The organism is Parabacteroides goldsteinii (assembly GCF_020091425.1).
Taxonomy (GTDB): domain Bacteria; phylum Bacteroidota; class Bacteroidia; order Bacteroidales; family Tannerellaceae; genus Parabacteroides; species Parabacteroides goldsteinii.
The window spans coordinates 1,326,441-1,441,783 of the sequence record NZ_CP081906.1 but is presented as its reverse complement, the minus strand read 5'-3'; the positions used below and the strand labels follow the sequence as shown (position 1 = coordinate 1,441,783).

Below are 115,343 nucleotides of genomic sequence, written 5' to 3'. Positions count from 1 at the left end.
CGGGTGTACCAGGTCATATTTATACTGGGAGTAGCCCCCGGCGTAATCGAATTGACCATGCTTCCACCGATTACATATGCATTAGAATTATAATTGAAAGTTGTCAAATAAGCATAGTCGTCATGTTTTGCTCCGTTCAAACCGATTTCACCGTATGAGCCGCGCACTTTGAAGTAATCGAATATACCTAAATCCTTTACCGGCGAAAAGAACTCTTCTTCCGAAATAGCCCATCCCAAAGAACCGGAAGGGAAGAAACCGAACCGGTTCCCTTTCGGAAAACAGTCCGAGCCATCGTAACGTCCGGAGAACTCTGCCATATACCGGTTGTCATAGTCATAACGAAGACGGCCTACATATCCCATCGAGGTCTGTTTACTTTCTTTGTTGCTTGCCGTAATACTGGCAGCATCTCCGTTTTGTATCTGATGTATCGTCGACAGATAGAAGGTATTCGAACTGGCAGAAAGAGATGTCCCATGATAATACTGACGGTTGTGCACTAAAGTTACCAGTACATTATGTTTTTCATTAAAGGTGTTCTTATAATCGGCACGCACATTGAAATCATATCGGTTGTGCTGATAAGAAGAACGAGTCATACTGATATTGGAAGGATCTTCAAAGGTGGCATTCCCATCCGCATCATAATAGGTGGCATTTTCATACCAGTCAGCCCTGTCCTGACTCTCGATATTATAATTTCCGTCAAAACCGAACTTCAAGCCTTTTACCCAAGGTACTGCCCACTCCAGATTGACAGCTAATTGATTATAAACAGTACGATATTTGATTTCACCCGGACCATCCAGTTGTAACGCTGGGTTATCAAATTGATTGGAAACTGTGCCGTCTTCATTATATGGTTTCTCAAAAGGTGTCCTGTCCTTCAGGCGGGAATAGAGAGTATATGCACTGGCGCTGGGATATAGTTCGTCTTTTACCGTTCCATTGACATTCAAACCGACTGTTAAACCTATTTCATCGAAATTACTGCTTACATTGGTCCGGTAATTATAACGGTCATAATTTAACTTATCCGATTTATAAATACCTTTTTGTCCCAGATAATTCAGACTACCAAAATATTTCAGCCTATCATTACCTCCACTAATAGATACCGTATGTTCATTCTGAGGTGTATAATTACGTAATAACGCATTTTCCCAGTTTGTGTATGAACCCAGATTCGCTTCAATCTCTGCCATCTCTTCCTGCGTTCTGAACGAATTGAGACCATTACCCAAAGATTGATTTAATTTATTAATGGCCGTTGCATATTCATATGCATTCAAACGCTCCGCCGGATAAGACGGTGTATTGAATGCGAAATTAGCCTGATAATTTACATTCAACTTTCCGGCTTTCCCCTGTTTAGTAGTGACTACAACTACACCATTACCGGCATTCATACCATAAACAGCAGTAGAGGCTGCATCTTTCAATACGGTCATCGATTCGATATCCGATTTATTCAGTGCCATAAAACGGCCGCTCGAAGAAACAAATCCGTCAATCACATATAATGGATCTCCATTACCACGTATAGAAACACTGGCTCCATTCTGCCCCGGCTCAGCCGATCCCTGCTGTACAATTACACCTGGTACACGTCCTTGCAAACTCGATCCCATGTCCGAAAAAGGAACTTCGAGCACCTTCGTGTTATCTACTGTAGCCAAGGCGGCCGTATTTTTCCGGACACTAGTAGAACCATATCCAACAACAATCACCTCATCCAATTTTTGAGTATCTTCCCGGAGAGTGATTTGTAAAGAAGATTTATTCTTCACCGGAATAGACTGGGTCAGATAGCCGATATAAGATATTTCCAGAATAGCATCTTCCGGAATTTCCAAAGAGAATCGCCCGTCTATATCTGTTATACTTCCATTAGTAGTACCTTTTTGTACTACATTAGCTCCAATAACAGGTTCGCCGGTTTCATCGATAATCGTTCCTGTAACTTTTTTTCCTTTTTTCTGATTTAAACCATAGTTCAACTCGGTAGTGACCGAGTTGAACTGATCATGATCAGTTCCGGCATAAACATGACTTGAGAAAGGACCCGCTCCTAATAAAGTCGCAATAAAAAAGTATCCCCCTCGTTTCCAAACACACATTTTCTTGTTTTCCATAATAATAATGTTTAGTGAAAACTACTTTACATAATACTTTAATTCATAAAAGATTTACGATTACAAAGTAAGTTATGATCTCATTCTCAGTAAGTATAATGCTTGTGGTAAGAACTTTTAAATACGGAACGGATTCTTCAAAAATGTTCCAATTTAGGAACTAAAGGGAAAAATGTAATCAAAGATATTGAATATATACTTAGTATATAACACAAAAAAGGCTGGACTCACATCGAACCCAGCCTCTTCTTTTAGATATAGAAACTTCTATTACAATGTAAACTCTCCTTCCAACCGGATATCATCCGAAGCAGCTCCAACCATGACTTTGAAGTCTCCCGGTTCTACCACCTGTTTCATTTCCATATTATAAAGAGACAGTTCTTCTTCACCCAATGTGAAAGTAACTTTCTTGCTTTCGCCTTTCTTCAGGGAGATACGTTCGAAAGCCTTTAACAGGATTGGGGACTGGGAAACAGAGGCTACTTTATCACAGATGTAAAGCTGGACAACTTCCTCCCCGTCACAGTCTCCGGTATTGGTAACCGTACAACTGACTGTTTGCAAGACATCTTTTCCATTACCTTTCTGCAACTCCAATTGACTGTAATCAAACTTAGTGTAGCTTAATCCATAGCCAAATGCATAAAGAGGCGTTCCTTCTTCTTCGACATAGGCACGCTGTTTTCCCTGTGAATAGAATAAGGGTAACTGACCTTCGCTACGGGGTACGGATACAGGCAAACGCCCGGCAGGATTATAATCGCCAAACAAAACATCTGCTATAGCTGCCCCACCCTGTTCACCCGGATACCAGGCAGTAAGCAACGCCTGTGCCTTTTCCGAAGCCAGGTTCATATTTAATGTACGTCCCTGGATATAAATAACAACCAATGGTTTACCTGTGGCAGCTACCGCCTCCAGGAGTTTTTCCTGATCGCCCAGCAAACGCAATGTGCTACGGTCATATCCTTCGCCACAATCCATATCCGACAGGAGTTGGTTTCCGTCGTTAGAAACATCCGCAGCACCTGTACCTATATATTTTGTCTTGAAATCGCGGGCACTCGAACCACCGACAACCAAAACAACTGCATCTGCAGCACGGGCAGCTTCTACCGCTGCCGGGATATTACTGGTAGTTATATCACGGATTGCACAGCCTTTTACGTAATTCACTTTCGTTGAAGGAGAAACGGCTTTTCGTATGCCATCCAGTACCGTAACAATCTCTTCACGTTCCTGAGGAGCCGTATAGTCACCCAACTGGTTATACATCATATCTGCATTCGGACCGATCACGGCAATGCTTCCGATATTTTTCTTCAGAGGCAATACACCTTCATTTTTTAATAAAACAATCCCTTCACGGGCAACTTCGCGAGCCAGTTCCTTGTGAGCTTTTGAACGTACCACCTGTTTGGCCTGTTCCGGTGAAACATACGGATTCTCAAACAACCCCATGCGGAATTTCAGACGGAGGACATTAGCGACCGCTCTGTTGAGGTCATCCATGGTGATGGCACCTTCTTCCAAGGCTTTCTGAAGATTCTTTCCATAAGCATTTCCTCCCAGGTCCATATCCAAACCGGCTTTCAAAGCCAGGACGGCAGCCTCCTTATTATCTTTCGCTACTCTTGCCCCGACAATGCCTTCGATACTTGTCAAATCCGAATAAACGAACCCTTTAAAACCCCATTGATCACGGAGAACATCCGTCAATAAATATTTATTAGAAGTACAGGGAACGCCATCGATAGTATTATAGGAAGTCATAATCGTTCCAACTCCTTCTTCCACTGCTTTCTTGAAAGGAGGCAGATAATCGGAAAATAACTGACGCATACCGACATTGGCACGTGCACCGTTATGTCCGGCTTCAGGAATGCCATAAGCGGCAAAATGTTTCAAGGTAGAATACAAATGCTTTCCGTCATTCTGCGATTTACCCTGCATACCTTTCATAAAGGCAACTCCCAGATGAGTTGTCAGCACAGGATCTTCACCGAAAGTCTCTTCCATACGTGACCAACGGGGTTCACGGGCAATATCCAGCACCGGACCATAACCGATATTGGCCCCCTGTGAACGTGCTTCCAGGGCAATAGCCTCTCCCATCCGATGCATTAACTCTGCATTCCAGGTACTTGCCTGCGACAAAGATGTCGGGAAGACAGTGGTACCAATTGCCATATGTCCGTGCGGACATTCTTCTGCGAATAGGACAGGAATTCCCAGGCGGGTTTCTTCTACGGCATATTTTTGTAAGGCATTTAATGCTTTAGCTGACAGTTCCGGATTCAATCCTGTCTCCAAAGTTTTTTGTGTCCAGGGATCGGCTCGAAGGACTGCCCAGAATGAACCGATAGGCATCGTCTTCATCCGTTCTTTATAAAGGTCGGAAGCAAGAACGTCGTTTGCCGTTTTGGTATACATTTCCCAACCCAGCGGACAACATAACTGGCCGACTTTTTCTTCAACCGTCATACGCCCTATAAGATCTTTTACTCTGTCTTCAACAGGAGCCGTAGCCTGTTTGTATAACGGTTGTTGTGCCATTGCATGTCCTGCAAAGGCGATAAGCCCGATAATTAAAGAAGTTGTTCTACTCATATAACATGTGTTATTTTATTTCATTTATTATCTCTTCAAAGTGAACTGCAAAGCAACCGATTCGTTTTTCAACCCTTTCGGAAGAATAACTTTTACCTTACCGTCCTTGCTGGTATATTTCACTGTTTTGTTACCTTTCAGCATTTTCATTTTTCCTGTCGGAATGTTCCCTGTCCATTCAATTGTTTCAGGCAAATTCTCTCCTTCCGGCAAAGCATAAACAGCATATAATGTTTTGCCGTCCTTGTCTGCTGTAAACCAAACATTTCCATCATTATAAACCGGAGTGATACGAGTGTTGTAAATAGCCTTTCCATTGGCTCTCAGCCAGTCTCCGATCACATGCAGACGTTCTGCAACAGCATCTTCAATAGTACCCTGCGGCGTAGGACCGACACCCAGTAGCAGACATCCGCCTTTAGCCGTGATTTCAGCCAGCAGACCGATAACTTTCGTCGGTGATTTATAAGGAGCATTAGGAACCCATCCCCAGTCGTTGCTCAAAGTAATGCAACTTTCCCAGGGATTATTCAACTGAGTCTCAGGAATACTACGTTCCGGAGTTTGATAATTTTCATTTTTTCCACGGATAGTACGGTCTACGGAAATCAGTCCGGGTTGAGTAGAAGTACGTACCTTGTTCAATAATTTATCCAGATGGACATCTCCACCGGTCACCCAGCCGCCATCCAGCCAAAGGATATCGAAGTTGCCATAATTAGTCATCAGTTCATCCATCTGGTTATAGGTAAATTCCTGGTAATTTTTCCACCAGTCCGGATGACGGTCTATCTTATAATTCTGGCGGCGGTTGGGAGTTGCAAAATAAGGATTCCAAAACCATTCGCAATGCCAGTCCGGTTTGGAGAAATAACACCCGATCATGAAATCCTTCTGACGGAATGCGTCAAAGACATAACGGGCTACATCTTTTTTGGGGTTATTGGCAAAAGGACCGTTTGCAATAGAAAAATCTGTATATTTTGAATCAAACATACAGAAACCATCATGGTGTTTGGTTGTAAAAATCATATATTTCATTCCGGCATCCTTCATAATATCAGCCCATTTGTCTGGATTGAACTGTGTCGGGTTCAGTGATTCCTTCAATCCCCAATACCACTTCTTGTATTCATCGTACGTCATATCCTTTTTACGGGAAATCCAGTCTACATCCTCTGAACAAATAGACCATGACTCTACAATACCCGGAACCGAATAAAGTCCCCAATGGAATAATACACCGAATTTCTGGTCCTGCCATTTATCAAGTTTATCCAAGACCTGTTGATCTGTAGGCCATTCATAATCAGTAGAACGTTCATGAACGAATCCTTGTACTTCTTGGGCGTTTACATTCATAGACAAAGCTGCGCCAACTAAACATCCGAATAGTGTTTTCTGGAATTTCATAAAATGATTGTTTTAATTATTGTACATTCTTAATTTTTCGTTTAAGTCAAATCAGATTTAGTATTAAAAATCACGGCAAGTTATAGATAATATCCCAAATCTCAAAATGTAATCCAGACAATATGTAACAAAAAATGTATGGACCGGGGCGAGTGATTGATTTGTCAGACGACATTCAATCTCAGCCCGGTCCATACACTTTCTGTTCTATTTATTCCAAAGAACTATTCAATACGATAGTCTGCCCTTTTGCCAACTTAACTGATTTCACCAAGCCGGCATAACGCACTGGTATAATTTTATCCTTCTTCGTCCTGTCCGCTTTAATCACAGCTTTAGTCAATACTCCGTCTTTCCAGAAAATATCGACCTTATACCCACCACGTGCCCGTAATCCGGTAACAGAGCCTGTCGGATATTTTGCAGGTAAGGCTGGTAACAAGCTGATTTCCCCTGCATGACTCTGTAAAAGCATTTCGGTAATGGCGGTAGTAATACCTAAGTTTCCATCTATTTGCCATGATTTCATAAATTCGCAAGTCAAATTCGGAGATAAAGCCAGGTCAAAATGACGGTCTATCACACGTTGCACACTATCCGGTTCTTCAAAACGGGCCCAGTAAACAGCCGGGAATGATCCTGTCCAGCTACCACTGTTATAAGAATAACCCGGACGTCGGTATTCTATCGTTTTTCTGAAAGCCTGAGCCAGTTCAGGTGTCCCGCGCAGCGTTATTTGACTTCCTACGGCAAATGCCCAACCATGCCCGACCTGTCCGCTGGCCGGATTGGAAGGTTCCCAATCGTCATTCCATTCCTGTAGTTGTCCTGTTCTTGGACTGATCTTCATCGGAGGCAGTTTAGCATATGCCTTTGCCACTTCTTCTTTAAAAGCTCCGTCATTCAGAATTTCAGCAGCATTCATCGTGTTTTCAAACAAAGCACGAATGATCTGCATATCCTGAGCGGAACCGATACAGGCCCATCCCTTCTCGCCATTTGGTTTGATATAACCATTCTCAAAAGATTCGGATGGACTCGTTACCAGATACCCATCCCGGTCCGTTTGCAAGTTATCCAGATAAAAGATGGAAGCACTCTTTAATAAATCATAGTGATTGTGAAGGAAATCCTTATCCAGAGTAAACAGATAATGTTCCCAGATATGCTGGCAAAGCCAGGCACCTCCTACCTGAAACAAGGAATATAATCCGGTTCCTCCAACCATCCAGGTCGTACGCCATATATCGAGATTATGATGGGCAATCCATCCACGAGAGTTATACAGGTTCTTGGCTGTCCTGGCACCGTCGACAGATGTCTCCCGGATCATATCGAACATCGGGAAATGGCATTCGGAAAGATTGGTGATCTCAGCCGGCCAGTAATTAATCTCCGCATTGCAATTGATCGTCCAGTTTGCACTCCAGGCGGGTTGCATGTCCTGATTCCAGATACCTTGTAAGTTTGCCGGCTGTGAACCTGGCCGTGAAGCCGAGATAAGCAGATAGCGTCCGAACTGGAAATACAAAGCAGTAAGGGCCGGGTCCATGCTGGGTTTATAATTTTTTATTCGCTGGTTAATCGGTAAATTTGATTCCGGAGATTCACCCAAATCGATACTTACCCGTCCGAACAGGGAAGAGTAATCTGCCAGATGCGCCTTATATAAATCAGGGTATTTCTTTGTTTCCAGAGAGGAAAGATATTTTTTGCATATTGCTTTTTCATCTCTCCCATTTACAGCAGGATCTTTATCGAAACCATTAAAGCTGGTGGCTGCAACAAAAGTAATAGTGGCAGATGCCGCATCTTTTACATGCAATTTATCATCTTGGGCAGAAATCGTTCCTCCCTCCTGCTTTACTAATAACCGACCTTCAAAACGCATGCCTTTCCCTTCCTTATATACCGGAGGATGAACGCCTGTATAATTAGGATCGGTATGCCAGGGAGCCTGCCCGTTGATTACAATCTGATCACCTTCCACCTTTGTCTGGTTATTGATCTGACTACCCAGGCCAGCGATAAACTCAACAGCGTTCTCCTTATCTGCAGAGATATTCATAACAAGAGCCTGGTCGGGATATGAAGCAAACAGTTCCCGTTTATAATTAACTCCATTCTGCGTATATGTAATCGTGACAACTCCCCGGTTCAGGTCCAACTCTCTTCTATATCCGGAGACATTTCCATCACCAGGCCATTCCAGCAGAATATCGGCTAAAGGCATATAATTCTGGTTCCAGGGGCCGAGCATATGTTTATCGATCAGTTCTTGAGCCTCCAGGTTCTTTTCTTCCAATAGTAATTTTCGTATTTCCGGAAGACATTTATAAGCTCCCGGCCGCTGCAAATCCCGTGGTTCGCCACTCCAAAACGTATCGTCGTTTGTACGGATGGTATCTTTGGTTACTCCCCCATAAACCATCCCACCCAAACGCCCGTTGCCTATAGGAGTCGCTTCATACCAGGAGGCGGCAGGCTGGTCCATATAAAGGATGGTAGAAGATAGATTCTTTGCCGGAGGTTGACCTCCGGCACAAGATAATAATGCTACCGGTAATAGGTACCGGATAACTTTTATAAAAGTGTTTCCCATAATATATTTATCAATTATTTATAGCCGGATTTCTGATCCAATTGAGGATTAACATCCATCTCACTAAGCGGAAATGGCCACACATACATATGGTCCTCAAATGTACATTTTCCTGCCGGAGTTACCAAAGAATTCATTACCTATTTTGCTGTCTTCCACCGGATTAAGTCAAAATGGCGTAATCCTTCGAAAGCCAATTCACGTCTTCTTTCCAGCCGTAGTTCATCACGGGTTACAGATGTTACAGAACTCAAGCCGGCTCTTTCCCGGATTTCGTTCATGCACTTGACAGCCAAAGCATCTGATGTAGTACCATTCCCATGCTCCATCATTGCCTCTATATACATCAGATAAACATCTGCGTAACGGAGAATAACAACATCATTATCTGTCCGGAAATCATAATTTGTATATGTGTAAGTTTCCTTTTTGTATTTATCCATATGTTTCAGTAAGATCCATCCTGTCAAAGGAGCCTGTTCTGTCGATGCTTCTTCTCCAAAAGGATTGATAAATGTTTTCTCACCTATGCCTGTAAAAACATACCATTCTTTTAGACGTTCATCATTCTCATTATAACATTTCATCAGATCGTCCATTGGAGCGATTTCATTCTGATAATAATAAACCATCTCTGCATCATGCCGGTAATCCGGGTTCAGGTAGGTAATGGAAAAAATAATTTCCGGGTTATCCTTCTGTCCTTCTCTTTTTATAAAAATAGACTGATAAGTATCTGCCAGACGATATTGGCCGGACTGAATCAATTCCCGGGTAATGTTTTCTACCGTTTTCCAATCGCCCTGAAATAAAGCAATCCTTGCCTTTAAAGCCTGGGCGGACCCTTTTACTGCATGTCCGCTGCCATAAGCAATGTCCGGTAAATTTTCTACGGCAAAATTAATATCCTGATAGATAAAATCATATACCTCTGAAGCCGGACTTTGCTTTACTTTAGAAGCCTCCACCGAGGCTATCGCCTCCTTATACAAAGGAACATCACCGTAAAAACGAACTAACTCGAAATAGAAAAAAGCTCTTAGAAAACGAACTTCGGCTTCATAAGCATTTGCCTTTTCCTCACTCAACTTGGCATTCTCTTTCGCTATCGGGAAATTCTTCATAAAATTATTACACGCTGCAACGCCTTCATATCCGGCTTTATAATTATCACTGATAATTCCACCGGTCGTCGCTTCTATCGATCCACTCTGGATACTGGCTATTCCGCTCCAGGTTGTCCAAGAGTAAGAATTATCTGTAATATTATCCAGTCCGTAGCGGCTCCAACTCATCGATCCTCCTTTGAGTTTGGTATAAACACCAGCAATTCCGCTTTGAATATCGAGTTCGGTTTTCCAGAAATTATCCGGTCCTAACTGGTCCTGAGGAAACAGATCCATATCGTTACATGCAAGCATGGTAAACAGCAAACATGTAAGAAGCATATATATCAGATTCTTTTTCATGGTTGTTTTTTTTAAGTTTTAAAATTTAAGATTTAATCCAAGTGAGAAGGTTTTCGCATGAGGATACTGGGCATGCCAGCCATCTCCCGCCCGTTCCGGATCAAAATCAGGATACTTCGTAAAGGTGAAAAGATTCTCTCCCGAGAAATATACCCTCAGAAAATCAATACCAACTTTATTCAATAATGATTGCGGCAGATTATATCCTAATTGAATATTCTTCAATCTCAGGTAAGCGGCATCTTTTAGATTATAAGTGGAACGTAATCCCGTCATCGGTGCATAACCATGCGTATAAAGTGCCGGAACATTGGTATCCGTATTTTCCGGAGTCCATGCATCCAGGAATCGTGAAGATGGAGGAGCTCCCTGTGCAAACGGGGCATCGCCAAAGAAGTCCGTCCATATCTTGCGGCGGGTTATTCCCTGGAAGAATACCGACAAATCCCAATTCTTATAGCCGACATTAAAGTTAAACGAATATAACATTTTAGGATAGACACCTTCTACCATTGTCCTGTCTTTTCCATCGATTACTCCGTCATTATTCAAATCCTTAAACTTGATGTCTCCCGGTTTTGGATTATTCGGATGGTCCGGTGAGTTGGCTATATCTTCTTCCGACTGGAATATTCCGTCCCAGATATATAGATAATGTTCTCCATACGGTTTTCCTACTTCATAAATATAACTGCCATAAGAAGGAGCTCTTAATTCCAATACCTCATTCTTATTTATGGAAGCCATAAAGCCTGCTCCGTAAGTAAATTCGCCAATCCTGTTCTGATGTCCGAATTCCAATTCAAAACCACGGTTTCGCAATTTTCCGTAATTAATTGTCGGAGCTCCCATCCCCACACTCAGCGGAATAGCAGCTTGCGATAAAATACCATCAGTTATTTTATTGTACCAGTCGATCGTTGCAGAAAACAGGCCGTTGCCTAATGTAACATCCATTCCGACATCCGTCACAGTCGTTGTTTCCCACTTCAAGGATCTGTCCTTCAGATCTTTTTGTATCACAGCCTGCTGCACCGCTCCGTCAAAAATATAAGCAGTACTGGAATAAACCTCCTGATAAGGATAATTACCAATTTCCGAATTCCCCAGTTTACCCCAGGAAAGACGAAGTTTTAAATTATCCATCCAGTTAATATTATCTTTGACAAATGATTCCTCTGAAATTCTCCACGCACCAGAGAAGGAAGGGAAAATACCCCAACGATTATCTGTATGAATCCTACTGGTTCCATCATAACGGAAATTAGCCTCCGCCAGATACTTCCCTTTATAAGAGTAATTCAAACGTCCGAAAAGAGAACGCAATGAATATTCGGCAAGTCCTCCGGATAAAGTCTGTCCAGCCGTGGAACCGCCATTGATTTCCGTCATCGAATCTGAAGGATAGTTCTCACGCTTGCCTTCCAGCGTCCGTGCGCTCTGAGCCTCTTCCTGATAACCCAATAGAGCCTCTATGCTATGATCGTTCGTTATATCCCAGGAATATCCCAAGGTTGTATAAAACATACGATAAAACTCCCTTTGATCCCGGTTGGATACACCTTTCTCCGGGAAAAAATCAACAGCATACATGTGTTCATCTGCTCCTCCCGGTTTATAGTCAGATTCTTTCAGGTAATAATAGCCTTCAGGATGGGCCGGATAATGCGTATTCAGGAACTGGTCGGCATAACGAAAACCAGCCTTAGTCGTCCAGTTCAACTGCATATTATCCTTTTTAATAAAATCAACAATGGCATAAGCCTGCGCATTGGCAATCCAGTTCTCCACCTTCCGGGAAGTCTCGTTCATTGCCCAGACAGGATTTCGGTTCAGCCATTCGCCACCATAACTCTCCGGCATATTCAGATACGAATAACGACCGCTTCCATCCGGCAAATAAGGTTTTGTCATTGGACGTGACTGAAGGATCATCAGGACTAATCCATCATTCGTATAGTATGGTTCATCCAGTTTGCCATTATAAAAATTACTGGTTGCCCCGATCTTTATCCGTTCATGCACCTGTGCTTCCAGATTCATCAGACCGGTATATCGCTTGTAATCATGCCCCGGCAGCAGACCTTCCTGCTTTAAATATCCAAGAGAGACATTATAGGTCACCTTTTCCGTACCACCGCTTACATTGATGTTGTGCGTCATGTTTGAACCGGTTTTGAAGGTTTCCTCCATCCAGTTATAATCCGGATACAGGTTCATATCCCGATTAGGATCACTATATTTATCAATCATTTCTTGGGAATACTTCACCTTCCCTCCCATACGGTCAGCCATCTGGTTATACATTTTCATATAAGTAGCCGATTCCCAGACCTGATCGCTCAGGCTAGTCGCTTGTTGCCAGCCATAATTAAAACTATAAGAGACTTGTGCCTTTCCTGATTTCCCCTTTTTCGTGGTTACCAGAATAACGCCGTTAGCCGCCCGGGCACCATAAATAGCAGCAGACGCAGCATCCTTTAAAACACTGATGGATTCTATATCATCCGGAGCCAATGCACTTAGAGATCCTATAATCCCATCGACCAGTATCAGCGGATCGGAACTGGCACCAAACGACCCTTTCCCACGAATGGTAATATTTCCGCTATCACGCCCCGGTTGAGCCGAATTACTTACAATCTGCAAGCCGGGGATTTTCCCCTGAATCATATTCTGAACATTCGGCTGCGGCCGTTCTTCCAGTTCTTTTGCACTGACAGACGATACAGATCCCGTTAAGTTGATCTTTTTCTGCGTACCGAAACCGACCACTACCACTTCATCCAGCCTTTGCGTATCTTCTTTCAATGCTATATTCAGAACCTCCCTGTTCTGAACCGGGATTTCCATAGTCAGATAACCTATATAGGAAACTTCAAGAATAGTACCCTGCGATACCGAAAGTGTGAACTTTCCATCCATATCCGTGATAGAACCGTTGGTTGTTCCTTTTTCAACCACATTAGCCCCTATCACAGGCTGTCCGGTTTCATCTACAACCGTACCGGTAATTACCTTTTTTGCCTGCTGATTAACAATATTATTATCTTCCGGTTTGTAAATAATAATATGCTTATCTTTAATCTCGTATTGTAATCCTTGATTTTTCAATACCTGATTCAAGATAGTTCCTACTGTTTGCTGGTGGACCTGTACCGAAACCCTTTCCTTCAAATTCACCTCACTACTTTTCAGAATGACCGAAAATTCCGAATTCTTTTCTATCTCATTAAAAACACTTTCTAACGTCTTATTATTTATATTCAAATTAAAACGAGTAGTCTGGGAATAACCTGGAGCTGCAAACATATTATAAGATAGAAAAAATAAGAGAATAAATATGTTTCTCATGGCTATAATTGTCTTTCGGTACCCGGGTTTTCCCCGACCGGTACCTGTGTTATTTTTCATAATGAACCAATTTTAATTAACAATAAACTCTGTAACATGATCTCTCTGATCCTATATCAAGGATCCTGATACTGCCTCATATTTACTGCGAATAAATAAAAAGCAGGTGGTAATGATTTTTCATTTTATCATAGGCAACAGTATTTAATTAGTATTTCTTTCTTATTTCGATGGTACCATTTTTCTTTTCATATTTCCAAAAACGCTTGTGGGACAATAAGGTCAATATTTGTTCCAAATTTTCATTATAACCGAAATGGGCAAAATAACGATCATTTTTAAGAGATTCGGAAGCAATCAATATTTTCACGTTGAATTTGCGTTCCAGTATTTTAGCTATTTCATCCAATGTCGTATCTCTGAAATACAACACCCCTTCTTTCCAGGACAGATATTCAGCTGTATTCACATTCCTACATTGAAATTCACCGGTCCGATTATCCAATACCAATTGTTGATTAGGTCGCAGAACAATGCCGTTTACCGCTTCTTTATTTGATGGCATTGCCTTTACCAAACCCTCTTTCAGTGTCACAATAGTCTGATTATCATCTTTATAGGATTTAAAACCAAACTTCGTACCTAAAACCTTAACCGACAAATTATCGGCATTCACAAGAAACGGATGTTCAGCATCTTTCGCCACTTCAAAGAACCCCTCCCCGGACAGACTGACACATCTCTCCTTTCCTGCAAATAATGTCGGATAGGTTAACTTTGATCCTCCGTTTAAAATAACAACAGTTCCATCCGGCAGCGTTATTTTAGTCGTCACACCTAACGGAGTCACTGTTTCCGCATATAGATTAGCCTTTAACTCCTGTCCGGACTTATGACCGAGATGATAAGCCGCACTAACAGACATGAGTAACAATAAAGCAATTCCGGCAGCTACTAAAAAGCGTATGTTAACACGTTTTCCGTTCATCCGGGAAGTCAGTATGGAATCCGTCTTTATTTTATCATTAACACGTTCAAAAACAAATTCTTTACTATCATTTACCTGTTCTGATACATCCGGATGTTTTAAAGCATTCAATACCCGAAATACTTCCTTACATACTTCATCTACTACCTCTTTATTTTCATCAACTTCTTTTAAAGTCATGATCTCTTATTTTTCATTAATCCTTATAATCTATCATATCTCTGTTTATAAAGAGTATTCCTCCGTTTTTCACCTATAGAGATATTTTTGTTTTTCACTTTTTTTATCATTAAAACTCAAAGAAGGATAGTACTTCTTGACCGTTTCCACAATTTTACGAATAGCAATATTCATTTGCTGCTCAACCGTTCCTTCCGTAATCGATAGAATCCGGGCAACTTCCTTATGTTTTAAACGTTCTTCCCTGATCATTAAAAAAACAAGTTTACATCGTTCGGGCAATTCGGAAACAGCACCGTTATAAACATCAAGCATTTCCTCTTCTATCATCTCTCCTTCCACGTTGTTTCTATCGATCAGTAGTTCTACAGGCATATCATCGATGGAGATATTCGAATTTTTCTCTTTTTGTTTCAGATAATGATAAGCCTCATTCCGGCAAACAATATAAATCCAGGCTTTCAGATCCTTTATGTCAAGCAGGGAATTTCTCTCTTTCCAGAATATAAAAAAGACATCGGAAACGACTTCCTCACAGTCCGCCTTATTAGGTAAAAAATAATGGATAAACCGATATACCTGTGGATAGATTATATCATAAAAAGAGCGGAAAGCATCCCTGTCTCCGGAAGCAATCCTTATCAACATAATTTCTGAAATAAAATAAGTATCTCTCATTCTGCAATATTCTCGAACCTCTTACCTATAATGTTCGTCTCTTGATAATAACGAGTAAAGATTCACCATTTCCCTATAATGAAAAAACCATTTTAACATATTTATATTACATAAGTTATATCTTTGCACGCAGTTTTGATTGACAATATATCTGTAACATGATCTGTCACAAAACAAAAACGGGAAGTGCTGCGAACACTTCCCGTTACTTTTATTGACATGTACCTATTTCAAAACTTAACCTGCCGGCTTTATATCCACCCATTCACCTTTACGGGTTTCAAACGATAATATACCATCCTCGTTCGTAACATCTCCGGCATTACCCGTTACTACTGCTTCATCTGTTCCGAACGGAGAAGCGAGACGTAATGTTCCGCCCTGTTCAGGATAGATGCGAAGTTTGGTGATCTTTCCGTTTTGTTTTTCGGCAGAGATAAGGAAAGCACCCATGGCACGAAGGTTATCAAAAGAGACATTCGACCAGTCGGAAGGGATCGCCGGGAACACACGGATGATTCCGGTATGACTTTGCAAAAGCATTTCCTGGATACCGGCAGCGAAGGCAAAGTTACCTTCCAGGGTAAACGGACGGTATGTGAATTTGGACTTCCCTGTTTTTGTCTGGTCGCCGTTGGCATGGAATGTATTACGCAAGCAAAAACATTCAGCAAATGTACGCAATTCCCGGGCAGCGCCATCACCGTCAAATGCACGGGCTTTCATATTACCAAACCAACTGTATGAATAACCGGTCCAGTAATCGGGACCATAATCCTGCAACTTCTTTATCGTAGCTTTAATGATCTGTTGTGACTTTTCACCCTGGCTCCAATCCAGCAAACCCAATGGATGGATAGCCATCGCATGAGAGAAATGACGGTGGGACTGATCGTATGAGAAACCTTTGGCAAACGTCAAGGCACCATCCTTATCCACATCCAGTTCCGGCAGTTGTTCATTCAGTTTTTTCCAATGAGCCGCCTCTTCCGGGATCTCTAATTCCCCGGCAAGTTCAGACGCGGCACTGAAAACGAACTTCATCAAAGCCAGATCATAGTTTGTCATATCCTTAAACCAGGCGTTGATCGAGTTATCGTATATCTCAGGACTGGAACTCATGGTCAGTTTACGAACACCCTGAGCATCCACCACGGATATTTGTTCCAGGTATGTAGCCACATCTTTCAGGAAAGGATAAGCACGGTCTTTCAGGAAATCACGGTCCATCGAATATTTCCAGTGAAGATAAAAATGCTGTGCCAGCCAGGCTCCGGCCGTCTGCGACATGGAATATTGAATCCATCCGCCCATCGGAACACCTAACAACGTACATACACCAGGGACATTCATACCATCCGTTTCAAAATACTGGCGGGTATATTCCTTATAGACATCACGCTGATTCCAAAGCGTATTCAGATAACCCAAACCTTCCGTCAGGTGGTTGCCGGTATAAGTCGGCCAGTAACTGAGTTGAGTATTCAGGTCATGATGATAATCGCCTTTCCAGGGCGGGAGTTTACCGTTATCGGCAGTCCATACAGCCTGCAAAGAGATAGGATAAGAGTTTTCGCGGGTGGCAGAACCATATTTATACATTTCATTATCATATTGTTTCTGCAAAACAGGATCCGGAAGTGTGACGGATGACTGTGCCCAATAGTTCTTCCAGAAATTCAGGTGAGACTGATAATCCTGATTCACTCCGCGTGTCATGGCTTCCTGTGTCTTTTCAGTTGCCTTATCGGATTCCAATGAAGAAGTCACACTCCAGACACCATACAGCGTCTTTCCTTTCTGCTCCCAACGAACATTCACATCATACGAAAAACCATTCCAGCCTTCCTGATGATAGGCTATCTGATTCGCATCTTCATCAATAGTACCTTGTTTATAACCTAGACGACACAAATCCTGCCCTTCTACAGAATTACCGGCTTTATCTCCTCCTGTACTGTATTTGGGAGAAATTAAGGTAGGAGTTATTGACGAGGGTAAATTCTCGAAAACAAACCAACCGACCGGTTCGGTGGCATGAACAAAAGTTTTCAACGTGGTTCCGTTATCCCACGTCGCTTCACAAAGCGCGTCATTCAGATAAAGACGGACATCAGAAGGAGAGCCCAGTTCTTCCAAAGAAAATTCCAGCGCCGCCCCCGGTATTTTGGACGGAGCCGGTTGACGGTCATACGGATGGTCGTATTTCTGCTGAACCGGAAGATAATCCTTTTTCTTCACTTGTTCACGAACCCAGGCAAACCGGTTATTCGGACCGGAGATACTATCCATCGGACGCAAATCCCAAAGGTCAGTCCTGTCCAGGGATAAGCGTAAAGCCGAATCCCGCTGCCAAACCAGGGCACCAACAGTCGCATTTCCTAATGGCATTCCCTCATCCCAGGTCTTTGCCAGATCGGAGAATTGTAAATCGCTATCCGACGGTCTAACCGGAAGATCAATTCCGGCATTGCAGGATGTCAGTAACCACACACTTAATGCTAATAATAAGTTTTTCTTCATAATATCTGTTTTTTTCACTTATATACAAAGATAAAAAGAGGAAATATATAAAAGCAACATACTTCCTCTTTTCTTTATATCCATATCGGATTCTGCAAAAAGATTCCCTAATTTTACAAAAAACCGACAGTCTTTATTGAACGATCATTCCTCCACGATAGCCACTTTCGAAATAACCAGATCAGGACCATTCTTCAGCTTTGCTTTCAAACGAAGTATTCCATCATTTGAATCTTCACGCATAATATGGAGTTTAACCCATGACTCTTCATTCTCTTGTTTTACCAATTCGTAGTCACGACCTTCGAAGACTAGATGCCCCGTGCGTCCTTTCTTATCCTTGTCGGCAAAACAAACATATAAGGAACCGATGATTCCCGGAGGACATTGGATCGTCAACTCCATCTCCTTTGCCTGCCAGTCGGGAGTTATCTCGTATGTTGTCTTCTTATTGGCAAAGGTTTTGTCCGGAGCTGCACAGTCTATATACAGCAAAGCATTGCTGAACTCGCCGGTAACAGTACTCTTCAATGGTTCCACATAAGTCAGCATTTTCTGCAAGGAGGCAATATCTTTTTCATACGAAGGATTGAAATCGTCCGAACTCATATAATGCAGGATGCTGTTCTTCAACTGGCGTGCAGCCGGATTCTTTTCATCTTTCAGATCAAAGCCGCAGACAAGCAATTTCCCTTTTCCCACTTTCAACTCAAAGATAGAGGCCAGTTTATTATTCCGATGGAAATCATCGACCGGCTGCGCAATCGGCTTATAACTTTCCGGATAGTCGTTTATATAGAAGGCACGGGCATCTTTATAAACGGATTGCCACTGCCAGTCGCTATGCGAATCGGTCGGGAACTGGGCAAACAGCGGATGTTTATCGCGAACAATCATACCGATCGTATTCTTACCCTGCCCGGGGAAGAAAGTCAGCGACCAATACAAAGGGTAAAAACTAATCTTATCGCAGGTTTCTTCCGTCCCTAAAGCAGACGCCTGCAAAAGGACCTTCTCTCCTTTTTCCAAATGTTTCAGGCATTCGGCATCCATCCGGTCGGTGACATACACATCTTCCGCCACAACAGGTTTGTCCGGAAACTTTGCAGACGGATAAACCCAGATATTCCAACGGTTAACGATGGGTCGTCCCTGCAAACCGACTTCAACCGTCAGTTTTTGAGCGGCAGAGATAGATGAAAGATCACAATTTATTTTACCACCCAGTTCGGAAGTACCTACGGGCCAACGGCGGGATGCAGTCTTTCCGGAAGCGACCAGATTACTGTCTTCATCTTTAATCTTCCAGTAAAGCCCCTCCTGCAAATCTTCGGTTCCGTAATGTGCCAACTGCATTTCAGCCGTAAAAGGTTCGTTGTTTTCCCATACATATTTAGGCATACGTAACAAAGGAACTGTCGTATCATGGTGCGCACGGAACTGTTCAGGCGTTGTAATGCCTTTGCTGTCATAAAAAACATCCAGCCAACCGATCAACGCTTCGCCTTGTCCCTGATAATCCTGCATGCTAAGCAACTGGATACCGGCACAGGAAGGTGTACGAAGGAAGGACTCTATTTCATATTTGTACATGATCTGGTTCAGGGCACCGGAAGCTGCGACAAATTCCTCATTCTGCTCCTCGATCTTGTTTTTACGTGCCTGTTCGCGGAACTCTTCAAAGTTACGGGCTTTCAATACACCTGTATATTTCTTTATCTCCTCCCATTTCGGATAAACCGGCCATTGCCCGATCTCATGCGAAAGAATGGGGATGTCCGAACGTGAATACACATCTTCAAAATCCCAGGCGGTAGAAGCACCGCCCCGAAGCCCGCGGGTTCCGCCCAATCCGTCAATATAATGAGTGACCATATATTGATCGAGCGGCATGATCTTACGAGCCGTTGAAGTTGCATACAGGCGGCGCGAGTCTTTTTCTTTCAAGGGTTTCATCCACGACTCCATCACTTCGAAATCAGAGTTACCCAACTCGTTACCGATACATTGCATAATGAAAGACGGATGATTGCCGTAAGCATCGATCATACGAGTTAATTCCTGCTGCACATACCGGTCGGCCGAAGGATTCTTACCCAATCCCTGCGGATGGCCTTTGGTATCCATCTCTTTCCGTTCTTTCTGCTCGACAGACATCCACCAGTCTATCCAAATCGTTTCTGCCTGGATATAGATACCGATCCGGTCGGCCGCGATAAAAGCAGCTTCCGGAGGACACCAGGAATGAAAACGGACATGGTTCAGACCGTAGTCTTTATAAATACGGAAAATCTTTTCCCAATCCTCTACCTTACAAGACGGATAACCCGTCAGCGGAAAATGTACGCAATCAAGGTTACCACGCAGAAAAACAGGTTTTCCGTTGATAAGAACTTTCGATTTGGATGTCGTCACTTCCCGGAAGCCGAACTCGATCTCACGGGTATCGTATATTTTCTTTTTATCCCGTACGGTAACTTTCAACTGATACAAATGGGGAGTGACATCATTCCATAGCTTGATACCCTCCGGCATAGATGCTTTAAAATTCAGTACGTTCGCTCCCTCCTGCAACGGCTGTTCGGTTGTTTCCGTAAAAACAACCGTTCCACTCCCGCGCTCAGTCAGTTGCCAGGTTATATGTGCATCGACCTTTTTGGGTGAAGTATTCATCAAGGTATCCATCAGTTGCAGGGAACAGGGAGAAAGCTTGGTAAACACCTGCGGATTAGAGAAATGAACCGGTTCGATTGCCTTCAGTTGCAGGCGTCCGACAGCTCCGTTCCAGATACTTTGCGTATATTCCGTATAGACATGACCTTTATCACCGATATTATAGATCAGATCATTATTGATACGAATAGTCAAACGATGTTTACCGGGGGATAGATAACCGAGATCATGGTAATGGGGAGTAGACAAAGCATCCTGCACGGATACCTCCTTTCCATCCACAAAAACACGTGACTCCCATAAGACGCGTTCCAGTTCCATCCGAATGCGTTTTCCGTTCCATTCGGATGGAATTTCAATTTCTCTCGAATACCAGGCCGGACCGTAGTATTTATAAGCACGGGTCAGGATACCGAAATCGGAACCGGACGTCTTCTCGCCATATTGCGCCTCATCGGTTGTTCCCGGCAAGGCAATCGTTTTATCAAACGAACGATCTTGCCAGTTTTCTTTCATCCCCTGATCGGTAGGATCGAGACTGAATTGCCAGGTTCCTGCCAACGATTGAATATCCTGTGCGTGCAGATAGCTTCCCAGAGTTAAAGAAAGTAGTGTTAGTGAAATTGTTTTGCTTAGCTTCATATAAAATTATGTTTCTGATACAGTCAATTAGCCCGGTCACAGTATGATTTACCCGCCAGCATGTGTGGATAAACTCCAATTCTTTATTCATATCACAGCTGTGAAACAAAAGAAACTCAACTGTGATACAAACGGAATCCAACTGTGAAACAAAAGAAATACATCTGTGATATGGAAAGAGTATTTGCTTATTCCGTCATAAACTTGAAATTATATTCACTGAATGACCAAATCTTTTTTCCTTTCGGTTGAACGGCTTTTCCTTTTTTCTTTCCTTTCTTATCAACCGTAACGGTCAGGTCGATGCGGGTAAACTCTCCCTTTTCGTAATTATAGGAACTTCCGTCATCATCATAGAGAGAATATGTGCCCGGTTTGTTTCCATAATGCCGTACTTCCAGCGGATATTTCTGATCTCCGAATTTCGACATGGCAGGCCAGAGTGGGATAATACCACCGTCTTTTACATATACAGGAATATGGCGGTCAGCCGGGATAACAGTAATGACTTCTCCCTCACCGGCAAACTTTCCGGTATAAAAATCATACCATTTACCTTGCGGGAGAACGACTTTACGTTCTTTCTCTCCGGCAAACAAAGGAGCGACCAGGATATTCTCGCCGACCATAAACTGGTCTTTCACTTCCCGGCGTACAGCCATCGCATACGGGTTCTCAGTTGCATCCAGCTTACCTTCTTCCGTCTGTGCTTCGACAGAATAACCTTCTTCCAGATTCATGGCACGTACCGGAGGCGTTCCGTAGAATGCGTAATCGGCAAAAGCGGTATATAAATAAGGTATCAACTGAATACGCAATAAAGCGATCTCACGAATATCATCTTCTACATCTGCAAAAGTCCATGGTTTCGTCCCGTCCGCCCAGGCATTCAACTGCGCAATAGGCGAAAAACAAACGGTCTGCATCCGTCGAAGCCATTCTTCCGATGTTTTGGAGGAACGAACTTCAGGTGTCCATAACACGCCGATAAAAGAACTGTTTATCAAAGCGGTGATAAAACCGCGATGGTCGTAATAGTCATTATACAGGACATAAGGATAAGCATTCGTTCCCGCATTACCGGCACGCACCTGCCCATAAGTACGCAGATTCTTTTCGCGATACATCTTTACCGTTGCCTGTTGCATCAGCGAGCCATACAGGTTACGCAACTGTTCCGCCGGGATACCGGAAGGAAACGTAGCTACGTCAGGCCACAACCAGGAATCATATCCGTCATTCTCATCCATCTTATATCCGCTTATTCCCAGGTCGACCTGATGTTTACGGAAGTGATCGGTCATGATTTTACAGGCTTCAGGCATGGAGTAGTCAGGAACCTCACCCAGCCAGACCGTATGAGAACCGGTATAGGGTTTTATTTTATTGTATACTTCACTATGTTTGGATACATACGGATTCATCCAGAGGTTCAATCGTATATTCCGGTCGAGCATCTCTTTGGCAAAGCCGGGAGCATCCGGGAAACGGGTTTTATCCCATTCATAGGTACAAGGATAGGCTTTGCTATGCCATCCCGGTTCAAGGCCGATCACGGAAAGAGGAAATCCGCGTTTCTCAAATTCATCCACCTCTTTCTTTACATCGTTATCGGTAAACAAAGTCGGTGTACGGTGCCAGAACCCCAGCCCCCAACGCGGAGGCAAAGCGCCACCACCATTATACAGATTGTAACGGCGAACAACATCCTGCATGGTTGGCCCGGCAAAGAAAACCAATTCCACACCTTGTGCAGGAACCAGGACTTCAATATTGTCGGAATAAGGTTGTGCAGGCCAGGTCGGATCTGTATTACGGTCTTGTTCCTCCGGGGCATTCGGTCCCTTGCGAACGGCCGTTCCTACCCATAAATCTATATAGCGGGCGGAATTGATTAATACACCATAGCCGCGGGAAGAGACAAAGAAAGGAACCGGTGCATGGGTACGGCCGTTATCGCTTCCGGTGTAATGATCCATGTGCAGCCGCATGATACGGCCCCGTTGTTCGACAGTTTTGAAGTTAAGCCCCAGACCGAATATCTTCTCCCCTTTTTCCAACGGGAAACTGATATACGTTTTGCCATCTCTTAATTCTGTTTTTACATCAGCCGGTGAAATAGGTAACCGACCTTCCGCCATCTGCTGCAAGGCTTCTTTCTTCGGAGTTATATCGAGTTCGCTCAGCAGGTTGATCTTTTCGGGTGTGCCTACTGACAGTTTCCATATTCCGGCATATTCATTATTGTCCCATTCTTTTGGGGTTACGTTCGGTTGACTATAGGCTGTCATGACTAAGCCGATAGACGCTAGTAATAAGGTAAGTCTTCTCATGGTATTGTTATATACGTATTTACTCCGCAAAATAAGAGTTTTTCTTTAAAAGAACAAATAGACTATACAAGATAAAAGATGGACAATCATTCGATAAATGCTATACTATTCACGTAAACACATAAAAAACCCCAATATCTTTATATGCATGGATATTGGGGTAAAAAATAATCTTACAAGATTATTACAGTTTCTCTATTTCTTCAAGCGTTAGACCAGTAGCCTCCAAAATAAGTTGAATATCTAGACCTAACTTTTTCATATTTGCAGCAATCTCATTTTGCTTTCGGATTTCACCTTCTACGCGACCTTCGGCTAATCCTTCCATACGTCCTTCTACACGACCTTCCATACGACCTTCCATACGACCTTCCATACGACCTTCCAGCTTTGCACCATCCAGAACATCATTTTGTATCATAATGGCATTCAGGTGTTCATCGTAAGCATGACGTTCTTCGGGAGTCATATTATAATAACGTAGTTTCTCACGCGCCTCTTCCAGACCGGGAGCCGTTGTATCAGAGCGGATACACCCTGTTTTCAGATACTCTATCCATTCTTCCAACGGGGTCACAGCTACTTGATTAAACTCGTTCACACGAATCAGGTAGTATTCCGGAAAAATTTCTGCCGGAAGCTTATGCACAATTGCATTTTTCTCTTTGGTAGTCACTTCCAAACGGTCACCCGTATGTACCCCCGTGAAAATATTCTGCCCATGATACAGGTAATCGTCCCCTTTTCCTATATCAAAATATAGAATACTTATGGAGTATATTTTTTTCACTTCGCAATAACGTTCTCCCAAAGAGATATGTTCTGTAATCGCCTTAGCCACACCATAAAGGATGCGTTCAAGATAATAGAGTTCACGTGTATTCTGTACTTCCACAATGATGATATCACCCTTGCTGTTTTTAGCCTTGATATCTACTCTGTTGAATTTATCGTCAATGGTTTGCTGGTTACTTTCACTTTCCAACAACTCGATGATTTCAACCTTTTCGTCCAACAACACGGAAAGGAAGCCTTCCAGCACTCCGAAATTAGCTTTCTGACGCAAAAGACGTTTGATGGCCCAGTCAAAGCGGATATAACTATCTTTCATAAGGCAATATGATTAAACATTTCTATGCAAATATAAGCAATCCAAGTCAATATAGTTTACGGAAGTCTTACTATTTTACCTCCTCTCCCTGAATATTTCAAATCAGTTCGTATGCAATACAATCGCACCACTAATATTATCCCCTGCCTTTAACGGTTTTCTGAACGGAGCATAATAGCTACTCAAGAACATTTCGTTGCCGGCAGTGACGAAATCTGCCACCAGGAAACGGATACGGTCTTTTTCCAGCCATGAACGCCAGTGCTGTTTGCCATCTGAAACGGCGGTTACCTTATTGCCTGCGGCATTGGTTAGGCCGGCGTACCAGATATTACGACGGGTAGAGCGGAAATCGTTGCTTCCCAATTCATTGTAATCGAGGCTCCACGACCAGGTAGGTTCCACCCGCGGATTGAGATGCGAGGGTAAACCGGAATAAAACAGGTCTGCCTCTCCTACCGGACGACTGATATGGTCTTCCGGATAAACACTCCACAGACCATCACGACGCCAAAATGTTTTATTGAAGGTTGCCGGAGCCTCAAAAACCAATCCCCATTGGCGGGGATTTACGTCAGCCAGCGCATTAAATGAATAGCTGACAGAAAGTTTTCCGGCCGCGTTGACAGTCAGTTTATAGCTTCCTTCAAATTCTTTATAGCTTCCTTTTACCGTGACAATGACATCGTCACCAACTTTTGCCGCATCGATTTCCGTCGGTTTCCATTCCGTGCAAATATCATTAAATAAAGGAGTATTTGCATTATGGTTCGGATAACAACCGCCGCCATTCAGAGGAAGCGCCATCAGCCACGGACCGCCGTTCAGTATCTCCTGCTTTCCCTGTTTCAACGACAGGATTTGTCCGGTCGTGCGACTCACTTCACAAATAAAGTTTTTGCCGGTAATGCGATAACGGTCACTTGCTTTCTTCAGTTGTGTCGTAAGCGGCTGCAACTCCGGTAATTCATTCTGAACCTGTTTACCTACCGGGATGATATACTCGTCGGCAATGAAACCGCGCGGATCGGTAAAAGAAAGATACAGCTCGTTTGCCTGATCCGGATTCATAATCGGAATACGTATCTGACCGCTCTCTCCCGGCTTAATCGAGGCAAAGGAAACTCCCTGTTCATCCCCATATTTCCAGTTGAGCTGCAATTCATTGAAATTAGTATAGGTATATCTGTTTTCCAAATGAATAACCAACTCTTTAGCTGGCGATAACCGGTCTGTTTGCACACGAATCGGACTATATATCTTTTTCATATCCCAATATTCCGGTTTCGGACGACGCCATCCGTCTATCGGTCCCCATGGACCGTAACCCACAGCATCCCCATTCGGCAATTGGAAAATATCGTCGATACCCGACCAGATAGAACCGCCCAGCACACCATCCGTCTTATACATATTCTCCCAGGTCGGAGACAGTGCCAGCGCCCAGTCGCTACGTACACCCGGATCGGTCACCAACTCGCTGCGGTTGTAAACATTCAGATGGCAATATTCCCCATACACCATCGGACGGTCACTCTTGGCGGCAACCTTATATCCATCCGGTCCGGGATAGTGAATATTGGAAATGGGAGCCGTACTTCCCTGGTTATTGAAACCGCCGTATGCCTGGTCATGGAAAGTATGCGGACGAGTCGGATCGGCTTTCTTCACATATACCTCAACCTGGGCAAACTCTTTGTTCCAATACGATTCGTTGGCAATCGACCAGAAGATAACGGACGGATGATTCCGGTAGAAATGAATCGTCTCCATATTTGCCTGCAAGACATACGGATAATATGTACTATCCTGGTAATCGAGTACTTTCCAGTTCTCATTCGCATGATGACCAATCCAGCAAACAGGTGCTTCCACTTCGACGAACATTCCCAGTTCATCACAGATTTCAAGTAATTCTTCGCAAGGAGGATAATGTGACGTACGGATAAAATTACAGTTAGCGGCACGATATAATTCCACATCTTTCCGTTCCAACTCCGGAGTCATGACACGACCGGTAAGCGGGTGCGCTTCATGACGGCAGACGCCTCTCAATTTTACCGGCTTGCCGTTTACCAACAGACGGTTGCCCTGTACTTCTACTTCACGGAAACCGAAACGTTTCTCTATCTGTTCAGTGGTTACGTCCGCATTTCCCAATTCTATTTTCATCGTATATAAATAAGGATGCTCATTATCCCATTTCCGGGGATCGGCCACTTTTCCGGTTAACCATCCGGTCCAGTTTTGGCCCGGAGACAGTTCCGGAATTACCTGATCGAGAACAACGGGAAGGCCGCCGATAGAAAGACGCGCTGCTATATTCTTCTCCGTCTCCTTTCCGGCATTTGTCACAGCCAGATACACTTTGAGTTCAGCATCCTTATATTGTTCATCCAACTCCGTCACGATACGGAGATCGGAAATATGCACATCGGGTACGGCAAAAAGCGTGACTTTGCGCGTAATACCTCCCAGTTGATGAGCGGCATACTGCGTCAGGCTTCCCAGCATATCTGCCAGCGATTCGCTACGGACCTTCAGTGCTAATCTGTTTTCTCCCGGTTGCAAAGCTGTGGTAGCATCCAACTCAAACGCAGTCATACCCCCCATATGGGTCCCTATCTCTTTTCCGTTCAGCCAGACAATACATTCGCTGGATACACCGTCGAAACGCAACTTCACCTGCTTGCCTTTCCAGTCCGCCGGCAACGTAAAAAGAGTCTGATAACCTCCAAAACCGGCAGAATCGACTTTGAATCCCTGCATCGACCATTGTCCGGGTACAACAATCGGATGCCAGCCGTCCGTATCGGCCTTACGGGTATAAAAATCAGCTTTCGGAGACGGATTAAACTGCCAGGTTCCGTTCAATGACAGAACCGGATTATACACGCCCGGCACACTGTACGGAACAGTTGTATAAACCGGAAGATGTTCTTCCACATTCACGGTCGTATCCACCCGGTAACTTTGTGTCTGTGCCAGCGCCAGCTTTTTATCCCCTTCAAACGGAATCGGTTTCTTTGGATTAGATGAATAAAGATTCAATTCCGAAACAATGGCATTCGGTCCTTTCAATACTTCGAAAACCAGTACCAGCTGTCCATACGCAAATGCCTTTTTCGGCAGGTCGATACGATAACGCTGTTCCTTCCCTTTTTCAAGAACGACAGGAGCCTGCACCTCGTTTCCATCGGCTACGATCCGTTGCCGCCGCTCGCTATCCGCCAGATAGACTACCTCCAACTGGTAATCCGCCTGTATATCCAAACGGTCGAAAGCATAGATAACAGACCCTCCGAAATTGCAGGTTCTTGCCGTCATACTTCCTCCCGTTTCATCGGGCATGGTATAATTATCGCCTTTTACCAGAAACGGCTGTTTGCCGTCCACACCACAGTCGTTGGAAGCAACCGGATGCAAGGTCGTTGTTTGTGCGCTCATTGTTACAATCGAAAGTAACAAGATCAAGGTACTTAGAACAGGCCTCCTGTGCCTGGATCGTTCAAGGTTATTCATGCTATATCATATTTAATATTTCTACTGCAATATTACGAATATATGCCCGCTTTACCCGTATATTTTTCCGATAGAAAAAACGAGAGGATGGAACTAATGCCGGATAAACTTATACAAAACGGAATAACGGCATATTACTAATTAATGACCTTATTTCATAATAATAATATATTATTGAATAATAAACAAGATATATAGTTCATTATCCAAATTGTTTCCGTTACTTTGCATCAGAAACAATAAGAGATTTATTTCGATCTTACTTTCACATGTATCTCCTCAGTTATAAACATTGAGTATTTCCATCTCTGATAAAGACCTTCCTAAAGTTTTATTGTTATATTATTAATTTTTTATTTTTATATTTATGAACATGTATATTGGTAACCTTAGCTACAATGTTAAGGAATCAGATTTGAGAGATGTAATGGAAGAGTTCGGAACAGTTGATTCTGTAAAACTTATTGTAGACCGCGACACTAGAAGATCAAAAGGTTTTGCTTTTGTTGAAATGCCGGAAAATGCAGAAGCCTTCAAAGCTATCAACGAATTGAACGGTGCAGAATACGAAGGCCGGGCAATGGTAGTGAAAGAAGCACTTCCCAGAAACTAATTGACTGACATTATATTTATTATATATCAGTAGAAGAAAGGATATTCCATATGGGATATCCTTTTTTTGCGTTTACAGTGTCAGGTTTTCTACGAATCAACTATCATACTATCATTCACTCGTGTAAATCTCTATATACATGCACATTAACCTATGACAGTTACCGCTTTTAACTATCACTAATCTAACATACAACCATCATTTTAACGAGATTTTAACCAAAGAACAGTCATTTCAATTCATAAAAAGTACCTGTAACCGTTCGATACCACCTCTTATAATTCGTCGCCCTACTACCTTTTTATCTCAAACCTATGACTTATTTTCATCCGAATACCTATTTTTTGTTGCCGGCATGCCCATTTCGACCTGTTTCACACCCCCATCTCAACGATGCTTACACCCGGGTGTCGAGCATATCAAGACCCGGGTGTCAAGCAACTTATATTACTATCCATCTGATTTTAAACAGTATACTTACTGAAAAGAAGTACTTATCTATCCGTCTTTTCAAGTAGGCTATGATAGTTGCATGATAGATAAGTGACAGTTAAAAACGGTAACTATCAGAAGACAACACGCATATATACAACATATTACACAAATAAATGATAGTATGACAGTTCATTTCAAAAAACATGATAGTAAATCTGTTTAGTTGAAATACTTATTGTGCCTTCAAACTATCTACCGGATTGGCATTTGCCGCCCGCCAACTCTGGAATGTGACTGTACCTATGGTAATGACCAGTACAATTGTCAATGCGGCCAGATATACCCACCAGTACATCGGTGTCTTATAGGCAAAACTTTCCAGCCATTTCTTAATGCCATAGTAACCGATCGGCGTAGCCAGGGCAAAACATACCAGTACAATATAAATATATGAACGGTTAAGCATTTTCAGAATTTCACTGTTAGTCGCCCCATGTACCTTACGCACACCGATTTCTTTCCGGCGATACTGTGTATCGAATACGACTAATCCGAATACTCCCACAAGCGATATGATTATTGCCAATATGCTGAAAACAGTAATCAGGCTACGCAAATTCTCTTCCTTATGATACAAATGATTAAAGATCGTATCATAAAACTGCACATCAAACGGATAGGCCGGATCAAGATCCGCCAATGTCTTACGGATATGATTAACAGCAGCATGCACATCGGATCCCGCTTTCAGACGAATATAAGAGACAGACATCGGATAAGGCATCTTTGACACCACAAAAGCAATATTGTTCTCACCGTTGCGAAGAGAGGTAAACTTCACATTTCCGGTAAATCCGATAATACGGCCGGGAATCCATGACTGAAGAATATCTCCCTGTTCCATATTTACCGCCAGTTTAGCTGTCTCATTAAATATATAAACAGGTTCTTCCGATAACTCATCGGACAAAGAGAAATCGCGCCCCTCTTCAACAGGAATACCCATCACCCGAAGGAAATTGGGAGAAGTCATGATCATGAAAAAATGAAACTCCTTTTGCTTCAAAACGGCTCCATTGGTACTGTAACCATCCTTTGAAGCCACTTTCTCCATGGCAAAAGCAACATCCTCGATATCCGGAAACTCCTTCAACCGATTTACATATGTCTCATGATGTTTATTATAAAGTTCTCCGCTTAATTCCACAATAGCAATCTGATCCTTATCGAAGCCAAGCGAAAAACTACGCATATAATCATTTTGTAACTGTACAAAGCTAGCCCCGATAATCAACAGGATGGAAACTATAAATTGTACACTGACCAGAATGGTACGCAGTTTACGACCGGACGGAGAAAGTCCGAAACTACCTTTCAGTACCAGTGCCGGTGGAAAAGAGGTCACATACCAGGAAGGATATAATCCGGCGACCACTCCGGTTATCAATGCCACTCCACCCGTGATCAAAACAATCGGTAAATTCTTCAGGATACTCAAATCAGCTTCCACAAAAGGTAAAGCGGTTGCCCTGCCGAGCATCCAGACCAAAACCAGACTGATCAACCAGGCTATAAGACTGACAATAGCAGCCTCCGCCAGCAAAGCGTTTCGTAATAATCTATCAGAACTGCCCAATACCTTTTGGGTATTGATACTCTTAATACGAAGAGGTGTCAGGGCCGTACTGAAGTTGGTAAAATTGATAGCAGCTACGATAATGATCAATAAGGCAATAAAAAATAACAACAAGGTCACTTCGTTATTTCCACTGCGGAAAATCATTCCGTCCTGGCTTTCATTCAGATAATAAATAGCAGTGAGAGGGGTAAGTTTAAGCTGTTGATCTTTCTTTCCTATTTTAGTAAAATCAAAATTTGCATTGAAGTTATCAACCACATCCTGTGCAGATTCCGCTTTATCCAGCAACACATAACAGGCAAAATTACTCGCCCCAAAATTATCCCGCTGAAAAGTCGGTCCGATAGCCGTATAGATCAGATTCCTCATCTGGGTGTTCCCGGGGAAATCTTTATAAACGGCACCAACGGTATATTCACGGTTATCTTTGGTCTCAACATTCTCTTCGGCATGCAACATTTTACCTACAGCCGGTTGGTCTCCAAAAATTTTCCGAGCTATGCTTTCAGGTAAAATAAGTTTATCGGGATCTTTCAAACAATCGATATCCCCTTCCAATATCGGGAAATCAAAGACACGGGTAATCTCAGGGTTACAAGTATATACCGGTTCGCGGTAACCAATCTTCTCTCCATTCTCCATAACGGAAAAATAAATAGCCGAATTATAAGGATAGATCAACGATCCGGCCTCAATATGCGGAGATGACTGAATAACAGTTTCTACAAATCCACGGGGTAAAATAAGACCGAATGTACCGGGAGTTTCCAACTCCACTCTGAAAACTCTTTCCGCCGTCGGATGACAACGATCAAAACTACGTTCATAATTTACCTGTATCAGAATAACGATAAAGGCTGCAAATGCAACTGCCAATCCCGCCACATTCAAAAAGGTTGCCATCTTGAACCTACGCAGTACGCTTAAAAAGTTTCTTAGTATTGTCTTCATTACTATTTATGTTTACTTTGGTAATTCAAATTGCATGCCAAAGCAACAACGCACAGAATAACAGAATATTAGCCCAACCGTCAGAAAAGAACAATGTCTAATAATTAGACAATGCTGTCAAATTATTAGACATTGAAACAGATTCTATGTAAAACGCTGTTACTCCGACTTCAAACTATCCACCGGATTAGCATTAGCAGCCTGCCAGCTTTGGTAAGTCACCGTACCGACAGTAATAGTCAGTACAATAAGCAAAGCCAGCGGATAGACCCACCAAAACATCGGTGTCTTATAGGCAAAACTCTCCAGCCACTTGTTGATCCCATAATAACCAACCGGTACTGCCAGCACAAAGCAAATCAGGACAATATAAATATAGGAACTGTTCAGCATCTTCAAAACTTCACCGATAGTCGCACCATGCACCTTTCGGAGACCGATCTCTTTCCGGCGATATTGTGTATCGAATACCACCAGATTAAAGACACCCACAAGCGAAATAATGATCGCCAAAAGGCTGAATACCGTGATCAGGCTACGCAAATTCTCTTCCTTATGATATAATTCGTTGAACACAGCATCATAAAACTCGATCTCGACCGGATAAGCCGGATCTATATCAGCCAGTGTTTTATAAATATGTGAAACGGTTGCATCGACATCTGCCCCGGCTTTCAGGCGTATATAAGAAGTAGTTAGCGGATAAGGCAGTTTCCCTGTCACAAAACCGATATTACTTTCTCCCTCTCGAAGCGAAGTAAACTTGACATTGCCTGTCAACCCGACAATATCACCCGAAGCCCACGAATCCATTTTATCCCCCACTTCCATGCCTACTTCCTGTTTTGCCGTACAATTAAAAATGTAAGAAGGAGTTTCAGCCATTTCATCGGCCGGATAAAAGTCACGCCCCTCTTCTACCGGGATTCCCATCACACGCAGGAAATTTGCGGAAACAAAGATCATAAAGAAGTGGAAATCATTTTCCTTGACAGAACCGCTGTTCGTACTGTAACCATCCTGCGAACCGACCTTCTCCAGAGAAAAAGCCACATCTTCGATACCGGAAAATTCCTTCAGGCGATTAACATAGGTCTCATGAGATTTAATATACAGGTCACTGCTCAAAGGAACGATCGCGATCTGATCTTTGTCAAATCCCAGCGAATAACCACGCATATATTTATTCTGCAAATGAACAAAACAAGCACTGATAATTAACAAAATAGATACCACATATTGGATACCGATCAACACCGTACGTAATTTGCGTCCCGACGGTGAAAGCCCAAAACTTCCTTTCAGCACCAGGGCCGGAGGAAAGGAGGTCACGTACCAGGAAGGATATAATCCGGCCAGTATGCCGGTAACCAATGCAATAACACCGGTCAACAAGACAATCGGCAGGTTATCTATTATACTCAAATCAGCCTCTATAAACGGCATGGTACCGGTCGAAGCCAGCACATGTACAATGAACAGGCTCGCCAGCCAGGCCACCAGACTGGTAATAGCAGCTTCGGCCAATAAAGCCCGACGTAATACGCAATCCGGACTGCCTAACACTTTCTGGGTATTGATACTCCTGATACGCATCGGCGTCAACGAAGTATTGAAATTCGTAAAATTGATGGCAGCCACTATAATGATCAGTAAGGCAATAAAAAAAAGCAACCAGGTCACTTCTTTATTACCGCTGCGGAAAATCGTACCATCCTGGCTTTCATTCATATAATAAATGTCCGTAAGAGGCGTCAACTTTATCTGTACCTTCCCACTCCCCAACTTGGAAAAGTCGAAGTTCGCATTGAAGTTGTCCGTAACAAGCCGGGCCGATTCCGGATTATCCAGTAAAAGGAAACATATAAAACTACTGGATCCGAAATTCTCACGCATAGTATTATCGATACCCGTATAAATAAGATTACGAATCTGCGTATTTTCCGGGAAGTCTTTATAAACGGCTCCGACAGTAAAATCCCTTACATTCTTGCTCATTATTTGCTCTTCGGCATGTAATGCTTTACCTACAGCCGACTGTTTTCCAAATATCTTACGAGCCATGCTTTCCGGTAAAATCAGTTTTTCAGGATCGTTCAGGCAATCGATATCGCCTTCGATGATCGGGAAATCGAATACATGGGTCAGTGCCGGATGGCAAGTCTGAATCAATTCATGATAGCCTTCCCGTTCGCCGTTCTCCGTCACCGTAAAATAGATGGCCGGACTATAAGGGAAAATCAGGCTACCAGCCTCGATATGGGGAGATGATCCTATAACAGCCTCGATCAATCCTCGCGGAAGGATACGGGAAAATGTCCCGGCCTCCGCTTCTATCTCTTCGCCACTCAATTCCACCCGGTAAATACGGTCGGCCGTCGGATGGCAACGATCGAAATTACGTTCGAAGCTGATCTGTATCATAATAATGATAAAGGTTGCAAAAGCAACGGCCAACCCCGCAACATTCAGGAAAGCGGCTAGACTGAAACGGCGCAGCACGCTGAAAAAGTTCCTTAATATTGTCTTCATATCAGTTTGTTTTTACGGCATCCATTCCAAAGCCGGATTATTCCGACTTTATACTTTCCACCGGATTCGAATTTGCTACCTGCCAGTTCTGGTAAGTAACGGTTATAAAAGTAATGGCCGAAACAATAACAAAGGCTGCCGGAAATACCCACCAATAGATCGGAGTACGGTAAGCAAAATTCTCCAACCAACGATATACACCATAGAATGCAACCGGAGCCGACAGCACAAAACAGATCAACAGGATCAACAGATAACTTTTGTTGAACATAAACAGTATCTCCGAGGTAGAAGAACCTAATACTTTCCGTACCGCCACTTCCTTGCGCTTATGTTCACTTTCGAAAACGACCAGGCCAAAAACACCGACAACAGAGATAAATATGGCTATCAGACTGAACAGGGTTATCAGGTTACTTATCTTCAACTCCTTGTCGTACGTATGTTGCAACACCTCATTGTAAAAAGAGACTTTAAACGGATAGACCGGATCGATCTTGCCCAACGATGCTTTTACATGTTCCATGGCAGCCCACAGGTCGCTACCGGCCTTTACTTTGATATAAGCTGCACTGTAATACCGGATTCCGTCATTTCCCTTCCAATACTTTCCACCGATGTAAAATGCCATTGGCGACACTTCATTACGGAAAGATGCAAACTTGATATTAGGAATAATTCCGGCAATCTCTTCACCTTCGACCGATTCACCCACCACAAGATCATACATATCGCGTGCCTTTTCATTAAATATATACGTTCCTTTATCTTTCAGATCATCTTCCGGCCGGAAATCACGGCCATCGATCACATTTATTCCCATGACATGCAGAAAACTCGGGGAAACCGGGATACATTGGAAATCGATAGGTTTATCGTTATAATTCCGTCCCCAGCCCATATAATAGTCCCGGCTCGACAATATCTGGTCGGCACACGTGATAGCTTCTATTCCTGAAAATGTTTTTATCTCACTTTCCAGCACACTCAGGTTTTTATTAATCTTACTGTTCAGCTCGACAACAATCAGTTCGTCCTTATCATATCCAAGCGGCGCACTTTGCATATAATGGTTTTGCAGGAACATGAACAGAGAACCGATGATCAGGATAAAGGATGCAATAAACTGAATACTGACCAGCGTACTCCGCAGCACACGTCCTTTAGGCGACAATCCAAAACTCCCTTTTAGCACCAGGGCCGGTGGAAAAGAGGTGATGTAACAAGCCGGATAACCCCCTGCCAGCGCACCGACCAACAAGGCAATGATCCCTGTGACACCGATAATTTTCCATTGTACCCCCAAAGACATATCGGCATCCACCAGAGAAGCAATAAACGAGTTTTCAGCCAGATGCAATACGACCAGCGAAATCAGGAATGCCACGAAACTGATAATGACAGCCTCTCCCAATAAACTCAGCCGTAGCAGGCTATCCGGACTACCGAGCACCTTCTGCGTATTGATGCTCTTAATGCGCATCGGCGTCAATGCCGTGCTGAAGTTCGTAAAATTGATACCGGCAATCAGCAGGATTATGAAAGCGATGGCAAACAGAACCTGTACTGTCTGACGACTGGCTTTCGGCATCGAATCGTAAGAAGCGTTGGTCAGGAAATGTAATTGGGTAAGCGGAGTGATATGCAGGTCGATCTTATCCCTTTCCCAATCCAGATCGGAACCGGCCATTTTTGTCTTATCGAAATTCTTTTTGAAGTTTTCCTTCACATCTTCCGCATTTGCCGGATCATCCATACGGAAAAAGAAATAATAATTACTGTTACCCCACTCATCATAATTTTCCTTCGGATCCATCTGGAGGTAAATGATATTGCGGACAGATGAATTACGGGGAAAATCTTTAAAAACACCGTTGACGATCGCAACTACTTTTCCCGATGTCCCGCCCATCAACTGTTTACCGATAGCCGATTCATTACCGAACAGGCGATTAGCGATGCTTTCGGGAATCATGGCCGACTTCGGTTGCTCCAGCGCCGTTTCATCGCCTTCCACCATATCGAAATGGAAAACACGGGTAAAGTCGGGGGTAACTGTCGCTATCGGATCCTGAAAGTTTTGTATCTCACCGCTCCGTTCGACACTGTAAAACCCGTCGGAAGTCCACGATGTCATAAGGGTTCCTGCTTTGATATGCGGCGACGATTCTGTAAAAGCCCTCGCCAAAGGACGGCTCATAATGGCTACCTGTTCTCCCTGATATTGCATATCCATCCGATAGATCGCTTCTGATTCCGGCTGGCAGGAATCGAACGTATAATCATAACTTACCTGCATCATGATCACCATAAATGCAGCGAAAGCAATACTTAATCCCAGAATATTCAACAAAGTCGCCATCCTGAAACGGCGGAGTACACTGATAAAGTTTCGTAATATCGTTTTCATATTGACCTCTTTTTATCCAATTCGTTCAAATAACATGCCAAAACGATAACTCTTTGTCAATCAAAAACATTTGGCTCACGCCTTAAAAATGAATGTCTAATAATTAGACAATGCTGTCAAATTATTAGACATTCATAAAGGAAAATAACTTTCCGGTCACTCCGACTTTATACTCTCCACCGGATTTGAATTAGCGACATGCCAGTTCTGGAAAGTTACGGTTATAAAGGTGATAACCGAAACAATAATAAAGGCTGCCAGAAATACCCACCAGTACATCGGAGTACGGTAAGCAAAGTTCTCCAACCAGCGATATACGCCATAGAAAGCCACAGGAGCCGACAAGACAAAACAAATAACCAGAATGATCAGATAACTCCTGTTGAACAGTACCAATATTTGCGGAGTGGACGATCCCAATACTTTGCGGACAGCCACCTCTTTACGTCTGTATTCACTCTCAAACACCACCAGTCCGAAGACTCCCACTATGGATATTAAGATCGCAATGACACTGAACAGGGTGATCAGGTTACTGATCTTCAGTTCCTTTACATAGGTACGTTGTAATATCTCGTCATAAAAAGAGACTTTAAAAGGATAAACCGGATCGATCTTCTTTAATGAAGCCTGAATATGTTTCATTGCCGCACGTAAATCACTGCCGGCCTTTACCCTGACATAGGCTGCCGCATAATATTTACTGTCGACTTCCCCTCCCCAATAGTATTTTCCCCAGACATAGAAAGTCATCGGTGAAACTTCGTTGCGGAAAGAAGCAAACTTGATATTAGGCATAAAACCAATAATCTCGCCACCGTCAATCTTATCCCCCAGTTCCAGATCGTACATCTCACGGGCCTTCTCATTAAATATATAGCATCCCGTATCTTTCAGGTCATCTTCTTGGCGAAAATCACGTCCGTCGGTCACTTTAATCCCCATTACACGAAGGAAAGAAGGAGACACCGGGATACATTGAAAGTTAATATCCTTATCTTTATACTCGCGTCCCCATCCCATATAGAAGTCCCGGCTCGATAAAACCTGTTCGGCAAAAGTGATATCTTCAATCCCGGAGAATGTTTTTACCTCACTCGCCAATACATCCTGGCTCTTATTCACCTTACCGTTCAGCTCCATCACGATCAATTCGTCCTTGTCATATCCAAGCGGTGTATTCTGCATAAACCGGTTCTGCAAAAACATAAACAGGGAACTGATAATCAGAATAAATGAAGCAATAAACTGGATACTGACCAATGTACTTCTGAGCAACCTCCCTTTTGGAGACAGTCCGAAACTGCCTTTCAGTACCAGTGCCGGCGGGAAAGAGGTAATATAACAGGCCGGATAAAGGCCAGCCAACACACCGACAGCCACAGCAATAACCGCCGTAGTAGTAATAACTCCCGACTGTGCCGAAAAAGCCATGTCGGCATCCACCAAAGAGGCTATAAAAGTCTTACCGGCTATAAACAACATCCCCAACGAAATCAGATAAGCCACTGCACTGACGATAATCGCTTCCGCCAGTAAACTCAAACGAAGCACACTATCCGGACTTCCCAGCACCTTTTGCGTATTGATACTTTTAATACGCATCGGTGTCAGTGCCGTACTGAAATTGGTAAAGTTGATACCCGCAATCAGTAAGATAACAAAAGCTATAGCAAACAAAACACGCACCGTCTGACGGCTGGCCTTCGGCATTGAGTCGAAAGAGACATTTTCCAGGAAATGTAGCTCGGGAAGCGGTGTGATACGCAGGTCAATACCATCTTTCTCCCAGTCAAAATCCTTACCGAACTGTTGGGATGCATCGAAATTCTTCATAAAGTTTTCTTTCACATCCTTCGTATTGGCTGGATCATCCATTCGGAAAAAGAAGAAATAATTCTGATTATTCCAAGTATCGTAGTTTTCTTTCGGGTGCATCTGCCGGTAGATAATATTCCGGATGGAAGAATTAAGGGGGAAATCTTTAAAGACGCCGCTTATTGTTGCTACCGTACTTCCCGTCTCTACATTCATCAGCCGTTTTCCTATAGCCGACTCGTCTCCGAACAAGCGACGCGCCATACTTTCGGGAATGATGGCAGTTTCCGGCTGATCCAGTGCCGTTTCATCTCCTTCCACCATATCGAAATGAAAGACACGGGTAATCCCGGGCGAAGCATTCACAACCGGGTCCTGGAAATTCAGCCTCTCCCCTTGCCGTTCGACACTATAAAAAAGTTCGGAATTCCACGACGCCATAATCATGCCGGCCTTAATATGGGGCGATGACTCTGTAAAGCCTCTTGCAAAAGGACGGCTGAAGACGGCACTCGCTTTTCCCTGAAAGTCCATGTCCATGCGGTAGATTGCATCAGCTTCCGGCTGGCAGGAATCGAACGTGTAGTCGTAATTCACCTGCATCATAATCACCATAAAAGCTGCAAAAGCGATACTTAATCCAAATACATTCAGCAACATCGCCATTTTGAAACGGCGAAGCACGCTGACAAAGTTTCTTAAAATAGTTTTCATATCAATTGAATTATTACTTCGATTTAAGGTTGTTCACCAAACAACTTTTTAATAAATACGTAATAAATTCAGAAATGTTGCATGATTGCTATTCTGTTTTTATGCTTATCACCGGATTTTCGCTTGCCGCCCGCCAGTTCTGGAAGGTAACAGTGACGATCGTCACAGCCGACACCAGCAGGAAAGCCAATATGAACACCCACCAATAGATCGGAGTACGGTAAGCAAAGTTCTCCAACCAGGCATGAATGGCATACCAGGTCAACGGAGCGGCCAACACAAAGCATATCAACAGGATACGGACATACGTTTTGTTAAACATAATCAGAATCTGCGACACGGAAGACCCCATCACCTTGCGGACACCTATTTCCTTTCTGCGATACTGGCTGTCGAATACTACCAGACCAAAGACACCCACCATCGAGATAAAGACGGCTATCAGACTGAATAATGTGATCAATGCTCCCAGACTCGTTTCTTTTTCATATAAATTATTCAACACTTTATCAAAGAAAGTAATGTCGAAAGGATAATCCGGATGAATCTCACTCATTACATTCTTGACATGCGCCATGGCTGCTCCCATATCCGAACCGGCTTTTACCTTGATATATGCAAACGCCGCACCTCCCGAATAACTTTTACCACGCACTAAGAATGCCATCGGAACCACCTCCGTACGGAAAGAAGCGAACTTGATATCCGGAACAAAACCAATCACCTCCATATCACCGATCTTATCCCCCAGCTGAATGTCGTAAGTCTTTCGCGCACGTTCATTAAATATATAGGCACCATGCTCCGTCAAAGTATCTTCTTCCCGGAAATCCCGTCCGTCACTTACTGCAATATTCAGTACCTTCAGGAAAGAAGGATCGACCGGCATCACCTGATACTGAATATTTTTACCATTCAGTTCACGTCCCCAGGTCATATACTGATCCTGGCTGGCCAGCAAAAACTCCGCACAGGTCACATCCTCAATACCGGAGAACGATTTCATACGATTCGTGAAAGCGTCTTTACTGTTTAAGACTGTAGCCGTCAGGTCTGTCACGATGATTTGATCTTTGTCGTATCCCAACGAACTGGTTCGCATAAAGTTATTTTGCAAATACATGAACATAGCGCCCATAATCAAAACAAATGAAGAAATGAACTGCACACTGATCAGTACGTTCCTCAATACCCTTCCTTTGGGAGAAAGTCCGAAATTACCTTTCAGCACCAGCGCCGGCGAGAAAGATGTCATATAATAAGACGGATAAATCCCGGCCAGCACTCCAACCAGCACTGACAGCAGAGCCGTCAACGAAATCAACACCGGATGAGCGGAAAAAGAGATATCCGCATTGATCAGGCCTGCTATGGGACTGCTTGCCGTCATACGGACGATCCATAATGCCAACAAGAAAGCCACGACACTGATACAGACCGCTTCCATCAATAAAGAGAACTGTAATGTTGCATTAGAACTACCCAGCACCTTTTGCGTATTGATACTTTTCATACGCATCGGAGTCAAAGCCGTACTGAAATTGGTAAAATTGATACCGGCAATAAGCATAATAACAAATGCGATGGCAATCAGAACCAATATCGTCTGGCGGCTAGTCTTAGGAACCATGTCATAAAGAACATCCGTTACATAATGAAGCTCCGTCAAAGGAGTCAGCCGCAAATTCAGGTCATCGGTAGACCACGGCATATTTTTCCCTATCTCGTGCTTTTTATAATAATCCAGAAAGTCGTTTGTCAAATCCTTTGCGGCTTCGGGACTATCCAAACAGATATAAGCATAATAATTAGAACTTCCCCAATCATTCAAACCCTCCTTATCATCCAGTTTCACATAGACAGCATTCTGGAGGATACCGTTTACCGGAAAATCCTTATAGACACCTCCCACTGTATAATCCATCTCTGGTATGGTAAAAAGGCCGGCCAACCGCCCTCTGGTATCTTTCGCTTTCATTCTCCGGCCGACAGCCGATTCCGTACCGAATATCTTTTTAGCCTGACTTTCCGAAATCAAGATCTTTTCCGGGTCCTTCAGGGCATCCTTCGTTCCTTCCAACATATCAAAAGTAAACACATCGGTAAAGGAAGGATAAATAGTCATATTCGGTTCCATATAACTATCCTGTTTCCCGTCCTTATCTACAATAAAAACCGTCTCACTATAGATAGGATAGCTAATGGCTCCGGCAACGATATGCGGTGAAAAGTTGAAAAACACATCCATCAGGGGCCGGCTTACAATAGCCTGAGGCGTTTCCTTACCCCACTGTAGCTCCACCCGGTAGATATTATCGGCTTCATTATGAAAAGTGTCAAAATTCTGATCATAATCGACCTGCATCATAATAATCATAAATGCAGAAAAAGCCACTGAAAGCCCTAAAATATTAAGAAGCGTCGCCATCTTAAAACGACGTAATACACTGATGAAATTTCGAAGAATTGTTTTCATTATATATTTATTTTTACCCGAATAGGTTCAAAACGCATGCCAAACATGTAATCATCTAATAAATGAGGTTGAATTCTAAGTCCTCTCCAAACAATATCTATAAAATCTTACCCAAGTTTACGAACATTAACGTATCCTTGGGTAAGTTCGTATATAGACATAATTACTCTTCAGAAGTGTATAGCTACTTCCTAAATCTAAGATGTTTTCGAAATTAAGGGCCTTTTTATTATACGACTAATGTTACAAATGGAGTCTGTCTTCGTATCACAGCAAAAGACCTTGCTATGATTTTGGCTCTTACAGCATTGATTACAGATGCTTTATGTTTCCCCTCCGCTATTTTCCTTTTATAATATGCTTTCATCTGCGGATCCCAAGAGATGGCAGTAATAGCTGCCCGGGTAAGGTACACTTTTACTTCTTTGTTAGCCAATGGAGAAGTCTGCGTTTTTCCCCGTATGGAAATACCTGAAGTATGTTCAAAGGGAGCAACCCCGCAATAACAAGCAAACTTCCTTGGGTTGTCAAATCTTTGAAAATTGTTAGTAACACACAGTAATACAATGGCATTGATTATCCCTACACCTTTTATACTTCTTAATAACAAGTAGTTTGTGCAAAGAGAACAACTAGCGGCTATTAGTTGCTCCATAGCCTCTTCCACCTGCAGGATCTTTTCTTTTATCGACTTGAGCTGCTCTTCCAAAAAAGAAATGGAGTCTGTCACATCAGCCAACTTGGCCATCTGGGAGAATGTTTCCAATAACTTTATGCTTGATACTTTTTGCTTGACCAAATTGTCACGTATAATAATCCATCCCCGCAGTCTCACCAAGTCTTTGTCAGGCAATTTGTATAACTCTAGTTTTCGATAGTGTAATACCGCATAGTTCGCTATTCTTTTAGCGTCAATGCGGTCATTTTTGCCTCGTTGCAAGCCTATGGACTTCTTGATGGTCAACGGGCAAACCAAAGCTAGGGAAAAACCCATAGAGGCACTGGAAACAGATAACTCTGTGACATAACTTCCCATGTTTTCAGCACAGAACAAGAGTTTGGATAAAGAGAGATGATAACCTGCTATCCAATCTAATAAAGATTGGATCCCTTCTGAAGTGTTATCAAAAGACTTGTGAGACAACTCTTTTTCGTCCGCAGACATTAAGGATGCATCGAAAGTTTTTTTCCCTACATCAAGACCTACAAAATGAGAATAATTCATAACTTTGTATTTACAGTATTAAACATGAAGGAGAAACAGCTAATACATTTATTAGGTCGTGAGCCTACAATTCTAACTGGCTAGGTTCTCCAATTAAGAGAGTTGCAGTCTGATTCAGCCCATAGTCATTTAAGACTAGTGTCAAAGTTAGTTCACTGCAACTCTTCTTTTCAAATATACACTTATATTTTTATTGGGATATTTAATACTGCAAATGTAAATGTGTCAAAACGCTGGCACAACCTTTTTTTATGCACAAAGCCCAGACTTTCACAAGCCCGGGCTTTGTTATTACCCAAAGTTTTTGTATCTTTAGGCATAAAGTTTTTCATTATGGCAAAGTTACATTTTCGTCCTTACATTCCCAACCAAACAGTTCTTTTTCCCGGAAGAATTGATGAAAACATAGCAGCGAACGATCCGGTTCGCATAGTTAATACTGTTGTTGATAATCTCAATCTTGACAATTTCAAGAAGCTTTATAAAGCAACCGGTCGTTGTCCTTATCATCCTAAAATGATGCTTAAGGTGATTATCTACGCCTACATGAACAATATCTATTCGTGCCGCAAAATAGAGAAGCTTCTCCTACGTGACATTCATTATATCTGGCTTTCCGGTAATGAACATCCGGATTTTATAACCATCAACCGTTTCCGTAATCGTGTAAAAGAAGAGATAAATAATGTATTCACGCAGTTGGTTCTTGTCCTTGTCGACAAAGGTTTCATCAGCCTTGACGTAGAGTATATTGACGGTACCAAGATTGAGTCCAGAGCCAACAAATATACTTTTGTCTGGCGCAAGACAGTCGAAAAGAACCGTACAAAGCTGATGGATAAGATCCGCATTCTCCTGGAGCAGGTGGATGAAGCCATAGCCCAAGAGAACTCCGCCAAAGACACACCCGTAGAGTTCACTCCCGCCATGCTCTCAGATATAGTGAATGAACTTAAAGAGGTGCTGGAACACCAGCCTGTAACAAAGGACAAGGAACAAAAGAAAGTCATCCGGGAAAAGAAGAAACAGGTCCGGGAACTTGAGGAGTACCGTGACAAGTTGATGGAATACGACAACCATCTTGACACTCTTGGAGAACGCAACTCCTATTCCAAGACCGATCCTGATGCCACCTTCATGCGCATGAAAGAGGACGCCATGAGAAACGGACAGACCAAGCCCGGATATAATCTGCAAATAGGTACCCAGAACCAATTCCTCATAGACTTCCGACTGTTTCCCAACCCAACCGATACACTGACCCTCATACCTTTCTTCCACTCCTTTGAGCAACGCTATAACCGCTTACCGACTGTCGGTGTGGCAGACTCCGGTTACGGCTCGGAAGAAAATTACCGGTTCATGCAAGATAATGGGATAGGAGCCTTTGTTAAGTACAACTACTTCCATAAAGAACAGCGTCCCCGTTATACCCCCAATCCATTCCATGCGGAGAGTCTCTATTACAATGCGGAAGAGGATTATTACGTTTGTCCTATGGGGCAGCACATGAACCGTATAGGAACCAGGCGTGACAAAACAGCTAGCGGATACATCACCGAAAGTGCCCGGTATAAAGCACAAAGATGTGAAGGGTGTCCTTTACGTGGCAGTTGCTTTAAAGCCCGGGGGAACCGTATTATAGAAGTCAACCACCGGTTAAACCAATACAAACGGCAGGCACGGGAAAGGTTACTCTCGAAAGAAGGCATCAGGCATAGGGGAAGGCGATGTATAGAACCGGAAGCAGTTTTTGGACAAATGAAACACAACATGGCATACAAAAGGTTCCGGCATGTGGGAGAAGACAAGGTTACAATGGACTTTGCCTTCTTTGCTATAGCTTTTAATATCAAAAAGATGTGTACAAAACTACTAAAAGCAGGAAAGAGAAGGAGTACACACACTATATTTATCTTTATCAGACCACGTGTGGCTCAACATACGACGAATATTAAGCCTTATTACCTAATTACTGAAAAAATAGTCGCATAGACAAAAAAAGAGGAACGACTATTTTTAAGATAAAAAAGGAGATGTGCCTTAGTTTTGACACATTTACTCAGATGTGTCTAAATTTTAGACACTGGTGTAAAATAATTAGACAAATTAGATTAATTATTCACTTTTTACACTGTTCACCGGATTCTCATTTGCCGCTTTCCAGTTCTGGAATGTAACCGTCAGCATGGTTATACCAGCCACAATGCCGAAAGCCAACACAAACACCCACCAATAGATCGGGGTCCTATCGGAAAAGTTTTCCAGCCATTTATGAACTCCGTAATAAGCAACCGGGGCTGCTATGATGAAACATATACTGACAACCTTCAGGTAGATTTTATTAAACATATTCAATATCTCCTGTACCGTCGCACCGAACACTTTACGCACTCCGATCTCTTTACGCCGGTATTGCGTTTCAAAAACAACCAGTCCAAAGACACCCACGATCGACAGCACGATAGCCAGCAGGCTGAACAAAGTGACCATCTTTTTCAGATACTGTTCCTTATGATACAGATTATTGAATACCGTATCGTAAAATTCTATTTCGAACGGATATATCGGATCGATATCGGTTATTACCCGATGGATATGGGCTACTGCTTCTTCCACGTTTGTTCCGGATTTCATACGTATATAAGAAACCGGTAATATGTTATTTGCTTTTACTTTAAGAAGTAGCGGCTTATCCTCCGAACGCAGGGAAGACACTTTTATGTTGTCGATGAAGCCGACTATATTACCTGTACCCATCCAATTCTTTGCTAACGAACACCCCGGTTCCATATCGGGAACGAAATCCAGTACCCGCTTGGTAAAAACACAAGCATAGGTAGAATCACTTTGTGCATCCGAACGGTTGAAGTTGCGTCCACTGATGACAGGAATGCCCATCACATCCAGGAAGTTCCATGACACATCGATAATTTCACTGCCAAAACCGTTATTATTATAACTGAAATAATTAGAAGAATAGACATCCGATGCCCCGACCAGGGTACTGGCAAAACCAACATCTTCAATACCGGCATATTCCTTGAGACGATTTACCAACAAGTCGCCGGACTTCTTGACCGTTTCCATTCCCAACGTCACCATCGCTATCTGGTCTTTATCGAATCCCAACTTATAAGAACGCATATAGTTATTCTGGATCTGTATAAAAGAAGAGCCGATGATCAAACCGATGGAAACGACATACTGGAAACCGATCAAAGCCGTACGCAACTTCCGTCCTGAAGCAGACAAGCCGAAACTACCTTTCAATACCAGTGCCGGTTGGAAAGAGGTCATATACCATGCCGGATACAGACCGGCTACCAATCCCAATAAAACAGAAATACCTAACATCATAAACAACAACGGTATATAATGCAACAGATTCGTATCCGCTTCAACGAACGATAAAACTTCCGCCCTGTTCAATATCCAGGTCAATAAAAAGGCCAACAGGCAGGCAAATACACAAATAGATACCGCTTCGGCTACCAAACTCGCCCGCAGACTTGTTGTCGAACTACCCAATACCTTTTGGGTATTGATACTTTTTATCCGCATCGGAGCCAGCGAAGTACTGAAATTCGTAAAATTGATCCCCGCAATAACAATAACCAGTAAGGCAATCAATACCAACAACCGTATCGTATCTACATTTCCGGTCTTAATAAAATCATCTAACTGACCTGGCATATAATAAATATCAATGATAGGTATCAGTTGCAAGCGGGTTTCTTTATTAACGTTATATTTAGCAAAATCGAATGTACTATTGAAGTTATCCTCCACCACCTGACGAGATTCAGGTGAATCGAGCAATAAATATCCCATAAACTGCTGAGAAAACCAATCGTCTTCGTAACGTTTATTCATCCGGGCATAAATTCCGTTTTCCAACTGCGAGTTTTCCGGAAAATCTTCATAGACAGCTCCGACGATAAAGTTCGTCTCGTCCCAATAGGGTATTTTGTCTTTTACACGTACACTCTTTCCAATGGCGGATTCGTTACCGAACATCCGCCGAGCCATGCTTTGAGGAATCATCATCTTTTCCGGATCTTCCAGGCAAGCGGCAACACCTTCCACGATAGTCGGCTCGAACACCTTGGCTAAATCCGGATAACAGGGGATTAACTGTTCTTTAAATCCCTTCTCTTCCTCCCCTTTACCTACTATGACATAACGCTTGCCAGTAAATGAATTCAGCAAAGTATAACTTTCGATATGCGGAGACGAAGTAAATGCGGCATTCGCCAATGCCTGGGGAATCACTGACGCATAAATATCCCCTTCCCCCCGATTCATATCCACCCGGCAAATGCGTGAAGCGGTCGGATAACACCGGTCGAAAGTCCGCTCATATTGAACCTGCATCATAATCACCAGAAAAGCGGTAAAAGCCACCGACAACCCTACTATATTCAGGAAAGACGCCATCTTGAAACGGCGCAGTACATTCAGAAAGTTTCGCAATATCGTTCTCATTGATATACTATTTTTTGTTATTTCAGTTATTTACACACTCCAACAACCAAAATACGTGCCAAAACAATAAAACATTAGATATCAACAAAATACAAAACAACAAAACTTCAAGATATGTCTAATAATTAGACAGTCCTGTCCAGTTTTTTTACATCCTATCCGCCCCCCCAAAAGTATTCACATTAGACGTTTCAGACACCAGCCGCAAGAATCTCCTACCTTTCAATAACATAAACTGAAAGGTAGTATCTTTTGAAAACAAAACTAAGGAGTTTTGATTGCAAAACATATATGCTTTGTCAACGAAACATATATGTTTTGAAAATAGATAAGCACCCGTTTAACTACCGCACAAAGGTAGCATATAAACCTGTATAATTAAGAAATCCATGCTATTCTTAAACAACTAAAGACGGAGAGTCATTCTTATGAATAACTTCCGCCTTTAAATTTATAATACTCGTATCGTTATTTATTAGCAATACTATTCACCGGATTGGCATTGGCTGCCCTGAAGCTCTGGACAAATACGGCAGCAAATGAAATAACCAGGCAGAACAGGCCGGAAACAATAAAGATAAGCGGATTCAGGTCGATCCTGTATGAATAGTCAGACAACCACTGGTTCATCGCATACCAAATGATGGGCGTTGCGATCACAAAAGCTACGACAACATAGATCAGGAAGGCACTGACCAGGCGTAACAGGATGCTTTTATTGTCCGAACCGAATACTTTACGGACTGCCACTTCCTGCGAACGCTGCTGGATAAAGTAGGTCGACATAGCCAATAACCCGAGCAAAGAGATCAGGATGGCGATACCGGCAAAGATAGAGACAATCTTTGCCATGCGCTGCTGCGCTTCAAACGATTCCTGAATCTGTTGGTCGATGAATTTGCCTTCGAAATTCAGGCCGGATGTCTGTTCGTAGGCCTTACGGATCTGTTCATAAGCCGTGTACGGGTTTCCATCTATTTCGATGATAATAGACCAGGGATACATTTCTTCCGGTTTATTGATGCGAAGCATAGACGGCTGGTTCTCACGGGTTATATTGCCGCGGGGCTGAAAGTTGCGGATCACACCGGCAATCGGGGTACTGTTTTCTCCCCATTTAAAAGCCGGTGCATCCATAGGCAACTCCATATCCATCATTGCTTTTTCGGTCAGGTACCAACTATTTTCAGCCAGGTGGTTATCACGGATAATCTCCAGTCCCAGGATATTAAATGTGACGCTATCCATAATAAATTGCTGGAAACTGAGTGTTTTATCTTCATACGTACCGGTCATATTGTTACTACCGCTGAAAGGCATCCCGCTCGCCAGCCCTATCCGTTTGACAAACGGCATCTGACGCACCCGGTCTAAAGCAGCTGTACGATCCGTTACATTCTCAAAATTATTGGAGGTTTCCAATATATTCGTTGTGTTATATCCCAAAGGAGCATTGATCAGATGGTTGATCTGGAGAATCATCACGATAGAAGCTGCGATCATGGCAATCGTAATGGTATTCTGGAACGTGATAAAAACCTTACTGAACACCATCTTCGTCTGTCGGCGGAAAGTTCCGCGCACCACATCGATCGGCTTGGCTGAAGAAATCATAATGGCCGGTAACAGTCCCGACAAACCACCTATCAATAAAACGACCACAATCGCCGTACCGATCCAGAGAGGCGTACAGGCATCGGCCAGGCTTATATCGGATTGCAGCAGGTTGTTGGCATAAGAGGTAACAGCCATGGCAAACAGCAAGCCGAGTATAAATGAAATAACCGTCAGTGATGTGGATTCCACCATCAGTCGCATGAACAATTCACCGCGCGACGATCCCAGCAGACGGCGGGTGGCCATCTCTTTCGCCCGTTGGCCCGCCTGTGCCACCGTCAGGTTGATATAATTGAACACGGCAAATATCAGGATCAGTATACCCACCGACATCAGAACAATGACAAAACGTCTATCCCCCGAATTTCCGTTTCCCTTTATCGGTGAAAAATACAATTCATTCATGGGGATGAGTATTACCTTTTTCCACAGTTCCATCTTATACGGCCAGAAGAACTCCTTCATATAGGTAGCAATATCATCTGTCTTAGGACGCAGGTCAGCCCCCGGTTTCATCATCAGAAAAGCGGTCGTAGCACCGGCATTATTATAGCGGTCCATGCCCAACGAGCCGTTAAACTCGGTGACGCCTTCGATCCGCAGCAGCAGGTCGGTATAAGGGATTGCCGAATTTTTGATATCTTCCATCACACCTGTCACCATCACCGAAGTTGAATCGCTGATACGGATGCTCTGCCCTACCGGGTCGTCCGTGCCAAACAATTTGTTGGCAAATGTCCGGGAAATGACAGCATTGTTACGGGCCTGCAACACCCGATTCTTGTCGCCACTCAAAAGTTTAAACGAAAAGAAATTGAAGAAGGAAGAATCGGCAAAACATAAATTGGCATTCATCTTTTTATCATTTGCCCAAACGATCATCGAATTGAAATTGTTGCTGATGACCGGACAAACCCTTTCTATCTCCGGGTAACGTTCCTGCAACCGGTAAGCCACCGGAACGCCTGTCACTACTCCTTCTTCATAAGCTACCGCATAAATGCGGTCTCCATGTTCCTGAAATTTATCGACCGACAACTCCTGTACCGTATAAATAGAGATCAGAATGACGAACATCAGTGAAACAGACAGTCCGAACACATCGATCACCGTATATGCTTTATTCTTACCCAGGAATTTCAGGAAAGACTTTATATTTAATAGGTTGTTCATCTTTTTAATGGTTTAATTGTTCTACAGTTGGCGAGAATAAAAACATATCCCGCCTTCACAGGTAGGATATGTTCGTGTTTGCTTACATTCTTAATTTAGCTATATGTCCATGTGTAAAATCTAATTCATCAAATAAATTCGCTCACTGATGACACGATGCTACCGTCGAACAGGTTGATGATGCGGTGTGCAAAACTTGCGTCATGCTTGGAGTGGGTTACCATGACGATGGTTGTCCCTTCTTTGTTCAGTTCGGTAAGCAGCTGCATTACTTCGGCACCGTTCTTTGAATCCAGGTTACCGGTCGGCTCATCGGCAAGGATGATCTTCGGGTTGGAGACAACGGCACGGGCAATGGCAACACGCTGTTGCTGACCTCCGGATAACTGCTGTGGGAAGTGAGCGGCACGATGGCTGATGTTCATACGTTTCAGAATATCGTTTACCATCTGTTTACGTTCGGAAGCCTTTACCTTCAGGTAAGTCAGCGGCAGTTCCACATTTTCGTATACATTGAGTTCGTCGATCAGGTTGAAGCTCTGGAATACGAAACCGATATTCCCTTTACGAACCTGTGTACGTTCTTTTTCTTTCAGATGGCCCACTTCTTTATCAACCAGATAGTAATTACCGCCAGTCGGATTATCAAGCAAACCCAGGATATTCAACAAGGTTGATTTACCGCAACCGGAAGGTCCCATGATAGCTACAAATTCACCATCCTTCACTTCCATCGAAATATTGTTCAATGCGATTGTTTCTACTTCTTCTGTACGGAAGTGCTTACTTAATCCTTCAATCTTAATCATAATGTTATTTATTTAATTCTACATTTATACTTTATATTCCTCTTTAAAATCCACTCTCTTTTCTCTATATAATTCAAATTACGTGCCAAACTTAATAAAAAGCTAGTTTTCAACATTATACTGTTTTGTCTTTTTTACGGCAGTGTCTAATATTTAGACAGTCATGTCTATTTTCTTTACACTTTACTATAGAAAAACATCCGACCTTCACAGGCCGGATGCACATGTTTAATTAAAACTTAAACTAATATCGGTGACTATAAAGAGTCTCTGTCACCCCAAAATATATTATTCGATTTCCGGACGGTCGCCACCTCCACTTCCAGCCTCTTGGAAGAGAGCTCTGAAACGATCCATATAGTTAGCATATTCCGAATTATTCAGATTGCCAAGAAAAAACTCCAGAATCTTAGTTAATGTACCCATAATTTTATGTTTAAAAATGATTGCTTGTATAAAACGCATGCAATGTAAGGATTAATAATCAAACGGAGTTATCTTTTTGCTTTTTTTTGCAGTTGGAAAAGTTTATATATGTCTAATGTAAAACTTCCGGCATCCTGAAAGCGATTCAAGTTGCCGGAAGTTTTACTTCTGCCATTTCCTACGTTTTTTAATCCGCTTTCAGGCTTTCCACCGGATTCTCGTCGGCCGTTCTCCAGGCGCGGAATAAAACGCAACCGATGATGATCACATAGACGAACAGGGCGGCACCGATAAAGATAAAGGCACTGAGTTGGATGCGTTCCGCGAATTTTTCCAGCCAGCCGGATGCACTGATATAGGCGATGGCGGCTCCTATCGCCAGGGCGGGAATCGCAATATAGGAAATATCCTTTGAGATCATCCGGAGAATATCGATGGCTGTCGCGCCGTTTACCTTACGGATGGCAATCTCGCGGCCGCGGCGGTTGGTTTCGTCGGCTGTATATCCCAGCAATCCGATCAGGGCGATGATCAGGGTGACAAGGCCGCTGATCATGATGGAGTCGCGGAAGTCGCGGTCGTCCTGGTATTGGTTGAGAATATCCATCTTATAGACGGAGGCTTCGACCACTTTGTCGGGCATGGCACCGGCCAGTATTTCATTTACCTGAGCCAGGTTTTCAGACGACATGGTATGCATCTTTATCAGGATGACCTTAGCCGGATTATAACTGTCGGGCATGTTGTAGAAGAGAACGGAAGCACGGGTATCCGGCCCTTTCAGCGAACCGATACGGAAATCTTCGTAGACACCACTGATGGTGAACACCTTCGTGCCGTTGCTATGTTCGGTAATCATGACGCCTTTGCCGATAGGACTTCCTGTCCAGCCGGCCGTCTTCTCCATCAGGTCGATAAACTTGCGGCTGACCATTACCTTATCGTCATTCGCTTCGCCCGGCTGGAAGGCAGTGCCCTCAACGACGGGTATTTCCATGATCTTGAAATAATTGTCGGAAACGAAATACATATCGGCAATATTGAACAACTCACGGTCTTCGCCCGGCAGAGAAACATTATTTCCGGAGGCATAATAGAAAGGCAGTTCGGTACTGCATCCGACCTGATCGACCTGTGGCAGGCGGCGCAGTTCATCGATAGCACGCTCACGTTCCTGTGCTCCCACTCCATTGGTATTGCAATAGATCAGGTTTTCGTAGGCATACCCCGGATCGCTCGTGATCATCTTGTCATATTGGCGGCTGATCGTGATCAGAAGCGCTACCAGATAAGCCGTAGCGACGAACTGCACGAAAAGCAGGCACAGTTTCCAATACCGCTTCGACTCCTTCACGCTGCGGAAAGCCGAAGCAACCGGTATGCGCAGGAAAAGCCAGGTCGGGACAAGGCATGTCACCCCGAATACAACCAGACAGATACCCGCCAGAAGCGTCACGGTAGGCAGCGTAAACAAAGCCGACAAGGATGCCGACAGCAAATCTTCCACCTTACCTCTGAAAATAAGGATCAGGAAAGCACCCAGCAACAGGGCAAGCAAGAGATGCAGCAGCGATTCGGAAAGTATCATTCCGAGAATATCTTTTCCGGAGGCTCCGTAGCATTTATGTACCGCCACCTCTTTTGTCCGTCCGATCAGGGTGGAGATGACAACGAGGATATAGTTCAAGACGGCGATGACGATCAGGATCGTAGCCAGGAAAAGCAACATCGCGTTCATATCTTTTACATCTTCGTTGTTGTTATGGATATCCTGCAAAGGGGATATAGTATAAAACAGGTCTACACCGGCTTTCTTGAGGCCTTCCAGGTCCTGGTTGCGTTCCTGCATGCGGCGGATGGAGGGGGCGAGCGACTCGGGGTCTGTGCCCGGGAGTAGTTTCACGTAGGCTATATAACGGTCGTTACCCACCCAGTTAGTGGTACTTTGCACGGAATAACCCGCCAACGAACCCAGCATGTCGTATTGCAGATGACTATTTTCGGGTATGTCCTCAAACACGCCGCCGATCGTTTGCACGGAATTGCGGTTTACATCACGCACAAAAGTTTTACCGACTACGTTCTCCACGCCGCCCATCTTTTCGGCCAGCGAACGGGAGATCATGACATAATTCGGACGCGCCAGCACATCTTTCGGGTCACCGATAAGTATCGGACGCGGGAAAACATCGAAAAAGCTAGTATCGGTCAGCAAAAGGGTTGCCGTGTAGAACTGTTTTTCGGGCGTCATTATCAGTTCGTCCGGCGGACCGATACGGGTGTAGCGGGTAGCTGCCTCCACTTCGGGTATCTCCGCTTTCATGCCGGGGGCGATTGCGCCGCTCACCTGTCCCCAGGTATCTTTTTTTCCTTCGCGGTTGATGCCTGACTTGACCAGGTAAATGCGGTCGTTGTCCGGATAAAAGTTATCGTACGACCGTTCGAAACAGACTTTCGCAATCAATACTAGTCCCATGGCCAATCCGACAGCCAGAGCAATGATCTTAATTCCATTATTCCTCCCTTTCTTGAACAGGGAACGGAATGCCATACTAAAATTCTTTATCATATTATATATGTATTACTATTCAGACTTTAAACTTTCCACCGGGTTCGATACAGCAACCATCCACGAACGGTAGACAACCGTAGCCAGGATGACCGTCAGTATACAGACAGAGCAGAGAATGAACAGGCCGACATGCATCGGTATCTTTTCAGAGAACTGTTGTAACCATTTTTCGCCCGCATAATAAGAGCCGGCGGCTCCGATCAGAATGGCGGGGAGAGCCATCCAGGCCACATCGCGTGTCATCAACGAGAGGATATTCACCTCGGTGGCGCCGTTAATTTTCCGCACGGCGATTTCTTTACCGCGACGGTTCGTCTCGTCATTGATATAGCCGATCAGTCCGATCAGAGTGATGATAAGGGTCACGATGCCACCCCACATAACCGAGTTACGGAAGAGGCGTGAAGCATTATATAAATTCGTCACGCTGACACTGTAGGAAGCGAGTGTAAATTCATTGTCCGGCAGGAATTTCTGGATGACGTCGTGTACGTTCGCCATATTCTCGGCTGTCAGCTTATGGAATTTGATGACGATATTCCGATGTGCCCTGTTTCCATAAAATAATGCGGAAGGATACATCAGATCCTGACCGATCTGACCGATACGGATATCATCGTAAACACCTACGATCCTAAAATCTTGTGAATTTCCACCATGGCCGCTTACCGGCACAAGCTTTCCTACTACCCCGTCTTTCCAGTCCAGCGCTTTCGCCAACTGGTCCGCCATCATGCGGCTGACCATCATCACTTGCGCAGAATCGGAATAAGAACGATCGAAAGCCTTTCCTTCGATCACCGACATTTCCATCAGGGGCACATAATCAGCATCCGCCTCATAAAGGTCGTTGAAGTGGACGATCGTTTCATTTGTCCCCGGACGGTAAGCTATATCGCCGGAGCCACTGTAGATTGGCAGATTGGCGCACGACGCCACTCCTTCCACTTCGGGCAGCTTGGCCAGTTCGTCCATCAGGGCACGACGTTGCGAGCTTTTCACACCGCTCGGAGAACAATAGGCCAGGCGGTCGAACGAGTAGCCGGGATCATCCGTCACCAGCCGTTGGTATTGCAACCCGATCACAACCAGCAGGCAGATCAGAAAACCGACAGCGATAAACTGGATGAACAGCAGCACTTTCTTCCACGACCGTCTCGACTCGTTATACGACCTGAACACGGATGCCACCGGTACGCCGGCAAACAGGCGCGACGGCAGTAATCCCGCCAGCAGGAAGATGACAAGGCAGATAGCCACCAGCATCGGAATCGTATCCAAAGAGATGAGCGACAGCAGGGAAGCGTTGAGCAGTTCCTCCACCATCTCGCGGAAAGCCAGTATCAACAGGGCGGAAACGCCCAGGGATATGAGCAGGTTGAGGAATGTCTCGGAGAATATCATGTCGGAGATATTCCAGCCGGATGCTCCGTAACATTTATGTATGGCTATATCTTTCGAGCGGACTACCAGCGAAGAGATCACCAGCAGTATGTAATTCATCAGGGCCGCAAAAAGGATGGCGGAAGCGATGGCGACCAGCATAACAGCCATCTTCTTCGTTTCAGGCGACTTGCCGTAGACCTCTTCCAGCGGGCAGAGTTTCAGTTTATAGTTAATGCCCTGTTCTTTCAGTTTATCGGGGTCGACATGGCGGTCGAGCATATCGTCCATCGGCTTGACCATATCTTCCATGCTGACACCCGGTCGCAGAAGGGCATAGGCGTTGTAGCTGTCGCCACCGAACCATTCGTCTTCGTTCGTCCATCCGGCAATCTCTTTATAAGAGGCCATCGAAACCAGCATATCATAGAAAAGATGGGTATTCTTCGGAACGTCTTTGAAAACGCCGCCGATCGTCAGGCTGACACCGGGATAGGCTTCGATCTCGAAAGTCTGACCGACAATATCCGTTTCACCGGCACCGATATTTTTCGCCACACTTTCCGAAACAAGTGCATACAGGGGACGGCCAAGCGTTTCTTTTGCTTTGCCGGCTATCATATCACGCGGAAGAACATCAAAAAAGCAATCATCGGCCAGCATCAGGGTAGCATCGTATTTCCGTTTGTCGGGCGTATGGATCACAACGTCGCCAAATTTAAGGGCACGGGTGGCGGCTTCTACTCCGGGAATCTCGGCTTTCATACCGGGAGCTATGCCTCCGCTGACATGGGGATAGGTATCGAGCGGATTATCTTTGAACGATACGTTCTCCTGGATGGCATATATCCTGTCCGAAGCCGGATAGAAGCCATCATAGGACAGTTCGAAGCATACTTTCGCGATAAGAACCAACCCCATTGCCAGGCCTACACCTAACGACAATATCTTGATGCCACTGTGCCGTCCTTTCTTAGAAAGGGACCGGATAGCTATGTAAAAGTTCTTCATCATAGTGGTATGTTTTATATTCAGTTATTATTAGGATATACATATTTCAATTATTGTCAAATGTGAACTATCCGATTATTGACCGGTTGTACCTGGCTCCCCTCTTGAGAGGGGGAAGGGGGTGTGTTATAGTTTCGTCCTATAACTGGCTTTAACACACCCCTTATCCCCTCTCAAGAGGGGAATTAGTTACTCCCGTCACTATAAACAGATAGCTCAATTTTTTCTAAATTGGCACATTAGCATATTGCCACATTGGCACATTATTTTCTATACACGATTCATTTATTCTATATATCATTCCAAAACCAACACCTCGTTATCCTTGTAGCTTTCATAGCTGGAAACGATTACCTTTTCTCCTGCTTCCAGGCCTTCTGTTACTTCATAGTACTGCGGGTTCTGACGGCCGATCTTGATCTTACGGCGATAGGCTTTCTTGCCATCTTTGTCGAGTACGAAGATCCAGCTGCCGCCGGTGCTCTGGAAGAATGTTCCGCGTGGTATGATGATACTCTCTGTCGGCTGTCCCAGTTCCAGATTGATATAATAAGTCTGACCGCTACGGATATTGTCAGGACGTTCGCCTGTAAACACCAGGTCCGTACGGAATTTACCGTCGCGAACTTCCGGATACACCTTGCGTACGGCCAGTGCGAAACTTGTTCCCTGACGGTCGAAGTCGGCATCCAGTCCCGGCTTAACACGGTCGATATAATGTTCGTCGATCATCGCTTCCACCTTATAGTCGGAAAGGTCGTTGATCTGGCCGATCTTTAAACCGGCAGAAACATTCTGTCCCAGCACGACATCCAGCAAACCCAGTTCGCCGTCAATCTGTGAACGGACATTCAGATGTTCCTTACGTTCATGAACCAATTGGATGTTACGGCGCATGTTGGCCAGACTGGTTTCCATTTCGTCCATCTGGATCGTACGGGAAATTGAATCCTGACGCAGGCGCTCGACAACAAGGTCATATTTCTTTGTTGCCAGTTCATAATCTTCTTTAGCTTTCAGATAATCTTCCTTGGCAATCAGGTTTTCATCATACAATTTCTTCTGTTGTGAATAAGCACGGCGTGAACGGGCAATGTCGACATCAAGCTGCGCCTTTTCCAACTGATTGTTCAGTTTGTCCTGTTCCATGGCCACCTGTGTGTTACGCAGGAAGTTTTGTTTTTCCGCCAGCTGAGCTTCGGCATCCAATATCTGCAAATCGAGGCTTGAATTGGAAAGGCGGATAATAACGTCACCTTTCTTCACCTGGGCACCTTCTTCCACTACTTTCTCCTGAACGATACCGCCTTCTTCCGGGCTCAACTGTACCACAGTAATCGGCTGCACCTGTCCGTTTACACGAACGAAATCATTGAACTGCTCCTTCGTAACCTCACCGATACTGATACCGCGGGCGTCCACTTTCAATGTGGATGCATGATCGCCGAAAATGATCCATCCGACCAATGCCAGGAATAAAACACCGCCACCTACATAAGGTAAATGTTTCTTCTGAATGCCTCTTTTCTTTTCTAATTGTATATCCATTGTTGTATGTTTTTATTTCTTTATTATCAGTTTCTGTTTATTCTCAGTTTATACCTTCAATCAACGGTTTACCTTTATAGTAATCAACCAACTTGCATTTCAGCAGATACATCAGCTTCCGTTGCAGCAAATCAGCTTTCGACAGCAGTAAAGTGTTGGCGCTGGTCTGTAAGTCGATCGGACTCATCAGGCCTTCTTCGAATTTGCGAAGAGTCACCTGGTAAGCTATTTCGTCCGCCTGGGCTTTCTTTTCCATCTGGATCGTTTCCTTGGCGTACCCTTCACGATCGAGGATAGCCTGTTCGATAGCCGTCTGCAACTGGCGGAGTACCTCGGTCTGCTGTTCCTGGGCGATACGCATATTATTGCGTGCCTTGCGCAGATTTGTCAGACGGTCCAGACCGTTAAAAAGCGGGAAACTCAGGTTAAAGGAAATGTATTCCCCCCGGTTGTTCTTAAACTGGCTTCCGAATGCAGCAGGAGCCTGTTCTCCTTTCAGGTTCTCATAATAATTGGTAGAAACACCGGCTGAGAAAGAGATGGAGGGTAACATGCGTCCTTTAGCCATCAGATATTGCATTTTAGATGACTTCAGTTGAAGTTGTGCCTGCAAAGCTGTCGGGTTATTATCGGATGCATAATCGTAAATTTCCTCCACCGATTCCAACATGGTTGCATACGATTTATCCAGGAGCATGGTATCTACGTCCAACTCCATATCCGACGGGAAGTTCATATTTTGTTTCAAAGTCAATATGGCTGTATTCAGCAGATTCTGCTGATGCGTCAGGTTATAATCGTTGGCAGCGACCTGCGCTTCGATCTGGGCGACATCGGCTTTTCCTTTCAGTCCCAGTTCTTCCTGGCGACGGGTTCTATACAGGATACGGCTGTTCTCTTCCAGTTGCTCGGCAGCCAGTTTCACCGTTCCCTGATAATATACGACATCCATAAAAGCCTGCATCGTATTGATTGCCAGATCATCCTTTTCCTTCTGGATATCATTCATACCCAATTGACGGTTCGCTTTTGCCATACGCCATTGGTTGATCAGTTGTCCCCCATTAAATATAGGTATGGAAACACTCAGGCCATATCCGTTATTAAATGTAGATGTATTGTTATAGACGTTGGTTTCCGGGTCAATGGAACGTCCGAAACTATACTGCGCTCCCACACTTGCACTCATGGAAGGGAAGAAAGAAGCTACTGCTGAATTCAACTCTGCTTTATAAGAATCGCTCGTATGGGTTTGTTTCTTGACTTTCGGACTGTTTTCAACGGCATAATGCATGCATTCATCCATTGTCCAGCGTTTTTCCTGGGCCATGGTAACTGTTGCCAGGCTAAGCGAAAGAATCGATGTAACTATTATCTGTTTCATTTTTGTGTTATTTTCTGCCAACAAAAGGGCAAAGAGCGTGCCAAACCTGATAAAACACTATTTATCAATAAATTGTAAAAACCATTCTTTTTCAGAAGTGTAAAGAAATTAGACAGTGGTGTATAATTATTAGACAACCTGCATTTATCCGTTTTGTACGCATATTTTATCTGTCTAAATTTTAGACACAGGTTAGGTAGTATAAAACCGAAGCCCTATCTTTGCATTATAAATACATTAAATATCACAATGGCTAAACAAGGCACCATACTGGTCGTAGACGATAACAAGGGGATTCTCACCGCAGTACAGATGCTGTTAGGCACCTGCTTCGAGAAAGTGATAACCATCTCTACTCCAAACAAAATAAAGACGACACTACATAACGAGAATGTGGACGTAGTCCTGCTGGATATGAATTTCAGTGCCGGAATCAACACCGGTAACGAGGGGCTTTTCTGGCTGTCCGAAATAAAGAAGGAAGACCCGGCCGTACAGGTCGTACTCTTCACCGCTTATGCAGACATAGACCTGGCAGTAAGGGGCATCAAGGAAGGCGCCACCGATTTCGTTGTCAAACCCTGGAACAATGCGAAACTGCTGGAAACGCTGAAAACGGCTTACGATATTCGGATGGCAAACCGGAAAGGAGTTCCGCATGAGAGCAGCAAGCAGGTTATCTCCAAGGAAAGCGGCATGTTCTGGGGCGAAAGCAACGCCATGCAGCAACTCCGCAACCTGATCGAAAAGGTTGCCAAAACCGATGCCAATATCCTGATCACCGGAGAGAACGGAACTGGTAAGGAAATGCTGGCAAGAGAAATACATATGTTGTCGAACCGCAAAAAGGAGGCTATGGTCCCCGTAGATATGGGTGCCATCACCGAGACATTGTTTGAAAGCGAACTGTTCGGCCATATGAAAGGCGCCTTTACCGATGCACGCGCCGACCGTCCCGGTAAGTTCGAGGCAGCCAACAACGGAACCCTGTTCCTGGACGAAATCGGGAACCTCTCCTATCATTTACAGGCAAAGCTACTGACGGCTATCCAGCGCCGCAGCATCGTCCGGGTAGGAAGCAACACCCCTATCCCGGTGAATATCCGCCTGGTCTGTGCCACCAACCGCGATTTGCAGGAGATGGTACAGAAAGAGCTGTTCCGTGAGGACCTTTTGTATCGTATCAACACAATACATGTAGAAATACCGTCCCTCCGCGAACGTCCGGAAGACATTGTTCCGCTGACTGAAATATTCCTGGCAAAATATTGCAATATCTACGGTAAATCCTCCATGCGCCTCAGCGCGGATGCAAAGGATAAATTGAAGCAGCAACCCTGGTTCGGTAATATCCGCGAACTGGAACATACCATCGAAAAGGCCGTGATTATTTCTGAAGGCGAAACCCTCGACAGCTCCGACTTCGACTTCCCCCGCAAGAAAGAATCGCCACTGAAAGAGGCAACCACGCTGGAAGAGATGGAGTACAACATGATTAAGAATGCCATGGACAAGTACAACGGCAATCTCTCGCTCGTCGCCAGCCAATTGGGTATTTCACGTCAGACGCTGTACAATAAAATCAAACGTTATGAATTATAATGTGCTGATATGCCAATGTGCTGATATGCCAATGAAAGGCACAGCACAACACAGCGTAGGTTGTATCCGTAATTGGCACATTGGCATATTAGCACATTGACACATTATTCTTATGTTAAAAGGTATCTATCATAGTCTGACTTTCCGGCTGGGGTTATTCGGAGTATTAACCGTTGCAGGAAGCTATTTCGCCATGACGCGGCAATGGGAATGGTTTATCCTCGTTTTCATAGGCTGGCTGTATTCCATACGGATGATGAGCCAGTTATACAAACGCAACGCCCAGAAGGTAGCCTTCATGTTCGATGCCATTGACAACAGCGACTATGCATTCCAATATGCCACCCGAGGACGTTCATCCAACGACAAACTGGTAAGCGAATCATTAAACCGCATCACCCAGATACTTTTCCAGGCGAAAGCGGAAGCTGTGCAGAAAGAAAAATATTACGAGTTGATCATGAACTCGGTCAATACCGGCATAATCGTATTGGACGACATAGGCAACATCTACCAGACCAACAACGAAGCTCTTCGTCTGCTGGGCCTTTCCGTTTTCACCCATGTCAAACAGCTGGCGCGCATCGATGAAAAACTACAGACTACGATTGCCAATATCCTCCCGGGCGACAAACATCAGATATCATTCGTAAACGAACGCGGAACGGTAAACCTTTCCATCCGCGTATCCGAAATGACCTTGCAGGAAAAACATGTGCGTATCCTGGCTATCAATGATATCAACAGCGAACTGGACGATAAGGAAATCGACTCCTGGATACGTCTGACCCGTGTGCTGACACATGAGATTATGAATTCCGTCACCCCGATCACCTCACTGAGCGATACGTTGCTTTCCATCCACGAAGACGCCGACAGCGAAATACGTAATGGCCTGGAAGTGATCAGTACAACGGGAAAGAGCCTGATCTCATTTGTCGAGTCATACCGCAAGTTTACCCATATTCCGACACCGGAACCTTCGTTATTCTATGTGCAAAAGTTTGCGGAGCGGATGACAAATCTGGCCCGTCACCACAACAATTTCCCCAATATAACGATTAATATAAATATAGAACCGGCCGACCTGATCGTTTATGCGGATGAAAAACTGATCACCCAGGTTGTACTGAACCTGCTGAAAAACGCCATGCAGGCCATCGGCAGCGGACAACCGGACGGGCTAATCGAGCTGAAAGCCTATTGTAATCCGGACGAGTCCGTGATTATCGAGGTGAGCAACAATGGTCCTACCATTCCACCGGAAGAAGCGGAACATATTTTTGTGCCGTTCTTCACGACCAAAGAAGGCGGAAGCGGCATCGGGTTGTCCATCTCGCGGCAGATCATGCGGCTCTCGGGGGGTAGCATTGCCTTAAAGAGCAATCCGGCGATAAACAAAACGTCGTTTATTCTGACGTTCCCGTAGAAAACAATAAAACGTTCCCTTTGTTATTTCTATTAGAGGTACGTCTAATTTTATTTACACCTAGGTCTAAATCGATTTACACGTACGTCTAAATGAATTTAGAGGTAGGTCTGTTTCAAAAGACTACAGGAAAGAATAAAAAGAAAGTAACTAACATTTGGATATAACAAGTAATAAAAACATGAAACTGCTAGACAAACTCAAGATCAATCACAAACCTCGTTCCGGAGGGTTAGACCTTTTAAAATACATAGGCCCTGGATTATTAGTCACCGTAGGATTCATCGACCCCGGAAACTGGGCAACCAACCTGGCAGCCGGTTCCGAATTCGGATATGCACTGCTATGGGTAGTTACTTTCTCTTCCATCATGTTGATCATTATCCAGCACAACGTTGCCCACCTCGGCATTGTAACCGGTTTGTGCTTATCGGAAGCGACCAATAAATATATGCCCCGGATGCTTAGCCGTCCTATTCTGGGTTCGGCCATGCTTGCCAGCATTTCGACTTCGCTTGCCGAGATATTGGGTGGAGCCATTGCGCTGCGGATGCTGTTCAGCATACCGATAAAGATTGGTGCCGTAATCGTTACGATTGCCTGCCTGATCATGCTTCTCAGCAATACCTACAGCAAGATAGAACGCTGGATCATCATGTTCGTTTCCATTATCGGCCTCTCTTTCCTGTATGAACTGGCTTTGGTCGATGTCAATTGGGGACAGGCCGTCACCGGATGGGTAAAACCGTCGTTTCCTCCCAACTCCATGCTGATCATCATGAGTGTGCTCGGTGCCGTAGTGATGCCCCACAACCTCTTTCTCCACTCGGAAGTGATACAGAGCCGCGAATGGAACCTGGAAAATGAATCGGTCATCAAGAAACAGCTGAAATACGAATTCTATGATACGCTCCTGTCGATGGTTATCGGCTGGGCGATCAACTCGGCCATGATTATCCTGGCAGCAGCAACATTCTTCAAAGAAAAGATTGCCGTAGACGAACTGGACCAGGCGCAACAATTACTGGTTCCCCTGGTTGGAAACAACGCCGGCGTGATCTTTGCCGCCGCACTGCTGCTGGCCGGTATTTCATCAACAATTACATCGGGTATTGCGGGAGCCTCCATCTTTGCCGGCTTCTATGGGGAAGCCTACAATCATAAAGACTTACACTCCAAGCTGGGAGTCATTCTTTCATTCGTTCCGGCCTTGCTCATCATCTTCCTGATCGGCGACCCGTTCAAAGGACTGATCCTCTCGCAGATGCTGCTGAGCGTGCAGCTTCCTATCACGGTCTTTACCCAGGTATATCTAACCTCCAGCAAGAAAGTAATGGGACAATATGTCAACTCCCGTTCAACCACCATCCTTCTCGTATTATTGGGAACCATGGTTACGGTATTGAACATAGCTCTGCTAATCAGCTTGTTCTGACGCATTACATTCTACGTTTCACCATAGCACACAGGTGACACAGATTGAACGGATGGGCACAGATTCTTATTTAATAAAATAAACATCTTCTCTGTGTAAATCCGCCAGTTCTACGTCACCTGTGTGCTATAGTGAGACTATAGTAACCCAATTAAGAAAAGCCGGTAAAACAACTTTTTCCTTATCCATGTATTATACTCTGTTCGATAAAATTAAGCCACAAATACAGGAAAAAACTTGTATTGCTATGCAGCAAATAAAGAAATCGCTACCTTTGTTCCGTTAATAAAGAAATAACATATTTATAACAGATATGAGCGATATCAGAACGAACGAAGAAGAAGGCAAAAAAAGCCTGAATTTTATTGAAGCAAATGTTGAAAAAGACCTGGCAGAAGGTAAAAATGGCGGACGTATACAAACCCGTTTCCCACCCGAACCAAACGGCTATCTGCATATAGGACACGCCAAAGCAATCTGTCTGGATTTCGGTATTGCAGAACGTTACAACGGAGTTTGTAACCTTCGTTTCGACGACACGAACCCTGTAAAAGAAGATGTAGAGTACGTCGATGCAATCAAGGAAGATATAGAATGGCTCGGATTCCATTGGGGTAACATCTATTACGCATCCGACTATTTCCAGCAATTGTGGGATTTTGCCATCCGTCTGATCAAAGAAGGAAAAGCCTATATCGACGAACAAAGTTCGGAAGTTATCGCCCAGCAGAAAGGAACCCCTACCCAACCGGGTATCAATAGTCCGTATCGCGACCGTCCCATCGAAGAAAACCTGGCGTTGTTCCAAAAGATGAGCGACGGCGAAGTGGAAGAAGGTGCTATGGTATTGCGTGCCAAAATAGATATGGCAAACTCGAACATGCACTTCCGCGACCCGATCATCTACCGCGTAGTGACGTCGGCACACCATCACCGCACCGGCGACACATGGAAAGTGTATCCGATGTACGACTTTGCCCACGGACAGAGCGACTTCTTTGAAGGCGTTACACACTCGCTTTGTACACTCGAGTTTGTGGTACACCGTCCGTTATACGACCTGTTCATCGACTGGCTGAAAGAGGGTAAAGACCTCGACGACAACCGTCCGCGCCAGACTGAGTTCAACAAACTGAACCTGAGTTATACGCTGATGAGCAAACGTAACCTGCTTACACTGGTAAAAGAAAAGCTGGTCGACGGTTGGGACGATCCCCGTATGCCGACTATCTGTGCATTCCGCCGCCGTGGTTATTCTCCCGAGTCTATCCGTAAATTCGTCGATAAGATCGGATATACCACTTACGACGCCCTGAACGAATTCGCCTTGTTGGAAAGTGCCGTTCGTGAAGATCTGAATGCCCGTGCTACCCGTGTATCGGCCGTTCTCGATCCGGTCAAACTGATCATCACCAATTATCCGGAAGGACAGGTGGAAGAGATGGAAGCTATCAACAACCCGGAAGACCCGGAAGCAGGCAGCCACCTGATCGAATTCAGCCGCGAACTGTGGATGGAAAGAGACGACTTTATGGAAGATGCACCAAAGAAGTTCTTCCGTATGACTCCCGGACAGGAAGTACGTCTGAAGAATGCTTACATCGTGAAGTGTACCGGTTGCAAGAAAAACGATGCAGGCGAAGTAGTGGAAGTCTATTGCGAGTACGATCCGAATACCAAGAGCGGCATGCCGGACAGCAACCGCAAGGTAAAAGGAACCCTGCACTGGCTGAGCTGTGCGCATAGTCTGCCGGCAGAAGTCCGCTTGTACGACCGCCTCTGGAAAGTAGAAAATCCGCGTGATGAACTGGCCGCTATCCGTGAAGCCAAGAATTGCTCCGTACTGGATGCGATGAAAGAGATCATCAATCCGGATTCTCTGAACATATTGACGAACTGTTACGTGGAAAAATATCTGGCAAACGCCAAGCCGTTAGATTATTTACAATTCCAGCGTATCGGTTATTTTAACGTAGACAAAGACTCTACGCCCGAAAAGCTCGTCTTCAACCGCACCGTATCCCTGAAAGATACATGGAGCAAGGTGAAGGACAAGGCTTAACAATGTGCCAATTAAATTATTCCCTATGAAAAAAGATGATATTTCACGCCTGCTACAACGTTATCTGTCTGCCCGCGAAATGGGAAAAGAACCCTATTTCGATGCAGATGAAGTAGATGAACTGTTGGGCAGCTTTGAAGAATCGGATAATTATGACTACTTTGATGAAGTTTTAGCCTTAGGGTTAAAACTTCATCCGGGTAATACAGACTTACAGATCAGACAATGCAAACTCTTCGTTTATAATGAAGATTATAACAGTGCACTGGCCCTGATCGATTCAATCGCTGAAACAGACAACCAGGACCTCGACTTATTACGGTTAGAATGTTATTGCATGCTCGACCGGTATGATAAACTGATCGAGTACACAGAAAAATTGATCGAAGAGGATTGCGATTATCTGGAAACCGTTTTCGAATATACCGCTCCCCTTTTAAGTGATATGGAAATGAACAATGAAGCCCGCGATTTCATAAACCGCGGCATTGATTTATTCCCTCAGAATCTGGTATTGAAAGATGAGTTATGCTACAACCGGGAAATAGAAGGAGACATCGACGGGGCGATCAGCATCTGCAACGAACTGATCGACAAAAACCCTTACTCCCACGAATACTGGTTCACACTCGGACGGTTATATTCGATTAAACTGGAGTTCGAAAAGGCAATCGAAGCATTCGACTTTGCACTGACCTGCGATGATTCGGATCCGGAATTGAAGATATTGAAAGCCTACTGCCTCTACATGAACGAAAATTATGAAAAGGCACTGGAAGTATATCAGGATATCAATGGCGACTTTGAGATGGCGGAGCGCATCAAACCGCTCATGGCTGAGTGTTATATCAAACTTGAGAATTTTGAAGGAGCCTATAATCTGCTGAAAGATATTATCGGCAAAAAGGTGACTGACAACGAACCGGCTGCATACATCAACTTCATCCGTTGCTGTGCAGAAACGGAACGTCACCGGGAGGCTTCCAAGACGTTGACAAAGGCGGTCGAACTATTCCCCAACAATGTCAGGATACTCTCTCTGCTGGCTTTGACCTATGTAGAAAACGGAGAAGACAAGCAGGCAGTCGAGACCACCGAACGTCTGTTCGAAGTATTGGATAAAGGAGACTACTATCAACCGGAAGATTTTGAAAGCCTTTTCCATGCCGGACAGTATCTCTACATGAAAGGCGATATCGACAAGGCGATCAAATATTATAATAAGGTATATGCCGTTAATCCGAATCTGCCTTTTATCCATCTCCATATGGCTATGGCTTATCTGGCTAAAGGAGATATGAAGCATTTCGGCGAGCACTTCAGCAAGACTACCCCGAAAGAACTGATCGAGTACCTGGAAAACTCAGGTATCGACTTCAGCGATGTGGAGCAGCAGTTGCTGGGCAAACATATCCCGCCGGAAGATCTGACAAAGGAATTCCTCAATAATAAGGACAATAATAACTAATAATGGACAGAAATCTAAAAGACTACGGTCTCCTACTTTTGAAAGGCATGGGTATGGGCGCAGCCGATGTTGTTCCCGGCGTATCGGGTGGCACAATTGCCTTTATTGTTGGTATTTATGAAGAACTGATCGATTCGATCAAGAGTATTAACGGAGCAAGCCTGAAGCTACTCTTCACCGGTAAGATCGCCGCTTTCTGGAAAGCGATAAATGCCAACTTCCTGCTGGCTATCGTTGCCGGCATCGGGATCAGCATTTTCTCGCTGGCAAAGCTCATTACCTGGCTGTTGGTTACCCATCCGATCCTGGTGTGGGCCTTCTTTTTCGGGTTGGTACTGGCTTCCACCTGGTTCGTATCGAAAGATATCAAACAATGGAACTGGAAATCGATACTGAGTTTTATCATCGGGGCTATCATTGCTTATTACATTACCGTTGCCACACCGGCGGAGACACCGACAAATCTATTCTTTATCTTCCTTTGCGGAGCCATTGCGATCTGCGCGATGATCTTGCCGGGTATTTCGGGTAGTTTCATTCTGGTATTGCTCGGAAAATATTTCTATATCATGGAAGCGGTAAAGACACTCAATATCCCGGTCATGCTCGTATTTATCTGTGGCGCGGCAATAGGTATCACTTCATTTTCACGAGTACTCTCTTATGCCCTGCGCCGGTTCCATGATACGACAATCGCAGTATTGGCCGGTTTTATGCTGGGTTCGCTCAACAAAGTATGGCCCTGGAAAGAAACAATCGAGACATATACCGACAGCCATGGAGTGATCAAGCCGTTGGTCGAAGCAAATATTTTGCCGGACCAGTTGTTGTGGGAAGCCGTAGGATTAATGATATTTGGCTTCGCTATCGTATATTTCCTTGAAAAGTTATCCATGAAAGGAGCTAAAGCATAAAAAAATCTCTCCCCTATGCTCACGCACAAGGAAGAGCTTGTTCTCTCGCCAAAGAGAACCTCATCAATTATGTTAACCTTTTTAGGTTATAAAAGGGAGCAGTTCGCCAGAGTTGCTCCCTTCATGTTGAAAACACACATCTTATTAGTATTGTTTATCTTTTTACCTAATTCATGGCAAATAGCATGCCATAAGTGTATCTATCTGATAACTACCTATTTTATAAATAATAACCTGTCCAATAACGGACAGCTGCCCGGTTTTACTTTACAGTATGTCCGGCAACGCCGTTTATAGTGCAAACAGCGTGCCAAAACACACAAACATCTATTTATCAAACATATATATTTATCACTAAATTCCCATTCTGTCCAATAATTAGACAGTGATGTACAAAATTTAGACAGTTATCACCGTACATCGTATCTTGTAAAGAAATAAAAGCAAGCCATAAACAAAACAGCAATCATAACTATCATAGCAATCATATAACCGCCGATGAATTCGATGCGTTGCCCGAAAGAGGCGATCTGTTCCTGGTATTGCGGAATCTGATCGACGGCTACAGGTTTCTTACTGGTGGAATAATCTTCATAAGGATTATACCAGTGAGGGCTATCGTCATCCTTGGCATCGACGTCTTTGAACCACTGTAAGAACTGTTCCTGGAAAGCATGCAGATCATTCCAGTTCTTCTGAAAACGCAGGTAACCACCTCCCAGAAACGCTTCATTCATATAATCGAACTGCGCGATCGGTGACAACAGCGTGAAATTACGGGTCTGCTCAAACTGACGGAACTGTTGCAGGTAATAGGCATCATTATACTTCTTATCGCTATTCATCAGATTGCTCTGGTTTCGTGCACGCAACTCATGCCGGGGATAAAATGCATCCATACCATTGGACGACCAGCTTCCTTCCGGTGCATTCCGGTTAATATCATTGGATGCCTCCTGGCGCTTCTGAGCCACTTCGTCCGATGTCGGTATGCTGAACAGCGTCTTTGCCCAGAATACAGACGTATTAGGAATGACCACCGCAGCAAACAACCAGAAACAAAGCGAGATAAGCAAACTGATATTGGAGTAGCGCGTCACCACCGACGACAGCAAACCGAATACGGCAAACGTAGTGATGAACAAAAGGCTGATCAGTATAAACCCGGCAGTCTCTATCAGAAAGCTACTGTTCAACTGCACCTGACCGGAAACAGCCAGGATAATCAGACTGATTATGATACCGACCAGTTCCATGACTCCTATCACTGTTATAATACTCAAAAGCTTACTGCACAAGAAGGTGCGCCGGGGTACGGCATTTGAAAAGACCAAAGCCAGCGTCCTCTCCTCTTTTTCCCCTGAAATGGCATCAAAAGCAAAAAGCAGCGTAATAAAACTCAGGAACATGGAAACGATAAACGACCAACTCAAACTATCCGTACGGATCAGAAGAGGATTATTGCTATCATGGCGTACCGAATAATCAAACACATTATAAGCACTGTAGGTAATACGGTTAGGTAAATAGCTTTCCTTACAATCCGCAATCACGCTGTTTTCGCGCGGAGAGATGATAAAGCTGTTCCTTGCTGTCGCTACTTTTGAGATATTTTCGGCTTGTTTGCCTATTGCTTCCTGCTGTGCTACGCTATATTTGGTATAGTTATCATGCATATCCTTAAAAGAAGAAGCAAATGAAACACTACCCAACGTAAACACCAGCACAACAATTACAAAAGAAACCTGAAAGCGCAGGCTATACAAATAGTTCTGCAATTCACGTATATATAAAGTTGTAAACATAACTGTAATTATTTATTATCTGACATCATATTTCATAAACGACACGATTGTCCCGACCAACAATACGATCACCAATCCCAACAGGGCACATAAACGTCCCAGCGCAGCACCCAACGTAGCCGAAAGTGTGATCGGTTGAGGAACATAGAGGGGAACACCGCTGGTATCCAGATACGGAAATTCAGAATTACTTCTGTCATATTTCTTCCACACCTCTTCGCCTCCCAAGTCAATTTCTGCCTGTGTAGGGAATTCATCCAAAGATTGGGCAGTAAAGTAAGCAGTAGACTCAAACAGCTTATGATCCTTGAAATAGGTAATGACGTTCTCCCGGTATTTACGCAAACTTTCCATATATTTAAGGAAGCTACCCGCATCGGTACGGCATAAAGCATCCGTTGTCTGGTCGAACAATTCGGAGGGCGACAACCAGGCGATGGCTTGTTGCAACCGTTGCTGACGCACCAGTCCGTCCAGATAGTTCCGCTGCAAAGTCCATTTCTTATCCGCATTATTCAGCATGAGAGGAGTTGCCCAAATCTGCATCTGCTGATGGAATAAAGGGGTCTCTTTCGGGCCTCCGGCCAATTCAAGATATTCAGGTCCGTCACCGGTACAATTATTATAACTCAAATATTTCATATTGACCCTTTGGGACGCACGCGGCCATTCCTCCATATATTCTTTATGAAAAGCCTCGTCATAATTTCTCATGGTTGCCTGTACATTATCGTATAAAGGCGCTTTCGAAATACTTTGTGCCAGATAAGTCGCAATATTAGGCATCAGGAAAAGGAACCATATCCAGCACAGCAAGCTGATAATAATAGACGAAGACGAATGCGTCACCCGACTGGAAATAAACATTCCCAACAAAAGGAATACCATCATATAAATGACGGAAGTCAGGAAAAGCAGCGACAAGCCGCCCCAGTCGGATGCTGAAAGGGAAATCGCCGGATTAACCACAATGATCAGGCAGGCCAGCAGATAACAGAACAGCAAAATAGGCAGTAACGTCAGCAACAATCCCAATAACTTACCCATCAGGAAGGAGATACGGCTCACCTGTCCGGTAAAGGTCAGCTTCATCGTCCCGTCTTCCCGTTCACGGGTAATGGCATCATACGAAAAGACGAGTGCCAGCAACGAGATAAGAATAGCGACCACTTTCGAAAAGTCTATCGAGAAGAAGGCATTCAACGAAGGGTTGTCGCGGGTAAGAGTATGCCCTTCGGGAAACAGCGGATATTCCCAGAAAGAAACCTTCACCTTATTGCCGACATCACCGATAATACCCGTACTAAAGATACTCAGCGGCTCCGGCACCTGTATAACAGTAGGACGAACATGTGACCATACGCGGCTCTCTTTCATTTCCTTATCCGCCTTTGCCTGTTCGATCTTAAAGACACGGACCTGGTTCTGATAATTCTCCACACTGACGATCACCGTGAACGGTATCACCAGCAGGCACAGTACAAACCCTATAATAAACCTGACCGACAACAAGTTCAGCAGGAAATCTTTCTTTGCTATTAACCAAATCATATTACTTATTATTAATGGTTTATACTCTTATTCCAAAATAGCTTCCTGCATATAATCCAGATAGATACGCTCGAGGTCGTCCTGGAGGAACTCTTCACGGCTACGGAGCATCACCAGGCGGCCTTCTTTCATGATACCGACACGGTCGGCCACTGCCTTGGCACGGAACAGGTCGTGGGTACACATCAGGATACTCTTGCCGGCGTTACGGAGGTTAATCAGTATCTGCATCAGTTCGGCGGCACTCTTGGGGTCGAGTCCGGTGGTCGGCTCGTCCATGACGATGTTGTCGGCATCTTTGATGATGGCGATGGCCAGTCCGACCTTCTGACGCATACCTTTGGAGAAGGTTTTCAGCTTGCGTTCGAAGGCTTCTTCCTGCAGGCCGACACGACGCATGACGTTATAGTAATCGTCTTTCGTCAGGTTCGTCTTACCGCCCAGGCGGGCAAAGAAGTCGAGGTTCTGACGGGCGGTGAAGTTGCCGTAGAGCATTACATTCTCGGAAACGAAAGCGACATGCTTCTTGGTTTCCAACGGTTTTTCCATAACGTCGATACCGTCGATCAGGGCATGGCCCGAAGTGGGTTCGATGAAGTTGAGGAAGATATTGATAGAAGTGGTCTTCCCTGCCCCGTTTGCTCCCAGCAGGAAAAATATTTCGCCCGGTTTGATCTCTAGGTTCAAGGCATCAAGGGCCAGATTGCCGTCTTCATATCTCTTTGTCAAATCGATTGCTTGTAACATGGTGTTTATGCTTTAATTTCAATTGTTATTATTCTTATTTTCGTTATTACTTTTCTCTTGAAAGAAAAGTAATCAAAAGTTCAAGGCTACATCTGCCTCGCTACTCCGCATCCTACGTTCGCTGTCGCCTCCGAACTCGCTTCGCTCAAACAGCGGATGCTCCGAACGCTCACTCCGGCTGCTGCGCTTTACGCTCGCCAGCTGATGCCTTTTTAGGAAGTTTCACTTCCTCCGGGGATGGCCGACACTGCCTGTTATATAGGTGTCGGTGTCGGCAATCCCCAAAGAACGCAACGCGTTCTATGAAAGGCATCAGCGGATGAACGTCCGCGAAGGAAGAAGACGAAGCTTCAGGAGCATCTGCTGTTTGAGCGAAGCGAGTTCAGATGCGACAGCGTAGTCTTCTTCCGTAGCAGTGAAGCCGGTGCAGCCTTGATCTTTTGGTTACTTTTCCATCAAGGGAAAAGTAACTATCTTTTGCTAAGCTTCATCCCGAACCAAACGATTCCCCCGATAAAGCCAACCAGCAACAGGATCAGGAAGATGGTGCCGAAGACAGAAGTCGAAGCATTTACCTGGATGCGGACTGTCTTGTCTTCCGTATCTACCTTGCGGTTGTCGGCCATTGCTTCCGTTTTGATCTTCACTTCCTGGGCACCTACTCCACCGTCTGATGGCGGGATGATGGTTACTTTTACCGTTAATTCCTTTTCCGGTTCCAGGCTGCTGATTACATCCGGTTCGATACGGGTATCCCATCCGAGAGGCTTCTCTGTTGTCAGCTTGATGTTATCCAGGCGGCGGGTTCCACCGTTGCGGACTGTTACGTCCATAACCACTTCTTTGCCGACGGTCGTTTCGTGGTAGAGATTGTTTGCACGCACTTCGATCTTTCCTTTTCCGCGGGGGATAATCTCCAGGTTCTCGCTTCCGGCCTTCTCGCCGTTCGACGCCGTTACGGTCTGCACCTGGAACTTTATCGGCTTATCGATCACTACCTGCTGGTCGTCGCGATCCGGCAAATAGACCTGCAAAGATAACTTCTTTATGTTTACACCCTGCGCAAATTTGATCTGCGTCACCTTACTTTCTCCGTCGGTAAAGTCGTAACTGATCTGGCGCGGCAGGTCAAGCACTTCCAGGCGGTAGACATCATCCGAAGTGGAGAAGCGCTCAAGTGTCAGATCGTAAGTCGCTTTGCTGCTCAGATCAGCTTCCTGGCTGAACTGCATGGAGGATATGTCGATCACGTTCACACTGGCATCTTTTTTCAGATAGATATTCTTTTCATCCTTCCGGTTGTTGTAGTTCAGCGAAACGGTCAGGTTCTCCGCATCTTTCAGCAATTCGAAATCGGCCGTCGCCACCTTCCCCAACTCGATGGAAGGGACACGAAACTCATACGGCGAACCGATGATCGTTTTCGACTCATTATCCACCAAAGATACATATATATTATATATCTTACCGGAACGCATCTCAGGCGTGAACACATCGAAGTGTTCCTTGAACTGGCTCAGATACTCTTCGTTCCCTTCGAGGGCACTTTTCAGGGTGATCTTCACCTTGCGTTCGCCCCGCTGGTCCTGATACTTCACCGCACGTTCCACCGTTATGTAACTCTGCTGGGAGATCAGCTTCAGGATCAGTTTCTGATAATCGACTTCCTTACTCAGCAGCTCATTCTTCGAACGGTTGAAATCGTTGGCTGAAATGGCTTTTTCATTATACAGCTTCGTGTCGTTCTCATACTTCTGTTTGGCCACTTCGTAATCGGCACGGGTCTTTTTCAGGTCGAGCAACAAGGCTGCCTCGCTGTCTTCCTGTGCCCGGACGGTAAAGGGCATCAGAAGGATGGCCAGCAATACCGCAATAAAACTTTTCATGTGTTTGTTCATCTGTTCTTATTTATTATGTTATCATTCTAATTTGCTCCCGAAGGCGTTTCAGTTTCCCGCTATGAAAACTTTAGTTTTGTCAGGAGGAAACTAAAGTTTTGCGCCGAAGAAACTAAAGTTTCATGCAGGAGAAACTTTTGTTTCACAAGCAGGAACAGCAATGAAACTGCAATCTACTATGAACCAGAATACTAAGCGAATCTGGTTTCTATCCTTTCTCCGGCAGAAAACTGCGGTTATGTTCGAAGTCATACATGGTCTTCCGGTTCAGGTCGGCCACCGAGAGACGATAGGTGATATAACTGTCGATATAGGCAAGCTGCACCTGCGAAAGGCGCTCCTGTTCGATAGAAAGTTCCTGGCTCGTCATATCGCCGTTCTCAAAACGCATCTGGCTGATACGGTAACTCTGTATCGCCACTTCCTGGTTCCGGCGGTTGATGCGGTAACGCTTCTCCGCTTCATACACGCTACGGACGATCTCGCGAATTTCCTGTTCGATAGTCCGCTTGGTATTGTCGAGATTCAATTCGCGCTGTTTCAGGCGGACTTGCTCGCGGCGTACCTGGTTTTTGGCACGTCCCCAGTCCAGAAGCGGATAAGAGACGGTCAGGGCGATTCCCCGGTTAGCCGGACGGTCGCGCATGTTATCAAAGGATGAGCCGACCAGTTGACCGACAGTTCCATCTCCGCGTGTACTCAATCCGGTGAAATCATAATAGGCGGAAATGTTTCCTTTAAATTCCCGTTCCCGTTTGGCACGCTTCACTTCGATGGCCTGAAGTTCGATATCGAGGTTGTCTTCCTTTATTTCCATGCGGTTACGCAAAGCCTCGTCGATGGCCAGTTGCATGTCGACGATGAAGGCTTCGAACTCCATATCCGCTTTCAGGTCGATCTCTTCTTTGAGGTCAAGGCCGATAAGTAGCTTGAACTGGTCTTTGGCGGCGGCGAGCTTGCCTTCGCTTTCCATCACACGGGCTTCGTCTTGTGCGACGGTAATCTCGGCGATCAGCATTTCACCTTCGGGAAGGTTGCCCGTCTCCTGTTTCAATTTGGTGATACGGTAGGCTTCACGGGAGTTGACCAGGCGGTCCTGATTGATTTTATGTTCGTAGGCCAGTTTATATACAGTATAGAAACTCTCCGTTACATTATAGACAATATCCATCTGGATACGGGTGAAATAGCAGGTACTCTTCTTATAATCGAGTTCGGCCACTTTCATGTTTTCCTTCAGTTTATTGGCGGTAAAGATGGGTTGGTTGAAAGAGAGGGCGAAACGGCTGTACACCTGGTCGCGTTCCAGCTCTTCATAATCCCGCTGCGAAAGTGTAGTCCGGTAATTCTCCCAGTACATCTTGGAACTCAGGGCGAAATTACCGCCGGTAGGCAAGACATATGTAAAGTTCAGGTTACCGCCCACTTGCAACGAACCGGTAGAGTTGTAGACCGGCAGACCGTCGGCCTGCGAAATCTCCGTCAGGCTTTCCGTCCATGAAGGAGTAAAGAAGTCAAAGTTCAGCAACGGCTTGAATTGTGCTTTTGTGTAAAGGTAAGAGTAACGGGTTGCGTCCATATCTTCCTTGTAATATTTCACCGTATAGCTCTCTCCCAAAGCAATGTGAATCGCTTCATCATAGGTGATCTGCCGGAGATTCTCCGTCTCCGCATGCCCTGCCAAAGCGAATCCCATCAACAGTGATACCAGTAAATTTCTTTTCATACTATATCGAATTAAGTTCTTTCGGGTAACAGGTTACCCAATTGTCATTATTTATTGTTTTACCTGCCTATAATAAGGCAAATGGCGTGCCAAAACTGCAACCGGTTGTATTTCCACCGGTTACCCGGATGGGTAATTATTTCCCTCTTGGGTAAAAGGGAAAGCCGTTACCCAAAGTGGGTAATATTTTACCCAATTGCACGCTATCATAAGATAATGCAACCGAATCAGCAGAAAGTTATATACCTGTACACAAGAAAACACATACCTTTGCCTTACAATAATTAATAGATCAACACCATGAATAGCAGACAAATAAGCAGTTACATCTTAATTCTCCTGACTCTCCCTTTCACCCTCATTTCGGCAAAACCGAAAGAACCCGTCGATTATGTGGATATGTTTATCGGTACTTCCAACTCCCGGTGGATGCTGGGGCCTTACGCACAAGAACCGTTCGGTATGGTGCAACTCGGACCGGATAACCAGGGGAATGTCTGGATGGGAGGATACGAATACGCCATCAATAGCGTTTCCGGTTTCAGCCATCTGCATGCCTGGACGATGGGTGGCCTGATGATCATGCCGACCACAGCCGACCTGGCCCTGACAAACCCTTCGGCCGATTCTCCCTATAAAGGAGCAAACGCCGGCTATCATTCACGCATACTGAAAGAAACGGAAAAGGCCTCACCCGGTTACTATTCCGTCTATTTATACGATCATGAGGTAAAAGCGGAACTATCGGCCACCACCCGTTGCGGCATTCACCGGTACACTTTTCCCGAAAGAAAAGAATCCAGGATACTGATAGACCTCCTATTCCCGACCGAATGGGACTACGGCTTCAATGTGAAAGATGCCTGCATCACCAGAGTCAGCAACACCGAACTCGAAGGATATGCCGACTGCCAGTCCGGTCCGTGGAGTAACTGGAACAACTACAAACTGCATTTCGTCATCCGCTTCAGCAAACCTTTCTCGCAACTGAACGGATGGAACGAAGGAGTAGAAAAAGACGACATACAATCCATTGCCGGCAAGAACGATATCGGAGCCTACGCAATCTATTCCACAACCGAAGGAGAAAGCATAACCGTCTCAACCGGTTTATCGCTGGTAAGTATCGAACAGGCACGGCTGAATATGGACACCGAACTCGCCCCCTTGCAATATGACTTCGACCGGGTAGTCGCCCAGACCCGCAACAAATGGAACGAACTGCTCGGCAGGATAGAAGTAGAAGGAACGAACGAGGTGGACAAAACAAAATTCTACACCAACTTGTATCGTGCCTATGCCGGCAAACAAACATGGAACGATGTGAACGGCCAATATAGAGACGCTTGTGAAAACATACAGCAACTGGATCACGGGAATATGTATGGCGGCGATGCCTTCTGGAACAGTTTCTGGAATCTAAACGGCCTCTGGTCGATCATCTCCCCCCGCATCGTGGACGATTGGGTAACCACCCAGCTGGAGATGTTCAAACATACCGGATGGACAAGCAAAGGGCCGGCCGGACTGGAATACTCCGGCATCATGGAAGGTTCGCACGAAACAGCCCTGATGGTTGCCACCTATCAAAAAGGCATACGCAAAGACGGTGAAGCGATCTATGAAGCCGTGCTGAAAAACGTCACGGAAACAGGTATCGACCATCCCTGCGGAGGCAGCTGCGGCAACCCTCTGCTGGACGTTTATATCAAACAAGGTTATATGCCGATGGAAAAGGGAGTGGTTTCCAAAACACTCGATTATGCGTACGACGACTGGTGCGTCTCCCAACTGGCCCTGGCACTCGGAAAGAAAAAAGAAGGAAAAGCGCTGCTGGCACGTTCGATGAATTATAAGAACGTATTCCACCCGGAGAAAAAGTTCGTCATGCGGCGTGACAGCCTGGGTAACTGGGACCCGGATTTCGATGTGTTCTCCAATAAGGGATTCATTGAAGGCAACAGCTGGCAATACTCCTGGTACGTGCCGCACGATATTCCCGGACTGGTAGACTTCCTGGGGAAAGACCTCTTCAACAGCCGGCTGGAAGAGGGATTTATCAAATCGGAAAAGCATAAGTTTGCCGCCCATGTATTCGACCGTACCACAGGACAGTCGGCTGAGTTTTACATCAATCAGGGAAACGAAGTAAATATGTGTACCCCGTTCCTGTTCAACTATTCCGGTAAACCCTGGCTGGCCCAGAAATGGTCGCGTGCCATCCTGGACAGTTTCTACGGCTCAACCCCTTATCATGGTTGGGAAGGCGACGAGGATGAAGGTCAGATGGGCGGTTGGTACGTGATGAGCGCACTGGGTCTGTTCGAAATGAACGGAGGAGTTTCCCTGAAGCCGGAACTGGAACTGAGCAGCCCGCTATTCAACAAAATAACGATCCGTCTGGACCCCGGTTATTATAAAGGGAAGACTTTCACGATCGAAGCCCGCAACAACTCAAAAGAAAACATCTATATCCAAAAGGCTTATCTGAACGGAAAAGAACTGAAACAACCCCGAATACCATTCGCTGCCATCGTATCCGGAGGGACGTTGTTGCTCGAGATGGGAGATAAACCGAAGTTCGATTGTTTCAATTAATACGATTTTGCGTACTTTTGCACAAAGATCAAGAAAAAGTATGCCACTATTCAAGAAGGACGAACAACCCAGGCAACCGAACCTGGAGCAGCTGCTCTCGGAGTTTAACCGGTCGCTCACTCTGATCGTCGACAAGTCATTGCTGATCGGCAATATCGTTGCCAAGGTAAAGCAAATATGCCCGGTAGAAAGTGTTTATATCTTCCTGCTGGATGAAAACACAGGCAAATTCAAACTGCAGAACGAAGCGAAGAACAAGCCTGTGACGCTGACCAACCGCAGCCGGCTGATCAGCTGGCTGTCTGTCAACGAAAAGCACCTGATCATCTCCAGGCATCCGGATATCGTCTCCTATTTTCCTCCCGAAGAACAGGAAATAATCAGGCAACTGGGTGCCGAACTGATCTTCCCCCTCAAGATCATGAACCAGATCAACGGTACGATCTTTTTAGGGAAGAAAACCGATGGCGCCCCATTCACCGAACAGGAACTGAACCTGCTTTCCATCCTGATCAACCAGGCTACATTCGCCATCGAACATGCTTCGCTTTACGAGCAGCAGACCGAACGTCTGAAAAAGATGTACCGTACCGACCGCCTGGCAACGCTCGGCGAACTGGCAGCCGGGGCGGCCCATGAGATACGTAACCCGCTGACAGCCATCCGGAGCACGATACAATATCTGAGCAAAGACTTCAGCGCCGACCCAGTAAAAAGCGAAATGGTGACGGAGCTGATCTCGGAAGTGGAACGTATCAACAAGATCGTACAAGGTCTGTTGTCTTTCGCCCGTCCGTCCGACCTGAACACGTCCGATATAAATATTGAACAGCTGATCAACCAGACGCTCCTGCTGGTGACCAATACATTACGCAAACAAAACGTAGAGGTGGAATTCGAATACTTCACAGACAACACGACCATCCAGGGGGATGCGGAACAGCTGAAACAGGTTTTCCTGAATATCATCCTGAATGCCGTCGAAGCGATGGGGAAGAATCCGCCGGAACGCTCGCGTACATTAATAATAAGTATAGAAAAGAGAACTCCCATCAATACCCATTCCCGTTACCTGATCATCTCATTTGAAGATAGCGGCAAGGGGATCGAACAGAAGAACATCGAGAATGTATTCAACCCCTTCTTCACGACCAAGGAAGAAGGGACCGGACTCGGGCTCGCCATCTGCTACGGTATCATCAACCGCCATGAAGGCGAGATCGAAGTAAAAAGCGTGCCGGACAAAGGCACTTGTATAAATATAAAATTACCGCAACGCATATGAAAGCAAAAATAGTAGTTGCCGACGACGAGCCGCGCATCCGCAAGATGATCGCCCGTTTGCTGACCGATGAAGGATATGATGTAATGCCCGTCGAAAACGGACGGGAGGCGGTAGAGGCTCTCCTCTCCTTCCAGCCCGACGTTATTCTGCTGGACCAGCAGATGCCGGTACTGACCGGTGTGGAAGCATTGGAGGAGATCAGGCGTATCTCCCCGACCCAGGTTGTCCTTTTTGTGACAGCCTTCGGTTCCATCTCCCTCGCCGTCGACGCTGTGAAGAAAGGGGCTTACGACTTTATAGAAAAGCCTTTCGACAACGATAAATTATTACTCACCGTCAAACGTGCCGTCGAACACAGCCGCATGAAAGGTGAAATCTCCACCCTGAAAAAGACACTGGGGGAAAAACGAAGCAACGTGATCGGCGAGAACACAGGACTGAAACAAGTGATGGCACAGGTCCTGCGGGTAGCGGAAACCAATGCGACCGTCCTGATCCACGGCGAGAGCGGTACAAGAAAAGAACTGATCGCCCGTGCCGTCCACCACAACAGCCTGCGGGCAAACGGTCCTTTCGTTGCGATCAACTGCGGCGCCATTCCCCTGACATTGATGGAAAGCGAACTATTCGGCCATGAACGCGGTGCCTTTACCGATGCTAAAGAAGCAAAGGCGGGTACTTTCGAGCGGGCAAACGGCGGGACATTGTTTCTCGACGAAGTGGGAGAACTTCCCCTGGATGCACAGGTTAAATTGCTCCGTGTGCTGGAAGAGCGGAAGATCACCCGAATCGGCGGAAAGAAAGCGATACCGGTAGATGTGCGTATCGTAGCCGCCACCAACCGTAATCTGGACGATGAAGTAAAAGGCGGACATTTCCGTCTCGACCTGTTGTATCGTCTGAATGTATTTACCCTGATCCTTCCCCCGCTCAGGGAAAGGAAAGAAGATATTCCCCTGCTGGCTAATTTCTTTATCCGTAAATACAACCAGGCGTTGAGCCTCGATGTGCAGTCTATCACTCCCGAAGCGGTAAAGCTACTCTCCTCTTACGACTGGCCCGGCAATGTGCGTGACCTGGAGAACGCCCTGCAAAGTGCCATGATCTTATGCACGGACGGCACGATCCGCCCCGAACATTTGCCCGACCGGGTAAAAGGATATGATTCGACGGAAGAAGCAACCATCGCCGGAAGCGGAGGAAGCATCCGCGAAATCAATGCGCAAATGGAAAAGGAACTGATTCTGGAAGCCCTAAAGAAGCACAACTTCAACCGGACACTGACAGCCGAGGCTCTTGCTATCAGCCGGAAAACGTTGTTTAACAAAATGAAGCGTTACGGACTGTCTACAGATGAAATTTGACAGACAGCCATTACTATTCATTGGCTATCTGTCATCATTAGAGGCTAACGACTATTAAAAAACTAAACAATCCTTGTTTTTACAACATTAGTTCTTAACTTTGCCGACCTACACGACATAAAACATAATTAGTTATACTATGGCAAAGATAAAAGGAGCGGTCGTTGTAAACCAGGAACGCTGCAAAGGGTGCAACTTATGTGTAGTTGCCTGCCCCAGCGATGTTCTGGAATTACACCCGCGTGAAGTGAACAACAAAGGGTACCATTATGTGTACATGAAAAACCCGGATGCTTGCATCGGTTGCGCCAGTTGCGGATTGGTTTGTCCCGACGGCTGTTTAACCATCTACAAAGTAAAAATATAAAACAGATATGGCAGAAGAGATAAAATTAATGAAGGGGAACGAAGCCATCGCCCACGCAGCTATCCGCTACGGTGCCGACGGATACTTCGGATACCCTATCACTCCGCAATCGGAGATCCTGGAAACCCTGATGGCTGAAATGCCCTGGGAAACTACCGGTATGGTAGTACTGCAAGCTGAAAGCGAAGTGGCAGCGATCAATATGGTGTATGGCGGTGCCGGAACAGGTAAACGTGTATTGACTTCATCTTCCAGCCCCGGCGTCAGCCTGAAACAGGAAGGTGTTTCCTATATTGCAGGGGCGGAACTTCCTTGTCTGATTGTAAACGTCATGCGTGGCGGTCCCGGCCTGGGAACAATCCAGCCAAGCCAGGCAGACTACTTCCAGACTGTGAAAGGTGGCGGACACGGTGACTATCGCCTGATTACCCTGGCCCCTTCTTCCGTACAGGAGATGGCAGACTTTGTCGGACTGGGTTTCGACCTTGCCTTCAAATATTGCAATCCGGCTATTATCCTTGCCGACGGTATCATCGGCCAGATGATGGAAAAAGTGGTGATGCCTCCTTTCCGTCCGCGTAAGACAGAAGCTGAAATCATCGCCGAATGTCCGTGGGCCGCACAGGGCAAACTGAAAAGCCGCAAAGCGAACGTGATCACTTCACTGGAGCTCGACCCGGCCAAAATGGAAGAGAACAACCTCCGCTTCCAGGCTAAATACCGTAAGATTGAAGAAAACGAAGTACGCTACGAAGAGTTCCATTGCGACGATGCGGAATATCTGCTGGTTGCCTTCGGTTCTTCCGCACGTATTTGTCAGAAAGTTGTGGAGATCGCACGTGCCGAAGGTATCAAACTCGGCCTGTTGCGCCCGATCACGCTGTGGCCGTTCCCGAAAAAAGCCATTGCCGATTATGCCGAAAAGGTAAAAGGCATGCTTTCCGTCGAACTGAATGCCGGCCAGATGGTGGAAGATATCCGCCTGGCTGTAAACGGAAAAGTAAAGGTTGAACACTTCGGCCGCCTGGGTGGTATCGTGTTCACTCCGGATGAAGTACTGAACGCGCTTAAGGAATTGATAATTGAGAATTGAAAATTAAGAATTATCGATGACACGCGGAAGTAAAACAGACAGCATATTGACAATCCTGTTCATGGTATTGGCGGCAGCAGCGATTATCTGCTACTTTGCCGTCGACGACCGTCACGTATTTCTCTATTGCGGCGGAGCAGCCATATGCTTCAGACTTGTTCAATATCTACTGAGATTTATTAGTTAATTTAGTAACAATTATGGAACTCAACGAAATAATTAAACCGGAGAATCTGGTCTATACAAAACCGGAATTGATGAACGACAATCCCATGCACTACTGTCCCGGTTGCAGCCACGGTGTGATACATAAGCTGATCGCCGAAGTGATCGCCGAAATGGGAATGGAAGAAAAAACAATAGGTGTCTCCCCGGTGGGTTGCGCCGTTTTCGCATATAACTATCTGGATATAGACTGGGAAGAAGCAGCTCACGGACGTGCTCCGGCGATTGCTACTGCCATCAAACGTCTGAATCCGGAAAAGATGGTCTTCACCTATCAGGGTGACGGCGACCTGGCCGCTATCGGTACAGCCGAAACCATCCATGCTGCCAACCGCGGTGAGAACATTGTGATCGTATTCGTGAACAATGCCATCTATGGTATGACCGGCGGACAGATGGCTCCTACCACACTGGAAGGTATGCCGACAGCCACTTGCCCATACGGCCGTAACATCGCCCTGAACGGTTACCCATTGAAGATCGGTGATCTGCTGGCTCAGCTGGAAGGAACCTGCCTGGTTACCCGCCAGAGCGTACAGACAGCTGCCGCCGTTCGTAAAGCCAAGAAAATGCTTCGCAAAGCCTTCGAAAACTCTATGGCAGGCAAAGGCACGTCAGTTGTCGAATTCGTTTCCACCTGTTCATCCGGTTGGAAGATGACACCTGAAAAAGCAAACAAATGGATGGAGGAAAACATGTTCCCGTTCTATCCGCTGGGTGATCTAAAAAATAAAGAATAAGTAAATACAAAAACGACATGAAACAAGAAATAATTATAGCAGGCTTTGGTGGACAAGGTGTTCTGTCGATGGGTAAGATACTTGCTTATTCCGGACTGATGGAAGGCAAAGAGGTTAGCTGGATGCCTTCATACGGGCCTGAACAGCGTGGCGGTACGGCTAACGTGACCGTTATCCTGAGCGACGACCCGATCAGTTCTCCGATCCTGAACGAATACGATATCGCGATCATCCTGAACCAGCCTTCCATGGACAAGTTCGAAAGCAAAGTAAAACCGGGTGGTATCCTGATCTATGACGGATATGGAATCCATACTCCGGTGAAACGTACGGATATCAGCGTTTATCGTGTGGATGCTATGGACGCAGCTACCGAAATGAAGAATGAAAAAGCATTCAATATGCTTATCCTGGGTGGTCTGCTGAAGATCGTTCCGATGGTGAAACTTGAAAACGTATTGCTGGGTCTGAAGAAGTCCCTGCCCGAACGTCACCACAAGTTAATCCCGATGAACGAAGCCGCCATCAAGAAGGGGATGGAAATTATACAGAAAATGTAATCTTGCAAAAAGAATATAAAGAAGGGCGTTTCTTTCGTAGAAATGCCCTTTTGTTTTATCTTTGCAACCCATGAAGCATTGCTTATACATATTATTATTGCTGATAGTATCTGCCACAACCGTTCAGGCCCAACGTGGAGCCAGCAGGGCAGATCAGAAAGGTGGAGGAAAACGTGGCGGCTTCTCCTTGTCAAACCTGACTTCTTCTCAGAAAGATATACCGGACAGTCTGCTGGTAGCGGATAGTGCCGCCTTAAATTCAAAGCGTATAACCGCCTATCGGCTTACCCCTTCCCTGGGTGAGGCATATGTGGCGCCACTGGATACGAACAAGCTGAATTTCAGCAACTCGACACTGGTGGAAAGTAAATCGCTCGCCATCGGTTACCTGGCTAACCTGGGAGCACCGGCACAGACGAAAATATTCTCCGAACGGCAGGAAGCACGCGATTTTATCTTCGCCGATGCCTACGATTACTATATCACAACGCCGGAAAACGCTTATTTCTACAACACAAAGATTCCTTATACCAACGTTCTGTACACCACCGCCGGCGGTAGTACGAACAAAGAAGAACAGTTGAAAGGAACCATGACCATGAATTTCGGTAAAAAGATCAATGTGGGTGCCGATATCGACTATATTTATGGCCGCGGACATTATAAAAACAATGGTAATAAACTGTTAAGCTACCGTTTCTTCGGCAGTTACCAGACCGACCGGTACGAAATGCATGCCTACCTGAGCAACTTCAACTTCGTAAATTACGAAAACGGAGGAATGGCAAACGACTCAACCATCAGTCATCCCGACGAGTATTTTCCGGAAGGACGTCCCTCCGATACAAAATCGTACGACATACGTTATCTGACCAATGCCTGGAACCGTGTTCGCGGGAAACGGTATTTCCTGACCCAGCGTTATAACCTCGGTTTCACACGTGAGTTGGAGGAAGAGGATGAAGAAGGGAATCCGAAAGAAATGTTCGTCCCGGTATCCAGCATTATCCATACGATCGATTATGAAGATAACCGTCGCCGGTTCATCGCCGACAATACGGCGCTGATGGATTCGTCCTATATAGTCGACGACAACGGCCTGCGTTTCCCACGTATTTATGGGTTAGGAGCTACACTCAACGACCAGACATCTTCATGGAATCTGAAAAATACAATCGGACTTTCCCTGCGTGAAGGTTTCCAGGACTGGGTTAAATTCGGTTTGACAGCTTTCGTCAGACTCGAAAAACGCCGGTTCAAACTGGAACCCAGAATAGAAGGACTCGATTATGGCGAATATGGCCGGGGTCCATACTTCTCTGTTGATAATATCGACCTGAAGAACCTGCCTACGGCAAAGCTTTACGACGAGTTTTCTACTTACGTTGGAGCCGAACTTTCCAAACGCCAGGGTAGCATCCTGACCTATAATGCACGCGGAGAACTTTGTATGGTAGGTAGCGATGTCGGTGAGTTCCGTGTTACCGGGGATTTGCAAACCCGTTTCAAGTTGTTCAATAAAGATGCTGTGATCAAGGCAGACGCCTATATAAAGAATGTAACGCCGGCCTTCTACATGCGCCATAACCATTCCCGCTATTACTGGTGGGATAACCCCAACTTTAACATGACCCAGCAAATCTATGCGGGCGGTGAAGTGTATCTGGAATCTTCAAAGACTACTTTGAAAGCCGGAGTGGAAAGTATTCAGAATTATATCTATTTCAATAAACAGGGGTTCCCGGTACAACATGGTAGCAACTTACAGGTAGTCAGTGCACGCATCAAACAAGACTTCCGCTTCCGTGCTTTCGGTTGGGAAAATGAAGCATGCTGGCAGTTAAGCAGTGATGAAAGCGTACTCCCGCTTCCGTCATTAAGTGCCTATTCAAATATGTATCTGGCCGTCAAGGTGGCGAAAGTACTGACCGTACAGCTAGGTGCCAATGTATATTATAATACAGCTTATTATGCACCTTACTACGAACCGGCAACACAGCAGTTCCAGGTTCAGGACGAAGTAAAAGTCGGTAATTATCCACTGGTTAACGCCTACGTAAACTTCCACCTGAAACAGGCCCGGTTCTTCGTTATGGCTTACAACCTAAGCAGTAAGTTTGCTGATCCGAACTATTTCTCCCTGGCACACTATCCGTTGAATCCGATGGTGTTGAAAATGGGTATTGCCGTTACATTCAATAACTAAGCCGTATGAGATCCCGGAAGTTACTGGTCGTCTATATTGTCCTCCTGGCATGCGTACTGATAGCCATGTTCCGTTTATGGCCGTACAAGCAGGAGCCTGTCCCACCCAGGGATTATCCGGAAATTAAGTCAGAAGGTATTCTGCGGATGGTTACCGAATATAACCAGTCCGGCTATTATGTAGCTGGCGATACGATCGAAGGTTTCCAATACGAACTGAGCCAGGCCATCGCGGCTTTATCCGGACTGGAAGTACAGACTCAGCTGGAGATGAGTCTGGCCGAAAGTTTCAAACAATTATCCGATAACCAATGCGACGTAATCGCCCGCAATATTCCTATCACCAGCGACATCAAAGAGGACTATCTGTTCACCGATCCGATCGTCTTCAATAAACAAGTACTGGTGCAACGCACGGAAGAAGCCAATAACGGCATCAAACCGATCCGTAATCAACTCGACCTGGCACAAAAGACCTTGTATATTCCGAAAAACTCCCCCGCCTTACTGCGCCTGCAAAATCTGGCACACGAAATAGGAGATACAATCTATGTGAAAGAAGATGAACTTTATTCCAGCGAACAGCTAGCTATTATGGTTGCCAAAGGCGACATCGACTATGCCGTATGCGACCAGCAAATAGCCCGCGTATCTAAAGGAAATTTACCGGAAATAGATATCGACACAGATATCAGTTTCACCCAACTCCAGTCGTGGGCGGTACGCAAAGACTCCCCTATCCTGCTCGACAGCCTGAACAGCTGGCTGTCACAAATCAAAGAAAGCGGGTTATACGATCAGATTTACAAACGCTACTATAAATAAAAGTATATCCTCATTCTTCTCGTGAAGGCAGGATAAACGAAAAAGTGGAACCTTCCCCTAGTTGCGATTCTACACGGATCGAGCCTCCCATTTTAGTAACGAGTCCTTTGCATATAGCAAGTCCCAGGCCGATACCTTCCACATAGTCATTGACTTTAACAAAGCGGTTAAAGAGGTTTTGTAGCTGCTCCTCGGCTATCCCCTGTCCGGTATCCTTCACATAGAAATTCAGCCGGCCATCTTCCAGCGCCTTATACCCCATCGTAATACTACCCTTTTTAGTATTCTTGATCGCATTATTGACCAGGTTATTCACTAATTGGAGTAAGCGGATATAATCGGTTCCAAAGGTGCAGCTATCCAATCCTTTTTCCAGAATCAACTTCACATCTTTCGGCATACGGGGCTTTACGGAAGCATAGGTCGTATCCATCATCTCGTTCAGGTCGATCGGAGCATAACTAATCTTTATCGCATCCGCCTCAATCTTCGACAAGTCCAGAATATCGTTGATAAGCTGCATAAGCAATTGATTATTCGCCTTGATGATCTCGTAATAAGACATACGCTCCTCGTCCGTATCCGCAAACGCCATCATTTCTGAAAAACCGGTTATTGCATTCAACGGCGTACGGATCTCATGACTCATGTCTGCCAGATATTTTGATTTCAACTTATCAGCCATTTCCGCCTTATCACGCTCATCTTCGAGACGTTTTTCTATTGCCCGCTTAACAGTGGCATCACGCCACAAAGCCAACAACAAAGGTTTTCCATTGCTTAAAGAAATCGGATACTTTTCTACTTCAAGATATTTCATCGCGCCGGAAGCATCCTTGAGCCAGCCGTGAAATTCGGCCACCTTTCCCGAACTGATGACCTTCTTATCTACCTCCAGTCGTTCCTCTACCGACATCAAGGCATTATAATACACTTCAGAGTCATCATGTCCCTCGATCTGGGAAGTATCGATCCCCGTTATCTCTTCCATAAATTTATTCCAGTAAAGATAATTGAAATGATCTTCCGGATCTTTTACAAATACACCCAGTGGCAAATGATCTAATATCGTATTCAGTAACTCATGAACAGTATCCGGCTCATTTAAGGTTACTTTCTTTTGAGAGCTGTTACAGCTATCATCTGTTCCCATAATATAACTCGCTATTTTTCCAATGTGGGCAAAGATATTAATTTTTTATGTTACCCCACTATATAGATATATCAATTTTCAACGCTTACAGAAATTTACAGGACAATTGTTACAAGAGCCGGTGTTACTATTGTAGAATTTGACAAATATTATTTACCTTTACGGAGAATTTAATGATAGAAGATGAGATTTGACGAATTGGATTTAGAAGAGGCCGTATTGGACGGACTCGATGCTATGAATTTTCAGGATACAACTCCTGTACAGGAATTAACGATTCCTGTTATTTTAGAAGGGAAGGATATTATTGCCTGCGCACAAACCGGTACAGGGAAAACAGCAGCCTACGTGCTGCCATTAATTAATCAATTAAGTAAAGGCAATCATCCTGACAATGCGGTCAATGCAGTTATCATGGCTCCAACCCGCGAGTTGGCCCAGCAGATAGACCAGCAGATCGAAGGTTTTACATATTTTGTTCCGGTATCGGCTGTGGCCGTATACGGTGGTACCGACGGAGTTGCCTGGGAGCAACAGAAGCGTGGTATGGAAATGGGGGCCGATATTGTTATCGCCACTCCGGGACGTTTGTTGTCCCACCTGAAACTGGGAACGGTAGACCTTTCACAGGTTTCCTATTTTGTACTGGATGAAGCAGACCGTATGCTGGATATGGGATTTTACGACGACATCATGCAGGTATACAAACAACTGCCTCCTACTTGTCAGACTATCATGTTCTCGGCTACCATGCCTCCCAAAATCCGGACGTTAGCAAAAACAATCCTGAAGAATCCCGAAGAAGTCAAAATAGCCATCTCACGTCCTCCCGAAACAATTATGCAGACGGCCTATATCTGCTATGATCCTCAGAAGCTAAAGATACTCGAAGACCTGTTCCTGCAAAGCCGCCCGCAGCGTGTCATTATTTTCTCTTCCTCCAAAATGAAAGTGAAAGAACTTGCCTCCACCCTGAAACGGATGAAGTTCAATGTAGCTGCCATGCACTCCGACCTGGAGCAGTCGCAGCGCGAGGAAGTAATGAAAGAATTCAAGAACGGACATATCGATATACTGGTGGCAACCGATGTTGTTTCGCGCGGTATCGACATCAACGACATCAAACTGGTGATTAACTACGATATCCCCCACGACCCGGAAGATTACGTACACCGCATCGGCCGTACCGCCCGTGGTACCGGAGGCGAAGGATTAGCCATCACATTCATCAGCATTGAAGAGCAGGCACAATTCAAACGTATTGAAGACTTCCTGGAAAAAGAAGTTTATAAGATTCCTATCGACCCGAAGTTCGGCGAAACCCCGCTATACGAACCTGAAAAGTACGGAAACATGCGCCGCGGACGCGGACGTCCCCGGAAAGATGGTAATAACGGAGGAAGAAACCCCGGAAACAAACGTCCGGGAGGCAACCCCAAAAGCGGCAACCGCCGCGGAAGGCCCCGGAAAGAATCTTAATAATCTATCGAAATACAATACAGACAAATAGAATAGCCTCATAGAGACTTCTGAAAATAGCCCCGAGCCATGCTTGGGGTTTTTATTTATCCGCATATTCCCCTTCAGCATAAAAAACCCGGAGTCAAGAAAACTCCGGGCTAATTAAAAAATCCTATGGGACTTTCGATATATTTTCTTTGATTCCGAATGAATTATCCGTTCATGGAAGCCAGGAACTCCATATTGTCATAAGTCTGTTCCATACGTTTCTTTACAAACTCCATCGCTTCGATCGAGTTCATATCCGACAGATATTTACGAAGGATCCACATACGGTTCAATGTACTTTCATCCTGCAACAGGTCGTCGCGACGAGTACTTGAAGCAGTAATGTCGACAGCCGGATAAATACGTTTGTTGGACAACTTGCGATCCAACTGCAATTCCATATTACCGGTACCCTTGAACTCTTCAAAAATCACATCGTCCATCTTAGAACCAGTCTCGGTCAATGCTGTTGCCAGAATCGTCAGGCTACCGCCGTTTTCGATATTACGGGCTGCACCAAAGAAACGTTTCGGCTTCTGTAATGCGTTCGCATCCACACCACCGGAAAGAACCTTACCGGAAGCCGGCTGAACTGTGTTATAAGCACGTGCCAGACGAGTAATGGAATCTAACAGGATCACTACATCGTGACCGCATTCAACCATACGTTTAGCCTTGTTCAAAACGATTTCGGCAATCTTTACGTGGCGTTCTGCCGGTTCATCGAAAGTAGAAGCGATCACTTCCGCATCGACACTACGAGCCATATCGGTTACTTCCTCCGGACGTTCGTCGATCAACAGAATGATCATATAGACTTCCGGATGGTTTGCTGCAATCGCATTGGCGATATCTTTCAGCAACATGGTTTTACCGGTCTTAGGCTGTGCAACGATCAGACCACGCTGTCCTTTACCGATCGGCGAGAACAGGTCGACTACGCGAACAGCGATATTGTCGTATACTTTCGGAGCCTTGCGTGCTGTAAGCATGAATTTTTCATCCGGGAAAAGCGGTGTCAGATGATCGAAAGGAACGCGGTCGCGCACTTCTTCCGGCGAACGGCCGTTGATCTTGTCCACTTTTACCAGCGGGAAATATTTTTCACCTTCCTTCGGCGGACGGATAGCACCTTCCACCACGTCACCAGTCTTCAGTCCGAACAGTTTGATCTGCGACTGCGATACATAAATATCGTCCGGTGAGGTCAGATAGTTATAATCGGAAGAACGCAGAAAACCATAACCATCCTGCATCATTTCCAATACGCCTGTACCGATCAGGATACCGTCAAACTCGTATTGCTTTTCCTGCGATGCATTATTATTGTTATTGTTGCGCTGATTATTGTGGTTGTTATTCTGGTTGTTCTGTCTGTTGTTGTTATTCTGACGGGGCGTGTTCTGTTGCTGCGGTTGCGGAGCGGCCTGCGGTTCAGGCTGCTGCGGTGCAGCTTTTTCCTGTTTGGCAGGTGAAGGAGAGAACGGGAAGAGTTGGTCGAGAACCGACTTGGTGTCCGGGTGTCTGAATACAACCCTTTTAGGTTCGTTCGCTGCCGGAGCCTCTGCTGCCGGTACTTCCGAAGCCTTTTCAACGACCGGTTCTGCGGGGGACGCCGGAGCTACGGGAGCCGTTTCGACTACCGGCAACTCTTCGGGAGCGCCTTCAACTACAACCGGAGGTAATAAAGGCTTTTCTACAACCACTTCCGTTGTGACAGTCTGAGGAGTTTTCGAAACTTTCACTTCGTCCGTCTGATTAGCCGGAGCAACTGCACCAGCTACTTTTTCCTTCTTTTCAATACGTACTCTTTTCTTACGTTCGGGTTGTTCCTTTTTTTCTGCAACTACAGCTGCCTGCTTTTCTTCAACGGGTTGCGTGGCTTTAGGGGCGGCAACCTCAGCAGCTTCAGCTTTTACAGCTTTCGGTTTGCTTTCAGCCTTCGGCGCTTTTGCAGCAGCCGTTTTAGAAGGTTTCTTTGCTTTTGTCTGCTTTTCAGCCTTCTTAGCTTCTTTTTCTTTCTCCTTTTCTGCCTGTTGACCTGCGTATGAGATAGCCTGTTCATCAAGAATGCGATAAACAAGTTCTTCTTTTTTCAAAGAACTTATTTTCTTAATTCCCAACTCTTCCGCTATACTCTGCAATTCAGGAAGGAGTTTTTCATTTAGTTCTAGAATGTTATATTTCTGCATATTGAGAAGTGAGTAAATAAAACGGTACACGATAAAAGATTATACAATACGTGCATTACCGCTATCATTGTATCTTAATAGTTTTTGATAATAAAAATTTCAATGTAAAAAACCGGATTGTTTAGCTAATTTGAATCATTAGTAACACATCTGCGGAGCAAATCTTTGCAAATGTAAGAACATTTTTAATTATTCTATTATTTTTGTCGAAAAAAATTCACAACCAGCACACTCTTAGTCGTTTTGTCGATACAAAAACGATTGTCAGAGCGCTCTCCCACAATCCAGAGGATGTTTTCACCGCTACAAAGGAGCCATGTCTGCTCTTTGTCCATGCGGCTGAATTTATGATCTGAGAAATAATCGCTCAGTTTCTTACGGCCTTTCATTCCAAAGGGAATAAACCAATCACCTTCTTTCCATTTACGAAGTGTCAGGGGAAACGAGAGTTTGTCGTAATCAAAATAGGCGATATGTTTATCCTTCCGGAAACAGAAGTCAGTAGTAATAACAGATTTAAAGAAAGAAAGTTCAACCGGACCCCGCCAGACCTCTTCCACGATATCATCCGCAGTAAAAGTATATTCCCGTTCTTCTTCTTTCTTTACAGGCGAAAGCAGCAGATATTCACGGTCTTTCAGCAAACGATAGTCGGGTGAGTAGAACATTTTGCCCGATTCTCCCGTCAGCGAACGGAACACATCGTCGGCCACCTGCCGGGTAAAACCGTAAGGTTTCAGCAATTCATACAGAATCGTTGCCGGAGAAGGATACTCCATCAGGCGGGCAATCGGGATACGGAAGTCTTCTTTCAACAATTCCCGGCGCGCCTTTTCCACCACATACAGATAGATAGCCTCTGTTTCGGCCAAATGATCGGCTGTACGCGCAATAGCCGCTTTTACAGAAGGATTCAACTCTTCCAGCAAAGGAAGTACACGCAGACGGATAAAGTTACGTGTATAGGCATCCGACAGGTTTGTGCTGTCGGTTACATAGGATAGCTGCTGTTCAGCAAGCCAATCCAGTATCTCGCTACGGCTGACAGCCAGCAAAGGACGCACCACATAACCGTTTTTAGGCCGGATCCCTCCCAACCCACGGATTCCTGTGCCACGGACCAGGTTCATCAATACGGTTTCCACACTGTCGTCGCGATGATGGGCCACGGCAATCGCTTGTGCACCCAAACGCAGCCTCATCTCTTCAAACCAGTTATAACGCAGTTCGCGGGCCGCCATCTCGATAGAAAGATGATGTTCGGCTCCATAAGCCGTTGTATCAAAGTCTATTTTATAGAAAGGAACATCCAGTGTACGTGCCATCTCCCGGGCAAACTGTTCATCGCGGACAGACTCGTCGCCACGCAGATGAAAATTACAATGCAGGGCGACACAAGGATAATCGAGCTGCACAAGCAAAGCAAGCAAGGCAACCGAATCGGCTCCCCCACTCAAACCAACCAGCACAGGCCCGTCACCGGACAACAACTGTTGTTTCTCTATGTATGTACGGACAATATTCCTCATTGGTACAAAAAAATCAGGCACGGATTACGCAGATTCCACAGTCTAATCAAATAAGAACCGTGTTAATCCGTGTAATCCGTGCCTTAAAAAATTATAGATGTAATTTTAATCTTCTATACCTGCCAGTTCCGGGTCGATCATGATACGTCCGCAATATTCGCAAACGATCACTTTCTTACGCAACTTGATATCCATTTGTTTCTGAGGCGGGATCTTGTTGAAGCAACCACCGCAGGCATCACGCTGGATATAAACGACAGCCAAACCGTTGCGGGCACCTTTACGGATACGCTTGAATGCAGTCAGCAAACGGGGTTCGATTGTTGTTTCCAGTTTTTTAGCCTTTTCGCGCAGTCTTTCTTCTTCCTGCTTTGTTTCAGAAATGATTTCTTCCAGTTCGCTTTTTTTCTGAACCAGGTCAGCCTTACGGCCGTCCAGTCTTTCGGTAAGCTGGGCAATCTCTTCTTTCTTATGGTTAATCGCTTCGCCGAATTCGCGGATCTTCTTTTCAGAAAATTCGATTTCAAGTCCCTGGAATTCGATTTCCTTTGACAGATTATCAAATTCGCGGTTGTTGCGCACGTTATCCAGTTGCGATTTATATCTCTCGATCAGTCCGGTAGATTCTGTAATTCTGTGTTTCTGTTCAACAACAGCACTCTCATAATCCTGGATCTCCGACTGATAGTTCTGAAGACGGGTTTCCAATCCTGCAATCTCATCTTCCAGGTCCTGAACTTCCAGGGGAAGCTCTCCACGAAGCGTTTTGATCTTATCAATTTCAGTCATCATCGTCTGAAGTTGATAAAGCGTAGAAAGCTTTTCTTCAACTGTATACTCTTTTTCAGCTGATTGTTTATCTGTAGCCATTCTATAAATATTTTACCGGGTTTGAATTAACATTCGAAAAATGTACGGCAAAGGTAGGGAATTTTTTCGATATTATGTTATAAAAGATGTCTTTTGTACATACTTCGGATTCATAATGGCCTATTACAGCCAGCAGAATACGATCCTCTACATCATAAAAGTCATTGTATTTGGCCTCACCTGTAATGAACACGTCCGCACCGTAGGCTATCGCATCTTTTATCAGGAATGCACCACTGCCGCCACACAAGGCCACTTCACGTATCGGCTTGCCTGTAAAGGCCGAATGCTTCACGCAACCGACTTGAAAGAGGTCTTTTATCCGTTGCAGAAAAACCAACTCGTCCTCTTCTTCGGGCAACTCTCCCACTATCCCCGAACCGACCTGGTCCCAGGTATTATTCAAAGGATAGAAGTCGAACACAGGTTCTTCGTATGGATGGACCGAAAGCAGGGCGCGTGTAATCGTCGATTTACGAAAAGCAGGTAATATCGTTTCGATGCGGATTTCGCGCTCCACATGCAACTCTCCCACTTCACCACAAAACGGATTTGTACCCTCTCCGGCACGGAAAGTTCCCTTACCTGCCAGATTGAAGCTGCATGAATCATAGGCCCCGATAGTACCGGCACCGGCATTGAACAAGGTAGTCCGTACCAACTCCGCATACACCTCGGGCACGAAAGTGACCAGTTTCAGCAAGGCTCCTTTCTGAGGACTCAGCACACGTACATTTTCCAGTCCGACCAGTTCCGCCAAACGGAAGTTAACACCTCCGGCAGCATTATCGAGATTGGTATGAGCGGCATAGATCACCAGGTCATACTTGCATGCCTTTATCATACACCGCTCGATATAAGTGGAACCGGTCAACGACTTGAATGCTTTAAAGGCTAAAGGATGATGTGAAATAATCAGGTTACACCCCATTTCTATCGCCTCGTCGACCACCTCTTCGGTAACGTCCAGGCAAAGAAGCGCACCGGTGGCAAGCTGATTCACATCCCCCACCTGCACCCCCGCATTGTCAAAGCTTTCCTGCAATGGCAACGGAGCGTATTGCTCCAATTCTTTCAGAACATCCTTTATCCGTATCATAACAATAATTTATCAATTTGCCAAAATGCCAATGTGCCAATTATGAGGTTACCTTCTTCATTGGCACATTGGCACATTTTCATATTTGCTCATTATTTATCTTCAGACACAATTCATCCAGCTGCACGTCGTCAATTACAGACGGAGCATCGAGCATGACATCGCGACCGGAATTGTTTTTCGGGAAAGCGATACAGTCGCGGATTGAATCGAGACCGGCAAATAAGGACACCCAACGGTCCAGACCATAAGCCAGACCTCCGTGAGGGGGCGCACCATACTTGAAAGCATTCATCAGGAAACCGAACTGAGACTGTGCTCTTTCTTCGGTGAATCCCAACAACTGGAACATCTTATCCTGCAATTTGCTGTCATGGATACGTATAGAACCTCCACCCACTTCAACGCCATTGATAACCATATCATAAGCATTAGCACGTACGGCACCCGTATCGCTATCAAGCAACGGAATATCTTCCGGCTTCGGAGAGGTGAACGGATGGTGCATAGCATAGAAACGCTGATCTTCTTCGCTCCACTCGAACAGAGGGAAGTCAACCACCCACAGACAAGCAAACTTGTTCTTATCGCGCAATCCCAACTGGCTTGCCACTTCAAGGCGCAATTCGCAAAGCTGTTTGCGGGTCTTCATCGCATTATCGCCTGAAAGGATCAGGATCAAGTCGCCCGGTTTTGCACCGAAGGTTTCCTTCATCTGTTGCAATGTTTCCTGTGTATAGAATTTGTCTACGCTCGACTTCACGCTGCCATCGGCTTCTACGCGGGCATATACCATACCCTTCGCTCCTACCTGCGGACGTTTAACGAATTCAGTCAGCGCATCCAGTTGTTTACGTGTATAAGTCGCTGCCCCTTCTGCACAGATACCGCCAACATAAGCAGCATCATCGAATACAGAGAAACCATGACCTTTCATGATATCCATCAATTCGACAAACTTCATGCCGAAACGCAGGTCGGGTTTGTCGCTACCATAATATTTCATTGCATCGTGCCAGGTCATGCGCTGGAACGGCTCTTTAATTTCGATGCCACGGATTACCTTGAACAGATGTTTCGCCATACCTTCAAAGATATTCAGCACATCTTCCTGTTCAACGAAACTCATTTCGCAGTCGATCTGTGTAAATTCCGGCTGACGGTCGGCACGCAGGTCTTCGTCGCGGAAACATTTCACGATCTGGAAATAACGGTCGAAACCGGAAACCATCAGCAACTGCTTCAAGGTCTGCGGTGACTGCGGTAATGCATAGAACTGTCCCGGATTCATACGTGAAGGAACAACAAAGTCGCGGGCACCTTCGGGAGTTGAATTTACCAACACCGGAGTTTCCACTTCCAGGAATCCCTGTTTATCCAGATAGTTACGAACTTCGAAAGCCATGCGGTGGCGCAGTTCCAGATTCTTACGAACGGCATTACGACGCAAGTCCAGGTAACGGTATTTCATACGCAGGTCGTCTCCGCCATCCGTTTCATCTTCGATCGTGAAAGGAGGAGTTACTGCTGCATTCAGTACATTCAGTTCCGAAACAATCAGTTCGATATCCCCTGTCGGAATATTTTTGTTCTTGCTGGAACGTTCTCTGACAGTTCCTGTTACCTGAATCACATACTCACGGCCCAGTTTGTTTGCCTTTTCACAAAGATCAGCATCTACTTCCTGGTTGAATACCAGCTGGGTTATACCATAACGGTCACGAAGATCGACAAACGTCATACCGCCCATCTTACGAGTTCTCTGCACCCATCCGGCTAAAGTAACCACCAGACCTTCGTCTGCCAGGCGCAAGTTTCCACATGTTCTTGTTCTATACATCTTTTTAAAGATTTATTCTGTTTTAATGTGCAAAGATAATCATATTTCTATATCCTACATGTCTAAGGAGTATGTTTTCTTTTCTGTCAAGAAACGTCCCACCAGTCCTTGATCAGGTCAGGCGGGACGTAAACTATAAACCTTAATTTTTACTTCTGAAAAGCAATCTTATACTCCTTCAAATCAAAATAAAGCAAACGTGTATGAGTATCATCGTCATTTGGTTGTAAAGGATAAAAATGATTCTTTTCATAAAAAGAGATTGCAGCCAAATAGGCATCAACCGTCACAAAGCGACAACCTGTTTTATTATTTTGCAGAAAATAAACTTTTATGAAATCCATTAATATAGTTCCAATGCCACTTCCTGCATAACAATGATTTACCGCAAATCGGCAGATTTTAACAACCGGATAACTTTTCAACCGTTTCTCATTCACAAAACGGTGTTTACGAAAACGATTGAATTCCGTTTTACTGTCAAAATCACCTAAAGAAACACGGTCGTTAGCTAAGCTGAAATATGCCAATATATCATTATTAACTCTGGCTACATAAGTGGTAGTAAGCAAGGCTTCCTGATAAAAAGGAGCTTCACGTAAAATAAAATCGTTCAAATCTGCGTCTCCACAATCGAACGATTTTATCATTTCTCCTTCCTCCAATCTACTAATATGTAATTGGGAAATGTCTATTCGTTCATTTACCCCCACCATATTATTTGAAGTTAGTTGCTGCATTTATTACAAACTCGTAATTCTTTTTCACACGGTCGAGTTCTTCTTTTGATACTTTACGAGGATGCTTTATACGTTCCTCAAACTTCCGTGCATCTTCTCCGAACAATATCGGAGTCTCTCTAATCGGTCTTGCCATAAATTTTCTCCTTTCTTTTGGTTATACGGAGGCAAAGATAATCATTATTTTCATCTTTACGACACCAATTAATAAAAATGCCTATTAGTTTCCGTTTTCAGATAACGCTTATCTCGTCAATAGTCACTCATTTCTGTAAACTTATTCGTCCCCGATCTCGATTTTCCCCAGCAAAAAAAGAAACTCACACAGATCGTCCGTATCGGGTTGCGAATGGCAGAGATAATTATCCAAAGTTTCCAATTTATAAGGGAAAGAAAATGCGAGTAACAGGCAGGCGGCCTGATGATGATATTTGACACGGCCTTTCTTGCCGGCTGTTTCAAGTATATACAATATGATAAGGAACAATTTGGGATAACGCAATTGAAAACGTAGTTTGCCAATTGGGGTATGAGCAGTCAGGTAATCGACGTACAAATTGCGGTCATGTTTCAGGTAAGCATCCGTAAATTTACGGAACGGGCCGGGAAGGGAGTCGTAATAACCGAATGCCAGACGGCAGAGTTTCAGTCGGTATTCCTCACGGACAGGTTTTTCGAAGGTTTTCAACTTCGCGTCGAACGACGCAATGGTAGGCACGTTGCCAAACTGCAACTGCATTTCTTTTAATAGCTTTTTCATATGTAAATAAATTGCGCTCCCTATCTCAAGAGAGCCGTTTAAACCATTAATAAATTGATTTTTTTAGAGTTCAGACAAAACAAAAGAGAGCACTTGTATAGATACAAATGCGGTTGGCTATTATCTTTGGGCATTTTATAATTTTACAACAGCTAAGAAAAAAAATTTCATACACGCGTTAAAGGACTCGCAGTCTTGACCGCTTAGCAGTTGAGATCAGTTTCATGAGCGACCTCTTGCTGTTTCTTACGACAACAAGCCAGTAAAAATCGACCTTCTCTATGTTTTTAACCTACTTCTGGGATTGGACCATCATCACGGCTGATTTTAACTTTATAGCCAAGTGCTTCCAGCTCTTTCTTCAAGTAATTTTTCCGTTTCTGCTCCATCCTTTGGTTGAGATATTCCGCACCGAGTTCCTTATACTCACAAGCCTCTTTCAGTACATGCCATACCGATTTCAGGATCGAGTGTCCTACTGCTACTAAAGCCCTCTTTTTCCCTCGACGGGCGGCTAAACGGTGATAACGTGCACTGTAAAAGGTGTTCTTGGTACGGGTGGCTGCCCACGCAGCCTCCGTGATTACGGCTTTCAACTGTTTGTTGCCATGGGTGGTTCTACCACTTTTTTTTTACCTGCGCTCTCGTTATTGCCAGGACAGACACCGGCCCACGAAGCCAGGTGCTTTTCGGTTGGAAAGGCTTCCATATCCACACCTATCTCTGCTATCAGGTCTTCAACCGTTTTCCGGCTAAGTCCGGGGATCTTCTGCAAGAGTTCCATCACATTCTCATAAGGAGATAAAACCTCTTTTATACGGCAGGTAAGGTCAGCTATGATGGCTTTCGTCTGTTCCATATCTTTACGGATGGTCTGCAACATATAGATGTGATGCGGTTCTATAAAGCCTTCACAAGCCTGATAAAGAAGTTCCGGACTGGCTTCAAGTTTTTTATGATAGATGCAAGTTATGTCATCCATTGTTACATGACCCTTATCGATCAACATATCTATCAGCTTGTTCGCCACGACTCCGTCCAGGCTGCACACCACGCTGGAAAGTTTGATGTTACAATCTTCCAGGATACGAACAATACGGTTTTTCTCAGAAGATACATGCTGGATCAACTTGTTACGGTAACGGGTTAAATCACGAAGCTCACGTTGTTCACGCTCCGGGATATAACTCGGTTTCAACAAACCTGCTAAAAGCAGTTTGCAAATCCAGGCACTATCCTTTTTATCCGTTTTGTGCCCGGGAACATACTTGATGTGCCGTGCGTTCACGATCCAGACTTTCATATCAGGACATTCAAGAATCTTATAGACCGGCTTCCAGTAAACACCGGTACTTTCCATGGCTACATGCGTAATGCCACTGGATAATAACCATTCTTTTAATTCTGTCAAAGAACTACTGAAGGTCTTGTAACTGCGGGTTTCAGTTTTGAGACCTTCGCCACTTATCGTAGCAACTACCATGTCCTTGTGGACATCTATTCCACAACCCCGGAGGATGACTTGTTCAAAAGGTACTGTTTTCATTGCATTCGTTTTTTCGAGTGAATGACACTAAAGTAAACAATACCCCCCTATTTACATGCTCTTGGACGAAATTTATTTCATGGATGTTTCATGATATGTGGTATCGGAAAAATTAGTTTTTCGATACCACGCCCAGCCAGTCCCGAAGCACAAAACCGGCTGCCCGCCTCTCCTTAGCATGGAGAGGGAAAGGACAGCCGGTTTCTCTTTCTGACATTACAGGACGCAGCCTGCAATATCAGAAGTTTTCATATCATTCCGCCCGGTTCAGAGAATCCAGCAAAAGCTTGCCGGGTTTGAACTTCACACTGACACGGGGCGGGATCAGGCAAGGCACTCCTGTTTTGGGGTTACGCCCTGCCCGTTCCGTCTGTTTCCAGGGAGCAAGAGTTCCAAAACCTTGCAAAACTAATACACCATCCCTGCCCAGTTCCTCGGAAACAGTTTCTTGCATCGCACGGATAAAGCGCAAGGCTTCCGACTGCGGGATTTTCATCTTTTCGGATATACCAGTGGCAAATTCCTGCTTGTTCATGATAGATTACTCTGTTACTTCTACAATCTCCGGACCATCGTTTTGGATACAACGAATAGGACAGGCAGAAGCCGGATAACTACCAGAAGCCCCTGAGCCTAAAAACATATAGTTAGGAGCATTTCCATTAGAACTAGACAAATTAGCGACATAATAGCGACCAACTCCTATATCACGCCCTCCATTATCAGTACCCAAAGCCCCAGAATAAAATCCAGCTGCCGGTAAATACATGTACTTGCTCGCATTGTCATCTTCTTTTATCTTTTTATACTTGCCATCAATCTGTTCTGATTTACCATTACTATCTAATAAAGACATCTCAGTAGATGTCGGTATACGCCATCCGCGTGGACAAGGATCATTCTTTACTTTCTTTGGATTGGCATTGGTTCCACTATTCCATCTGTTAAGTCCCAATATACCAGGATTACTACACCAATCTCCTGCTCTTAAAATAAACTTCGTTGCATTATCACCTGTATATGTTATTGTACGTTCTGCAGTAAAAGTTGCTTGAGTATCCGTTGTTTTTCCGATTACCTGACCTCCGAACCCGACAGGGCGTCCCCACTGATAACACAATCCGGTGTAAGCCGAAAACTCATTCATAGCTTCTTCTGTCTCTAATTTTTGCGGAAGCGAATAATTAGCACCTGTATAAATCTTTGTCGCCCCCAGATTAACCGGAGCCCAATATTTTCCACTGACTAAATGAGGTTTTTTATTACCGGTTTCACCACTTTCAAACGCATATGATGCATCCTTATACTCCGGACGATATTGTATGACAAGCGTATCATTATAGGTATTACTATTCGCATTTCTTGTACAGACCAGGATATCCAAAGGGACTAGTTCGTCTTCCACCTGTTTTGGTATCGTTACATCATAGGCTGTTACTACTTTTGAACTTTCGAATGAAAAAGTAGGGGTTCCACGTGTTACCCAACCAGGCGTTTCCGAAGAAATATCTCCCTTTGTTGTCAGCGAAGTCCCTCCATAATCATATCTATAAAAGACACTGACCTCCGTTGCACAATTTCCGGTTGTTTTAAATTTGAATGTACCTGAAACAGCTGTTGTTGCAGAGGTAACGGCCAGTGTTTTTGTAGCGGAAGTCCAGGCAAATCCGGAATTCGGCACCTCCACCGATTCCCATGTCGGAGCCGGGAACGAAGGTTGTGCATACAACGTTTCCCCTTCATCCCAATCCAGCACCTCTATGCTAAACGACACCTCCTGCCGTTCCGCCTCCGGCATAATATTAACAACGTACCGATGATTGCGTTGCAACGCAATCGGTTCTACAGGCGCAAGCTGCGTTTGAAGAAGAACAGTCTTTTGATAAGACTGACCGTTTAATTTTCCTTTTATCTTTAAACAGGTAGCTGTTGCGTTGTCTGCATTCGAGTTCTCATACATATACAAACCGTCTATATATTGATGTCCGTCACCTTCTGCATCCACTGAAATAGAACCACCAGCCTCCGGATAAACAACCGATTCTCCCGGCACAGCCGTCTGCTCTACCGTTGCCATTAAAAACGGATCCGAATTAGAGTTTACTATTTCTACCGATTCCAAGACAAATCTTTTGTCTGCATCCACTGTTTCGAGGTTTGCATAGTTACGTATATCGATACGCGACACCAGACGCTGCAAAACAAATGTCACTGTTGCCGGTCCGCCGCCGACACGACCTTCCGACATTTTCCACTGGTCGATCGTTTGAAGCGTATACATCAGTAAAGGAGAAGACGGAGCTTTTGAAGTTACCGAAGCTGGTTCCCCACCACCTCCGCCACCCGGTTCTTCCTCTCCTGCATCCGGATTTTCGGGTTCTTCTACAACTGCATTAACCGTCACACTCTTCAGTTCCTCCCAACTTTTTATATTTTCCAGTTGCTTTGCCAGCGTACCGTTCTCTTTATAATTGGCGACAACCATCACCTGCGGGTTTTGCCAGGCATCGCTACGGAAACGCAGAATTGCCGAACTACAATTTCCATTGTCTGCAGCCAGGTCCATAAAATCATCATCATCCGCCTGCCTTTCACTAAAATAAGCCTGAAAATGTCCGTTTCCATCGGCGGTACCCTCCGTATGAATGAAGAAAGCCACGCTTTTGATATCACTTTCTCCTGCCAGTGCAACATCATTGTCACCGGTCAGGGGATCACCTACTGCCTTTGTCGACGTTGAGCTGTTCAGTGTCAGTTTCAGCACGCCATATCCTTCTTCTACATAATCCGGATTTTCTTTTATTAATTCTTCCTTTCCCTCGCAAGCTATCAGGAGTCCCAATAGCAAAAGAGGAAGTATTGCTATCTTTTTTATCATAATCAATTGTTATTATGTTGTTTGTTTTTAGTTCTATTAATTCCCTGCCGCCTGGGTAATGGTGATAGTGGCAGAAGATGTATAAGTCGCCGTATCCAATATTCTTATCTTTGCCGTACGCGCTTCACCTGTCTCATTTGCCGTTGCTTTCAAATAAAAATAGCCGTTGTGAGTTCCCAGATTTTCAGTTATACCATTATTAGTATCTTTATTATACACACTCAGCCATTCATCTCCTTTTTCTATTGTGCTACCTTCCTGCGCTTCATCCCAGGGATAAATAATCGCATATTCCCATCCGGTAATAGCCACAACCGATATCTTGCGGTGATTATTCTGACCAGTTTCCTGCCCTGTTTCCGGGAATCCTTTAGCATCTACAGACAAAGAATAGCTTCCTGTTCCGGTTTCTTCCAGATCCATGCATTTTACCACTATTGTTCCCACTTTTACACTGCTTTGAATGACCCGGAGAGTTGTCAATTCGTTATCATCCTTGTCTGTTAGCGTGATTGTATTTGTACGGCTGTTTGTACTTTTGTTTTCCGTTGGAGTAATAGAAAGTCCGGCTTCGGTTTTACTTACAGCCAGTCCCGTATATGAACCGCCCGTTAGCTTCCAACCGGAAATACCGGTCGCAACCTGAACCGTTACAGCTTCCTTTTGGCTTGCCGGCATCTTCAAGACATTCCCAATCAGCGAAGCTCCCCCAATCGACGATAGGTCGGCTGAGAATGTGATTGCAGCCTGTTCATTTCCTTTCTGAACGACAATTAACGACTGACGAACAGACGGTTGGTTTTTATTTACAACCGTTATAACACCCTGACGCTGTTCGGCTGAATAATTAGTTGTAAGTATTTGAACGGTAAATGAATTAATGACTCCACCCTCGCCTGTAACGACTTTTGCTTCCAGCCAATCCAGACTTCCGTCCTTTTCCAATTCCCACACTCCATCGCAGGCGACAGACAATGTAATTGGGGTGCCCGCATCCGCCGCCTTTTCCGCCTCGAATGTAAGCGTATTATCTTTAAAGGCTGCATCCTCACAACTCAGCCCAATCGTTCCCCAATCCGTCTGAACATTCATCGTATCGCCCACAAGCCAGTCTTCGACTTTTAATGTGGCAGTCAAACTGCCCTGACCTGCCGGGTCGACCTGCACCGTATACCGGTGATTGGCCTGAATACTGACCGGAGCACCGTGTATATCAAAGAATTTAACCGGAACTACCTGTGTATCCTCACTACTCGAACTATGACCGATCAGATTGAATTTAATCTCTCCTGCAGTCTCTTCCGTTGTCTTATTCGTAGGATACAGATAAAAAACACTTGGAGCAACTCCGGCATTGGAACCGTTCACAGTCGAGAAGTCGATCAACGGCAACTGTACCCGCTCAGCATCATCCCACTCACTACCGGCAAACAACGGACCCTGGCCGGGAACATTACTCAATGCGATCTGTTGAATCACAAAATTCGTCTCTTCGCTGTCATTACTGATGTCAAAACGGGCAACCCGGCGCATCAATTCAACCTTCACCGGATTGTCTTTCGACGCATCCGACAGAACCATCTCGCAACTACCGCTCATCAACATCGGGCAAGCTATCAGATCTTTCTGCGAGTTACCGAGTTTTTCTTTAAACGAAGCCGTGTCTGTCTTATGCAGTTGCACATCGGCTAAAGACAATTGGTCGCGTGCATTCGCTACAAAATAAAATTTCTTTTTCTTTCCCTCCCCGACGGAAATAGTTACCAGATTATCTTTCCCCGAAGTCGTCAGCGCAAATGTATTGGCTGCAACTGCTGCATCCGCACCACTTCGCAGGATTTCTTCCAATACGACAGGTTTAGGATCTGCACTACTCAAAGAGTCCTCACCGAACACATAAATATCAAGCGTGCTCAACTCGTTTTCCGCATTCAAGGCAATGCCTCCCTCAGCTTTTGTGTAAGGGACATACCCTTGTGCTGTTCCCGAAAACAGGAAGGTCAACTCCCTGCCGTCTTTCCCGCCGTTACCCTCGGCCGGACCGAACGTTTCCATGTCTTCACTACAAGCGACCATCAGCAAGCTCGCCAGTGCCATTAAATAATACTTCTTTTTCTTCATAATGTTATTATTTAGAATTTATACCGGGCAGTACAACCGACTGCTGTTTTATTATATTTGTTTTATTATATCAGTTTCCTTCTCCCAGGACACCCCCGTCTATCCAGTCACCCACATAGGCCAGCGAGACGTTCACATTCCCTTTCTTATCTACCACCAACTGCAAATCAAACTCCTGACGGATATTGTCGCTCAGTTCGATCTGCATCGTATGAAAAAAACGGTACAGGTCTATTTCACGTATCAGCGCTTTATCACCGGCAAACAGGCAGAAGACCGGATGATCCTCATTATGCAGGCGGAAACCAATGAATTCGCCATTCACCTGGCGGGATATATCCATTTCCACATCTATCGAACGCCGGGACGGTTGGCATTCCTCCGGTCGGGAAGGGAGATGAATTTCCTGTCCTGCCGGACTAACCAATGTATGCTCCGGCAAAAAACGGTAGACTGGGTAATGTCCGGCCAGCGTCATACGCAAATTGCTTGTACTGACCGGCACACCAGCATCCCATCGGACTGTCACATGTAATCGCAAATAAGCATGCAATAAATCGATACGTCCCCGGGTAACTCCGATAGGGGCGACCGAAAAAGAACAATACCCGTAGAAAAACCGACCGGTATTGGACATAGTCTCTGAATACAGTTGAACTTCTTCTAACGTCGTTTTTCCGATTTCAGCAGGGGCCACTTCGCTTAGTGAATCTATATTGGCCCAACTGACCAAGGTATAATCGCCCGGTTGCAGTTGATATCCGGCCGATGCACCTTCCCGCACCGGACGCATTACCACCCGCCGAAGAATGCCGTCGCTATCGAACAGGTACTCCCGGAGATTGAAAACACAGGTGGTCAATAAGTTTTTACGGCCGTTACCCGTATACCAATATTCCAGCTTTACGTTATAAGGACATTCGGCCAGTTCGCCGTCGATATTACAGCCGGCAAGCGTGAGGAGGAGCGGAAAGAAAAGGTTCAGTAGTCTCATGGCTTGCCTCCTTTCTCTTCCAAACCTGTACAAGGATCGGGCAGGTTTATGTCTTTTGTCAAAAGAGTATCGGACAGGAGAGTTTCCTTACAGCAATCCCTTTCCACCTGCTTTAAACAGAGGGAAGCGTGACGCATCCAACCGGCATAAGGGAGGCTTATATTATAATGTATAGTATAAGTATCTTTTTTCTTTATTCCGGTAAGCCGTATATAGGGTTTTTCCTTACAGGGATGCGGGGCGATCAGTTCTTCGCGCCGGTCGAAACGGGAACGCTGACGGCCGGAGAGGATTAGCGGAGGAAGGGACACCTGTTTATTGTCCTTGCAAAGAGATAAGATCAGGCTCAGTGAACGGTCGGTCGGAATCCCGATATTCCGGACAATTATGTTCATTCCTATACGGACACTGTCATCATGGATAACAAGAGTCTCAGGAGTGAAAAGAATGTTACCGGTCTGGGAAAAGACTGGCTGGGAGAAGAGGAAAAGGCAGGCGAGAAGGAGGAAAGATAACACACCCCCTGCCCCCTCTCCAGAGGGGAGGGAGACACTCCAGCCACTAACTATCTGACCGACACCGGATAACAGTGTCTGAAAGTACCTCTTCCCCTCTCGAGAGGGGGCAGGGGGTGTGTCATATCCCCGCGTATAAAACTGCTTTTCCATCTCTCAGCGTATCAAATAAATAAATGTCACTCCCAACCGTGTCGGCCCCACAAAATGCCGTTTATACCGCCCTACCAGTTCCGCACATTCCGTACATACATACTTATTGTATTCCAAGTAAGCATACCCGACTCCCAGCGACAGCTCCAATCCCCACCGTCCGCCAATAGCAAAGTGATAGCCATACGAAAAACCGCCACCATACAGTTCTCCCCGGTAGGTATAATCCTTTAATCCCGAGATAAACGGTACCTGGCCAATATTGTAATGACCGTAATGCCCATGCACGCCGAAGAAGTGCCCCTCAAAACTTTTACAGGGCCAGTAACGAAGTTCAGGCTGCACCAGATAATGCCGCAGGGTCATCCCTTCAGGAAAGAATGTCCAGGAGTTGTAACTGCCTGACACGTTCAATGTCAGCTTTTTAGTCAACCCGAATTCCACTTCCGCATTCGGCGTCGAAGTCAGCCACCACGACACATTCGTCCCTATCCCTATCTGTTGACCGTACGAACCGTATGGCAACAATAGCAGCAACAAGACTAAAAACATGACTCGTAACTGGAGTTTTCTTCTTTTTTCCGATCTTTTCATTCTCATTTCCCCATACAGGATGTCGGATTCCTTGCAAGAATCGGACATCTCCTTCCGAGGAAAGAGTATTCGCTGAATTACAGCATTTTAGAGAAGAGCTATTTGTGAGGATAGACCGGTTGGAGAACCGTTTTTATTCCGATTAGGTTATAATGTTTTTTTATTTTTTTACATTTTCCTTGTTTATTGTAGAATAACACGTACATTTGCAGGCAGATAACCCGTGTTTTTCATGGGTTATTCTTAACAGAACATTGAGATGTCCGATTCTTGCAAGGAATCAGACATTTTTTATTTTTGCCCTTTCCTTTCTTTGAATTATACCGGATCAATGCATTCAGCATCTCTTCATTCGTCTCGTCGATCACATGCGAGGGCATTCCTTTCATATAGATACGTGTCACCCTTTCCGAACTATGGCCCAACGCCTGGCTGATGACGGCCGTTGCCGTTCCGCAGGATTCCACCAGCGTCGCCCAGGTATGGCGCGCCACATAAGTTGTTAGGGGGAAAGGGAAATTCAGTGCTTCTCCTATTTCTTCCAGCTGGCGGTTTACACGCTTCAAGGCGCTTTGTTCCGCCACTTCCTTTTCTTTATGGTACCGGTTACGGTGCAGGAAGGGGAAAAGGTACGGGCTGTCTTCCTCTTCGTAACGGCCGATCAACTCGCGCAGTTCGGGGATGATCTTTACACGCAATGGCATAGAGGTCTTACTGCGGCTGTAATTGATATACCCGCCATACAGGTCGCTTTTCTTTAATTTGAAAAGATCGACGAAGCACATTCCACGGGCATAGAAAAGGAACATGAAGACATCGCGGGCACGGGCTTTCTCGCCCGTCAGCTTCGCATCGCGCAGGCGGCAGACCTCTATCTCCGACAGGGCACGCTTCAATGTCGGCGGTACTGCGATGTTGATACTTTTGAAGGGATATTCTTCCGCCTCTTCCACCCGGAACTGTTTGACGGCTTTGTTATAGACGGCACGCAGGATGCGGTAATAGCAGTCGGCGCTGCTGGCAGACAGCTTGTCCGTATCCTGCATATACACGACATAATCAGAAACCCACTGTTCGGTCACCTCTTTCAGAGGAAAACAGCCGGATTCCTCACCGACAAACCGGCGGACCGACTGCCGGGCATTTCGGTAGTTGGCGGCGGTGAAATGGTTCTCGTTCTCATCCTGATGTGCGATCTGCTGTCGGAAAAAGTCATCCAGCAGCAACGTTTCTTTCTTTTTTCTCGCTTTCATTTCTGTTGTTTTTTTAGTGATTATACTCTCCAAATGTCAGAATTTTCGATTCTTTACTAACACACAAATAGGAGTTTTGGTTGCTTAGAGGTAAAATAAGGGAAATTTCGGGAGGTTTTCAAAGGCAATGCCGAAAATCAACCGGATGTTTTTTCGATTCTTCCGTATGTTCGAGGGAAAACATACGGAAATTTTGTGCAAACTGTGCGGATGAATTTATGAAATCATACGGATGATTTTTTTAACAAGACGAATAAAGAGAAAAAATCAGGCGAAATTCAGATTTCCCCAGTCAAAAAACAGAGAAAATCATTCTGGTTGATACAAAAAAACAAACCATTTCTAAATAACATTTTGTCCAATACAATAAGGATTTCACTATTTTTACTACAAAACCATCCGAATCATTTTTTATATCCCAACAAAACGACAGATAAATACTATTTTCAAACTCATCTTATCACTCCTTCACTTCTCAAGAATTTAATATTCAGAAAGAAAAACCCAATCTCCCCCATATAGCCTCTAAAATATCCAGTCCAAATGACGTTTTGTCAAAATGATCGGACCTTATTATATAGGATATAATCTCAGATTATAAGCCATAAAAATATAATAATAGCATATCTCCCCGTTATTCAATAGTTTTGCATGAGAATAAAAAAACAGATAAATCATGTACAAACAAATTATCAGACCTTTGTTATTTCTTTTGGAACCGGAGAAAGTACACAACCTCCTAGCAGCCGGATTAAAAAGCTATAGTCATTTTCCTTTGCTACGAAAACTTATTCGTAAACAATACGTTCAGACAAATACTCCTTTTCACTGGGGAGAAAAAATCATCAATTGCAGAATCGGTTTATCCGCCGGATTCGACAAGACCGGTGAGATATTCGACGAGTTATCAGATTTCGGTTTCGGCTTCATTGAAATCGGTACAATCACTCCCTCACCCCAGCAAGGGAATCCCGGACCACGTATTTTCCGTCTCCCCAAATATGACTCACTGATATCCAGAACCGGATTTAACAACCCCGGACTGGCAAAACTGAACGAACATTTGAACCGGACATCCCGAAATTACCTACTGGGAATCAATATCAATAAAAATCCGGAATCAAACGGAGAAGCAGCCGTTTACGATATTCTTTCACTTTATAAAACTTTATCGCCAAAGGCCGACTATTTCACTATAAATCTTCCGTCACCTAATGACGAGACATTTATCAGAATTCTCAAAGAACTGGATCGATATAGAAGCCAGTTGCCGGAAAACCGCCCCATCCTTCTGAAACTACCTGCCGATCTGTCGGAAGAATCAATAAATAAGGTAGTCGACCTGATCCGAGAATATCATATCGACGGTGCAATAGCGACCGGACCAACAACCGACCGTTCAGCTATTCAAAACTATACAACAGAAGAACTGGTGGTTTACGGTGCCGGAGGTGTCAGCGGAAAAGGAATTGGGAATAAATCCCGCAGGATTGTTAAACAGCTAAGAATGCAGCTAGGAAAAGAATTTCTCATTATTGGAGCCGGAGGTGTTATGACACCGGATGATGTACTAAAAATGCAAGCAGCAGGCGCCAATCTGATACAAATCTACTCAGCTTTTATTTTTTCCGGCCCTTCGGTTGTCAAACAAATGTCGAAAGTAATTTGAATTAAAATAAAAAAGAGAACCAACGAGTTTGTTGGTTCTCTTTTTGTGTCGGGGTACCAGGATTCGAACCTGGGACCCCCTGCTCCCAAAGCAGGTGCGCTAACCGGACTGCGCTACACCCCGTTTTGCAACCCCTTTATTGTCGATTGCGGTGCAAAGGTAAGCATTTATTTTTATCCACCAAATATTTCGTGTTCTTTTTTAATTGTTTATTTTCGCATCTGTTTAATTACAAGATTTAAAGGAAAGGAGGTGAAACAGCAGAAAGAAGGACAAGCAGACATGAACATATTGCTAGCCAATATGTTATAATATAAACGTATCAACATTAAAAATAGTATGATAATTGCCTATACACGAACATATTCAAACAAGCAACAAAGTGACAATCAAAAAAACGCGATTGAGCAGTTTGCCGCGAACAATAACATGACTATAGACAAATGGCATAAAGATACACGAACAACATCCTCACGACATAAGAACAGGCTTGAAGATATTATAAAAAATATGGAGGCCGGCGATACATTAATTGTAGCCGATGTCACACGCCTGAGCCGGAGGTTGATGGAAATTATGCATTTGATATTATTATGTATTGAAAAAAAGATCACTCTTTACTGTCTCAAAGAAGGGTATACTTTTGAAAACAATGTCGACAGCAAAACGTTAGCATTTACTTTTGGGCTCGTCTCGGAAATTGAAAGCAAACTAATTTCGACACGGACAAAAGAATCGCTGGAAATTACCAGAAGCCGGGGCACAACCCTCGGACGCCCGAAAGGTACTCCCAAAATGGACCACCTACTTGCGCAGAAAGAACAGATAGAAAAGGAACTCAACGAAGAAAATGCTACGTACGCCGAACTGGCTGAGTATTACCAGGTATCGCTCAGTAGCTTTAAAAAATTTGTCAGAGACAATATTCCGCCGTCACTCCCCGGACGAAAAAGAAGGGGAAGAAAACAGGCTGAGTAGTACAAATAAACGAAGGGGAATTGAAACAAATCGACAGGCTTACGTTTCAATTCCCCTTTTTATTAATATCTGTCAGAGATATTATTTTTCTATCCGGATACGGGCGTCTACCGCAAATAATCCCCGGTCGGTTGCAACCAGCGGGTTAATATCCATTTCTTTTATTTCAGAAGCAAAACGAAGCAAAGTGGAAAGACGGACTATAATGTCTGCATATTGTTGCTCGTCGATACCTTTCTGCCCGCGTGTACCTTTAATAATCGGATAACCGCGTAAAGAACGAATCATTGAAAAGGTCTCGTCATAGGATAACGGAGCCAGACCGTAAGAAACATCTTTCAGTACTTCGACAAAAATACCTCCCAGACCGCAAAGGATTACATGCCCGAAACCTTCCTCATACTTCGCCCCGAGGAACAACTCCTGCCCTTTCAGCATAGGCTGTACCATAATTGCCGTCACATCCGGCAGGCGCATCATACGTTCAAACTCAAACAACAAGTGCTCCTCACTGCGGATATTCAGGGCTACACCGCCAATATCACTTTTATGTACAGGACCGACCACCTTCGCCACAACAGGGAATTTTACACGTTTGGCAAAAGCAATCAACTCGTCTTTGTCGGTCGATGTAAACTCTTCCACCAATGGGATATTGGCAGCACCCAACAGCGTGCGAACCTGTTCGGGAGCCAGATAACCGTTGGATGGCAACTGGTCGATGATACGACGCACTTCGGGCACATTGACACCATATAATTGTATATCGGTACTCATCGGCTTCGGCGTATTGATCACACGGGAAAGAGCCGTACCCAAAGTCACCTCGTCCGAGAAATTCACATGTCCCTTTTTCACAAAGCTGCGCACTTCCGGGCCGGCAGTTACGATAGAAGGCAATACCGGGAAGATTGGTTTCTTACACTCTTCCATCTTTTTATGAAGTACTTCGTATGTATCATATAGTTTCACCAGGCCGGGACTTCCGAAAATAACCATCATCAAATCGACTTCCTCAAACTTATTCTCACAGAAGTCTATTGCCGTAGCCAGATGCTCCGGTGTTCCCGTTCCGATAATATCAATCGGATTGCTAACGGCTGCTCCGGGATACAACTTGGATTTCAACTCGGTCGCTATCGGACCTTCCAGGTTGGGAACGTTCAGACGGCCTTTGGAAAGAGCATCCGCCAACATGACGGCAGGACCTCCGGCGTGTGTAATGATTGCACAGTTTTTTCCTTTTACCTCTTTCAAGGTGAAAATACAAGCAACCGTCGTTAGCTCTTCACGGCTGAAACAACGTACGATACCGGCTTTACGGAACAGAGCCTCCACAGCCGAATCCGAACTGGCAATTGCACCGGTATGCGAGGAAGCAGCACGCTTGCCCGATTCGGTGCTTCCTGCTTTGATGGCTGCGATATGACAGCCTTTGCGAATCAGCGAAGCGGCATGATACAATAATTTATCGGGATTCTTAATTTGTTCGATATAAAGCATCTTGATTTTGGAATCGAGCACAGGGTCAAAGTTACGGTCCATATACTCAATCACCTCTTCTACCCCAATCTGCTTGGAGTTGCCAACCGACCATACAGAGGAGAAACGCAAGCCTTTTGTCAATGCCGATTCAATGATGAAAAGCGCCGTACCGCCGGAACTGGAGACAAAGTCGACTCCGTCGGGATGAAATTCGGGGATAGGCTGTGTAAACACTCCATGAAAATTCATATTCATCAGTCCGATACAGTTTGGACCAATCATGGAGGCACCTGCTTCGTTCACACTATCCAGCATCTGATTTTCGAGGATAGCCCCCTCGTGAGTCTCTTCGCCAAAACCGGCGGAAACCACAATAAATGCTTTTACATTCTTCTGTTTAGCCAGGATATCAACAGCTTCGGGACATGAAGGACCGGGAATCGATATGATAGCCATTTCCGTATCCGGAATATCCTGCACGGAATGATACGATTTCAGACCTTGCACGTCGTCTTCCCTGGCATTCACGACATACAGTTCTCCTTTATATTTGCCATCAAGGAGATTTCGTACCAAACGCCCACCCGGCTTGTGTACATTATTCGAGCCGCCTACTACGACTATGCTCTTCGGGTCGATTAATTCTCGGTTAATCATAACACTTTGATTATTTTGATTCAATGAACTGGAACAAATATAGCTTTTTTATCCATTTATCCATCGAAACAGGGGTTATTTATTTACATTTTGCACATTCTGAGCATAACCAATCGCACCAGGCATCCATGCCGTCCCCTTTTGTTGCCGACACTTCAAACACCTGCAAATGATGATTCACCTTTAAAGCATTACTCTTCAAGGTCTCTATATCGGTATTCAGATAAGGTGCCAGGTCTGTCTTATTGATTACGCAAACATCGGCTTCTGCAAAGATGTGCGGGTATTTCAACGGCTTATCGTCACCTTCGGTCGTGCTAACGATAACGACTTTCTTTGCTTCGCCCAGGTCGAACATGGCAGGACAAACAAGGTTACCGACGTTCTCTATGAAAAGTATCGAGTAATCGGTCGGTACCAGATGTTTGACTGCGTGGTTCACCATATCGGCTTCCAGATGGCAACCGGTCCCGGTGTTGACCTGGAAAACGGGAATATCCAGTGCGGCAATGCGGTCGGCATCATTAGAAGTCTGTTGGTCTCCCTCGATGACATACAAAGGGAGTTTGCCTTTCAGGCGGCGCACGGTTTCCTCCAGCAACGTAGTCTTTCCGGAGCCGGGCGAACTCATCAGGTTCAGGCTGAAGATTTCCTTTGCCTCAAAATAACCGCGGTTGCGCTCCGCCAGCAGATTGTTCCGCCGGAGTATATCCTGTTCAAGAGTTATTACCTTATCCTCATCGTGATGGTGATGATGATGTTCATGGCCATGTTCATGATGATGGTCGTGTTCGTGATGATGATGGTGTTCTCCACACCCGCAAGTTCCACACATAAGCGTTTTGTATTTATTATTTAATAACAATAGATTTTACACGAAGTTCTTTTCCTTTAATGATTTTAACACAATAGGAACCGCATGCCGGGCAAGGCGTGAACAGAGTCTCCATCGGGAAAGTCTGCCCGCAACCGGTACACATGCCCTCGCCGTCAATGATATGGCGAACAATCGAAGCATGTTCGAGCAGGGAACCTTTCACCGCGCTTTCCAGTGCGAAATCAAGCGTATGCAATTCCACACCCGCCAGGCGGCCGATTTCCAGTTCCAGTTCCTCGACGGCTTCCGAATGACGGCTTCGCGCCTGTTCTTCGGCCAGTTCTACGATACTCTGTGCAATAGACATTTCGTGCATAATCAGTCTTTTTTATTCCGGGAAGCGGCAATAGCCAGCTGGCCGACGGCAACTCCCCCGTCATTACATGGTATACGGCCCGGGACATACAACGGGATACCTTTTGCGGCAAATAAACGTTGCAACTGTTCCGTCAACCTTTTATTTTGAAAACAGCCGCCGGAGATAACCACGCGGGTCGCTCCGGTCTGTTGCAGATGGCGTGCGGCCTCGTCGAGCAGCAGGAAAGCCATCGTATTATGGAACCGGGCAG

76 protein-coding genes, 1 tRNA gene and 2 pseudogenes (2 of these 79 cut by a window edge) are annotated in these 115,343 nt (G+C 44.9%); 21 read left to right on the top strand and 58 right to left on the bottom strand.

What is annotated here, in order from left to right; all coding sequences use genetic code 11:
- The 13 genes from K6V26_RS06860 to K6V26_RS06800 all read right to left on the bottom strand — a co-directional run.
- A protein-coding gene (locus tag K6V26_RS06860; RefSeq protein ID WP_224264924.1) for a SusC/RagA family TonB-linked outer membrane protein crosses the window boundary here: on the bottom strand, positions 1-2,138 show its 5' portion. Its footprint begins 994 nt before the window's first position; 2,138 of the gene's 3,132 nt are visible here — the first part of the coding sequence; the start codon lies at positions 2,136-2,138; the stop codon falls past the left edge of the window.
- A 270-nt stretch (positions 2,139-2,408) separates the two neighbouring features.
- A complete protein-coding gene (locus K6V26_RS06855) occupies positions 2,409-4,751 on the bottom strand; it encodes a glycoside hydrolase family 3 N-terminal domain-containing protein (RefSeq protein ID WP_224264923.1) in 2,343 nt (780 codons plus the stop codon).
- 27 nt (positions 4,752-4,778) lie between these two features.
- On the bottom strand, positions 4,779-6,164 hold the full coding sequence (locus K6V26_RS06850) for an alpha-L-fucosidase (RefSeq protein WP_224264922.1): 1,386 nt from the start codon (positions 6,162-6,164) through the stop codon (positions 4,779-4,781).
- A gap of 211 nt (positions 6,165-6,375) precedes the next feature.
- Positions 6,376-8,766 (bottom strand): glycoside hydrolase family 95 protein, encoded by a 2,391-nt coding sequence (locus K6V26_RS06845; RefSeq protein ID WP_224264921.1) that lies wholly within the window; start codon positions 8,764-8,766, stop codon positions 6,376-6,378.
- 140 nt (positions 8,767-8,906) lie between these two features.
- Positions 8,907-10,235: a RagB/SusD family nutrient uptake outer membrane protein gene (locus tag K6V26_RS06840; RefSeq protein WP_224264920.1), complete on the bottom strand. Its 1,329-nt coding sequence runs from the start codon at positions 10,233-10,235 to the stop codon at positions 8,907-8,909.
- 18 nt (positions 10,236-10,253) lie between these two features.
- The gene (locus K6V26_RS06835; protein WP_224264919.1) at positions 10,254-13,649 is read right to left on the bottom strand and encodes a TonB-dependent receptor; all 3,396 of its coding nucleotides are present in this window, start codon (positions 13,647-13,649) and stop codon (positions 10,254-10,256) included.
- A 148-nt stretch (positions 13,650-13,797) separates the two neighbouring features.
- Positions 13,798-14,757 carry a FecR family protein gene (locus tag K6V26_RS06830; RefSeq protein ID WP_224264918.1) on the bottom strand — a complete coding sequence of 320 codons (960 nt, stop codon included), beginning with the start codon at positions 14,755-14,757 and terminating at the stop codon, positions 13,798-13,800.
- A gap of 69 nt (positions 14,758-14,826) precedes the next feature.
- Positions 14,827-15,405: an RNA polymerase sigma factor gene (locus K6V26_RS06825; protein WP_224264917.1), complete on the bottom strand. Its 579-nt coding sequence runs from the start codon at positions 15,403-15,405 to the stop codon at positions 14,827-14,829.
- 267 nt (positions 15,406-15,672) lie between these two features.
- Positions 15,673-17,958, bottom strand: a complete 2,286-nt coding sequence (locus K6V26_RS06820; RefSeq protein ID WP_224264916.1) for a glycoside hydrolase family 95 protein — start codon at positions 17,956-17,958, stop codon at positions 15,673-15,675.
- 144 nt (positions 17,959-18,102) lie between these two features.
- Positions 18,103-21,273: a glycoside hydrolase family 2 protein gene (locus K6V26_RS06815; RefSeq protein WP_224264915.1), complete on the bottom strand. Its 3,171-nt coding sequence runs from the start codon at positions 21,271-21,273 to the stop codon at positions 18,103-18,105.
- 188 nt (positions 21,274-21,461) lie between these two features.
- The gene (locus K6V26_RS06810; RefSeq protein WP_224264914.1) at positions 21,462-23,606 is read right to left on the bottom strand and encodes a TIM-barrel domain-containing protein; all 2,145 of its coding nucleotides are present in this window, start codon (positions 23,604-23,606) and stop codon (positions 21,462-21,464) included.
- Positions 23,607-23,790: 184 nt separating this feature from the next.
- On the bottom strand, positions 23,791-24,717 hold the full coding sequence (locus tag K6V26_RS06805; RefSeq protein ID WP_224264913.1) for an Rpn family recombination-promoting nuclease/putative transposase: 927 nt from the start codon (positions 24,715-24,717) through the stop codon (positions 23,791-23,793).
- Positions 24,718-24,819: 102 nt separating this feature from the next.
- The gene (locus tag K6V26_RS06800; protein WP_317197529.1) at positions 24,820-28,239 is read right to left on the bottom strand and encodes a glycoside hydrolase family 2 protein; all 3,420 of its coding nucleotides are present in this window, start codon (positions 28,237-28,239) and stop codon (positions 24,820-24,822) included.
- Positions 28,240-28,606: 367 nt separating this feature from the next.
- Here K6V26_RS06800 and K6V26_RS06795 point away from each other — a divergent pair, with 367 nt between their 5' ends.
- Complete coding sequence (locus K6V26_RS06795; protein WP_007653338.1) at positions 28,607-28,852, top strand: RNA recognition motif domain-containing protein; 246 nt, start codon at positions 28,607-28,609, stop codon at positions 28,850-28,852.
- Between the two features lie 667 nt (positions 28,853-29,519).
- On the opposite strand, the gene K6V26_RS06790 is transcribed toward K6V26_RS06795, so the two are convergent.
- The 7 genes from K6V26_RS06790 to K6V26_RS06760 all read right to left on the bottom strand — a co-directional run bounded on the left by K6V26_RS06790 (position 29,520) and on the right by K6V26_RS06760 (position 43,372).
- Positions 29,520-31,877 carry an ABC transporter permease gene (locus tag K6V26_RS06790; RefSeq protein WP_046146828.1) on the bottom strand — a complete coding sequence of 786 codons (2,358 nt, stop codon included), beginning with the start codon at positions 31,875-31,877 and terminating at the stop codon, positions 29,520-29,522.
- 159 nt (positions 31,878-32,036) lie between these two features.
- Positions 32,037-34,409, bottom strand: a complete 2,373-nt coding sequence (locus K6V26_RS06785; RefSeq protein WP_224264911.1) for an ABC transporter permease — start codon at positions 34,407-34,409, stop codon at positions 32,037-32,039.
- A 37-nt stretch (positions 34,410-34,446) separates the two neighbouring features.
- Entirely contained in the window at positions 34,447-36,819 is a 2,373-nt protein-coding gene (locus K6V26_RS06780; protein ID WP_224264910.1) for an ABC transporter permease, read from the bottom strand.
- Between the two features lie 156 nt (positions 36,820-36,975).
- Positions 36,976-39,351 carry an ABC transporter permease gene (locus K6V26_RS06775; RefSeq protein WP_224264909.1) on the bottom strand — a complete coding sequence of 792 codons (2,376 nt, stop codon included), beginning with the start codon at positions 39,349-39,351 and terminating at the stop codon, positions 36,976-36,978.
- Positions 39,352-39,439: 88 nt separating this feature from the next.
- Entirely contained in the window at positions 39,440-41,827 is a 2,388-nt protein-coding gene (locus tag K6V26_RS06770; RefSeq protein WP_224264908.1) for an ABC transporter permease, read from the bottom strand.
- A 229-nt stretch (positions 41,828-42,056) separates the two neighbouring features.
- Positions 42,057-43,052: an IS110 family RNA-guided transposase gene (locus K6V26_RS06765; protein WP_046145281.1), complete on the bottom strand. Its 996-nt coding sequence runs from the start codon at positions 43,050-43,052 to the stop codon at positions 42,057-42,059.
- A 182-nt stretch (positions 43,053-43,234) separates the two neighbouring features.
- Positions 43,235-43,372 (bottom strand): hypothetical protein, encoded by a 138-nt coding sequence (locus K6V26_RS06760; protein ID WP_224264907.1) that lies wholly within the window; start codon positions 43,370-43,372, stop codon positions 43,235-43,237.
- 13 nt (positions 43,373-43,385) lie between these two features.
- On the opposite strand from K6V26_RS06760, the gene K6V26_RS06755 reads away from it, so the two are divergent.
- On the top strand, positions 43,386-45,047 hold the full coding sequence (locus K6V26_RS06755) for an IS1182 family transposase (protein WP_224263243.1): 1,662 nt from the start codon (positions 43,386-43,388) through the stop codon (positions 45,045-45,047).
- Positions 45,048-45,170: 123 nt separating this feature from the next.
- Here the strand turns inward: K6V26_RS06755 and K6V26_RS06750 are convergent, their stop codons facing one another.
- The 10 genes and pseudogenes from K6V26_RS06750 to K6V26_RS06715 all read right to left on the bottom strand — a co-directional run bounded on the left by K6V26_RS06750 (position 45,171) and on the right by K6V26_RS06715 (position 59,463).
- Positions 45,171-47,540, bottom strand: a complete 2,370-nt coding sequence (locus K6V26_RS06750) for an ABC transporter permease (protein WP_224264906.1) — start codon at positions 47,538-47,540, stop codon at positions 45,171-45,173.
- A 468-nt stretch (positions 47,541-48,008) separates the two neighbouring features.
- Positions 48,009-50,330, bottom strand: a complete 2,322-nt coding sequence (locus K6V26_RS06745) for an ABC transporter permease (protein ID WP_046146824.1) — start codon at positions 50,328-50,330, stop codon at positions 48,009-48,011.
- Positions 50,331-50,458: 128 nt separating this feature from the next.
- Positions 50,459-51,139: an ABC transporter ATP-binding protein gene (locus K6V26_RS06740; RefSeq protein WP_007653323.1), complete on the bottom strand. Its 681-nt coding sequence runs from the start codon at positions 51,137-51,139 to the stop codon at positions 50,459-50,461.
- 288 nt (positions 51,140-51,427) lie between these two features.
- Positions 51,428-51,565, bottom strand: a complete 138-nt coding sequence (locus tag K6V26_RS06735; RefSeq protein ID WP_186960409.1) for a hypothetical protein — start codon at positions 51,563-51,565, stop codon at positions 51,428-51,430.
- 187 nt (positions 51,566-51,752) lie between these two features.
- Positions 51,753-52,982: an ABC transporter permease gene (locus K6V26_RS28710; RefSeq protein WP_394373146.1), complete on the bottom strand. Its 1,230-nt coding sequence runs from the start codon at positions 52,980-52,982 to the stop codon at positions 51,753-51,755.
- Positions 52,983-53,294 (bottom strand): annotated as a pseudogene (locus tag K6V26_RS28705) (FtsX-like permease family protein); the annotation flags it as partial.
- 180 nt (positions 53,295-53,474) lie between these two features.
- Positions 53,475-54,041, bottom strand: a pseudogene (locus K6V26_RS28700) (ABC transporter permease); the annotation flags it as partial.
- Positions 54,042-54,149: 108 nt separating this feature from the next.
- Positions 54,150-56,534, bottom strand: a complete 2,385-nt coding sequence (locus K6V26_RS06725; protein ID WP_224264904.1) for an ABC transporter permease — start codon at positions 56,532-56,534, stop codon at positions 54,150-54,152.
- 294 nt (positions 56,535-56,828) lie between these two features.
- Positions 56,829-58,079 (bottom strand): efflux RND transporter periplasmic adaptor subunit, encoded by a 1,251-nt coding sequence (locus K6V26_RS06720; protein WP_007653317.1) that lies wholly within the window; start codon positions 58,077-58,079, stop codon positions 56,829-56,831.
- 43 nt (positions 58,080-58,122) lie between these two features.
- Positions 58,123-59,463: a TolC family protein gene (locus K6V26_RS06715; RefSeq protein ID WP_224264903.1), complete on the bottom strand. Its 1,341-nt coding sequence runs from the start codon at positions 59,461-59,463 to the stop codon at positions 58,123-58,125.
- Between the two features lie 249 nt (positions 59,464-59,712).
- Here K6V26_RS06715 and K6V26_RS06710 point away from each other — a divergent pair, with 249 nt between their 5' ends.
- The 6 genes from K6V26_RS06710 (at position 59,713) to K6V26_RS06685 (ending at position 68,373) form a co-directional block, all read left to right on the top strand.
- Positions 59,713-61,065, top strand: a complete 1,353-nt coding sequence (locus K6V26_RS06710; RefSeq protein ID WP_224264902.1) for a sigma-54-dependent transcriptional regulator — start codon at positions 59,713-59,715, stop codon at positions 61,063-61,065.
- A gap of 112 nt (positions 61,066-61,177) precedes the next feature.
- Entirely contained in the window at positions 61,178-62,494 is a 1,317-nt protein-coding gene (locus tag K6V26_RS06705) for a sensor histidine kinase (protein WP_224264901.1), read from the top strand.
- A gap of 181 nt (positions 62,495-62,675) precedes the next feature.
- On the top strand, positions 62,676-63,929 hold the full coding sequence (locus tag K6V26_RS06700) for an Nramp family divalent metal transporter (RefSeq protein WP_224264900.1): 1,254 nt from the start codon (positions 62,676-62,678) through the stop codon (positions 63,927-63,929).
- A gap of 313 nt (positions 63,930-64,242) precedes the next feature.
- On the top strand, positions 64,243-65,991 hold the full coding sequence (locus tag K6V26_RS06695) for a glutamine--tRNA ligase/YqeY domain fusion protein (RefSeq protein ID WP_195585434.1): 1,749 nt from the start codon (positions 64,243-64,245) through the stop codon (positions 65,989-65,991).
- A gap of 25 nt (positions 65,992-66,016) precedes the next feature.
- Positions 66,017-67,459, top strand: coding sequence for a tetratricopeptide repeat protein (locus K6V26_RS06690; protein ID WP_048314702.1), 1,443 nt, complete (start codon positions 66,017-66,019; stop codon positions 67,457-67,459).
- A gap of 2 nt (positions 67,460-67,461) precedes the next feature.
- The gene (locus K6V26_RS06685; RefSeq protein WP_010803556.1) at positions 67,462-68,373 is read left to right on the top strand and encodes a DUF368 domain-containing protein; all 912 of its coding nucleotides are present in this window, start codon (positions 67,462-67,464) and stop codon (positions 68,371-68,373) included.
- A 410-nt stretch (positions 68,374-68,783) separates the two neighbouring features.
- Here K6V26_RS06685 and K6V26_RS06680 read toward each other — a convergent pair whose 3' ends face one another.
- The 5 genes from K6V26_RS06680 to K6V26_RS06660 all read right to left on the bottom strand — a co-directional run bounded on the left by K6V26_RS06680 (position 68,784) and on the right by K6V26_RS06660 (position 76,100).
- Complete coding sequence (locus K6V26_RS06680) at positions 68,784-70,178, bottom strand: ABC transporter permease (RefSeq protein ID WP_224264899.1); 1,395 nt, start codon at positions 70,176-70,178, stop codon at positions 68,784-68,786.
- A gap of 15 nt (positions 70,179-70,193) precedes the next feature.
- Positions 70,194-71,729 (bottom strand): ABC transporter permease subunit, encoded by a 1,536-nt coding sequence (locus tag K6V26_RS06675; protein WP_007653299.1) that lies wholly within the window; start codon positions 71,727-71,729, stop codon positions 70,194-70,196.
- 27 nt (positions 71,730-71,756) lie between these two features.
- The gene (locus K6V26_RS06670; protein ID WP_007653298.1) at positions 71,757-72,476 is read right to left on the bottom strand and encodes an ABC transporter ATP-binding protein; all 720 of its coding nucleotides are present in this window, start codon (positions 72,474-72,476) and stop codon (positions 71,757-71,759) included.
- Positions 72,477-72,946: 470 nt separating this feature from the next.
- Positions 72,947-74,362, bottom strand: a complete 1,416-nt coding sequence (locus K6V26_RS06665) for an NEW3 domain-containing protein (RefSeq protein ID WP_224264898.1) — start codon at positions 74,360-74,362, stop codon at positions 72,947-72,949.
- A gap of 220 nt (positions 74,363-74,582) precedes the next feature.
- Positions 74,583-76,100, bottom strand: a complete 1,518-nt coding sequence (locus K6V26_RS06660; protein WP_007653296.1) for a TolC family protein — start codon at positions 76,098-76,100, stop codon at positions 74,583-74,585.
- A 300-nt stretch (positions 76,101-76,400) separates the two neighbouring features.
- Here K6V26_RS06660 and K6V26_RS06655 point away from each other — a divergent pair, with 300 nt between their 5' ends.
- From K6V26_RS06655 to K6V26_RS06610, 10 genes are all read left to right on the top strand, one after another.
- Positions 76,401-78,698: a GH92 family glycosyl hydrolase gene (locus K6V26_RS06655; protein WP_224264897.1), complete on the top strand. Its 2,298-nt coding sequence runs from the start codon at positions 76,401-76,403 to the stop codon at positions 78,696-78,698.
- 40 nt (positions 78,699-78,738) lie between these two features.
- Positions 78,739-79,983, top strand: coding sequence for a GAF domain-containing sensor histidine kinase (locus K6V26_RS06650; protein ID WP_224264896.1), 1,245 nt, complete (start codon positions 78,739-78,741; stop codon positions 79,981-79,983).
- On the top strand, positions 79,980-81,347 hold the full coding sequence (locus K6V26_RS06645) for a sigma-54-dependent transcriptional regulator (RefSeq protein WP_224264895.1): 1,368 nt from the start codon (positions 79,980-79,982) through the stop codon (positions 81,345-81,347). Before K6V26_RS06650 ends, K6V26_RS06645 begins: the two co-directional genes overlap by 4 nt.
- A gap of 139 nt (positions 81,348-81,486) precedes the next feature.
- A complete protein-coding gene (locus tag K6V26_RS06640; RefSeq protein WP_007653280.1) occupies positions 81,487-81,714 on the top strand; it encodes a 4Fe-4S dicluster domain-containing protein in 228 nt (75 codons plus the stop codon).
- Between the two features lie 7 nt (positions 81,715-81,721).
- Positions 81,722-82,807: a 3-methyl-2-oxobutanoate dehydrogenase subunit VorB gene (locus tag K6V26_RS06635; protein ID WP_007653279.1), complete on the top strand. Its 1,086-nt coding sequence runs from the start codon at positions 81,722-81,724 to the stop codon at positions 82,805-82,807.
- A 16-nt stretch (positions 82,808-82,823) separates the two neighbouring features.
- Positions 82,824-82,994 (top strand): hypothetical protein, encoded by a 171-nt coding sequence (locus K6V26_RS06630; protein WP_016213001.1) that lies wholly within the window; start codon positions 82,824-82,826, stop codon positions 82,992-82,994.
- Positions 82,995-83,007: 13 nt separating this feature from the next.
- Positions 83,008-83,772, top strand: coding sequence for a thiamine pyrophosphate-dependent enzyme (locus K6V26_RS06625; protein ID WP_007653276.1), 765 nt, complete (start codon positions 83,008-83,010; stop codon positions 83,770-83,772).
- 17 nt (positions 83,773-83,789) lie between these two features.
- Entirely contained in the window at positions 83,790-84,332 is a 543-nt protein-coding gene (locus K6V26_RS06620; protein ID WP_007653275.1) for a 2-oxoacid:acceptor oxidoreductase family protein, read from the top strand.
- A 70-nt stretch (positions 84,333-84,402) separates the two neighbouring features.
- Complete coding sequence (locus K6V26_RS06615; RefSeq protein ID WP_046146813.1) at positions 84,403-86,538, top strand: putative porin; 2,136 nt, start codon at positions 84,403-84,405, stop codon at positions 86,536-86,538.
- 5 nt (positions 86,539-86,543) lie between these two features.
- On the top strand, positions 86,544-87,362 hold the full coding sequence (locus K6V26_RS06610) for a transporter substrate-binding domain-containing protein (RefSeq protein ID WP_007653273.1): 819 nt from the start codon (positions 86,544-86,546) through the stop codon (positions 87,360-87,362).
- Positions 87,363-87,372: 10 nt separating this feature from the next.
- Here K6V26_RS06610 and K6V26_RS06605 read toward each other — a convergent pair whose 3' ends face one another.
- Positions 87,373-88,515 carry a PAS domain-containing sensor histidine kinase gene (locus K6V26_RS06605; protein ID WP_007653272.1) on the bottom strand — a complete coding sequence of 381 codons (1,143 nt, stop codon included), beginning with the start codon at positions 88,513-88,515 and terminating at the stop codon, positions 87,373-87,375.
- Between the two features lie 183 nt (positions 88,516-88,698).
- Between K6V26_RS06605 and K6V26_RS06600 the strand changes: the two genes are divergently transcribed.
- Positions 88,699-89,994 (top strand): DEAD/DEAH box helicase, encoded by a 1,296-nt coding sequence (locus K6V26_RS06600; RefSeq protein ID WP_007653271.1) that lies wholly within the window; start codon positions 88,699-88,701, stop codon positions 89,992-89,994.
- A gap of 194 nt (positions 89,995-90,188) precedes the next feature.
- Here K6V26_RS06600 and rho read toward each other — a convergent pair whose 3' ends face one another.
- The 17 genes from rho to K6V26_RS06515 form a co-directional block, all read right to left on the bottom strand.
- Positions 90,189-92,216 (bottom strand): transcription termination factor Rho, encoded by a 2,028-nt coding sequence (gene rho / locus K6V26_RS06595; protein WP_010803566.1) that lies wholly within the window; start codon positions 92,214-92,216, stop codon positions 90,189-90,191.
- Positions 92,217-92,413: 197 nt separating this feature from the next.
- A complete protein-coding gene (gene tilS, locus K6V26_RS06590) occupies positions 92,414-93,745 on the bottom strand; it encodes a tRNA lysidine(34) synthetase TilS (RefSeq protein WP_224264894.1) in 1,332 nt (443 codons plus the stop codon).
- A 105-nt stretch (positions 93,746-93,850) separates the two neighbouring features.
- Entirely contained in the window at positions 93,851-94,615 is a 765-nt protein-coding gene (locus K6V26_RS06585) for a zinc ribbon domain-containing protein (protein WP_007653268.1), read from the bottom strand.
- 1 nt (position 94,616) lies between these two features.
- Positions 94,617-95,714 carry a Nif3-like dinuclear metal center hexameric protein gene (locus tag K6V26_RS06580; protein WP_224264893.1) on the bottom strand — a complete coding sequence of 366 codons (1,098 nt, stop codon included), beginning with the start codon at positions 95,712-95,714 and terminating at the stop codon, positions 94,617-94,619.
- A 79-nt stretch (positions 95,715-95,793) separates the two neighbouring features.
- On the bottom strand, positions 95,794-97,554 hold the full coding sequence (aspS, locus tag K6V26_RS06575) for an aspartate--tRNA ligase (protein ID WP_224264892.1): 1,761 nt from the start codon (positions 97,552-97,554) through the stop codon (positions 95,794-95,796).
- 149 nt (positions 97,555-97,703) lie between these two features.
- A complete protein-coding gene (locus K6V26_RS06570) occupies positions 97,704-98,270 on the bottom strand; it encodes a GNAT family N-acetyltransferase (RefSeq protein ID WP_224264891.1) in 567 nt (188 codons plus the stop codon).
- Between the two features lies 1 nt (position 98,271).
- Positions 98,272-98,430: a hypothetical protein gene (locus K6V26_RS06565; protein ID WP_224264890.1), complete on the bottom strand. Its 159-nt coding sequence runs from the start codon at positions 98,428-98,430 to the stop codon at positions 98,272-98,274.
- A 141-nt stretch (positions 98,431-98,571) separates the two neighbouring features.
- Positions 98,572-99,054, bottom strand: coding sequence for a hypothetical protein (locus tag K6V26_RS06560; protein WP_224264889.1), 483 nt, complete (start codon positions 99,052-99,054; stop codon positions 98,572-98,574).
- A gap of 287 nt (positions 99,055-99,341) precedes the next feature.
- On the bottom strand, positions 99,342-99,650 hold the full coding sequence (locus K6V26_RS06555; protein ID WP_007657317.1) for a hypothetical protein: 309 nt from the start codon (positions 99,648-99,650) through the stop codon (positions 99,342-99,344).
- Positions 99,647-100,600 (bottom strand): IS110 family RNA-guided transposase, encoded by a 954-nt coding sequence (locus K6V26_RS06550; protein WP_010800681.1) that lies wholly within the window; start codon positions 100,598-100,600, stop codon positions 99,647-99,649. The genes K6V26_RS06555 and K6V26_RS06550 overlap by 4 nt, the downstream gene beginning before the upstream one ends.
- A 253-nt stretch (positions 100,601-100,853) precedes the next feature.
- On the bottom strand, positions 100,854-101,135 hold the full coding sequence (locus tag K6V26_RS06545; RefSeq protein ID WP_224264888.1) for an HU family DNA-binding protein: 282 nt from the start codon (positions 101,133-101,135) through the stop codon (positions 100,854-100,856).
- A gap of 6 nt (positions 101,136-101,141) precedes the next feature.
- The gene (locus tag K6V26_RS06540) at positions 101,142-103,478 is read right to left on the bottom strand and encodes a hypothetical protein (RefSeq protein WP_224264887.1); all 2,337 of its coding nucleotides are present in this window, start codon (positions 103,476-103,478) and stop codon (positions 101,142-101,144) included.
- Between the two features lie 36 nt (positions 103,479-103,514).
- A complete protein-coding gene (locus K6V26_RS06535; RefSeq protein ID WP_224264886.1) occupies positions 103,515-105,599 on the bottom strand; it encodes a BACON domain-containing protein in 2,085 nt (694 codons plus the stop codon).
- Between the two features lie 70 nt (positions 105,600-105,669).
- The gene (locus K6V26_RS06530) at positions 105,670-106,593 is read right to left on the bottom strand and encodes a FimB/Mfa2 family fimbrial subunit (RefSeq protein WP_224264885.1); all 924 of its coding nucleotides are present in this window, start codon (positions 106,591-106,593) and stop codon (positions 105,670-105,672) included.
- Positions 106,590-107,261 (bottom strand): hypothetical protein, encoded by a 672-nt coding sequence (locus K6V26_RS06525; RefSeq protein WP_224264884.1) that lies wholly within the window; start codon positions 107,259-107,261, stop codon positions 106,590-106,592. Before K6V26_RS06525 ends, K6V26_RS06530 begins: the two co-directional genes overlap by 4 nt.
- 3 nt (positions 107,262-107,264) lie before the next feature.
- Complete coding sequence (locus K6V26_RS06520; RefSeq protein ID WP_224264883.1) at positions 107,265-107,855, bottom strand: DUF3575 domain-containing protein; 591 nt, start codon at positions 107,853-107,855, stop codon at positions 107,265-107,267.
- Between the two features lie 230 nt (positions 107,856-108,085).
- Positions 108,086-109,108, bottom strand: coding sequence for a tyrosine-type recombinase/integrase (locus tag K6V26_RS06515; RefSeq protein WP_224264882.1), 1,023 nt, complete (start codon positions 109,106-109,108; stop codon positions 108,086-108,088).
- A gap of 676 nt (positions 109,109-109,784) precedes the next feature.
- On the opposite strand from K6V26_RS06515, the gene K6V26_RS06510 reads away from it, so the two are divergent.
- A complete protein-coding gene (locus tag K6V26_RS06510; RefSeq protein WP_224264881.1) occupies positions 109,785-110,777 on the top strand; it encodes a quinone-dependent dihydroorotate dehydrogenase in 993 nt (330 codons plus the stop codon).
- 48 nt (positions 110,778-110,825) lie between these two features.
- On the opposite strand, the gene K6V26_RS06505 is transcribed toward K6V26_RS06510, so the two are convergent.
- Positions 110,826-110,900: transfer RNA gene (locus K6V26_RS06505), tRNA-Pro, on the bottom strand.
- Between the two features lie 216 nt (positions 110,901-111,116).
- Between K6V26_RS06505 and K6V26_RS06500 the strand changes: the two genes are divergently transcribed.
- Positions 111,117-111,755 (top strand): recombinase family protein, encoded by a 639-nt coding sequence (locus K6V26_RS06500; RefSeq protein WP_007653257.1) that lies wholly within the window; start codon positions 111,117-111,119, stop codon positions 111,753-111,755.
- Positions 111,756-111,836: 81 nt separating this feature from the next.
- Here the strand turns inward: K6V26_RS06500 and K6V26_RS06495 are convergent, their stop codons facing one another.
- From K6V26_RS06495 to hypF, 4 genes are all read right to left on the bottom strand, one after another.
- Complete coding sequence (locus tag K6V26_RS06495) at positions 111,837-113,897, bottom strand: acetate--CoA ligase family protein (RefSeq protein ID WP_007653254.1); 2,061 nt, start codon at positions 113,895-113,897, stop codon at positions 111,837-111,839.
- Between the two features lie 79 nt (positions 113,898-113,976).
- Complete coding sequence (gene hypB / locus K6V26_RS06490; protein ID WP_224264880.1) at positions 113,977-114,732, bottom strand: hydrogenase nickel incorporation protein HypB; 756 nt, start codon at positions 114,730-114,732, stop codon at positions 113,977-113,979.
- Positions 114,733-114,748: 16 nt separating this feature from the next.
- Entirely contained in the window at positions 114,749-115,090 is a 342-nt protein-coding gene (locus K6V26_RS06485) for a hydrogenase maturation nickel metallochaperone HypA/HybF (RefSeq protein WP_007653250.1), read from the bottom strand.
- 2 nt (positions 115,091-115,092) lie between these two features.
- Positions 115,093-115,343: the 3' end of a carbamoyltransferase HypF gene (gene hypF, locus K6V26_RS06480; protein WP_224264879.1), read on the bottom strand. 2,017 nt of this gene lie beyond the right edge of the window; only the last 251 of its 2,268 coding nucleotides appear in the window; the start codon falls outside the window, past its right edge — the gene reads right to left on this strand; its stop codon occupies positions 115,093-115,095.

Coding starts and splice junctions, on each gene's coding strand:
- K6V26_RS06855 (WP_224264923.1), bottom strand. CDS start 4,751: ATGAGTAGAACAACTTCTTTAATTATCGGGCTTATCGCCTTTGCAGGA.
- K6V26_RS06850 (WP_224264922.1), bottom strand. CDS start 6,164: ATGAAATTCCAGAAAACACTATTCGGATGTTTAGTTGGCGCAGCTTTG.
- K6V26_RS06845 (WP_224264921.1), bottom strand. CDS start 8,766: ATGGGAAACACTTTTATAAAAGTTATCCGGTACCTATTACCGGTAGCA.
- K6V26_RS06840 (WP_224264920.1), bottom strand. CDS start 10,235: ATGAAAAAGAATCTGATATATATGCTTCTTACATGTTTGCTGTTTACC.
- K6V26_RS06835 (WP_224264919.1), bottom strand. CDS start 13,649: ATGAAAAATAACACAGGTACCGGTCGGGGAAAACCCGGGTACCGAAAG.
- K6V26_RS06830 (WP_224264918.1), bottom strand. CDS start 14,757: ATGACTTTAAAAGAAGTTGATGAAAATAAAGAGGTAGTAGATGAAGTA.
- K6V26_RS06825 (WP_224264917.1), bottom strand. CDS start 15,405: ATGTTGATAAGGATTGCTTCCGGAGACAGGGATGCTTTCCGCTCTTTT.
- K6V26_RS06820 (WP_224264916.1), bottom strand. CDS start 17,958: ATGAAGAAAAACTTATTATTAGCATTAAGTGTGTGGTTACTGACATCC.
- K6V26_RS06815 (WP_224264915.1), bottom strand. CDS start 21,273: ATGAAGCTAAGCAAAACAATTTCACTAACACTACTTTCTTTAACTCTG.
- K6V26_RS06810 (WP_224264914.1), bottom strand. CDS start 23,606: ATGAGAAGACTTACCTTATTACTAGCGTCTATCGGCTTAGTCATGACA.
- K6V26_RS06805 (WP_224264913.1), bottom strand. CDS start 24,717: ATGAAAGATAGTTATATCCGCTTTGACTGGGCCATCAAACGTCTTTTG.
- K6V26_RS06800 (WP_317197529.1), bottom strand. CDS start 28,239: ATGAATAACCTTGAACGATCCAGGCACAGGAGGCCTGTTCTAAGTACC.
- K6V26_RS06795 (WP_007653338.1), top strand. CDS start 28,607: ATGAACATGTATATTGGTAACCTTAGCTACAATGTTAAGGAATCAGAT.
- K6V26_RS06790 (WP_046146828.1), bottom strand. CDS start 31,877: ATGAAGACAATACTAAGAAACTTTTTAAGCGTACTGCGTAGGTTCAAG.
- K6V26_RS06785 (WP_224264911.1), bottom strand. CDS start 34,409: ATGAAGACAATATTAAGGAACTTTTTCAGCGTGCTGCGCCGTTTCAGT.
- K6V26_RS06780 (WP_224264910.1), bottom strand. CDS start 36,819: ATGAAAACGATATTACGAAACTTTATCAGTGTACTCCGCCGTTTCAGG.
- K6V26_RS06775 (WP_224264909.1), bottom strand. CDS start 39,351: ATGAAAACTATTTTAAGAAACTTTGTCAGCGTGCTTCGCCGTTTCAAA.
- K6V26_RS06770 (WP_224264908.1), bottom strand. CDS start 41,827: ATGAAAACAATTCTTCGAAATTTCATCAGTGTATTACGTCGTTTTAAG.
- K6V26_RS06765 (WP_046145281.1), bottom strand. CDS start 43,052: ATGAATTATTCTCATTTTGTAGGTCTTGATGTAGGGAAAAAAACTTTC.
- K6V26_RS06760 (WP_224264907.1), bottom strand. CDS start 43,372: ATGCCTAAAGATACAAAAACTTTGGGTAATAACAAAGCCCGGGCTTGT.
- K6V26_RS06755 (WP_224263243.1), top strand. CDS start 43,386: ATGGCAAAGTTACATTTTCGTCCTTACATTCCCAACCAAACAGTTCTT.
- K6V26_RS06750 (WP_224264906.1), bottom strand. CDS start 47,540: ATGAGAACGATATTGCGAAACTTTCTGAATGTACTGCGCCGTTTCAAG.
- K6V26_RS06745 (WP_046146824.1), bottom strand. CDS start 50,330: ATGAACAACCTATTAAATATAAAGTCTTTCCTGAAATTCCTGGGTAAG.
- K6V26_RS06740 (WP_007653323.1), bottom strand. CDS start 51,139: ATGATTAAGATTGAAGGATTAAGTAAGCACTTCCGTACAGAAGAAGTA.
- K6V26_RS06735 (WP_186960409.1), bottom strand. CDS start 51,565: ATGGGTACATTAACTAAGATTCTGGAGTTTTTTCTTGGCAATCTGAAT.
- K6V26_RS06725 (WP_224264904.1), bottom strand. CDS start 56,534: ATGATGAAGAACTTTTACATAGCTATCCGGTCCCTTTCTAAGAAAGGA.
- K6V26_RS06720 (WP_007653317.1), bottom strand. CDS start 58,079: ATGGATATACAATTAGAAAAGAAAAGAGGCATTCAGAAGAAACATTTA.
- K6V26_RS06715 (WP_224264903.1), bottom strand. CDS start 59,463: ATGAAACAGATAATAGTTACATCGATTCTTTCGCTTAGCCTGGCAACA.
- K6V26_RS06710 (WP_224264902.1), top strand. CDS start 59,713: ATGGCTAAACAAGGCACCATACTGGTCGTAGACGATAACAAGGGGATT.
- K6V26_RS06705 (WP_224264901.1), top strand. CDS start 61,178: ATGTTAAAAGGTATCTATCATAGTCTGACTTTCCGGCTGGGGTTATTC.
- K6V26_RS06700 (WP_224264900.1), top strand. CDS start 62,676: ATGAAACTGCTAGACAAACTCAAGATCAATCACAAACCTCGTTCCGGA.
- K6V26_RS06695 (WP_195585434.1), top strand. CDS start 64,243: ATGAGCGATATCAGAACGAACGAAGAAGAAGGCAAAAAAAGCCTGAAT.
- K6V26_RS06690 (WP_048314702.1), top strand. CDS start 66,017: ATGAAAAAAGATGATATTTCACGCCTGCTACAACGTTATCTGTCTGCC.
- K6V26_RS06685 (WP_010803556.1), top strand. CDS start 67,462: ATGGACAGAAATCTAAAAGACTACGGTCTCCTACTTTTGAAAGGCATG.
- K6V26_RS06680 (WP_224264899.1), bottom strand. CDS start 70,178: ATGTTTACAACTTTATATATACGTGAATTGCAGAACTATTTGTATAGC.
- K6V26_RS06675 (WP_007653299.1), bottom strand. CDS start 71,729: ATGATTTGGTTAATAGCAAAGAAAGATTTCCTGCTGAACTTGTTGTCG.
- K6V26_RS06670 (WP_007653298.1), bottom strand. CDS start 72,476: ATGTTACAAGCAATCGATTTGACAAAGAGATATGAAGACGGCAATCTG.
- K6V26_RS06665 (WP_224264898.1), bottom strand. CDS start 74,362: ATGAAAAGTTTTATTGCGGTATTGCTGGCCATCCTTCTGATGCCCTTT.
- K6V26_RS06660 (WP_007653296.1), bottom strand. CDS start 76,100: ATGAAAAGAAATTTACTGGTATCACTGTTGATGGGATTCGCTTTGGCA.
- K6V26_RS06655 (WP_224264897.1), top strand. CDS start 76,401: ATGAATAGCAGACAAATAAGCAGTTACATCTTAATTCTCCTGACTCTC.
- K6V26_RS06650 (WP_224264896.1), top strand. CDS start 78,739: ATGCCACTATTCAAGAAGGACGAACAACCCAGGCAACCGAACCTGGAG.
- K6V26_RS06645 (WP_224264895.1), top strand. CDS start 79,980: ATGAAAGCAAAAATAGTAGTTGCCGACGACGAGCCGCGCATCCGCAAG.
- K6V26_RS06640 (WP_007653280.1), top strand. CDS start 81,487: ATGGCAAAGATAAAAGGAGCGGTCGTTGTAAACCAGGAACGCTGCAAA.
- K6V26_RS06635 (WP_007653279.1), top strand. CDS start 81,722: ATGGCAGAAGAGATAAAATTAATGAAGGGGAACGAAGCCATCGCCCAC.
- K6V26_RS06630 (WP_016213001.1), top strand. CDS start 82,824: ATGACACGCGGAAGTAAAACAGACAGCATATTGACAATCCTGTTCATG.
- K6V26_RS06625 (WP_007653276.1), top strand. CDS start 83,008: ATGGAACTCAACGAAATAATTAAACCGGAGAATCTGGTCTATACAAAA.
- K6V26_RS06620 (WP_007653275.1), top strand. CDS start 83,790: ATGAAACAAGAAATAATTATAGCAGGCTTTGGTGGACAAGGTGTTCTG.
- K6V26_RS06615 (WP_046146813.1), top strand. CDS start 84,403: ATGAAGCATTGCTTATACATATTATTATTGCTGATAGTATCTGCCACA.
- K6V26_RS06610 (WP_007653273.1), top strand. CDS start 86,544: ATGAGATCCCGGAAGTTACTGGTCGTCTATATTGTCCTCCTGGCATGC.
- K6V26_RS06605 (WP_007653272.1), bottom strand. CDS start 88,515: ATGGGAACAGATGATAGCTGTAACAGCTCTCAAAAGAAAGTAACCTTA.
- K6V26_RS06600 (WP_007653271.1), top strand. CDS start 88,699: ATGAGATTTGACGAATTGGATTTAGAAGAGGCCGTATTGGACGGACTC.
- rho (WP_010803566.1), bottom strand. CDS start 92,216: ATGCAGAAATATAACATTCTAGAACTAAATGAAAAACTCCTTCCTGAA.
- tilS (WP_224264894.1), bottom strand. CDS start 93,745: ATGAGGAATATTGTCCGTACATACATAGAGAAACAACAGTTGTTGTCC.
- K6V26_RS06585 (WP_007653268.1), bottom strand. CDS start 94,615: ATGGCTACAGATAAACAATCAGCTGAAAAAGAGTATACAGTTGAAGAA.
- K6V26_RS06580 (WP_224264893.1), bottom strand. CDS start 95,714: ATGATACGGATAAAGGATGTTCTGAAAGAATTGGAGCAATACGCTCCG.
- aspS (WP_224264892.1), bottom strand. CDS start 97,554: ATGTATAGAACAAGAACATGTGGAAACTTGCGCCTGGCAGACGAAGGT.
- K6V26_RS06570 (WP_224264891.1), bottom strand. CDS start 98,270: ATGGTGGGGGTAAATGAACGAATAGACATTTCCCAATTACATATTAGT.
- K6V26_RS06565 (WP_224264890.1), bottom strand. CDS start 98,430: ATGGCAAGACCGATTAGAGAGACTCCGATATTGTTCGGAGAAGATGCA.
- K6V26_RS06560 (WP_224264889.1), bottom strand. CDS start 99,054: ATGAAAAAGCTATTAAAAGAAATGCAGTTGCAGTTTGGCAACGTGCCT.
- K6V26_RS06550 (WP_010800681.1), bottom strand. CDS start 100,600: ATGAAAACAGTACCTTTTGAACAAGTCATCCTCCGGGGTTGTGGAATA.
- K6V26_RS06545 (WP_224264888.1), bottom strand. CDS start 101,135: ATGAACAAGCAGGAATTTGCCACTGGTATATCCGAAAAGATGAAAATC.
- K6V26_RS06540 (WP_224264887.1), bottom strand. CDS start 103,478: ATGATAAAAAAGATAGCAATACTTCCTCTTTTGCTATTGGGACTCCTG.
- K6V26_RS06535 (WP_224264886.1), bottom strand. CDS start 105,599: ATGAAGAAAAAGAAGTATTATTTAATGGCACTGGCGAGCTTGCTGATG.
- K6V26_RS06530 (WP_224264885.1), bottom strand. CDS start 106,593: ATGAGACTACTGAACCTTTTCTTTCCGCTCCTCCTCACGCTTGCCGGC.
- K6V26_RS06525 (WP_224264884.1), bottom strand. CDS start 107,261: ATGGAAAAGCAGTTTTATACGCGGGGATATGACACACCCCCTGCCCCC.
- K6V26_RS06520 (WP_224264883.1), bottom strand. CDS start 107,855: ATGAAAAGATCGGAAAAAAGAAGAAAACTCCAGTTACGAGTCATGTTT.
- K6V26_RS06515 (WP_224264882.1), bottom strand. CDS start 109,108: ATGAAAGCGAGAAAAAAGAAAGAAACGTTGCTGCTGGATGACTTTTTC.
- K6V26_RS06510 (WP_224264881.1), top strand. CDS start 109,785: ATGTACAAACAAATTATCAGACCTTTGTTATTTCTTTTGGAACCGGAG.
- K6V26_RS06500 (WP_007653257.1), top strand. CDS start 111,117: ATGATAATTGCCTATACACGAACATATTCAAACAAGCAACAAAGTGAC.
- K6V26_RS06495 (WP_007653254.1), bottom strand. CDS start 113,897: ATGATTAACCGAGAATTAATCGACCCGAAGAGCATAGTCGTAGTAGGC.
- hypB (WP_224264880.1), bottom strand. CDS start 114,732: ATGTGTGGAACTTGCGGGTGTGGAGAACACCATCATCATCACGAACAC.
- K6V26_RS06485 (WP_007653250.1), bottom strand. CDS start 115,090: ATGCACGAAATGTCTATTGCACAGAGTATCGTAGAACTGGCCGAAGAA.